Annotated in this window: 95 protein-coding genes, 4 tRNA genes and 2 pseudogenes (1 of these 101 running past the window's edge); 52 read left to right on the forward strand and 49 right to left on the reverse strand. The window is 61.7% G+C overall.

Annotation, left to right across the window (positions count from 1 at the left end; translation table 11 throughout):
• The 4 genes in view from P3C18_RS08990 to P3C18_RS09005 are tightly spaced (each overlapping or abutting the next) and all read right to left on the reverse strand, a layout consistent with a single transcriptional unit that may run on beyond the window.
• Window positions 1-113 carry the 5' end (the start) of a sulfite exporter TauE/SafE family protein gene (locus tag P3C18_RS08990; protein ID WP_275961464.1) on the reverse strand. Its footprint begins 628 nt before the window's first position, so 113 of the gene's 741 nt are visible here — the first part of the coding sequence; the start codon lies at window positions 111-113; its stop codon lies beyond the left edge, outside the window.
• Complete coding sequence (locus P3C18_RS08995) at window positions 113-895, reverse strand: SDR family NAD(P)-dependent oxidoreductase (RefSeq protein WP_275961465.1); 783 nt, start codon at window positions 893-895, stop codon at window positions 113-115. Before P3C18_RS08995 ends, P3C18_RS08990 begins: the two co-directional genes overlap by 1 nt.
• On the reverse strand, window positions 895-1,830 hold the full coding sequence (locus P3C18_RS09000) for a bile acid:sodium symporter family protein (protein WP_275961466.1): 936 nt from the start codon (window positions 1,828-1,830) through the stop codon (window positions 895-897). The genes P3C18_RS08995 and P3C18_RS09000 overlap by 1 nt, the downstream gene beginning before the upstream one ends.
• Window positions 1,830-3,170, reverse strand: a complete 1,341-nt coding sequence (locus P3C18_RS09005) for an NAD(P)-binding domain-containing protein (RefSeq protein WP_275961467.1) — start codon at window positions 3,168-3,170, stop codon at window positions 1,830-1,832. Before P3C18_RS09005 ends, P3C18_RS09000 begins: the two co-directional genes overlap by 1 nt.
• Before the next feature lie 163 nt (window positions 3,171-3,333).
• On the opposite strand from P3C18_RS09005, the gene P3C18_RS09010 reads away from it, so the two are divergent.
• Window positions 3,334-4,107 (forward strand): spermidine synthase, encoded by a 774-nt coding sequence (locus P3C18_RS09010; protein ID WP_275961468.1) that lies wholly within the window; start codon window positions 3,334-3,336, stop codon window positions 4,105-4,107.
• A 22-nt stretch (window positions 4,108-4,129) separates the two neighbouring features.
• Here P3C18_RS09010 and P3C18_RS09015 read toward each other — a convergent pair whose 3' ends face one another.
• Window positions 4,130-4,921, reverse strand: a complete 792-nt coding sequence (locus P3C18_RS09015; protein WP_275961469.1) for a crotonase/enoyl-CoA hydratase family protein — start codon at window positions 4,919-4,921, stop codon at window positions 4,130-4,132.
• Between the two features lie 332 nt (window positions 4,922-5,253).
• Between P3C18_RS09015 and P3C18_RS09020 the strand changes: the two genes are divergently transcribed.
• Window positions 5,254-6,969, forward strand: a complete 1,716-nt coding sequence (locus P3C18_RS09020) for a DEAD/DEAH box helicase (protein WP_275961470.1) — start codon at window positions 5,254-5,256, stop codon at window positions 6,967-6,969.
• Window positions 6,970-7,041: 72 nt separating this feature from the next.
• Here the strand turns inward: P3C18_RS09020 and P3C18_RS09025 are convergent, their stop codons facing one another.
• On the reverse strand, window positions 7,042-7,812 hold the full coding sequence (locus tag P3C18_RS09025; protein ID WP_275961471.1) for a class III extradiol ring-cleavage dioxygenase: 771 nt from the start codon (window positions 7,810-7,812) through the stop codon (window positions 7,042-7,044).
• A 170-nt stretch (window positions 7,813-7,982) separates the two neighbouring features.
• On the opposite strand from P3C18_RS09025, the gene P3C18_RS09030 reads away from it, so the two are divergent.
• On the forward strand, window positions 7,983-8,639 hold the full coding sequence (locus P3C18_RS09030) for a thiopurine S-methyltransferase (protein ID WP_275961472.1): 657 nt from the start codon (window positions 7,983-7,985) through the stop codon (window positions 8,637-8,639).
• A gap of 53 nt (window positions 8,640-8,692) precedes the next feature.
• Here P3C18_RS09030 and htpX read toward each other — a convergent pair whose 3' ends face one another.
• The 4 genes from htpX to P3C18_RS09050 form a co-directional block, all read right to left on the reverse strand.
• The gene (htpX, locus tag P3C18_RS09035; RefSeq protein WP_275961473.1) at window positions 8,693-9,565 is read right to left on the reverse strand and encodes a protease HtpX; all 873 of its coding nucleotides are present in this window, start codon (window positions 9,563-9,565) and stop codon (window positions 8,693-8,695) included.
• A gap of 144 nt (window positions 9,566-9,709) precedes the next feature.
• Window positions 9,710-10,162 (reverse strand): hypothetical protein, encoded by a 453-nt coding sequence (locus P3C18_RS09040; protein ID WP_275961474.1) that lies wholly within the window; start codon window positions 10,160-10,162, stop codon window positions 9,710-9,712.
• A complete protein-coding gene (locus P3C18_RS09045) occupies window positions 10,162-10,905 on the reverse strand; it encodes an SDR family NAD(P)-dependent oxidoreductase (RefSeq protein ID WP_275961475.1) in 744 nt (247 codons plus the stop codon). The genes P3C18_RS09040 and P3C18_RS09045 overlap by 1 nt, the downstream gene beginning before the upstream one ends.
• A gap of 12 nt (window positions 10,906-10,917) precedes the next feature.
• The gene (locus tag P3C18_RS09050; protein WP_275961476.1) at window positions 10,918-12,129 is read right to left on the reverse strand and encodes a pyridoxal phosphate-dependent aminotransferase; all 1,212 of its coding nucleotides are present in this window, start codon (window positions 12,127-12,129) and stop codon (window positions 10,918-10,920) included.
• A gap of 389 nt (window positions 12,130-12,518) precedes the next feature.
• Between P3C18_RS09050 and msrB the strand changes: the two genes are divergently transcribed.
• The 3 genes from msrB (at window position 12,519) to P3C18_RS09065 (ending at window position 13,979) form a co-directional block, all read left to right on the forward strand.
• Window positions 12,519-12,914, forward strand: coding sequence for a peptide-methionine (R)-S-oxide reductase MsrB (gene msrB, locus P3C18_RS09055; protein WP_275961477.1), 396 nt, complete (start codon window positions 12,519-12,521; stop codon window positions 12,912-12,914).
• 109 nt (window positions 12,915-13,023) lie between these two features.
• Window positions 13,024-13,509, forward strand: a complete 486-nt coding sequence (locus P3C18_RS09060) for a glutathione peroxidase (protein ID WP_090387165.1) — start codon at window positions 13,024-13,026, stop codon at window positions 13,507-13,509.
• On the forward strand, window positions 13,506-13,979 hold the full coding sequence (locus P3C18_RS09065) for a MarR family transcriptional regulator (protein ID WP_275961478.1): 474 nt from the start codon (window positions 13,506-13,508) through the stop codon (window positions 13,977-13,979). Before P3C18_RS09060 ends, P3C18_RS09065 begins: the two co-directional genes overlap by 4 nt.
• Here the strand turns inward: P3C18_RS09065 and P3C18_RS09070 are convergent.
• The gene (locus P3C18_RS09070; protein ID WP_275961479.1) at window positions 13,955-16,267 is read right to left on the reverse strand and encodes a response regulator; all 2,313 of its coding nucleotides are present in this window, start codon (window positions 16,265-16,267) and stop codon (window positions 13,955-13,957) included. The two genes, P3C18_RS09065 and P3C18_RS09070, sit on opposite strands and share 25 nt — an antisense overlap.
• Before the next feature lie 99 nt (window positions 16,268-16,366).
• On the opposite strand from P3C18_RS09070, the pseudogene P3C18_RS09075 reads away from it, so the two are divergent.
• Both P3C18_RS09075 and P3C18_RS09080 read left to right on the forward strand, forming a co-directional pair.
• Window positions 16,367-17,256: pseudogene (locus P3C18_RS09075) on the forward strand (ATP-binding protein).
• Window positions 17,249-17,731, forward strand: a complete 483-nt coding sequence (locus P3C18_RS09080) for a GAF domain-containing protein (RefSeq protein WP_275961480.1) — start codon at window positions 17,249-17,251, stop codon at window positions 17,729-17,731. The pseudogene P3C18_RS09075 and the gene P3C18_RS09080 overlap by 8 nt, the downstream one beginning before the upstream one ends.
• Window positions 17,732-18,012: 281 nt before the next feature.
• On the opposite strand, the gene P3C18_RS09085 is transcribed toward P3C18_RS09080, so the two are convergent.
• Window positions 18,013-18,675 carry a glutathione S-transferase family protein gene (locus P3C18_RS09085; RefSeq protein ID WP_275961481.1) on the reverse strand — a complete coding sequence of 221 codons (663 nt, stop codon included), beginning with the start codon at window positions 18,673-18,675 and terminating at the stop codon, window positions 18,013-18,015.
• Between the two features lie 51 nt (window positions 18,676-18,726).
• On the reverse strand, window positions 18,727-19,497 hold the full coding sequence (locus P3C18_RS09090) for a hypothetical protein (RefSeq protein WP_275961482.1): 771 nt from the start codon (window positions 19,495-19,497) through the stop codon (window positions 18,727-18,729).
• 224 nt (window positions 19,498-19,721) lie between these two features.
• On the opposite strand from P3C18_RS09090, the gene P3C18_RS09095 reads away from it, so the two are divergent.
• The 4 genes from P3C18_RS09095 to P3C18_RS09110 all read left to right on the forward strand — a co-directional run bounded on the left by P3C18_RS09095 (window position 19,722) and on the right by P3C18_RS09110 (window position 20,127).
• Window positions 19,722-19,797: transfer RNA gene (locus P3C18_RS09095), tRNA-Glu, on the forward strand.
• 38 nt (window positions 19,798-19,835) lie between these two features.
• Window positions 19,836-19,911: transfer RNA gene (locus tag P3C18_RS09100), tRNA-Gly, on the forward strand.
• 43 nt (window positions 19,912-19,954) lie between these two features.
• Window positions 19,955-20,030 (forward strand) — tRNA-Glu (locus tag P3C18_RS09105).
• Window positions 20,031-20,051: 21 nt separating this feature from the next.
• Window positions 20,052-20,127, forward strand: a tRNA-Gly gene (locus P3C18_RS09110).
• A gap of 112 nt (window positions 20,128-20,239) precedes the next feature.
• On the opposite strand, the gene P3C18_RS09115 is transcribed toward P3C18_RS09110, so the two are convergent.
• Window positions 20,240-20,650: a PA2817 family protein gene (locus P3C18_RS09115; protein ID WP_275961483.1), complete on the reverse strand. Its 411-nt coding sequence runs from the start codon at window positions 20,648-20,650 to the stop codon at window positions 20,240-20,242.
• Between the two features lie 66 nt (window positions 20,651-20,716).
• Window positions 20,717-23,164, reverse strand: a complete 2,448-nt coding sequence (locus P3C18_RS09120) for an acyl-CoA dehydrogenase (RefSeq protein ID WP_275961484.1) — start codon at window positions 23,162-23,164, stop codon at window positions 20,717-20,719.
• Window positions 23,165-23,329: 165 nt separating this feature from the next.
• On the opposite strand from P3C18_RS09120, the gene P3C18_RS09125 reads away from it, so the two are divergent.
• From P3C18_RS09125 to P3C18_RS09150, 6 genes are all read left to right on the forward strand, one after another.
• Window positions 23,330-23,989 (forward strand): transglutaminase family protein, encoded by a 660-nt coding sequence (locus P3C18_RS09125; RefSeq protein ID WP_275961485.1) that lies wholly within the window; start codon window positions 23,330-23,332, stop codon window positions 23,987-23,989.
• A 209-nt stretch (window positions 23,990-24,198) separates the two neighbouring features.
• Window positions 24,199-25,131, forward strand: coding sequence for an ABC transporter ATP-binding protein (locus tag P3C18_RS09130; RefSeq protein ID WP_275961486.1), 933 nt, complete (start codon window positions 24,199-24,201; stop codon window positions 25,129-25,131).
• 11 nt (window positions 25,132-25,142) lie between these two features.
• The gene (locus tag P3C18_RS09135; protein ID WP_275961615.1) at window positions 25,143-25,922 is read left to right on the forward strand and encodes an ABC transporter permease; all 780 of its coding nucleotides are present in this window, start codon (window positions 25,143-25,145) and stop codon (window positions 25,920-25,922) included.
• A gap of 90 nt (window positions 25,923-26,012) precedes the next feature.
• On the forward strand, window positions 26,013-27,044 hold the full coding sequence (locus tag P3C18_RS09140; RefSeq protein WP_346015626.1) for an efflux RND transporter periplasmic adaptor subunit: 1,032 nt from the start codon (window positions 26,013-26,015) through the stop codon (window positions 27,042-27,044).
• Complete coding sequence (locus P3C18_RS09145) at window positions 27,041-30,109, forward strand: efflux RND transporter permease subunit (RefSeq protein WP_275961488.1); 3,069 nt, start codon at window positions 27,041-27,043, stop codon at window positions 30,107-30,109. Before P3C18_RS09140 ends, P3C18_RS09145 begins: the two co-directional genes overlap by 4 nt.
• A gap of 364 nt (window positions 30,110-30,473) precedes the next feature.
• Window positions 30,474-31,403 carry a transposase gene (locus tag P3C18_RS09150; RefSeq protein WP_275961489.1) on the forward strand — a complete coding sequence of 310 codons (930 nt, stop codon included), beginning with the start codon at window positions 30,474-30,476 and terminating at the stop codon, window positions 31,401-31,403.
• A gap of 24 nt (window positions 31,404-31,427) precedes the next feature.
• On the opposite strand, the gene P3C18_RS09155 is transcribed toward P3C18_RS09150, so the two are convergent.
• Window positions 31,428-32,435: an NADP-dependent oxidoreductase gene (locus P3C18_RS09155; RefSeq protein ID WP_275961490.1), complete on the reverse strand. Its 1,008-nt coding sequence runs from the start codon at window positions 32,433-32,435 to the stop codon at window positions 31,428-31,430.
• A 224-nt stretch (window positions 32,436-32,659) separates the two neighbouring features.
• On the opposite strand from P3C18_RS09155, the gene P3C18_RS09160 reads away from it, so the two are divergent.
• Both P3C18_RS09160 and P3C18_RS09165 read left to right on the forward strand, forming a co-directional pair.
• A complete protein-coding gene (locus P3C18_RS09160) occupies window positions 32,660-33,421 on the forward strand; it encodes an SDR family oxidoreductase (protein ID WP_275961491.1) in 762 nt (253 codons plus the stop codon).
• Between the two features lie 146 nt (window positions 33,422-33,567).
• On the forward strand, window positions 33,568-34,452 hold the full coding sequence (locus tag P3C18_RS09165; RefSeq protein ID WP_275961492.1) for a bile acid:sodium symporter family protein: 885 nt from the start codon (window positions 33,568-33,570) through the stop codon (window positions 34,450-34,452).
• Window positions 34,453-34,513: 61 nt separating this feature from the next.
• Here the strand turns inward: P3C18_RS09165 and cysB are convergent, their stop codons facing one another.
• The 5 genes from cysB to P3C18_RS09190 all read right to left on the reverse strand — a co-directional run bounded on the left by cysB (window position 34,514) and on the right by P3C18_RS09190 (window position 38,501).
• Window positions 34,514-35,488, reverse strand: a complete 975-nt coding sequence (cysB, locus tag P3C18_RS09170; RefSeq protein ID WP_275961493.1) for an HTH-type transcriptional regulator CysB — start codon at window positions 35,486-35,488, stop codon at window positions 34,514-34,516.
• A gap of 113 nt (window positions 35,489-35,601) precedes the next feature.
• Complete coding sequence (locus P3C18_RS09175; RefSeq protein WP_257779539.1) at window positions 35,602-36,102, reverse strand: universal stress protein; 501 nt, start codon at window positions 36,100-36,102, stop codon at window positions 35,602-35,604.
• Between the two features lie 150 nt (window positions 36,103-36,252).
• On the reverse strand, window positions 36,253-37,158 hold the full coding sequence (locus P3C18_RS09180) for a 5'-nucleotidase (protein ID WP_275961494.1): 906 nt from the start codon (window positions 37,156-37,158) through the stop codon (window positions 36,253-36,255).
• Window positions 37,159-37,167: 9 nt separating this feature from the next.
• Window positions 37,168-38,115, reverse strand: coding sequence for a putative 2-dehydropantoate 2-reductase (locus tag P3C18_RS09185; RefSeq protein ID WP_275961495.1), 948 nt, complete (start codon window positions 38,113-38,115; stop codon window positions 37,168-37,170).
• Window positions 38,115-38,501: a thioredoxin gene (locus P3C18_RS09190; RefSeq protein WP_275961616.1), complete on the reverse strand. Its 387-nt coding sequence runs from the start codon at window positions 38,499-38,501 to the stop codon at window positions 38,115-38,117. Before P3C18_RS09190 ends, P3C18_RS09185 begins: the two co-directional genes overlap by 1 nt.
• Between P3C18_RS09190 and P3C18_RS09195 the strand changes: the two genes are divergently transcribed.
• The gene (locus P3C18_RS09195) at window positions 38,500-38,919 is read left to right on the forward strand and encodes a PilZ domain-containing protein (RefSeq protein WP_275961496.1); all 420 of its coding nucleotides are present in this window, start codon (window positions 38,500-38,502) and stop codon (window positions 38,917-38,919) included. The genes P3C18_RS09190 and P3C18_RS09195 overlap by 2 nt on opposite strands.
• Window positions 38,920-39,088: 169 nt before the next feature.
• Window positions 39,089-40,165: a 3-deoxy-7-phosphoheptulonate synthase gene (locus tag P3C18_RS09200; protein WP_167141038.1), complete on the forward strand. Its 1,077-nt coding sequence runs from the start codon at window positions 39,089-39,091 to the stop codon at window positions 40,163-40,165.
• A gap of 163 nt (window positions 40,166-40,328) precedes the next feature.
• Here P3C18_RS09200 and P3C18_RS09205 read toward each other — a convergent pair whose 3' ends face one another.
• From P3C18_RS09205 to P3C18_RS09215, 3 genes are all read right to left on the reverse strand, one after another.
• Window positions 40,329-41,525 carry a benzoate/H(+) symporter BenE family transporter gene (locus P3C18_RS09205; protein WP_275961497.1) on the reverse strand — a complete coding sequence of 399 codons (1,197 nt, stop codon included), beginning with the start codon at window positions 41,523-41,525 and terminating at the stop codon, window positions 40,329-40,331.
• On the reverse strand, window positions 41,525-42,136 hold the full coding sequence (locus tag P3C18_RS09210) for a LysE family translocator (protein ID WP_275961498.1): 612 nt from the start codon (window positions 42,134-42,136) through the stop codon (window positions 41,525-41,527). Before P3C18_RS09210 ends, P3C18_RS09205 begins: the two co-directional genes overlap by 1 nt.
• Before the next feature lie 230 nt (window positions 42,137-42,366).
• Window positions 42,367-42,798 carry a MarR family transcriptional regulator gene (locus P3C18_RS09215; RefSeq protein WP_275961499.1) on the reverse strand — a complete coding sequence of 144 codons (432 nt, stop codon included), beginning with the start codon at window positions 42,796-42,798 and terminating at the stop codon, window positions 42,367-42,369.
• A gap of 111 nt (window positions 42,799-42,909) precedes the next feature.
• Here P3C18_RS09215 and P3C18_RS09220 point away from each other — a divergent pair, with 111 nt between their 5' ends.
• The 10 genes from P3C18_RS09220 (at window position 42,910) to P3C18_RS09265 (ending at window position 60,825) form a co-directional block, all read left to right on the forward strand.
• Window positions 42,910-44,067 (forward strand): PLP-dependent aminotransferase family protein, encoded by a 1,158-nt coding sequence (locus P3C18_RS09220; protein ID WP_275961500.1) that lies wholly within the window; start codon window positions 42,910-42,912, stop codon window positions 44,065-44,067.
• A 36-nt stretch (window positions 44,068-44,103) separates the two neighbouring features.
• Window positions 44,104-44,706, forward strand: a complete 603-nt coding sequence (locus P3C18_RS09225; protein WP_275961501.1) for a glutathione S-transferase family protein — start codon at window positions 44,104-44,106, stop codon at window positions 44,704-44,706.
• A 114-nt stretch (window positions 44,707-44,820) separates the two neighbouring features.
• Entirely contained in the window at window positions 44,821-46,755 is a 1,935-nt protein-coding gene (locus P3C18_RS09230; protein ID WP_275961502.1) for a DEAD/DEAH box helicase, read from the forward strand.
• 272 nt (window positions 46,756-47,027) lie between these two features.
• Window positions 47,028-48,200, forward strand: a complete 1,173-nt coding sequence (locus P3C18_RS09235; RefSeq protein WP_275961503.1) for an isochorismate synthase — start codon at window positions 47,028-47,030, stop codon at window positions 48,198-48,200.
• Window positions 48,197-49,837 carry a (2,3-dihydroxybenzoyl)adenylate synthase gene (locus P3C18_RS09240; protein ID WP_275961504.1) on the forward strand — a complete coding sequence of 547 codons (1,641 nt, stop codon included), beginning with the start codon at window positions 48,197-48,199 and terminating at the stop codon, window positions 49,835-49,837. The genes P3C18_RS09235 and P3C18_RS09240 overlap by 4 nt, the downstream gene beginning before the upstream one ends.
• A 12-nt stretch (window positions 49,838-49,849) precedes the next feature.
• Window positions 49,850-50,722, forward strand: a complete 873-nt coding sequence (locus tag P3C18_RS09245) for an isochorismatase family protein (RefSeq protein WP_275961505.1) — start codon at window positions 49,850-49,852, stop codon at window positions 50,720-50,722.
• Complete coding sequence (locus P3C18_RS09250; RefSeq protein ID WP_275961506.1) at window positions 50,719-53,838, forward strand: amino acid adenylation domain-containing protein; 3,120 nt, start codon at window positions 50,719-50,721, stop codon at window positions 53,836-53,838. The genes P3C18_RS09245 and P3C18_RS09250 overlap by 4 nt, the downstream gene beginning before the upstream one ends.
• A 180-nt stretch (window positions 53,839-54,018) precedes the next feature.
• On the forward strand, window positions 54,019-54,777 hold the full coding sequence (gene dhbA, locus P3C18_RS09255; protein WP_346015627.1) for a 2,3-dihydro-2,3-dihydroxybenzoate dehydrogenase: 759 nt from the start codon (window positions 54,019-54,021) through the stop codon (window positions 54,775-54,777).
• Between the two features lie 10 nt (window positions 54,778-54,787).
• Window positions 54,788-59,350, forward strand: coding sequence for a non-ribosomal peptide synthetase (locus tag P3C18_RS09260; protein ID WP_275961507.1), 4,563 nt, complete (start codon window positions 54,788-54,790; stop codon window positions 59,348-59,350).
• On the forward strand, window positions 59,347-60,825 hold the full coding sequence (locus P3C18_RS09265; protein ID WP_275961508.1) for an amino acid adenylation domain-containing protein: 1,479 nt from the start codon (window positions 59,347-59,349) through the stop codon (window positions 60,823-60,825). Before P3C18_RS09260 ends, P3C18_RS09265 begins: the two co-directional genes overlap by 4 nt.
• Window positions 60,826-60,890: 65 nt before the next feature.
• Here P3C18_RS09265 and P3C18_RS09270 read toward each other — a convergent pair whose 3' ends face one another.
• The 6 genes from P3C18_RS09270 to P3C18_RS09295 form a co-directional block, all read right to left on the reverse strand.
• Window positions 60,891-61,832: an iron-siderophore ABC transporter substrate-binding protein gene (locus tag P3C18_RS09270; RefSeq protein WP_275961509.1), complete on the reverse strand. Its 942-nt coding sequence runs from the start codon at window positions 61,830-61,832 to the stop codon at window positions 60,891-60,893.
• Between the two features lie 4 nt (window positions 61,833-61,836).
• The gene (locus P3C18_RS09275) at window positions 61,837-62,673 is read right to left on the reverse strand and encodes an ABC transporter ATP-binding protein (protein WP_275961510.1); all 837 of its coding nucleotides are present in this window, start codon (window positions 62,671-62,673) and stop codon (window positions 61,837-61,839) included.
• Complete coding sequence (locus P3C18_RS09280) at window positions 62,673-63,716, reverse strand: iron ABC transporter permease (RefSeq protein WP_275961511.1); 1,044 nt, start codon at window positions 63,714-63,716, stop codon at window positions 62,673-62,675. The genes P3C18_RS09275 and P3C18_RS09280 overlap by 1 nt, the downstream gene beginning before the upstream one ends.
• 2 nt (window positions 63,717-63,718) lie before the next feature.
• A complete protein-coding gene (locus P3C18_RS09285; RefSeq protein WP_275961512.1) occupies window positions 63,719-64,756 on the reverse strand; it encodes an iron ABC transporter permease in 1,038 nt (345 codons plus the stop codon).
• A gap of 58 nt (window positions 64,757-64,814) precedes the next feature.
• The gene (locus P3C18_RS09290) at window positions 64,815-66,776 is read right to left on the reverse strand and encodes a TonB-dependent receptor (RefSeq protein ID WP_275961513.1); all 1,962 of its coding nucleotides are present in this window, start codon (window positions 66,774-66,776) and stop codon (window positions 64,815-64,817) included.
• A 61-nt stretch (window positions 66,777-66,837) separates the two neighbouring features.
• On the reverse strand, window positions 66,838-68,058 hold the full coding sequence (locus P3C18_RS09295) for an MFS transporter (protein WP_275961514.1): 1,221 nt from the start codon (window positions 68,056-68,058) through the stop codon (window positions 66,838-66,840).
• Between the two features lie 203 nt (window positions 68,059-68,261).
• On the opposite strand from P3C18_RS09295, the gene fhuF reads away from it, so the two are divergent.
• Window positions 68,262-69,008 carry a siderophore-iron reductase FhuF gene (gene fhuF, locus P3C18_RS09300; RefSeq protein ID WP_275961515.1) on the forward strand — a complete coding sequence of 249 codons (747 nt, stop codon included), beginning with the start codon at window positions 68,262-68,264 and terminating at the stop codon, window positions 69,006-69,008.
• An 82-nt stretch (window positions 69,009-69,090) separates the two neighbouring features.
• Here the strand turns inward: fhuF and P3C18_RS09305 are convergent, their stop codons facing one another.
• The 4 genes from P3C18_RS09305 to P3C18_RS09320 form a co-directional block, all read right to left on the reverse strand.
• On the reverse strand, window positions 69,091-69,615 hold the full coding sequence (locus P3C18_RS09305) for an NUDIX domain-containing protein (RefSeq protein ID WP_275961516.1): 525 nt from the start codon (window positions 69,613-69,615) through the stop codon (window positions 69,091-69,093).
• 87 nt (window positions 69,616-69,702) lie between these two features.
• The gene (locus tag P3C18_RS09310) at window positions 69,703-70,146 is read right to left on the reverse strand and encodes an NUDIX hydrolase (RefSeq protein ID WP_275961517.1); all 444 of its coding nucleotides are present in this window, start codon (window positions 70,144-70,146) and stop codon (window positions 69,703-69,705) included.
• Window positions 70,147-70,172: 26 nt separating this feature from the next.
• The gene (locus tag P3C18_RS09315; RefSeq protein WP_275961518.1) at window positions 70,173-70,718 is read right to left on the reverse strand and encodes an AAA family ATPase; all 546 of its coding nucleotides are present in this window, start codon (window positions 70,716-70,718) and stop codon (window positions 70,173-70,175) included.
• A 136-nt stretch (window positions 70,719-70,854) separates the two neighbouring features.
• Window positions 70,855-71,256 carry a hypothetical protein gene (locus P3C18_RS09320; protein ID WP_275961519.1) on the reverse strand — a complete coding sequence of 134 codons (402 nt, stop codon included), beginning with the start codon at window positions 71,254-71,256 and terminating at the stop codon, window positions 70,855-70,857.
• Window positions 71,257-71,400: 144 nt separating this feature from the next.
• Here P3C18_RS09320 and P3C18_RS09325 point away from each other — a divergent pair, with 144 nt between their 5' ends.
• Together P3C18_RS09325 and P3C18_RS09330 are read left to right on the forward strand one after the other, a co-directional pair.
• Window positions 71,401-71,784 carry a hypothetical protein gene (locus tag P3C18_RS09325; protein ID WP_275961520.1) on the forward strand — a complete coding sequence of 128 codons (384 nt, stop codon included), beginning with the start codon at window positions 71,401-71,403 and terminating at the stop codon, window positions 71,782-71,784.
• A gap of 83 nt (window positions 71,785-71,867) precedes the next feature.
• Entirely contained in the window at window positions 71,868-72,371 is a 504-nt protein-coding gene (locus tag P3C18_RS09330) for a cupredoxin family protein (RefSeq protein WP_275961521.1), read from the forward strand.
• Window positions 72,372-72,441: 70 nt separating this feature from the next.
• Here P3C18_RS09330 and P3C18_RS09335 read toward each other — a convergent pair whose 3' ends face one another.
• Window positions 72,442-72,813 carry a glutathione S-transferase N-terminal domain-containing protein gene (locus tag P3C18_RS09335; RefSeq protein ID WP_275961522.1) on the reverse strand — a complete coding sequence of 124 codons (372 nt, stop codon included), beginning with the start codon at window positions 72,811-72,813 and terminating at the stop codon, window positions 72,442-72,444.
• A gap of 134 nt (window positions 72,814-72,947) precedes the next feature.
• Between P3C18_RS09335 and P3C18_RS09340 the strand changes: the two genes are divergently transcribed.
• Window positions 72,948-73,184 (forward strand): DUF3820 family protein, encoded by a 237-nt coding sequence (locus tag P3C18_RS09340; protein WP_275961523.1) that lies wholly within the window; start codon window positions 72,948-72,950, stop codon window positions 73,182-73,184.
• Here the strand turns inward: P3C18_RS09340 and P3C18_RS09345 are convergent.
• The 7 genes from P3C18_RS09345 to nhaD all read right to left on the reverse strand — a co-directional run bounded on the left by P3C18_RS09345 (window position 73,171) and on the right by nhaD (window position 80,507).
• Window positions 73,171-74,115 (reverse strand): ABC transporter substrate-binding protein, encoded by a 945-nt coding sequence (locus P3C18_RS09345; RefSeq protein ID WP_275961524.1) that lies wholly within the window; start codon window positions 74,113-74,115, stop codon window positions 73,171-73,173. The genes P3C18_RS09340 and P3C18_RS09345 overlap by 14 nt on opposite strands.
• A gap of 548 nt (window positions 74,116-74,663) precedes the next feature.
• Window positions 74,664-76,259 carry a malate dehydrogenase (quinone) gene (gene mqo / locus P3C18_RS09350; protein ID WP_275961525.1) on the reverse strand — a complete coding sequence of 532 codons (1,596 nt, stop codon included), beginning with the start codon at window positions 76,257-76,259 and terminating at the stop codon, window positions 74,664-74,666.
• A gap of 420 nt (window positions 76,260-76,679) precedes the next feature.
• A complete protein-coding gene (gene folE / locus P3C18_RS09355; RefSeq protein ID WP_160014565.1) occupies window positions 76,680-77,228 on the reverse strand; it encodes a GTP cyclohydrolase I FolE in 549 nt (182 codons plus the stop codon).
• Between the two features lie 86 nt (window positions 77,229-77,314).
• Window positions 77,315-77,872 carry a Smr/MutS family protein gene (locus P3C18_RS09360; protein ID WP_275961526.1) on the reverse strand — a complete coding sequence of 186 codons (558 nt, stop codon included), beginning with the start codon at window positions 77,870-77,872 and terminating at the stop codon, window positions 77,315-77,317.
• A gap of 46 nt (window positions 77,873-77,918) precedes the next feature.
• Window positions 77,919-78,239: a hypothetical protein gene (locus P3C18_RS09365; protein WP_275961527.1), complete on the reverse strand. Its 321-nt coding sequence runs from the start codon at window positions 78,237-78,239 to the stop codon at window positions 77,919-77,921.
• Window positions 78,240-78,362: 123 nt separating this feature from the next.
• A complete protein-coding gene (locus P3C18_RS09370; RefSeq protein WP_275961528.1) occupies window positions 78,363-78,959 on the reverse strand; it encodes a cysteine hydrolase family protein in 597 nt (198 codons plus the stop codon).
• A 318-nt stretch (window positions 78,960-79,277) separates the two neighbouring features.
• Window positions 79,278-80,507, reverse strand: coding sequence for a sodium:proton antiporter NhaD (gene nhaD, locus P3C18_RS09375; protein WP_275961529.1), 1,230 nt, complete (start codon window positions 80,505-80,507; stop codon window positions 79,278-79,280).
• Between the two features lie 268 nt (window positions 80,508-80,775).
• Between nhaD and prmB the strand changes: the two genes are divergently transcribed.
• Window positions 80,776-81,708, forward strand: coding sequence for a 50S ribosomal protein L3 N(5)-glutamine methyltransferase (gene prmB / locus P3C18_RS09380; protein WP_275961530.1), 933 nt, complete (start codon window positions 80,776-80,778; stop codon window positions 81,706-81,708).
• Here prmB and P3C18_RS09385 read toward each other — a convergent pair whose 3' ends face one another.
• Complete coding sequence (locus P3C18_RS09385) at window positions 81,709-85,185, reverse strand: hybrid sensor histidine kinase/response regulator (RefSeq protein ID WP_275961531.1); 3,477 nt, start codon at window positions 85,183-85,185, stop codon at window positions 81,709-81,711.
• Between the two features lie 243 nt (window positions 85,186-85,428).
• On the opposite strand from P3C18_RS09385, the gene P3C18_RS09390 reads away from it, so the two are divergent.
• Both P3C18_RS09390 and P3C18_RS09395 read left to right on the forward strand, forming a co-directional pair.
• On the forward strand, window positions 85,429-85,998 hold the full coding sequence (locus tag P3C18_RS09390) for a GNAT family protein (protein ID WP_275961532.1): 570 nt from the start codon (window positions 85,429-85,431) through the stop codon (window positions 85,996-85,998).
• Between the two features lie 3 nt (window positions 85,999-86,001).
• Entirely contained in the window at window positions 86,002-86,835 is an 834-nt protein-coding gene (locus P3C18_RS09395; RefSeq protein WP_275961533.1) for an AraC family transcriptional regulator, read from the forward strand.
• Here the strand turns inward: P3C18_RS09395 and P3C18_RS09400 are convergent.
• Both P3C18_RS09400 and P3C18_RS09405 read right to left on the reverse strand, forming a co-directional pair.
• Window positions 86,832-87,623, reverse strand: coding sequence for a hypothetical protein (locus P3C18_RS09400; protein WP_275961534.1), 792 nt, complete (start codon window positions 87,621-87,623; stop codon window positions 86,832-86,834). The genes P3C18_RS09395 and P3C18_RS09400 overlap by 4 nt on opposite strands.
• 64 nt (window positions 87,624-87,687) lie before the next feature.
• Window positions 87,688-88,683 (reverse strand): alpha/beta fold hydrolase, encoded by a 996-nt coding sequence (locus tag P3C18_RS09405; RefSeq protein WP_275961535.1) that lies wholly within the window; start codon window positions 88,681-88,683, stop codon window positions 87,688-87,690.
• 162 nt (window positions 88,684-88,845) lie between these two features.
• On the opposite strand from P3C18_RS09405, the gene aroC reads away from it, so the two are divergent.
• From aroC to P3C18_RS09430, 5 genes are all read left to right on the forward strand, one after another.
• Window positions 88,846-89,937, forward strand: a complete 1,092-nt coding sequence (gene aroC / locus P3C18_RS09410) for a chorismate synthase (protein ID WP_275961536.1) — start codon at window positions 88,846-88,848, stop codon at window positions 89,935-89,937.
• A 58-nt stretch (window positions 89,938-89,995) separates the two neighbouring features.
• Window positions 89,996-91,147 (forward strand): MFS transporter, encoded by a 1,152-nt coding sequence (locus P3C18_RS09415; RefSeq protein WP_275961618.1) that lies wholly within the window; start codon window positions 89,996-89,998, stop codon window positions 91,145-91,147.
• Between the two features lie 53 nt (window positions 91,148-91,200).
• Window positions 91,201-91,749 (forward strand): acireductone dioxygenase, encoded by a 549-nt coding sequence (locus P3C18_RS09420; protein ID WP_275961537.1) that lies wholly within the window; start codon window positions 91,201-91,203, stop codon window positions 91,747-91,749.
• Window positions 91,750-91,824: 75 nt separating this feature from the next.
• Window positions 91,825-92,016, forward strand: a complete 192-nt coding sequence (locus tag P3C18_RS09425) for a PLDc N-terminal domain-containing protein (protein ID WP_275961538.1) — start codon at window positions 91,825-91,827, stop codon at window positions 92,014-92,016.
• Window positions 92,017-92,059: 43 nt separating this feature from the next.
• On the forward strand, window positions 92,060-92,593 hold the full coding sequence (locus P3C18_RS09430) for a histidine phosphatase family protein (RefSeq protein ID WP_275961619.1): 534 nt from the start codon (window positions 92,060-92,062) through the stop codon (window positions 92,591-92,593).
• A 13-nt stretch (window positions 92,594-92,606) separates the two neighbouring features.
• On the opposite strand, the gene P3C18_RS09435 is transcribed toward P3C18_RS09430, so the two are convergent.
• The 4 genes from P3C18_RS09435 to P3C18_RS09450 all read right to left on the reverse strand — a co-directional run bounded on the left by P3C18_RS09435 (window position 92,607) and on the right by P3C18_RS09450 (window position 96,698).
• The gene (locus P3C18_RS09435; protein ID WP_275961539.1) at window positions 92,607-93,104 is read right to left on the reverse strand and encodes a methylated-DNA--[protein]-cysteine S-methyltransferase; all 498 of its coding nucleotides are present in this window, start codon (window positions 93,102-93,104) and stop codon (window positions 92,607-92,609) included.
• A gap of 4 nt (window positions 93,105-93,108) precedes the next feature.
• Window positions 93,109-93,993 carry a DNA-3-methyladenine glycosylase gene (locus P3C18_RS09440; protein WP_275961540.1) on the reverse strand — a complete coding sequence of 295 codons (885 nt, stop codon included), beginning with the start codon at window positions 93,991-93,993 and terminating at the stop codon, window positions 93,109-93,111.
• A gap of 110 nt (window positions 93,994-94,103) precedes the next feature.
• Window positions 94,104-95,546 carry a methyl-accepting chemotaxis protein gene (locus tag P3C18_RS09445; RefSeq protein ID WP_275961541.1) on the reverse strand — a complete coding sequence of 481 codons (1,443 nt, stop codon included), beginning with the start codon at window positions 95,544-95,546 and terminating at the stop codon, window positions 94,104-94,106.
• A 129-nt stretch (window positions 95,547-95,675) separates the two neighbouring features.
• Window positions 95,676-96,698 (reverse strand): AraC family transcriptional regulator, encoded by a 1,023-nt coding sequence (locus P3C18_RS09450; protein ID WP_275961542.1) that lies wholly within the window; start codon window positions 96,696-96,698, stop codon window positions 95,676-95,678.
• 216 nt (window positions 96,699-96,914) lie between these two features.
• On the opposite strand from P3C18_RS09450, the gene P3C18_RS09455 reads away from it, so the two are divergent.
• The 8 genes and pseudogenes from P3C18_RS09455 to P3C18_RS09490 form a co-directional block, all read left to right on the forward strand.
• Complete coding sequence (locus tag P3C18_RS09455) at window positions 96,915-97,760, forward strand: glycosyltransferase (protein ID WP_275961543.1); 846 nt, start codon at window positions 96,915-96,917, stop codon at window positions 97,758-97,760.
• A 238-nt stretch (window positions 97,761-97,998) separates the two neighbouring features.
• The gene (locus tag P3C18_RS09460) at window positions 97,999-99,474 is read left to right on the forward strand and encodes an NAD(P)/FAD-dependent oxidoreductase (protein ID WP_275961544.1); all 1,476 of its coding nucleotides are present in this window, start codon (window positions 97,999-98,001) and stop codon (window positions 99,472-99,474) included.
• Window positions 99,458-100,387 carry an alpha/beta hydrolase gene (locus tag P3C18_RS09465; RefSeq protein WP_275961545.1) on the forward strand — a complete coding sequence of 310 codons (930 nt, stop codon included), beginning with the start codon at window positions 99,458-99,460 and terminating at the stop codon, window positions 100,385-100,387. The genes P3C18_RS09460 and P3C18_RS09465 overlap by 17 nt, the downstream gene beginning before the upstream one ends.
• Window positions 100,388-101,149, forward strand: a complete 762-nt coding sequence (locus P3C18_RS09470; protein ID WP_275961546.1) for an SDR family oxidoreductase — start codon at window positions 100,388-100,390, stop codon at window positions 101,147-101,149.
• A gap of 315 nt (window positions 101,150-101,464) precedes the next feature.
• Window positions 101,465-101,800: a ribonuclease E inhibitor RraB gene (locus P3C18_RS09475; protein ID WP_108490342.1), complete on the forward strand. Its 336-nt coding sequence runs from the start codon at window positions 101,465-101,467 to the stop codon at window positions 101,798-101,800.
• A 253-nt stretch (window positions 101,801-102,053) separates the two neighbouring features.
• A complete protein-coding gene (locus tag P3C18_RS09480) occupies window positions 102,054-102,761 on the forward strand; it encodes a type 1 glutamine amidotransferase (protein WP_275961547.1) in 708 nt (235 codons plus the stop codon).
• 245 nt (window positions 102,762-103,006) lie between these two features.
• Window positions 103,007-104,416, forward strand: coding sequence for a circularly permuted type 2 ATP-grasp protein (locus P3C18_RS09485; protein ID WP_275961548.1), 1,410 nt, complete (start codon window positions 103,007-103,009; stop codon window positions 104,414-104,416).
• Between the two features lie 2 nt (window positions 104,417-104,418).
• Window positions 104,419-104,796 (forward strand): annotated as a pseudogene (locus P3C18_RS09490) (alpha-E domain-containing protein); the annotation flags it as partial.
• Window positions 104,797-104,953: the final 157 nt, after the last annotated feature.

The following is a 104,953-nucleotide window of genomic DNA, read 5'->3' on the forward strand; positions in this document are numbered from 1 at the left end:
AGCAGCAGGGCGCCCAGTGACAGGGCAATCACGATGCTGCCGAAGCCGGTGATGGCCTCCAGGGTGTACGCCAGTAGGATAAAACCGGCGAGGGCCAGCCAGATAAGCTCCATCAGCCCATCTCCCCGGCGAAGCGCGCGCTCATCTTGCGGTAGTAGAAACTGGGGGCGACTCGCCAGAGCAGGCTGGCCAGCCAACTGCCACGGTCGGGGAACAGGCGCTCGCGGCCTTGCCTCTGCGCCTGGAGAATCTGCGCGGCCATCCAGTCGGCGCCGCGTATCTGGCCAACGGTCGAGCGGCCGTGTTGCGCCTGCTTGCCGTCGCCGCCGAGGGCGTTCTGTTCGATGGGCGTGTCGAGAAAGCTTGGGTACACCAGCAGCATCTTGATGCCGTCACGGGCGGCCTCGGCGCGCAGCACCTCGAAGAACTGACCGAGGGCGCTTTTCGCCGCGCAATAACCGGCGCGGCCGAGCACCGGCATCCAGCCGGCCATGGAGCCGATGGCGATGATCTGCCCACGGCTCTGGCGCAGCAACGGCAGGGCGCTCAGGGTCAGTTCCACGGGGGCCTGGTAATCGACGGCCATGACCTTACGAAAAACCGCTGGATCGGTCTGGCAGGTAGGCGAGCGATGGGTAATGCCGGCGTTATTGATCAGCACATCAAGGCGGCCAAAACGCTCGCTGCAGGCCTGCAGCAATTGCTGATGCAGGTGTGGGTCGGTGATATCGCCGGCCAGGCCGATTACCCGCTCGGCGCCCAGCTCATTTACCCGTGCGCTCAGGCCGTCTGCGTTGATATCGGTGAGCAGCAGGTTGCAGCCTTGGCCGTGATAGGCGCGCGCAAGCTGCCAGCCGAGGCCGCTGGCGGCCCCGGTGATCAAGATGGTGGGCATTATTTTTCTCCAGCGCTGGCCAGGGCCGCAGGTGTCAGCGGCAGGCTTGCGGGTGGTCGACGGGACCAGATAAAGGCCAGCGTCAGGCCGCTGACCAGGTGCCAGCAGCCCCAGAACGCGGCTATCAGCAGCATGCCGCTGGCCTGGGGGAAGAAGGTGAAGATGATCACCAGGCCCAGGGCCGAGTTCTGAATACCGACTTCCAGGGTGATCGCTCGACGATCCGCCGCCGGCAGCCCGGACAGCCGCGCGCAGCCGTAACCCACCGCCAACGCCAGGGCGTTGTGCGCCACCACCAGCCAGAAGAACAGATGAAAATGCGCGATAAATTGGTCGAAATTGCGGCTAAAGGCCAGGGTGACAAAGGCCAGCATCACCAGCAGGGCAAAGATCCGTAGCGGCTTTTCCACCTTGAGTGACAGGCCAGGAAAACGCCGGCCAACCCACATGCCGACAATCAGCGGCAGGCCCAATACCAGCAGCACCAACAGCAGCAGGCTGACCGGGTCCATGGCGATCTGCGTCAGCAGTGGTCGGGTCAGCGGGTTAAGCCAGGCGTAAAAGCCGAAGTTCAGCGGCGTCAGCACGCTGGCCGCAAGGCTGGATACCGCCGTCATGCTCACCGATACCGCGACGTTGCCACGGGCCATCCAGGTCATGATGTTGGAGAAGCTGCCGCCGGGGCAGGCCGCCACCAGCATCATGCCGAGGGCCAACATAGGGTCGACCCGAAATGCCCAGCAGGCCAGGCAGGTCAGCGCCGGCAGCAGGACAAACTGCGCCAGCAGGCCGATCAGCGGCGCCTTGGGCTCGCGGGCGATGCGTTTGAAGTCGTCCAGGCGCAGGTCCAGCGAGACGCCGAACATCATCACCGCGAGGATGATGTTGATCAGCACCAGGCTGCTGGGGTCGAACTGGATATTCACCGGCTCCATCACAGGCTTCCTTCGGCAGTGCGGCTGGCGACAGCGGGCAGCGCCGCCAGGCCGGCGCGCAGGCTGTTGCTGTGCTGCGCGATGCTCTGACGATAGCTGTCCTTGTGCACGTAGTAGGCCATGCGTTCCAGTTGCAGGTACTGGTAGCCGCCGTCCAGGCGCATGCTGGCCCGTTCGCGCTTGAGCGTCTGGAAGTCCTTGGCCGCCTGGCTGCCAGCCTGCAGGCCCTTGATATACAGCGCCACCAGCTCGGCCTGCTCGTCGCGGCCCTGCCAGCCGAGGCCCGAAGCTTCGACCATGCCCAACATAAACAGGTCGTCATACTCGGGGTGGAACACGTTGAGGTACAGCTGCGGCGCCCCGGCATTGCTCGGCCAGTTAAGGTGCGCGCGGTCGATAAAGGGGTAGTCGAGCTTGTAGCCGGTGCCTTGCAGAATCAGGTCGTACTCGGCCTGTTCGCCATCGCTGAAGGTCACTTGCAGGCCATCGACCTTGGCCACATCGCGGCGCGCCTGGATATCACCGTGTCCCAAGTAATGCAGCACCAGGGAGTTCATCACTGGGTGCGACTCGTAGAGCTTGTAGTCCGGGTCGGGAAGGCCGTATTGCGACGGCTTGCCGACCAGTGCGCGCACCAGCAGGCCGTCGAGAAATTGCTTGAGCGGGCGCGGCAGCTTGATCGCACCGCCGAGGGTATCGGTGGGACGGCCCAGGGTGAACTTGGGCAGGAAGTAGTAACCACGGCGCACCGACAGGTCCACCGACGCGGCGCGGTGTACGGCGTCCACGGCGATGTCGCAGGCCGAGTTGCCGCAGCCGATCACCAGCACGCGCTTGCCGTCGAACACCGCTGCCGAGCGGTAGTCGCTGGAGTGCATCAGCTCGCCGCTGAACTCGCCGGGCAGTGCTGGCTGATTGGGCGTATGCAGGGTGCCATTGGCCATCAACACGCCGTCGAACAGCCATTCACGCTGCACGCCGTCCTGCTCGCTGATCAGCTTCCAGCCTTTGTCCAAGCGCTGGATTTCCACCACGCGGGTATTGAACTGGTAGTGCGCATACAGCCCAAAATATTTGGCGTAGTCGCGGAAATAGCGGCGCATCTCGCTGTGATGCGGGTAAGGCGCCACTTCGTCGCGCATCGGGAATTCGCTGAACTGGGTGGTGCCCTTGGAGGAAATCAGGTGCGCAGAGTCGTACATGGTGCTGTGCGGATTATCGATGTCCCACAGGCCGCCGACATCCGCGTGCAGTTCGAAACCGACAAAGTCGATGCCGTGCTTGTGCAGTTGACGTGCTGTACACAGCCCCATGGGGCCGGCACCGATAATGGCGTACATGGCAAACCTCGATAATCGTTTTTATTGTTGTAGTCGCAGAACGATAAACTCGGCGCCCCCGACTGCGGCAAATTATCGCGTGACCAGGGGAGGGTGCCTCAATGACAATTAGCGCCTTTCCTCTGGCCGAAATGGTCGGGGATGTCACGGTGGAGAGTGGTGGATGCCAGGTTTACCCCCGGTTGGGCAGATGCCGGACCCGCTGTTGATCGCCGAAGTGCACGATGCCTTCGGGGTGATCCAGGTAGTCGAAATGGGCGCTTACCGCTTTCTCGAATTCGGCGAGGCGATTGAGCAGAGCTGCGTGTATATGCCGGACCCCAGCTGGCTGGAGTACGACTACACCCGCGCCATGCTGCTTGGCGCGCTGTGCCATGAACATCCAGAAAGCGCGCTGTTTCTCGGCCTCGGTGCCGGCAACCTGACCCAGGCCTGTCTGCGCTTTCTGCCGTTGGAAGATGTCGAAGTGATCGAGCTGCGCGCCGATGTGCCGCGCTTGGCCATGGAACATATGGGCCTGGTCGATGACCCGCGCCTGACTATCCGCATCGGCGATGCTCTGGAGCTGCTGGAAAGCGCGGAAAAGACCGACCTGCTGTTTGTCGACCTGTATACCGACCATGGCCCGGCGACTGGGCATCTGGCCTGGCGTTTTCTGGAAAACTGCCAGAAGCAGCTCAACCCCGGCGGCTGGCTGATTATCAACCAGTGGGCCGGCAACGACGGCAAGCCGCTGGGCGCGCCGCTGTTGCGCGGCCTCTACCACCGGCATTACTGGGAGTGCCCGGTAAAAGAGGGCAATGTGGTGTTGCTGGTGCCGGCGGATCTTGATCAGGAGATCGACTTTGCCGAACTGCGCCGCCGTAATGAGCTACTGGCGCCGCAGTTCGGTTATTCGCTGGAATCGTTGATTAAGGCAGTGCGGCCGGCCACCTGATCAGGCAGCCGGATAACCAGGCTTAACGTCCTTTAAAGTCGCCCGGCCGACGTTCCAGCATGGCTCGCACACCTTCCTGTGCATCTTCACTGGCCATCAGGCGGGTCACGGTTGGATGCAGGCTGGCGGCTGCGGCTGCCGGGCCTTCGACCACGGCCTGGCGCGCCGAAGCCAGAGTCGCTTGCACGCCCAGTGGCGCCTGGGCGGCAATGCGTTCGGCGAGCCACAGCGCCTTGGGCAGCAACTCTTCGCTGGCCACAACTTCCTGGATAAAGCCCAGGCGATAGGCTTCGTGAGCATCGAACTCATCGCCGGTCAGCAGCCAGCGCATGGCGTTGCCCCAGCCGGCGGTTTGGTGCATGCGCAAGGTGGCGCCGCCGAAGGGGAAGATCCCGCGTTGCACTTCCATCTGGGCGAAGCGGGTGTTGCTGGCGCACAGGTTGATATCCGAAGCGAGCATCAGCTCGATGCCGATGGTGTAGCAGTAGCCTTGCGCGGCGACGATTACCGGTTTGCTCGCCCGTGGCCCGCCGAATACGCCCCAGGGGTCGCAGCCGCCGTCAGGTATCTTCCAGCCGGCGGCAAACTGCGCGGCCACATTGGCCAGGTCCAATCCGGCGGTAAAGTGCTCGCCATGGGCAAATACCAGCGCCACCCGCGCTTCGCTGTCACGCTCGAACTCGCCGTAGGCCAGGCACATGTCGTCGAGCATGGGCATATCGAAGGCGTTGCGTTTGCTCGCTCGGTCCAGGCCGATCAACATGATCTGGCCGCGTTTTTCACGGCTGACGCGGCCGCTGGTGCTTTGGGTCATGGCGGGGAGTCCTTGTGCGCAGGTTAGTGAACTGGGGCGTGAAGCCGTTACAGCATGGCAGCTGCAGGCTATCAGAGGATGACCATTTGGCGTGCCATATGCTCTATTTCAGGAAAAACCAGTACATTTGGCCAGGTTTTCCGGTATAGTGCGCGCCGGTCAATTCTTGGCCACGTTCAGGTAGTACAACTCGCCCGAAGGTTTACTTTGGCAGTTAGTCCGTTTTGCGGACTATCCTTGACGATTCATTTATCACACGTTTTCGCAAATCCCCGCCGACATGGCTGCCAGGGTGACTCTCGGGTCTTACACGGCATGCGCAGCTTTGGAACATGGGTCTTTGCGGATGCACTAGAGGCAGACCCATGACCCAGGAAACCGGCGGCTTCGCCGCTCTCGATCTACATCCCAATGTTCTCGCTGCTGTAATTGCCACTGGCTATGAAGAGCCTTCGGCTATTCAGATTCAAGCGATTCCAGTCATCCTCGCCGGCCACGACATGATCGGCCAGGCGCAGACCGGCACCGGTAAAACCGCTGCCTTCGCCCTGCCAATCCTCAGCCGTATCGACCCGGCCAAGCGTCAGCCACAAGCGCTGATCCTGGCGCCGACCCGTGAGCTGGCGCTGCAGGTTGCCACCGCTTTTGAAACCTACGCCAAGCAAATGCCGGGCGTCAGTGTTATCGCCGTTTACGGCGGCGCGCCGATGGGCCCGCAGCTCAAGGCCATCCGCAATGGCGCACAGATTGTTGTGGCCACCCCGGGTCGTCTGGTTGACCACCTGCGTCGCGACGAGAAAGTCCTGTCGACCATTCAGCACCTGGTCCTCGACGAAGCCGACGAGATGCTCAAGCTGGGCTTTATGGATGACCTCGAAGTCATCTTCAAAGCCATGCCGGAAAGCCGTCAGAGCGTGCTGTTCTCCGCCACTCTGCCGCACTCGATCCGTGCCATCGCCGAAAAACACCTGCGTGACCCTAAGCACGTCAAGATCGAAACCAAGACCCAGACCGTAACTGCCATCGAGCAGGTGCATCTGATGGTTCACGCCGACCAGAAGCACGCCGCCGTACTGCGTCTGCTGGAAGTCGAAGAGTTCGACGCGTTGATCGGTTTCGTGCGTACCAAGCAAGCCACCCTGGATCTGGCCGCCGCGCTGGAAGCCAAGGGCTACAAGGCCGCTGCACTGAACGGCGACATCGCGCAGAACCAGCGTGAGCGCGTGATCGACTCGCTGAAAGATGGCCGTCTGGACATCGTCATCGCCACCGACGTTGCCGCTCGCGGCCTTGACGTACCGCGCATCACCCACGTGATGAACGTGGACATGCCGTACGATCCGGAATCCTACGTACACCGTATCGGCCGTACTGGCCGTGCCGGGCGTACCGGTCGCGCCCTGCTGCTGGTGACTCCGCGTGAGCGCCGCATGCTGCAAGTGATCGAGCGTGTCACCGGGCAGAAGGTTGGCGAAGTCAAACTGCCAGACGCCAAGCAGGTGCTGGACGCACGCATCAAGAAACTCACCAACAGCCTGGCTCCGCTGGTTGCTGATGCCGAAGCCAGCCACGGTGATCTGCTTGATCGTCTGACTGCCGACATCGGTTGCAGCCCGCGTGCCCTGGCCGCAGCCCTGCTGCGCAAGGCCACCAATGGCCAAGCGCTGACCCTGGCTGAAGTTGAGCGTGACCAGCCGCTGGTACCAAACAGCAGTGGCCCACGTGAGCGTAGCGAGCGCGGTGACCGTCCTGAGCGTCCTGATCGCGAAGGCAGCCGTGAGCGTCGTGCGCCAGTGCCATTGGCCGAAGGCCGTGCCCGTTGCCGTACCGCCCTGGGCGCTCGCGACGGTATCGCCGCGAAGAACCTGCTCGGCGCGATCCTCAACGAAGGCGGCCTGGTCCGCGAAGCCATCGGCCGCATCCAGGTGCGCGAAAGCTTCAGCCTGGTCGAGCTGCCGGAAGAAGGCCTCGAGCGTCTGTTGACCAAGCTGAAAGACACCCGCGTCGGTGGCAAGCCACTGAAGCTGCGTCGTTATCGCGAAGATTGATGCTTCGCTGAATTAAAGGAGCCCCGCCTAGTGCGGGGCTTTTTTATTTCGGTTGTTTGTCGGGCGTATGGCTTAAGTGAAGCTGTAAATATCCATCCCCAGTGCGCCCAGGGTAAAGCCGCTGTGCTCGACCTTGAATTGCTCGCCAGCGGCCTCGGCGAAGAACAGTGGCAGCAGGTGTTCGTCGCCGGGGTGGTTGCGCACCGCAAAGGGCGCTTGTCGGCGGTAGTCCTGCAGAGCGGCGTGATCCTGCTCGGTTAGTTTCTCCACGATCCAGTCGCGAAAGGCTTGTGCCCAAGGCTCGATGACATCCGGGCCTGCGTGCCAGTCCAGTTCGCCAAGGTTATGGGTGATGCTGCCGGAGCCAATCAGCAGCACGCCTTGTGCGCGCAAGCCGGTCAGGGCCCTGCCAACCTTGCGTTGTAACGCCGGGCCCTGCTGGCTGGGCAGGGATACCTGCACCACGGGAATATCGGCCTGTGGGTACATCAGCGAGAGCGGTACCCAGGCGCCGTGATCCAGCGGCCGCTCGGCGTCGAGCTGCGCGGGCAGGTCGGCTGCGGCCAGCAGTTGGACTATCTCCGCCGCCAGGGTTGGGTTGCCGGGCGCCGGGTATTGCACTTGATAGAGCTCGGCAGGAAAACCGCCAAAGTCATGCCAGGTTCGCGGTTGCGCCGCGCTGCCTACCCGCAGTTCGCGGCTTTCCCAGTGCGCGGAAACCAGCACAATCGCGCGCGGCTTGGGCAGTTGGTTGGCCAGGCGGGCGAGGGCAGGGCCGCTGGCGCCGGGTTGCAGGGCCAGCATGGGTGAGCCGTGGGAGATAAATAGGCTGGGCAGTGGCATGGCAGACTCCTGATGGGTTGCTTGCATCTTCTATCAACCAATCTGTGCATAAAAGCGCAAAAGCTAAGGTGTTTTGATCGCTTTAATAGATGGGTTTGTGTGGGCGAATCCCTTGGCCTTATTAGCTGTGTTGCGGCACGATCTTCAGCTGAATCTTTACAGGAGCATTTATGCACGCAGAATTCTGGCAGTCGCGTTGGGCGCGCAGTGAAATCGGCTTTCATCTGCCCGAGGTCAATCCTTACCTGCAACAGCACTGGCCGGCGCTGGCTTTGCCGCAAGGTGCGCGGGTGCTGGTGCCGCTGTGTGGCAAGAGCCTGGACCTGGCCTGGTTGGCGGGGCAGGGCTATCAGGTGGTGGGTGTCGAGCTGGCGCAGCGTGCGGTGGAGGACTTCTTCGCTGAGCATAAGCTGCAGCCGGTGATCAGCGAAGTGGGTGCTTTCAGGCTTTATCGGGCTGGCGCTGTGGAGATCTACTGCGGCGATTTCTTCGTCTTGACCGCGCAGCAGCTTACTGGTTGCGTGGCGCTGTATGACCGCGCTGCACTGATCGCATTGCCGCCGGACATGCGCGCGCGTTATGTGGCGCACCTGACGCAGATTTTACCCAGCGGCAGCCAGGGGTTACTGGTGAGCCTGGACTATGACCAGGCGCAGATGGACGGCCCGCCCTTCGCTGTGGCGGATGATGAGGTGCAGCGGCTGTTTGCGCCCGATTGGCAGTTAGAGGAACTGGCATGCGGCGATGTGCTGGGCGACAACTGGAAGTTTCTCAAGCGCGGTCTTGAGCGCCTGGATGAGCGGGTGTATCGCTTGTGTAAGGCCTAAAACCTGAAAAGAAAAAGGCGGCCCGTGGGCCGCCTTTTACGTTGCTGCTGAGCTTAACCGCGCTGACGCAGGGCTTCGATACGCACTTCCAGTGGCGGGTGAGTCATCAGCAGGCCAGCCAGGCCGCCCTTCAGGCCGCCGTTGATGCCGAAGGCGGTCAGGCTGTTAGGCATGGTGACCGGCACTTCCTGTTCGGCGCGCAGGCGCTGCAGGGCGGCGATCATCGCGCCAGTGCCGGCCAGGCGAGCACCGGCTTCGTCGGCCTTGAATTCGCGCTTACGCGAGAACCACATAACGATGATGCTGGCCAGGATGCCCAGTACAAGCTCGGCGAAGATGGTCGCGACGAAGTAGCCAATGCCTGGGCCGTCTTCGTTTTTCAGGATCACCTTGTCGACGAAGTTGCCGAAGATCCGCGCGAAGAACATCACGAAGGTGTTCACCACGCCCTGGATCAGCGCCAGGGTGACCATGTCGCCGTTGGCTACGTGACCGATTTCGTGGGCCAGTACGGCGCGTACTTCGTCGGGCGAGAAACGCTCCAGTAGGCCCTGGCTGACCGCTACCAGGGCGTCGTTCTTGTTCCAGCCGGTGGCGAAGGCGTTGGACTCATAGGCCGGGAATATGCCCACTTCTGGCATCTTGATCCCGGCTTCGCGGGACAGTTCTTCCACGGTCTGCAGCAGCCACTGTTCGTGACGGGTGCGTGGCTGGGTGATGATTTCGGTCTTGGTGCTCATCTTCGCCATCCACTTGGACAGGAACAGCGAAATCAGCGAGCCGGCGAAACCGAACACGGCGCAGAAAACCAGCAGGCTGCCATAGTTCTGGCCGGTAAAGCGGTCGACCCCGAGCAACTTCAGGGTGATGCTGGCGATGATCAACACCGCAACGTTGGTGGCCAGGAACAGCATAATGCGCATCATGGTGTATTGAGACTCCTCACGGGAAACATCTATCAGGCCGCTGAAAACCCTGTTCTGGCTGCTTCGCCTGGTTTTCAACGGCCACTATTGGTTATGACGGCTATATAAGGGCGCACCCCCCGGCACTTCAACCTGGCGACTATTTCAAACTATGTCGCTTGCGCCGTTCAGGTTGGATTCGAACAGCAGGCGGGTGAGACGGGCGACGCGTTCGCCATGGCGCTGGCCGAGTGCTTCGCGCAGCTGAAAGGCCAGCGTGGCGTGCACGCGGCGCACGCTGGGTGGCAAGGCGTCGCCCTCGCGCAGGGCGTGAGGTACGCCGCGAGTCAGGCGCAGAAAGCCTTTTTCGCTGAGTACGGCTTGATCCAGGGCGTCGTAGCCGATAGTGGTGTCGAAGCGGATATAGCCTTCCTCGGCGAGCCACAGCAGGGCGCCTAGGCAGCTTTGATGGCGTGGTGTGGGCAGGCCGAATTCATCCGGCTCTTCACGGCCGATCAGGTCTTCGACATACAGCGCGGCTTTACTGGGGAACGCCTGGTACAGGGTCAGCATGCCGGCGGCGGCATCCTTGTAGAAGTCGTCGATCTGCAGGTCCATCAGAATTTGCCAATCATTGAGGTTGGAAGGTAAGGCAGCACGCGGCCCAGCAGCGCCCAGGGCCAGCCAGGCACATAGGCACTGACGGCGCGTTTGTCGATGTGCTTGGCGATCAGCGCCGCGCCGCGCTCCACGCCAATCAGGAATGGCCGGCTGGCCATATCGCTGTTCAGTGGCGTGTCGATAAAACCCGGCAGCAACAGGGTGGTGTCGATGTTCTTGCCCAGTAGTTCGGCGCGGGTGGCTTCCATATAGCTGATCAGGCCGGCCTTGCTCGCGGAGTAGGCTGCCGTGTGCGGTAGGCCGCGTTTACCGGCGACTGAGGCGACGGCGACCAAATGGCCATGGCCCTGCTGGCGGAACAGCGCACAGGCGGCATCCAGGCAAGCAATCGCGCCGATCAGGTTGGTTTCCACGGTCAGTCGGGCGCGCTTGAAGTGGCCACCGCCGGCTTTGCCGGTTAGGGCGATGCCAGCGTTGGCGATAATCCCGTCCAGTCCGCCGAGGGCATTGGCAGCCAGGCCCACGGCATCCTGGCAGGCTTCGTAGTCGGTCACATCCAGTGGCAACACCACCACCTTGCGCTGAAAGCGCGCCTGCAACTCGGCAGCCAGCAGATGCAGGCTGTCTTCGCGGCGTGCGGCCAGCGCCAGGTCGTAACCCTTGGCCGCCAACTCACGGGCCAGGGCGGCGCCGATGCCAGAACTGGCCCCGGTCAGCAGATAGCGTTTGCCCTGGCTCATGGCTTGCTCCGATTACTGTTGGTAAGTCTTGAGGAAGCTGCCGATACGGCCGATGGCCATTTCCAGCTCATCCACGCGCGGCAGGGTGACCACGCGGAAGTGATCCGGCCACGGCCAGTTGAACGCGGTGCCCTGAACGATCAGCAGTTTTTCCGAGAGCAGCAGATCCAGCACGAACTTCTCGTCGTTATGGATCGGGCAGACTTTCGGGTCGATCTTCGGGAAGGCATACAGCGCGCCCATCGGTTTGACGCAGCTGACCCCGGGGATGTCGTTGAGCAGCTCCCAGGTGCGGTTGCGCTGCTCCAGCAGACGGCCTTGCGGCAGCACCAGGTCATTGATGCTCTGGTAGCCGCCCAGCGCGGTCTGAATCGCATGCTGGCTCGGCACGTTGGCGCACAAACGCATGTTGGCAAGGATGTCGATGCCTTCGATATAGCTCTGCGCGCGGTGCTTGGGCCCGGAAATCGCTACCCAGCCGGAGCGGAAACCGGCCACGCGATAGGATTTCGACAGACCGTTGAAGGTCAGGCAGAGCACGTCCGGGGCCAGGGAGGCGGTGCAGATATGCTGGGCTTCGTCGTAGAGGATCTTGTCGTAGATTTCGTCGGAGAACAGCACCAGATTGTGCTGGCGCGCGAGTTCGACGATATCCAGCAGCACTTCCTTGGAGTACACCGCGCCGGTGGGGTTGTTCGGGTTGATCAGCACTAGGGCCTTAGTGTTCGGCGTGATCTTGGCGCGCATGTCGGCGATATCAGGGAACCAGCCGGCCTGCTCATCGCACAGGTAATGCACCGGTTTGCCGCCAGCCAGTGCTACGGAAGCGGTCCACAGCGGGTAATCCGGCGCCGGGATCAGCACTTCATCGCCGTTATTCAGCAGCGCCTGCATGGCCATCACGATCAGCTCGGAGACGCCGTTGCCGAGGTAGATGTCCTCGATGCCAACGCCTTCCACCTGCTTCTGCTGGTAGTACTGCATCACCGCCTTGCGCGCGCTGAACAGGCCCTTGGAGTCGCTGTAGCCCTGCGCTGTCGGCAGATTGCGGATTACGTCCTGCAAGATTTCCTCAGGCGCTTCGAAACCGAACGGTGCCGGGTTGCCGATATTCAGCTTGAGGATGCGATGGCCTTCCTCTTCCAGGCGCTTGGCGTGCTTGAGCACCGGCCCGCGAATGTCGTAGCAGACGTTGGCGAGCTTGTTCGATTTGCTGAACTGCATATTAAGTGATCCCGAATGGTGGAACGCCGCTGAGAGGGTGTTTACAAATTACTGCACTCGACCATGCAGCGTTGAAAGCAGCCTCAAAATGCTCATGTACACTTGTACACTCCGCTTTTTCGGCTGCTTTCGCCTTGCCTTGCCATCGCTCGCTACTTTTGTAAACACCCTCTGAATTACTCTGCAAAAAGACGCGATCTGACGAGCCTTGGCAGGTTGTAACGCCGGTGACAGACTGGGGTCGAATGATACGTGGCAGCCCGACCTTGGCAAAGGTACTGGTTGGGCTTTTTTATGGTGTGCCATCCATGGCCACCACCCTTCGGGCCGTCGCTGCGCGACGTTAAAAATCGCTCCCGGCGATTTTTTCACATAGAGGAGACCTGCCTGTGGACAAGCTGGAAAAACCCCTGGAAGCCTGGCGCGAAGAGCTTTCTGAGGAGCAGTTTCATGTATGTCGCCTGGGCGGCACCGAGCGCGCCTTTACCGGCCAGTATCACGACAGCAAGGTGCCGGGTATTTACCACTGCGCCTGTTGCCAGGCCGAGCTGTTTGACTCGGATGCCAAGTACGACTCCGGCAGCGGCTGGCCGAGTTACTTCCAACCCGTCAGCAGCGAAGCCATCACCAGCCTGGATGACTTCAATCACGGCATGCACCGCATCGAAGTCAAATGCGCCAAGTGCGATGCTCACCTGGGGCATGTGTTCCCCGATGGGCCAGCGCCGACGGGTCTGCGTTATTGCATCAACTCGGCATCGCTCAAGCTGGTGCCGAAGGCTTAATGCCATTGCATAGGCCTGCATTAGCGGGCCTTATCTTGGTTTAATTAAATTGCATGCAATTTAATTGCTCGCTATCTTGCGTCCATTCCCACTTATCAGGATGACCAGCATGAGCAACGCACTTTTCGATATTCCGGTTACCACCATCAAGGGCGAGCAGAAGACCCTGGCCGATTTCGGCGGCAAGGCGGTGCTGGTGGTCAACACCGCCAGCAAGTGCGGCTTCACCCCGCAGTACAAAGGCTTGGAAAACGTCTGGCAGCAGTACAAGGACCAAGGTCTGGTGGTGCTGGGCTTCCCCTGCAACCAGTTCGGTAAGCAGGAGCCAGGTGATGAGGGTGCGATCAGCGAGTTCTGCGAGCTGAACTTCGGCGTGAGCTTCCCGCTGTTCAAGAAGGTTGATGTGAACGGCAGCGATGCCCATCCGCTGTTCGTCAACCTGAAGAAGAGCGCGCCAGGCCTGCTCGGTAGCCAGGGCATCAAGTGGAACTTCACCAAGTTTCTGCTCAGCGCCGACGGCACGGTGATCAAGCGTTTTGCCCCGACCACCAAGCCTGAAGACCTGACTGCAGAGATCGAAGCACTGCTGAAATGACCCAGGCCAGCTTGCACGCGGATGACGGGCTGCAGCTGGACAACCAGCTGTGTTTCAAGCTCTACGCCGCTTCACGGGCGGTGATCCGCGCCTACAAGCCGATGCTCGATCAGCTCGGCCTGACCTACCCGCAGTACCTGGCCATGCTGGTGCTGTGGGAGTGGCAGCAGCAACCGCCGGCCTTGCCGACGGTCAAGGCCCTGGGTGAGCGCTTGTTGCTCGACTCCGGCACGCTGACCCCACTGCTCAAGCGCCTGGAGCAGCAAGGTCTGCTGCAGCGCAAGCGTTCGGCCAGTGATGAGCGTGAGGTGCATCTGGCGTTGACCCCGGCCGGCTGCGCCTTGCGCGAGCAGGTGTTGCCGCTGAAAAGCCAGCTGCTCTGTGAGCGCGGCATCGATCTCGATCAGGTCACTGCGTTGCGTAGCCAGGTCGGTGTGCTGCTTGATCAGTTTATGGCGCTTAACCACTGATCAAGCAGAGCCGCCAGCTCATCCTTGCGGAAGGGCTTGGCCAGGTAGTCGTCCATTCCCGCAGCGCGGCAGCGCTCGCGTTCATCGGACAGTGCGTTGGCCGTCAGGGCGATGATCGGCAGCTCGGCGAATTCGGCTTTCTGGCGAATCCGCCGGGTGGTTTCATAGCCATCCATGACCGGCATATTGCAGTCCATCAGAATCAGATCGACCGCCTGGGTCTCCAACAGGCTCAGGGCTTCGCCGCCGTGATTGGCCAGTAGCACCTCGCAGCCGAGCTTGCCCAGCATGCCTTTGGCTACCAACTGGTTGACCGGGTTGTCTTCCACCAGCAGTACGCGCGCCTGGCGGTTGCGTTGCGGCTCGCTGTGTTGCTCGGCTGCATGCGTCTCGTCCTGGCCAAGGGTGCGGCGCAAGGCTTGCAACAGCGCTTGGCGTGACAGCGGCCGGGCCAGTTGTTCGATAGGCGAAAGTTTTTCCACCTGCTCGCTGCTGAGAAAGTTGCCATAGGCGCTGACCAGCAGAATCGGCAGGTTGCAGAGCGTACGCAGCTCATTCAAACGCTGCGGGCAATCGCTTATCAGCAGGTCCGCATCAAGCGTGCCCAGCGCGGCATCGGCGTCCAGGTGTTGATACTGCAGGCCCCAGCTCGGCAGCAGGCTTGCTAGCTGTTCGCTGAGCCCGGAGCTTGCTGGGCTGAGCCCGATGATGCGTCCGTGCAACAAGGGCAGCTGCTTAGCGTTGGTCTGGCCGGGCAGCGGCAGGTCGACGCAGAAGGTGCTGCCGAAACCTTCCCGTGTCTCCAGGCTCAGTTGGCCGTGCATGGCTTCGCAGAGGCGGCGCGTTAGGGCCAGGCCCAGGCCGGTGCCACCAAATTGCCGGGTGATGCCAACCCCAGCCTGGGCAAATGGATGGAAGATTCGCGCCTGGGCGTCTTCGGCAATGCCGATGCCGGTATCACGCACGATGATCCTGACGCCGCCGGCCTGGGCACTGACGCTGATATCGACGCGGCCAAAGCGGGTGAATTTCAAAGCGTTGGACAGCAGGTTGCTGACAATCTGCCTGACCCGCGTCGGGTCGCCGAGCAGCTGGTTCGGTAGTTGTGGATCAATCAGGCTGGTCAGTTCGACGCCGGGTGCGGCGTTTTGCGACAGCAGGTTGGCTGTGTCTTCGACCATGCTGCCGAGGTCGAAGGGGATCTGCTCCAGCTCCAACTGTCCGGCCTCGAATTTCGACAGGTCGAGAATGTCGTTAAGCAGCTCGACCAGCACCTTGCCGGAGTCGTGGGCAATCGACAGCTGTTGGCGCTGTTCGTTATTCAGTGGGCCGTCCAGCGACAGCGCAAGCATGCCCAGCAGGCCGTTGAGCGGGGTGCGAATCTCGTGGCTCATATTGGCCAGGAAAGCCGAACGCGCTTGGGCCATGTCCAGCGCTGTGCGTTTGGCTTGCTCCAGCTCACGGTTGGAGTCGAGCAAGCGGCTGTTGGCGGCCTCCAGTTGCTCGGTGCGCGCCGAGACCATGTCTTCCAGTTCGGCCAGGTAGCGGGTCAGGCGGGCTTCGGCTTGCTGGCGCTGCTCGATCTCGCTGGCGATGCTGCTCAGTTGGCGGTTGGTCACATCGACCAGCACGCCGATCTCGTCGCGTTCATGGTTGGGCGGGTAGGGCAGTTTGGCGTTGTTGGGGCTGCGCAGGTCGCGTTCGCTTAGGGCGCGAATAAAGCCGGTCAGCGGCTTGGTCAGCATGAAATAGAACATCACCAGCAGGATCAGCGACAGCAGCAGGCTGCGGGCGAAGCCGGTGAGCAGGGTCAGCAGCGAGCGATTGAGAAAGTGGCTGCCAAAGGCGTAGGTGTCGACTTCCAGGCTCAGTTTGCCGAGCGCTTCGCTGGGCGAGTGGCTGACGAACAGCGCGGTTTCGAAGTGCCGGCGTTTGCCGAACATAAAGTCGCTGAGCACCCGGTAGCGACTTTCCAGAGCCGGACGGCTGACGCTGGCCAGGGTCAGCTGGTTGTTGTCGATGATCTGTGCGCTGATCACCGCTGGTGAACGCAGCAGGCCGAGCACCAGTTCCTGGGCCAGCTCGGCGTCGATGTTATAGGCGATGCGCGCAGCCGGGTTGTGGCTGATTTCCATCAGCGCGTTAATCTCGCGGTTGATGGAGGCATCTTCGCTGGCATAATCGATGCCCACTTGAATAAAGCTGAGCGCCGTGCCGAGGATAAAGGCTACCAATACGGTCAAGCCGGCCTGTTTGAATGACAGGCGTTGGGTTAGCGCTATATCCATATGGGCCGGTTGTTCTCGTGTTGAATCGCCTGCCAAGCATAGCCCATCTGTTTTGCCGGACGGCAGTGGTAGAACGGCCCGAAAACCCTGGAGTGTGTTGTGGATTCGCGTTTAAGTGATTTTTTGTTGCGCGCCGAGGCTGTATTGGCACGCCTGGAGCCATTACTACCAGCCCAGCGCCCGGTTATCGACTGGCAGCAGAGCCTGGCGGCCCGTTGGCAGCGTGATGGTCGCAGCGGCTTTCTCGCCCCGCTCAAGGTCAGTCTGGATGTGGGGCTGGCTGATCTGATCGGCGTGGATCGCCAGCGTGCTCAGTTGGCGCGCAATACTCAGCAGTTTATTCAGGGCCTGCCGGCCAACCACGCCTTGCTCTGGGGCGCGCGCGGTACGGGTAAATCATCCTTGGTGCGTGCTCTGCTGGCCGAACATGCGGCGGCGGGATTGCGCCTGGTTGAGATCGAACGTGATCATCTGGCCGATCTGCCGCGCATCGTCGAACAGCTGAGCGAGCTACCGCAGCGCTTTGTGCTGTTTTGCGATGACCTGTCGTTCGAGGCCGGCGAGGGTGACTACCGCATGCTGAAAACCGTGCTCGACGGCTCCCTGGAGCGTGCACCGGACAATGTGCTGCTGTATGCCACCTCCAATCGCCGCCATCTGCTGCCGGAAAAGCAGAGCGCTAACGAAAACTGGCAGCGAGTCGATGGCGAGCTGCACCCCAACGAGGCGGTGGAAGACAAAATTGCGCTGTCCGACCGCTTCGGCCTGTGGCTGTCGTTCTATCCATTCACCCAGGAACACTTCCTCGACGTGGTCAGGCACTGGGTCGAGGTACATGCCGGGCCGGTTTGGCTTGGCAATGGCATGACGAACTGGAAAAAGCGGCCATACGCTGGGCCTTGGGTCGCGGTAACCGCAACGGCCGCTGCGCCTATCAATTCGCCCGTGACTGGGTGGGCCTGCAATTACTGAGTAAGCACGATGATTGATCTACAACAGAGCGGGCAGGGGCTCGATGGCTACCCCTTACTGGTGGCGCAGCTGCAGGCACTGCTGGCCGGGGAGCGCGATTTTATTGCCAATGCGGCGCAGTTTTCGGCGTTTCTGTTTCAGGAACTGAGCGACCTGAACTGGGCGGGTTTCTACCTGGCCCGTGGTGAGGAGCTGGTGCTAGGGCCGTTCCAGGGCAAAGTGGCCTGCGTGCGGATTCCCTTTGGGCGTGGCGTATGCGGCGCCGCAGCGGCCACTGGGCAGACCCAGCGCGTTGAGGATGTACATGCCTTTGCCGGGCATATCGCCTGCGACAGCGCGTCCAATAGCGAACTGGTGGTGCCGTTGTTCAAGGGCGGCCGCTTGCTTGGTGTGCTCGATCTCGACAGTCCGTCACTGGCGCGCTTTAGTGCGGCGGATCAGGCCGGTATCGAGCGGCTGGTCGCGGTGTTTGTCGAACTGACCGATTGCTGAGACAGCCTTCAAGGCCAAGCAAAAAATCTGACAATCGCGGTAATGCTGTTCACATAAGAAAAATGCCGCTTCTCCCTTGCCAGGGAAGCGGCATTTTTTGTGTTAAAGGACCGTAGGATGGGTGATAACCCATCAATTGGCTGATGGGTTAGCACCCATCCTACGGCCTGAACCACTGCCCAAGACTTCAAGCCCGGCCTCAGTGGATCGGAAAACTGCTCCACTTAAGTGAGCAGCCTTGCGGCAATCGCCGGGCTGTTTGTTGGGTGGTTAGCGATTGCTTAGGCTTTGGCGGCCATCTTGGCGAGCATCTTCAGCTCGCCTGGCAATACCCCCTGCACCGAGTCGCGTGCAGTGATTCGCGCATAGTGCGCACTCAGGTTGGGCCAGCGCTGTGCGTCCAGTTGCTCATCGCCGTGCTGCATATTGATCAGTTGGCAGGCCAGGGCCAGGTCGGCCAGGGTTAGGCTATCGCCGACCAGGTATGCAGCTGAACCAAGGGTCTGTTCCAGGTAGTCGAAATGCGCGGGTAGCTTTTCCTGCAGAGCTTTTTGTACGACTGCTTCGTCGCAGCTCTGGCCCATGCTGGGTTTCAGTGCGCGGTTGCGAAACACGCTGAAGGTGCACAGCGGAGCCAGCTCATAGTCGGCGTACTTCTCCAGCCAGCGCACCTGCGCGCGTTGTTCGGCGTTCTGGCCCAGCAGACTAGGGCGATCTGGATGCTTGTCGTCCAGGTACTGGCAGATCACGCTGGAGTCGGCGAGGGTGAAATCGCCATCTTTCATGGCAGGAATCCGCCCGAGTGGGCTTAGCTCGCGGTACCAGGCTGGCTGGCCGAACGGCAGGATGATTTCCAGCTGGTAGTCCAGGTTCTTTTCAGCCAGAAACAGACGGACTTTACGGACGAAGGGCGACAGCGGGGCACCGTATACGGTCAGGCTCATGTGCGGCACTCGTGGGCAGGGCGGTAGCGCGCACGCTGCGCGCTGGAGGGGTTAGTCGTAGATGTTCTTCTTCTTCCATTCGTCATCGCCGCCGAGCGACTCCAGGCCGGCATCCAGTTCGCTGGCTTGATCAGTGGTCGGCTTGTTGCTTTCCAGAACCATGGCATTGGCGCGCGCCAGTTGTTCTTCGAATTTCTTCAGGGCGTTCTGGTACGGCGCTGGATCAGGTTGTTTGCGCAGGTACTGCACGCCGCGCTCGAATGCCAGGCGTGCCTGGCCTGGCTGGTTTTGCTGCAGGGCCTGTTGGCCGAGGTTGCCGAAAAACTCGATATGCACCTGGGTCAGCATATGGCGCACTTCTTTCAGCCAATGCTTGGCCTCGTTGGTCGGGATAATCCCGTCTTTGGCGCAGCGGGTCAGCTGGCCGTGGAGGTTTTCCAGCTGGAAGCGTACTTCCTTGGCCTTGGCTTCATTGAGGATGGGTTGCGGCGGGTTGTTTACGGCAATCGACTCGCCCTGGGCGATCAGTTTGCGCAGCTCTTCAATGCGCGCCTTGAGGGCGTTATTGCCCTTGTCCAGCGGCAGCATGCGTTCACTGAAGTGCAACTGCAGGCGGCTGAGCATCAGCTTCAGTGCTGGCGTCATCAGTTGGCCGGGGAGGGCTTCGGCGAGGTCCGTGCAGCGGCGCAGGCGATCATTCAGGTCGGCCTTGATGCGCGCCTTCTCCAGTTTGTTGTTCTCGACCATATGATTGATGTAGGCAATGGCGATCAAAACGACGATGCCAGAAACAATCAATATGGTAATCACGAGTGGGGACATGGGTGCAGCCTCTCGATCACCGGTTTTTCGTCCGAGTGTAGTGCCTTAGCCGGGAGGCTGATAGGGCTGCCTCACATTCGGAGCTGAAGTCTTTGATTTATAAAAATTTTTACACAGAGGTTGACGGGCCTTGCAAGGCTCCATAGAATGCGCGCCACTTCGTAGCGCAATGCCTCACGGCAAAACGTGTAGAAGCCGGATAGAAGTTGTAGTTTCCGGGCTGCGTCCCCTTCGTCTAGTGGCCTAGGACACCGCCCTTTCACGGCGGTAACAGGGGTTCGAGTCCCCTAGGGGACGCCACTTCTTAATGAAGTGTGCTGCAAAAAACCAAGTTGTATGCGGGAATAGCTCAGTTGGTAGAGCACGACCTTGCCAAGGTCGGGGTCGCGAGTTCGAGTCTCGTTTCCCGCTCCAGATTCAGGTGATCTGCTTAGGCAGGTAGCCGACAAGTTCCAAGGTCCCCTTCGTCTAGTGGCCTAGGACACCGCCCTTTCACGGCGGTAACAGGGGTTCGAGTCCCCTAGGGGACGCCATTTTTAGTACCAAGCTGTATTGCGGGAATAGCTCAGTTGGTAGAGCACGACCTTGCCAAGGTCGGGGTCGCGAGTTCGAGTCTCGTTTCCCGCTCCAAATAAACGAAAACGCCGCTCACTGAGCGGCGTTTTTGTTTCTGCTGTTTTTATTGCCTACAAAAAAAGCCCGCCGGTTATGCCGTGCGGGCTTTTTTGTTTCTGGCTGAGGTTTAGTGTGTGCCGCCCTGAGCGGGCATGGCCAGCAGCTGCTTTTCCTGGTTCCAGTCGAAGGGTTCGTCGTTTTCTTCGGCGTAGAAGCGGCGCTCTTCGAGGGTTTGGTACATCTCGATTTCTTCGTCCGGCATAAAGTGCAGGCAGTCACCACCGAAGAACCACAGCAGGTCGCGCGGCACCAGGTGGGCGATTTGCGGGTAGCGCTGGAAGATCTGGCTGATCAGGTCCTGGCCCAGGTAGAGGCTGGCTTCCGGATCGCTCGGCAGGTCGCTGAGCAATTCGTCATAGCGCTCCAGGTACATGGCGTGGCTGTCATCGAGAATCTGCTCGGCTTCGCCCAGGGCGACCAGGATGGTGCGCAGGTGCTGCAGCAGGGCGAGGTGATGGTCGATGTGGGTGTTGGCCATGGGGCAATCCTGTAGGTAAAACGGGCGCGCAAGTATAAGGCTCGCGTCGCCCGCTGTCCTGTCGGTTTAGCGGACTTTACCCGCACCCAAGGTCAGTTCCTCCTTGGCAAAGTCGTCGACATCGATCACCACCCGGCGCGCGGCTTCGGCTTGCTGCAGGCTGTGTGCCTCTTCGGCATTGAGAACCCCAGCAGCCAGCGCTGCATCGATCAGGCTTTGCCCTGGCAGTTCCTGGACCTGGCCGGCTTTGACGGCCTTGTACAGTTTCTTCTGCAGACCCTGTACGTCCTGCAGCAGGTTCATCGCGTATTGCAGGGCGCCCACCGGGTCCTGTTCGGCTTGTGGGCGGTAGCAGCCTTCGAGCAGTTCCTCCAGCGCCGGGTCACCGCTGTTACGGCCGATAATACCGGCCACTTCGGCGTCCAGTTCATCGCTTGGGCCTTTGTGACGGCGGCCCAGCGGCAATACCAGCAAACGCAGGGCGCAGCCGAGCAGTTTGCTGGGGAAGTTGCTGAGCAGCTCTTCCAGTGCTTGTTCGGCCTTGCCCAGGCTTTCCTCCACGGCCCAGCGCAACATGGGCTGCGAATGGTCCGGGTAACCGAGGTCGTGGTAGCGCTTGAGCGCCGCCGAGGCCAGGTACAGGTGGCTGAGCACGTCACCGAGACGCGCTGAGAGGCGTTCGCGGCGTTTCAGTTCGCCGCCGAGCAGCATCATGCTGGTGTCTGCGAGCAGGGCGAAGGACGCTGCCAGCCGGTTGAGGGCGCGAAAGTAAGGACGGCTGATGCGGTCGCCGGGCATCTGGCTGAAGACGCCAAAGCCGAGGCTGAGCAGCAGGCTGCTGGCGGCGTTGCTGACGGCAAAACCGATATGTTGCAGCAGCAGCTCATCGAATTCCTGCAGTGCCTGGTCCTGGTCTTCGCGACCGGCCAGGGCCATTTCCTTGAGTACATAGGGGTGGCAGCGAATCGCGCCCTGGCCGAAGATCATCAGGTTGCGCGAGAGGATATTGGCCCCCTCCACGGTGATAAAGATCGGCGCACCTTGCCAGGAGCGCGCCAGGTAGTTGTTCGGGCCCATGACGATACCCTTACCGCCGTGCACGTCCATGGCGTGGCTGATGCATTCGCGGCCGCGTTCGGTCAGGTGATACTTGAGGATGGCCGAGAGCACCGAGGGTTTCTCGCCCAGATCCACCGCGTTGGCGGTGAGGATGCGTGCGCTGTCCATCAGCCAGGCGTTGCCGCCGATGCGGGCCAGGGCTTCCTGAATGCCTTCGAAGGCGGACAGCGGCACGTTGAACTGCTCGCGGACCTGGCTGTATTGGCCGGTGGTCAGGCTGGTGAACTTGGCCGCGCCGGTACCGACTGCCGGCAGGGAGATCGAGCGGCCCACGGACAGGCAGTTCATCAGCATCATCCAGCCCTTGCCGAGCATTTCTTCGCCGCCGATCAGGTAGTCCAGCGGGATAAACACATCCTTGCCGGAGTTCGGGCCGTTCATAAAGGCGGCGCCGAGGGGCAGATGGCGGCGGCCGATTTCGACGCCGGGCGTGTCGGTGGGCACCAGAGCCAGGCTGATGCCGAGGTCTTCCTCTTCACCCAGCAGATGCTCAGGATCGTAAGCCTTAAAGGCCAGGCCGAGCAGGGTGGCGACCGGGCCGAGGGTGATGTAGCGCTTTTCCCAGTTCAGGCGCAGGCCGATCACTTCCTCACCTTGCCACTGGCCTTTGCAGATGATCCCGGTGTCCGGCATGGCGCCAGCGTCGGAGCCCGCCAGGGGGCCGGTGAGGGCGAAGCAGGGGATGTCTTCACCGCGCGCCAGGCGCGGCAGGTAATGGTCACGCTGGGCGTCGGTGCCGTAGTGCAGCAGCAGTTCGGCCGGGCCGAGAGAGTTGGGCACCATCACGGTGGAGGCCAGATCGCCTGAGCGGGTGGCCAGCTTCATTGCCACCTGGGAGTGGGCATAGGCAGAAAAGCCCTTGCCGCCGTATTGCTTGGGGATGATCAGGGCGAAGAAGCCATGGCTCTTGATATGTGCCCAGGCCTCGACAGGCAGGTCCATCTGCTGGCCAATCTGCCAATCGCTGACCATGGCGCAGAGTGCTTCGGTGGGGCCGTCGATAAACGCCTGTTCTTCTTCGGTGAGCTGCGCCTTGGGGTAGGCGAGCAGGGTGTCCCAATCCGGGCGGCCGCTGAACAACTCGCCATCCCACCACACCGTGCCGGCTTCGATGGCGTCGCGTTCGGTTGCCGACATCGGCGGCAGCACGCGCTTGAACCAGGTAAAAAGCGGTGCAGTGAACAGGCTACGGCGTTGCTCGGGCAGTAGCAGAGGCAAGGCCACTGCTAGCAGTAGCAACCAGAACAGGCCCATCAGCCAGACCGGTGCATGGCTGAACACGCCCATCAGAATCAGCAGGCCAGCCACTATGCCTAGGGCGGGCAGGGGCGCGGTACGGCGGTGAGCGAGAAAGGCCGTGCCAAGCAGCAGGGCGAGTAACCAGAGAGCGAGCATGCAGAATCCTCCATGATGACAATGCGTTTGTACGCACCATCACGAGCGTAGTCGTCATTGATGGCGACAAGAGCGGTGAGCTTGGCCGAATCGTCGTGACATTGGCCGGACTCGCATCGTTAGACTGGTTTCTCAGTCATTGGCTTTCAATCATGAGAAACCCTGATGCGTGAATACCTCGAGCCCGGCCGCTTCATCGATAGTGACCACCCAGCGCTGGTGGAGTTCGCAGAAAAGTTTCGCGGGGCCAGTCGCGAGCCGCGTGAGCAGGCCATCAAGCTGTACTACGCGGTGCGCGATGAAATTCGCTACAACCCCTATGTCTTCAGCCGCGACGCCGACACGTTGAAGGCCAGCCACGCATTGCAGGCGGGCGAGAGCTACTGCGTGCCAAAGGCTACTTTGCTCGCCGCCTGCGCCCGCCATTGCGGCATCCCGGCGCGTATCGGCCTGGCCGATGTGCGCAACCATCTGGCCACACCACGGCTGCTGGAGATGCTGCGCAGCGAAGTATTCGCCATGCACGGCTACACCGAGTTGTACCTTGAGGGCCGCTGGGTCAAGGCCACGCCGGCGTTCAACCTGGCGCTGTGCCGGGTATTCAAGGTGGCGCCACTGGAGTTCGATGGCCTGAGCGACAGCGTATTTCACCCGTTCAACCAGCAGGGCGAGCGTTATATGGAATACCTGCACGACCACGGCCAATTTGCCGACGTGCCGGAGCAGCTGTTCTTCGGCCATCTGGCCGCTTGCTACCCGCATCTGTTTGCCGAGGAGGCGCTATCGCTCAGTGGCGACTTCGCCGCCGAGGCCGTGCCCGGCTGATGTATCGACAGGGCTGATAAGCACCATCGGAAACTGCCGGGTTTAATCTGCGCCTGGCGCTGGTAGGCTGCTGCCCAGCCGTGGGGGCGGCAGTTTTGCGCAAAGATACTGTGGTGGCGAGGTTCCAGGCGCTAGACTTGGGCCACTTCGCGCTGCGTGGCGCAGCCCATCTCGAATTTCTTTTTATCTGATCAGGTGTGCGCATTTTTATGAGTACTGCTCTGTCCATTCGCCAGTTGACCAAGACCTATGGCAACGGCTTCCAGGCGCTGCATGGCATCGACCTGGACGTGGCTGAAGGCGATTTCTTCGCCTTGCTCGGCCCCAACGGTGCCGGCAAATCCACCACCATCGGCATTCTTTCCACCCTCGTCACCAAAAGCAGCGGCACGGTAAATGTGTTCGGTCACGACCTGGATAAGCAGCCCTCGGCGCTCAAGCGCTGCCTGGGCGTGGTGCCGCAGGAGTTCAACTTCAACCAGTTCGAGAAAGCCTTCGACATCGTCGTGACCCAGGCCGGTTACTACGGTATCCCAGCGAAAATCGCCAAGGAGCGCGCCGAGCAGTACCTCAACCAGCTCGGCCTGTGGGGCAAGCACAACGTGCCGTCGCGTGAACTGTCCGGCGGCATGAAGCGCCGCCTGATGATTGCCCGCGCCCTGGTGCATCAGCCGCGTTTGTTGATTCTCGATGAGCCGACGGCTGGGGTTGATATCGAACTGCGCCGCTCGATGTGGAGCTTTCTCACCGAGCTGAACGAGCAGGGCATCACCATTATCCTGACCACCCACTACCTGGAAGAGGCCGAACAGCTTTGCCGCAATATCGGCATCATCGACCACGGGCGGATTGTTGAGAACACCAGCATGAAGGATCTGCTGAAGAAGCTGCATGTGGAGACCTTCCTGCTCGACCTCAAGGAGTCGCTGCTGGTTGCGCCGCAACTGATCGGCTACCCAGCGCAATTGCTCGATGGGCACACCCTGGAAGTGCAGGTGGACAAGGCCCAGGGCATTACCGAGCTGTTCCGTCAGCTGGCTCTGCAGAATGTCGAGGTGCTCAGCTTGCGCAATAAAACCAATCGCCTGGAAGAGCTGTTTGTCTCCCTGGTCGAGAAGAACCTGGCGAAGGTGGCGGTATGAGCACGGCTTATCTGAACTCCGAATTCACCGCCAACATGGTGGCGCTGCGCACCATTGTTTACCGCGAGATCCGCCGCTTTACCCGTATCTGGCCGCAGACTCTGCTGCCGCCAGCGATCACCATGGTTCTGTACTTCGTGATCTTCGGCAATCTGATCGGTAGCCAGATTGGCGATATGGGTGGCTTCACTTATATGGAGTACATCGTGCCGGGGCTGATCATGATGTCGGTGATCACCAACTCCTACGGCAACGTGGTATCAAGCTTCTTTGGCAGCAAGTTCCAGCGCTCCATCGAGGAGCTGATGGTCTCGCCGGTGTCGCCGCATATCATCCTCACCGGCTATGTGGTCGGCGGGGTGCTGCGCGGCCTGGCGGTGGGTTTTATCGTCACGCTGCTGTCGTTGTTCTTCACTCACTTGCAGGTGCATCACCTCGGTGTGACGGTGCTGGTGGTGCTGCTGACCGCGACGATTTTCTCCCTTGGCGGTTTTATCAACGCGGTGTATGCGCGCAACTTCGATGATATTTCGATCATCCCGACCTTTGTGCTGACGCCTTTGACCTACCTGGGCGGGGTGTTCTACTCGATCAGCCTGCTGCCGCAGTTCTGGCAGACGGTGTCGCTGGCCAACCCGGTGCTGCATATGGTCAACGCCTTCCGTTATGGCATTCTCGGCGTTTCCGATATCCGCATCGGTGTGGCCATCGGCTTTATGCTGGTTGCCACCGCCGTGCTCTATGGCGTGTGCATTCGTTTGCTGGTCAGTGGCCGGGGCATGCGTCAGTAGCCGGTAACCAACATCGGGAAACATTTTTAACGGCTGATCTGCGCGGCTCGGCCGTTAGACTCAGCCTCTACAAAGAATTAGGGGTTGTATATGTTTGCCCGCGCGCCTGCTCTTCTCGGAACAGTCTTTTTGTTGTGCTCGCTTGTCACTGTGCAAGCGCACGCCAATGAAGGGCCGCTGGTTGAGGTGGTCAAGGCTGAGCGAAGCCTGGTGCGTGACGAGCTGGTGACCTTCGGTTCACTACGCCCCGACGAGTCGGTGATGATCCGCCCGGAAATCGCTGGGCGAGTGGCGCAGCTGCATTTTCGCGAAGGCCAGCGTGTCGAAGCTGGTGCACTGCTGGTCAGCCTGGATGATTCGATCACCCGCGCCGAGTTTGCCCAGGCGCGGGCCAACCTGAACCTGGCAGAAAAGAACTTCGAGCGCGCGCAGATGCTGTTCAAGCGCGGTGCCAGTAACGCTCAAGCGCTGGATGAAGCCAGTGCCGTGCAGCAGGCCTCGCGTGCCAGCCTGGCGTTGTCCCAGGCACGCCTGGACAAGACCCGCATCCTCGCGCCCTACGACGGGGTCTTGGGTTTGCGCGCTGTCAGCCCTGGCGATTACCTCAGCGAAGGTCAGGACATCATCAACCTGGAAGTGCTCGACCCGCTCAAGGTGGATTTCCGCATTCCGCAAAAAGCCGTCAGCCAGATCCGCCTCAAGCAGGTGATTGAAATCAGCCTGGATGCCTATCCGGGCGAGCGCTTCACTGGCGAGATTTTCGCCATCAACCCGCGCCTGGACGAAGCCGGGCGCAGCCAGGCGATTCGCGCGCATATCAGCAACAGCGATGGCCGTTTGAGCCCTGGGCAGTTCGTGCGGGTTTCGGTGATTCTCGCCGAGCGGCCGAATGCTCTGGTGATTCCCGAAGAAGCCATCATGCCGGTGGGCGACAAGCTGCTGGTCAACCTGGTGGTGAATGGCAAGGTCGAGCTGCGTGAGGTCAAGCTGGGCAAGCGCCTGGCTGGCAAGGTCGAGGTACTGGAAGGCCTGCTGGGTGATGAAACCCTGATCAGCTCCGGCTGGCAGAAGGTTCGGGCCGGCGCGCCGGTACGCACCAAGGTGGTGGAGCAAACGCCATGACCCTGTCGGACATCTGCATCCGCCGGCCGGTATTTGCCACCGTACTGTCGCTGATTGTGGTGCTGCTCGGTTTGATGGCCTACGACCGCCTGGCGGTGCGCGAGTACCCGAATATCGATGTGCCGATTGTCACGGTCAACGTCACTTATCCCGGCGCCAGCCCGGAAATCATGGAGTCCCAGGTCGCCCAGCCGATTGAAGATGTGCTGTCGGGCATCGATGGGCTGGATTTCGTCAGCTCCATCAGCCGCTCGGAAAACACCCAGATCACCGCGCAGTTTCGCCTGGGCAGCAACTCCGATGAAGCCGCCAACGATGTGCGCGACCGCCTGGGCCGCGTGCGCGGTTTGCTGCCGGATGAAATCGCCGAGCCCATCGTGCAGAAGGTTGAGGCCGACGCCCAGCCGGTAATCTGGATCGCCTTCTACAGCGAGCGCTACAGCGCCATGGAGATCACCGACGTGCTGGAGCGGGTGATCAAGGATCGCCTGCAGACCATCCCCGGTGTTTCCGAAGTACAGATTCGCGGCGCGCGCACCTTCGCCATGCGAATCTGGCTGGACCCGGAAAAGCTCGCCGCGCACAACCTCACCGTGCAGGACGTGGAAGACGCCCTGCGCCGGCAGAACGTCGAGATTCCTGCCGGGCGCATCGAGTCGCAGCAGCGCGAATTCACCGTGCTCTCGGAAACCGACATGAACACCCCGGAGCAGTTTAATCAGCTGATTCTCGATGACTCGCGCGGTTACCTGCTGCGTCTGGCGGATGTTGGTTATGCCGAAATCGGCGCGAAGGACGAGCGCAGTATCGTCCGTTACAAAGGCCAGCCGGCGGTGTCGATGGGCATGATCAAGCAGGCCACCGCCAACCCGCTGGACATCTCCGATGGCCTAGCGGCAGCCATGCCGGATGTGCGCGAGTTGTTACCCGAAGGCATGCACATGGCGGTGGCCAACGACAACTCGCTGTTTATTCGCGAGTCGATCAATAACGTGTTTGTCACTATCTGGGAAGCGGTGGGGCTGGTCATCCTGATCATCTTTATCTTCCTGCGTTCGCTACGCGCCACCATCATTCCGCTGGTGACCATTCCGGTGTCGCTGATCGGTGCGTTTGCCCTGATGTCGTTGATGGGCTTCACCATCAACACCCTGACCCTGCTGGCCATGGTGCTGGCTATCGGCCTGGTGGTGGACGATGCCATCGTCATGCTGGAGAACATTCACCGGCATATCGAGGAGGGCATGCAGCCGCTGCAGGCGGCGCTCAAGGGCAGCCGCGAGATTGCCTTTGCGGTGATCGCCATGACCCTGACCCTGGCTGCCGTATTTGCGCCCATCGGCTTTATGCAGGGCACCACCGGCAAGCTGTTTACCGAGTTCGCCTGGACCCTGGCCGGCGCGGTGCTGGTGTCGGGTTTTGTTGCCCTGACCCTGACGCCGATGATGTGCGCGCTGTTGCTCAAGCCGCATCAGGCCGGCGAGCGGCACAACCGCCTGTACAACCTGATCGAAGACTTTCTCAACGGGCTGACCTACAGCTACAAGCACCTGCTGGCCAAGGCGCTGAGTGCCTGGGTGCTGGTGGTGGGCGTGCTGTTGCTCACCGTGGTGGCCTGTGTGCTGCTGTTCTCGGGGCTTAAATCCGAGCTGGCGCCGACCGAAGACACCGGCACCATTATCGGCGTGTTCAACGGCCCGGATGGCGCCACGATCAATTACACCGGGCGTTATGCCCGCGAGATCGAGGCCGCCTACGCCAGCATCCCCGAGACCAATCGCTATATGGTCATCGCCGGCTTCCCTACGGTGGCCCAGGGCATTTCCTTTATGAAGCTGGAAGACTGGGCCGACCGTTCGCGCAGCCAGTTCGAGATTCGCAACGAGTTGTTGCCCAAACTGCAGGATATCGCCGGGGTGCGCGCCTTCCCGGTCAACCGGCCGCCGCTCGGGCAGAGTGCGCGTAACCAGCCGGTGAATTTCGTGATTCGCTCGTCCATGGAGTACGCCGAGCTGCAGGTCTATGTCGACGAGTTGCTCAACGCGCTGCGTGATTATCCGGGGCTGGAAAGCCTGGACAGCGACCTCAAACTCAACGCGCCGCAGCTGAAAGTTGCGGTCAATCGCGAGCAGGCCGTGGCGGTGGGCACTGATGTGGCAACCATCGGCCGCAGCCTGGAAAGCCTGTTTGGCAGCCGCCAGGTGACGCGCTTTAAGCAGAACGGCGAGCAGTACGACGTGCTGGTGCAGTTGCAGGGTGTGGACCGTAGCAACCCGCAGGATCTCGACCGCGTTTATGTGCGTGGCCGCGATGAGAGCATGGTGCAGCTGTCCAACCTGATCGAGGTGCGCGAGACCGTGGCGCCGCGCGAGCTTAACCACTTCAACCAGCTGCGCGCGGTAACGGTAAGCGCCAACGTCGGCTCCGGCTACACCCTGGGCGAAGCCCTGGCGCATCTGGAAAATACTGCGCGTACGGTGTTCCCGGCGGAGACCCAGTACGACTACACCGGCACTTCGCGGGACTTCAAGGAGTCCAGCGCCGGCATTGCGCTGATCTTCGCCCTGGCCCTGGCGTTTATCTTCCTGGTGCTGGCAGCGCAGTTCGAGAGCTTTACCGATCCGCTGATCATCCTGTTCAGCGTGCCGCTGTCGATGGCCGGCGCCTTGCTGGCGCTGACGTTGTTCGGCGGTACCCTGAATATCTATTCGCAAATCGGCCTGGTGACGCTGATCGGCCTGATTACCAAGCACGGCATCCTCATCGTCGAGTTCGCCAACGTGCTGTTGCGTCAGGGCCATGAGTTGCGCGGTGCGGTGATTGAGGCGTCGGTACAGCGCCTGCGACCGATTCTGATGACCACCGGGGCGATGGTGCTGGGTTCGCTGCCCTTGGCGATTGCCACTGGGGCAGGGGCGGAAAGCCGCCAGCAGATCGGCATGGTGATTGTCGGCGGCCTGCTGGTCGGCACCTTCTTCACCCTGTTTGTGATCCCGACCCTGTATATGCTGCTGCGCCGCTGGCGGCCGATTAAACAGGACGCGTTAGAGAGTGCTGCGGCGTAGCCCGGATGTAATCCGGGAGCAGTGTGGCAGGCAATAAATCTCCCCGGATTGCATCCGGGCTACAGGCTGATTGACGTAGGGGCGGGCCATGCCCGCGAAATAGCCGGGTCGCGGGCTGAAAACATCGCGGGCATGGACTTGGCGTCCCCGCCGCTTGTGTCTTGCCCCCACGATAAAATTGGGGGTGAGAGCGACGGACAGCAAGCTGAGTGGCCGGTGTGCTTGAAGCACGTGTAGGAGCTCAAGCTGCTGGCCGTCCGCCTCTGGCCTTAAGCCCGAACAGTTGACCGAGGCCCATCTCGAAATGCACAAGCGTGGGCTATGGCCAGAGTGCTCTCCTTATCTAGTGTAGGAGGGTATAGAAATGACTTCATGGGTTGGTGTCGACATTTCCAAAGCCACGCTGAGTATTTCGGTTCGTCCGCAAGGCGCGGCATTTGATACGTCCAACGATGCTGAAGGGCATCAATTGCTGCTGAATTACTTGTCTGCTTGGGCGGTAGAGCGGGTACTGATGGAGGCGACAGGCGGTTACGAGCGCGCTGTTAAAGCTCGACTGCAACGGGCTGGCTACTCAGTGGTTTGCATCAATCCACGACGAGCACGAGCCTTCTCCACTGCGATGGGGAAACTGGCTAAAACAGACCCCATTGATGCAGCTGTTCTGGCGCATCTGGCACAGGTAATTCAAGCCCCCGATAGTCAGGTTTTATCTGAAGAGCAGGAGATATTGCGTGACCTGGTCCAGCGTCGTGAGCAACTAGTCCAGCAGCGCGATGACGAGCGTCGGCGCAAGGCCCAGGCTCACTCGCCCAGGGTGCAGGAAAGCTTGGAAACGTGCATCAAGCACCTCAAGGAACAGATCAAGCTACTCGAGAAAGAAATCGCACAGACGGTGGCCCAGGTCGATGAAACAAAGGCCATGCGATTGCAAAAGGTGACAGGTATCGGCCTGATAACAGCGGCAAGCATGCTGGCCTATTTGCCGGAGCTGGGGCAGCTCAATCGTAAGGGAATCGCCGCGCTGGTAGGAATAGCGCCTTATAACTGCGACAGCGGGCAACAGAAAGGAAAGCGTCGGACGCAAGGAGGTAGAGCTTCCATCCGACGCATTTTGTATATGGCGACGTGGTCAGTTGTGCGTTACCAGGCCGACTTCAATACGCGTTACTTGGCACTGCGCGAGCGAGGCAAGTGTGCAAAGGTTGCATTAGTCGCCTGTATGCGAGTGCTGGTGGTTCGATTGAATGCCATGATCCGCGACGATACCGAGTGGCGACAAACGACTGGTTAAGACAGTTGCTCCTACGAGATCGTGTCAGTCGACCTTAAGCACCAACTTGCCGAAGTTCTCACCGCTAAACAGTTTCAGCAGGGTTTCCGGGAAGGTGGTCAGGCCGCTGACGATATCTTCCTTGGATTTCAGCTTGCCGCTGGCCAGCCAGCCGCCCATCTCCGCAGCCGCTTCGGCGAAGCGTGGGGCGTAGGTCATCACCACCATGCCTTCCATGCGCGCGCTATTGACCAGCAGGTTGAGGTAGTTGGCCGGGCCTTTGACGGCTTGCTTGTTGTTGTACTGGCTGATCGCGCCACAGATGATCACCCGCGCCTTGAAGGCCAGGCGGGTGAGCACAGCATCGAGAATGTCGCCGCCGACGTTGTCGAAATACACGTCCACCCCTTTCGGGCACTCGCGCTTGAGGCCGGCGATCACGTCTTCGTTCTTGTAGTCGATGGCGCCGTCGAAGCCCAGTTCATCGATGAGGAACTTGCACTTGTCCGCGCCACCGGCAATGCCGACCACACGGCAGCCTTTGAGCTTGGCGATCTGCCCGGCAATGCTGCCGACCGCGCCGGCGGCGCCGGATATCACCACGGTTTCACCGGCTTGCGGCGCGCCGACATCAAGCAGGGCGAAGTAGGCGGTCATGCCGGTCATGCCCAGCGCCGACAGATACAGCGGCAGCGGCGCGCGCTTGGGGTCGACCTTGTAGAAGCCCTTGGGCTCACCGAGGAAATAATCCTGCACGCCGAGCGCGCCGTTTACATGGTCGCCCACGGCAAAGTCCGGGTGCTGCGAGGCGATCACTTCACCCACACCGAGTGCGCGCATCACTTCGCCAATGCCAACGGGCGGAATATACGACTTGGCATCGTTCATCCAGCCGCGCATGGCCGGGTCCAGCGACAGGTAGGCGTTCTTCACCAGAATTTGCCCGGGGCCGGGTTCACCGACGCTGTTTTCCACATAGCTGAAAGTCTCGCGGCTGGGCAGGCCGACCGGGCGTTGGGCAAGCAGGAACTGACGATTGAGTGGGGCAGTCATGGCAGGTACTCATTGAGCGGAAAGACTGTTGATAGCCCGTAGTGGCGCCATGGGCAAGATTTGCCCATGGGACGAATGGTTGTTAATCCATTCGAGTGATGGGTGCCCTGGGGTGTTAATCACTCATTTGGATGGGGGCATCACCAGCAGTTTGATAGTGCTGCCTTGGAATCATCGAGCTGATTAGACTCGCGGCAGTTTCTAATCCTTGCGAGGACACGCAGATGAGCTTTAGCTTTTCCGGCCGGGTTGCCTTGGTCACCGGTGGTGCTGCTGGTATTGGTCGTGCCACGGCACTGGCATTCGCCAACGAAGGCCTGCAGGTGGTGGTGTCTGATGTCGATGTGGCGGGCGGCGAGGCGACAGTTGCGCTGATCCGTGACGCCGGTGGCGATGCGCTGTTTGTGCGCTGCGACGTGACCCGCGATGCCGAGGTCAAGGTGCTGATGGAGCGTACGCTGGGCGCATACGGGCGCCTGGACTATGCCTTCAACAACGCCGGTATCGAGATCGAGAAAGGCAAGCTGGCCGAGGGCAGCGAAGGTGAGTTCGACGCCATCATGGGCGTCAACGTCAAAGGCGTGTGGCTGTGCATGAAGCACCAGATTCCGCTGCTGCTGGCTCAAGGCGGTGGTGCCATCGTCAACACCGCGTCGGTGGCCGGCCTGGGTGCGGCGCCGAAGATGAGCATCTATGCCGCGTCCAAGCATGCGGTGATCGGTCTGACCAAATCGGCGGCCGTCGAATACGCGAAGAAGAAAGTGCGGGTCAACGCGGTGTGCCCGGCGGTGATCGACACCGACATGTTCCGCCGCGCCTATGAAGCCGACCCGAAGAAGGGCGAGTTCGCCGCTGCTATGCATCCGGTCGGGCGCATCGGCAAGGTCGAGGAAATCGCCACCGCAGTGCTGTACCTGTGCTGCGATAACGCGGCGTTCACCACCGGCCAGGCGCTGGCGGTAGATGGTGGCGCCACGGCTATCTGATTTCCTTCAGCGATAAAAAAGCGTCCATCTGGGCGCTTTTTTTATACCTCGCCATTTCTTTCACACGATTGGCCACTAAAGTCACTGCAGTGTTCTACGCCGCTGTTCAAGATCGCCTAGCGCTTTGATCAAGGAGTAAGCAAGCCGTGACAGCTGACCCGTTATTGACCCTGTTCCTGCCTATCGCCCTGGGCATCATCATGCTTGGCCTGGGCTTGTCGCTGACCCTGGCGGATTTTGCCCGGGTGGTGAAGTTTCCCAAGCCGGTGCTGATCGGCTTGAGTTGCCAGCTGTTGCTGCTGCCCGTGGTGTGTTTCTTCCTGGCCAAGGCCTTTGGTCTGGCCCCGGCGCTGGCGGTTGGTCTGATGCTGCTGGCAGCTTCACCAGGCGGCACCACGGCCAACCTGTATAGCCACCTGGCCCATGGTGATGTGGCGCTGAATATCACCCTGACGGCGGTCAATTCGGTGATTGCGGTGCTGACCATGCCGCTGATCGTCAACCTGTCGCTGGCCTACTTTATGGAAGGCGATCAGGCCCTGCCGTTGCAGTTCACCAAGGTGGTGCAGGTGTTTGTCATCGTGCTCGGCCCGGTGGCCATTGGCATCTGGATACGCAGCCGTTTCCCCGGGTTTGCGGAGCGGATGGAGAAACCGGTGAAGATCATCTCCGCGCTGTTTCTGCTGATCATCATCATTCTGGCGGTGGTCAAGGATTGGCAGACTTTTGTCGACTACGCACCGCTGGTCGGCGGCGCGGCGCTGGCCTTCAACCTGATTAGCCTGGCGGTGGGCTACTGGGTGCCGCGCCTGTGCAAGCTGAGCCTGCGCCAGTCGATTGCCATTGGCATGGAAATCGGCATCCACAACGGCACCCTGGCGATTGCTCTGGCGCTGAGTCCGATGCTGCTGAATAACGCGACCATGTCGATCCCGGCGGCGATCTACAGCATCATCATGTTCTTTACCGCAGCGGCCTTCGGCTGGTGGGTGAACTTTGCCCATGGCAAAGAATTGAAAGCCACTGAATAGGTATGGCCGAGTATGAAAAAGCCCGTCGCTTGGACGGGCTTTTTCATATCTGCAGGTTGGCTCAGTGCAGCGGCAGTTCAACGCCTTCGAACAGCTCTTCCAGCTCGACCTTGCTGTGGCATTGCACGGCTTTGGCCATCATGTCGCGGGTCAGGTGCGGGGCGAACTTCTCGATAAAGTCGCACATAAAACCGCGCAGGAAGGTGCCGCGACGGAAGCCGATCTTGGTCACGCTGGCTTCGAACAGCTCGCCGGCATCCAGCACCACCAGGTCCGGATCGAGTTTGGGATCAACTGCCATCTTGGCCACGATGCCCACGCCCAGACCCAGGCGTACGTAAGTCTTGATTACGTCGGCGTCGGCGGCGGTAAACACCACTTTCGGCGTCAGGCCACGATGGCTGAAGGCTTCGTCGAGCTTGGAACGGCCGGTAAAGCCGAACACGTAAGTGACGATGGAGTATTCGGCCAGGGCTTCCAGGGTCAGCTTTGGCAGCTTGGTCAGCGGATGGCCCTGGGGCACCACTACGCAGCGGTTCCAGCGGTAGCAGGGCATCATGATCAGGTCGTTGAACAGTTCCAGACCTTCGGTGGCGATGGCGAAGTCCACGGTGCCATCAGCAGCCATTTCGGCAATCTGCATCGGTGTGCCCTGGTGCATATGCAGGGCCACGTCGGGGTATTGCTTGATAAACGCACTGATCACCGGCGGCAGGGCGTAGCGCGCCTGGGTGTGAGTGGTGGCGATGGACAGGGTGCCTTTTTTCTCGTTGGAGAATTCCTGGGCGATCTGCTTGATGCTTTCGACCTTGCGCAGGATTTCCCCGGCGGTATTGATGATGCGCTCGCCAGCCGGGGTGATGCGGGTCAGGTGCTTGCCGCTGCGGGCGAATACTTCAACGCCGAGTTCGTCTTCGAGTAGGCGGATCTGTTTGCTGATGCCGGGCTGCGAGGTGTAGAGGCTTTGTGCCGTGGCAGAAACGTTGAGGTCGTGATGCGCGACTTCCCAGATGTAGCGCAGTTGCTGAAGCTTCATAAAAATCCCTCAAAGCAAAAAGACAGCCGTTCAGGTTACCGGCGTTTTATATAACCATAATGATGATTGAAGCATTAAATCTAGACCAAAAATTAAAAAGTGCTGCGCTTCTTTTAAAGATCACCGCGGCTGCGATGCTGCAGCATCGGCACCAGGTACACCGGCACTTCGGAAAGCTGCACCAGGCGCGATGCGGTGCGCCCCAGCGGAATGTCCATATCCGTGCCGTGGCTGTGGCTACCTAGGACCAGTAAATCCACGCCGAGTTGCTGCGCTTCATCGAGTATCACCAGCGGTGGATCGCCCTGTACCACGCGCACCGCCTTGATCAGGTCGAGATCATGCAGGGCTTCGCCGATCTCATCGCGAAAGCCCTCCAGCACCCGTTGCTCGATACTCGCCATCACCGTGCTCAGACCGTTGCTGCGCAAATCCTTGAGGCGTTCTTCGTCCAGGTAGGTCTGCAGCACCGACTCGGCAAACAGGCCCATGGGTTCTACGGCATGCACCACATACAGGCTGGCATTGAAGGAGCGGGTCAGGGCCAGGGCGTGTTGCAGGATGTAGGGGGCGTATAGGCCTAGATCAGTGGCATAGAGAATCGAGCGAATCATGCGGCCTCCTTGACTGCCTGACTGGCGGGCCTGATCTGAGCTTAGCAGCGCCATCGACAAGTCAAAGAAAGCCGGGGTTTTGAGGACGAATGGTTATATACGAGGGAAAGGGTTGAGCGGCGAGGGCGTTTGCTCGCCCTCGCGTGGGGACTAGAGCTGCGGTTCGTTGCTGATGCCGTGTGGCACATGGCCGGTGGGTACGACCTTGTTGGCTTTTTCGCAGTGGCCGGTCTGGTCGTCGAAAAATACGTCGGCGCCGAAGGTTTCCAGAATCGCGGCTTTTTCCAGGCCGCCGAGGAAGAAGGATTCATCCAGACGGATATTCCACTCGCGCAGCGTGCGAATCACTCGCTCATGGGCCGGGGCCGAGCGAGCGGTAACCAGCGCCGTGCGAATTGGGCACTGCTCTTCGGGGAACTCCTGCTGCAGGCGGTGCAGGGCGGCGAGGAACGGCTTGAACGGACCGCCGCCGAGCAGCTCACGGGCGGACTGGCGCTCGTGACTCTGGAAGGCTTCCAGCCCGGCCTGCTGATAGACCCGCTCGGACTCATCGGAAAACAGCACGGCATCGCCGTCGAAGGCGATGCGCAGCTCGTTACTTGCCGCTCGCCGAGCGCCGCCCGAGAGAATGGTCGCCGCACCGAAGCCGGCCCGCAGCGCGCTGCGCACATCTTCGGCGTGGGTGGAGAGAAACAGATGGCAGCCGAATGCGGCCAGATAAGGGTCGGGGCTGCGCCCGCCGACAAAAGCCGCGCGGGAGATACCCAGGCCGTAGTGCTGGATTGAATTGAACGCGCGCAGGCCAGTGTCGGCGCTGTTGCGCGAGACCAGAATCACCTCGACGCGCTGCTGCTGGAGGGCCGTGTTCAGCGCCAGCAGCTTCTCGACCAGCGGAAAGGCATCCCCTGGCGGGAGGATCTCGTCCTCATGCTCAATCTGGTATTGGCGATAGGCCTCGACGCCCTGGCTTTCATAAATCTGATGGCTGTCGCGCAGGTCGAACAGCGCCCGTGAGGAGATTGCCAGTACCAGTTTGTCGCCTAATCCCTTGCTCATGGCTGTGTCCTATTGCGCGCGTTGTTCGAGGAACTGCAGGGTCTGATAAAGCATCTCGGTGCGCGGCATGGCGCAGCCAGCCTGGGCTGCAGCGGCCAACGGCGCGGCATAGATGGCGTGCAGTTCCAGCGGGCGCTGCAGGGCAAAGTCGTGGTACATGCTCGGCAGGTAATCCGGCATGCGGTCGGTGGCGCTTAGCAGCTTGCCGGCAAACCCGGCAGGTAGCTGATAGCCGCAGGCGCCAGCGGCATCCACCACTTCCTGCATGATTGCTTCGATCAGCGCACGGCTGTCGGCATTGCCCATCAGCGTCGTGGTGGCGCTATTCAGCAGCACGGCCAGGCCGTTGTAGGGCACGTTCCACACCAGCTTCTGCCAGCGCGCCTGGTTCAGTTCGGCCATTGCGGTGGAGTCCAGCCCCGCAGCCTGAAACAGCGCGCTGCCTTGTTCGAGGATCTGCTGACGGCTAGCGGCATCGCTCGCCGGACCTGAGTGATAACCCAGATTGACGCTGCCCAGCGCCTGGTGCTCGACCACCCCCGGCGCACTGCGATGGGCGCAGATATAGCAAAGGCCGCCCAGCAGGTGCAGCGAGTCCGGCAGCAGCGGGCGCAGCTCATCTTCTACGGCAAGGCCGTTCTGCATCAGCACCACCTTGGCGCCGGGCGCAGCGGCCTGGCTGATCAGCGGGGCGAGTTCGGCGTTGCTGGTGGTCTTGGCGCCGATCAGCAGCCAGTCGCATGGCGGCATATCGGCAACCGACTGGTAGGCCTGCACCGGTTGCAGGTGCAGATTGCCGTGCAGCGCACTGTTGACCTGCAGGCCCTGGCTGGTGACAGCGGCGAATTCGCTGCGCAGCAGAAAGTGCACATCAAAGCCGGCGCGGGCCAGCATCAGGCCATAAAAGCCGCCAATTGCGCCGGAGCCGATAATGCCGATACGCGGTGCTGCATTCATCAGGGTAATTCCTCTGCGGGGCGCGACAGGGCAGTGTCCAGCGCCTTAGTAAGTTCGGCAGTTTGCAGGCGGCTCTGCAAAGCGCCATAAAAATGACCATCGCGTATCACGAATAACGCGGGTAGATGAAATACCTCATAACGCGTCACTAAACCGCCACTATTGGCCGCGTCGACCCAGGCCAGGCGCTGTATCGGCAGGGGCAAATTAGGCAGCTCATGCCGCGCCCAACGGCAACTGGCACAGCCTATGCTGGTAAATATCAGCAGTGAAGTGCCAGGCAAGTCGAGTAGATGGCGATCTGCATCTAAATCGGTCAGTTCCAGTTCAGTCACTATACTGGCCAATGTGGTATCAAATTGATGGCATCCGAGGTAGTCATAGATGCGTCACTTTCTGCGTCATCCCAGTGATATGCCGGTTGAATTAGTGCTGCGCAAACAGGCATTTGTACCCAAAGAGCGGCTCAACAATATCAGCCTCGGCGGCGTGGCTTGCAACTCCAACCGCGCTTTTCGCCGTGGTACGGCCATCGAACTGCGTATTCCGCTGTTCGGCGAGCATGCGCGCTATCCGGGGCTGGTGGCCTGGTGCCGCAAGCAGGAGGGCAAATACCTGGTGGGTATCGCCTTTGTCGATGAGGACACGTTGTTTCGCGCGCGCATGGTCGAGCAGGTCTGCCAGATCGAGCATTATCGCCATCAGCGCGAGCAGGAACTGGGCTGCAGCCTGCCGGTCGAGGTGGTGGCGCAGGAGTGGATCAGCCAGCATGCCGCCGAGTTCTCCCGCGCCAGCCTGAATTAGTCGAATCCTCCCATCGGCGCCGCTTAAGCCGCCAAGCCCATTGTCGAGCCAGGCCTTTACGCGCTAAGGTTCGGCTTCCCCGCTGTGCTCATATTGCTGTGCTCCGCCACACGGGGATCGCTGGCGGCCGGCACCCGTGACCTGATGACTCTGACTGATGAATAGCACGATGGCTGATTTACCGATTGATGACCTGAACGTTGCCTCCAACGAGACTCTGATAACCCCCGCACAGCTCAAGCGTGAAATTCCGCTGACCGATGCTGCGTTGCGCACGGTTGCCAGCGGTCGTGAGGTAATCCGCAATATTCTCGATGGCAAGGATCATCGCCTGTTCGTGGTGGTCGGGCCGTGCTCGATCCACGATATCAAGGCCGCCCACGAGTATGCCGAGCGCCTCAAGGCGCTGGCTGCCGAGGTCTCGGACAGTCTGTATCTGGTTATGCGCGTGTATTTCGAGAAGCCGCGTACTACCGTCGGCTGGAAAGGCCTGATCAACGATCCGTTTATGGACGACTCGTTCAAGATTCAGGATGGCCTGCATATCGGTCGCCAGTTGCTGCGTGACCTGGCTGAAATGGGCCTGCCGACTGCCACTGAAGCCCTTGACCCGATCTCCCCGCAGTACCTGCAGGACCTGATCAGTTGGTCGGCCATCGGCGCGCGCACCACCGAATCGCAGACCCACCGCGAGATGGCCTCCGGCCTGTCTTCGTCGGTGGGCTTCAAGAACGGCACCGATGGCGGCCTGACCGTGGCGATCAACGCCCTGCAGTCGGTCTCCAGCCCGCACCGTTTCCTCGGCATCAACCAGGAAGGTGGCGTGTCCATCGTCACCACCAAAGGCAATGCCTACGGTCACGTGGTGCTGCGTGGTGGCAACGGCAAGCCGAACTACGACTCGGTGAGTGTTGCCGTTTGTGAGCAGGAACTGACCAAAGCCGGCATACGCCCGAACATCATGGTCGATTGCAGCCACGCCAACTCCAACAAGGACCCGGCTCTGCAACCGCTGGTAATGGACAATGTGGCCAACCAGATTCTGGAAGGCAACCAGTCGATCGTCGGCCTGATGGTGGAAAGTCACCTGGGCTGGGGCAACCAGTCGATTCCCAAGGACCTCAGCCAGCTCAAGTACGGCGTGTCCATCACCGATGCCTGCATCGACTGGGAAAGCACCGAGAAAACCCTGCGCGGTATGCACGCCAAGCTCAAGGATGTGCTGCCGAAGCGTCAACGCGGCTGATTGCACCGGCTGTAACAAAAACGGGCTTATGCGTTATGCATAAGCCCGTTTTTTATTGGGGACGACCTGCCGATATGTAGGAGGCGCTTTAGCGGCGAGCTTTTATCGCTGTTGTCGCGGCTAAAGCCCCCCACGTAGCTTCGAGTCCAGCAATACCCGTCAATCAAGCGTCGCGCTTGCCCCAGTTAAGAGTCGCCAAGGTCAGCAGGCCCGCGACAATCCCCCAGAACGCCGAGCCCACCGAGAACAGTGTCATGCCTGAGGCGGTCACCAGAAAGGTGATCAGCGCCGCTTCGCGTTCTTTCGGCTCGCTCATGGCCTGGGTCAGTCCGCCGATGATTGAGGCGAATAGCGCCAGTGCAGCGATGGACAGGATCAATGCCTTGGGCAGAGCGGCAAACAGCGCGGCCAGGGTGGCGCCGAAGATACCGGCAATGCCGTAGAACACCCCGCACCAGATGGCTGCGGTGTAGCGTTTCTTAGGGTCTTCGTGGGCTTCCGGGCCCGCGCATATGGCGGCGCTGATGGCCGCCATATGTATACCGTGGCTGCCGAAGGGGGCTAGCAGCATGGATGTCAGCCCGGTCGTAGTCAGCAGCGGGCTGGCCGGCACGTCATAACCATTGGCGCGCAGCACGGTCATGCCTGGCAGATTTTGCGAGGCCATGGCAACGATAAACAGCGGAATGCCGATGCTGATGGCCGCCGCCAGGGAGAAGCTCGGCGTAGTCCATTCCGGCACCGCCAGTTGCAGCTCGAAGTGCTCGAAATTGAGCAGGCCGAAGATCCCGGCCAGCACGCTACCGACGATCAACGCTGCCAACACCGCGTAGCGCGGCAGCAGGCGTTTGCCCAGCAGGTAGGCGACCAGCATGGCCACCACCAGCAGCGGCTGCTGCTCGGCGGCCACGCAGATTTCCAGGCCGATCTTGAACAGCACGCCGGCCAGCAGCGCGGCGGCGATGGAGGCGGGGATACGGCGCATCAGGCTGTCAAAGGTGCCCGTCAGGCCGATCAGCACAATCAGCCCGGAGGCGAAGATATAGGCGCCAATCGCCTCGCTATAGGGCACGCCGGGCAGGCTGGTGATCAGCAGGGCTGCGCCGGGGGTGGACCAGGCGATCATGATTGGCGCGCGATAGCGCAGCGACAGGCCGATGCAGCAGAGCGCCATGCCAATCGACAATGCCCAGATCCACGAGGAAATCTGCCCGTTAGTCAGCCCGGCGGCCTGGCCGGCCTGGAACATCAGCACCAGCGAGCTGGTGTAGCCGGTGAGCATGGCAATAAACCCGGCGACTACCGCCGAGGTCGAGGTGTCGGCCAGCGGCCGTAGGCGGGCTTGCGGCAGGTCGTGCATCAGAGCAATCCAGTGTCGGCGAAGATGGGGTACAGCGAGGCTACCAGCAGCAGGGCCATACCGATATTAAACACGCGCAAGGCCCGCGCGTTACTCAGCCAGTTGCGCAGTAGGCTGCCGGCGACTGTCCACAGGCCGACGCTGGGGCAATTGACCAGGGCGAACAGCGCGGCGATCAGCAGCACATTGACCACGAAGTTCTCTTGCGGTGTATAGGTGGTGATGGCTCCGATGGCCATGATCCAGGCCTTCGGGTTGACCCACTGAAAGGCTGCGGCCTGGAGAAAGCTAAACGGCTTGCCGGCGGCGTTGTTCTGGCTGTCCGGTGCACCGGAGTTGGCGATTTTCCAGGCCAGGTACAACAGGTAGGCTGCGCCCAGATAGCGCAGCACGCTGTAGAGCAGTGGCACTTGCTCGAACAACTGGCCAAGGCCAAGGCCGACCGAGGCCACCAGCAACATAAAGCCCAGGCTGATGCCGAACATATGAGGCAGGCTGCGGCGCAGGCCGAAGTTAACTCCGCTGGCGAGCAGCATCATATTATTCGGGCCCGGTGTTACCGAGGTGACAAAGGCGAAGGCGATAAAGGCGAGCAGCAGTTCGGTGGTCATGGCGCAGCACTCAGGGGCAGTGCTGATCAGCCTAGGGGCAGATGGGCAGGCCGTCGCGGTACAGCGAGGCGGGCATTGGGCGTAACAGTTTTAAAGTGTTTTTGGATAATACCGGTACAGTTTTGCCGGTGCAGCAGTACAGTCCGTAGCCCGGATGCAATCCGGGACCGCTCAAGCGGCCCGACATGCGCCCCGGATTGCATCCGGGCTACCCTGGGCTAGGCGTGTTTTTAGCGCCCCGCCAACGCCTGGTTGACCTTGAGCCAGCCCTGCACTGCGTCGTCACCCACTTCGCCGAAGGTCCGCTGTAGCAACCTGGCCTGTTCGCGGCGCAGTGCCTGCTCCAGCTTGGCACCTTCGGCGGTAAAGCCGAGCAGACGTTTGCGTTTGTCGTCTTCGGCGGTAAGGCTCTGTACCAGATCCATTTCCAGCAGCTGACGCAGTGGAGTGTTCAGCGCCTGCTTGCTCACATCCAGATAGCCCAACAGCTCTTTTATGCTTAGGCCTGGGTACTTGGCGATAAAGAACAAAATACGGTGATGCACCCGCGACAGGCCCCGGCGCGCCAGCATCTCATCGGCTTTGGCGGTAAACGCCTGGTAGCCGAAGAAGAAGGCTTCCATGGCCGTCTGCTGAGTGGTTGTGCTCTTGAGGTCAAGCATTAAGGTCAAGCCTATTGACGTATTCGGGTTGATCGTCGTAGTTTCAGGCAAACATAATTTCGGTCAAACAGTTTGACCTATTTTTATTTGCCTTTGCTACCGGTGATATCCATGGCCTTCTCCGAACGTGTTGCCCGCCTGAAAAGCTCTCTGATCCGTGAAATTCTCGCCGCGGCGCAGCGTCCGGAAGTGATGTCGTTTGCCGGCGGCCTGCCTGCCGAACCAATGTTGCCGAAGGTCGAGTGGGCTGACATGCCGGCCAGCATGGGCCAGTACGGCATGAGTGAAGGTGAGCCGGCGTTGCGCGAAGCCATCGCCGCCGAAGCCCGTGCCCTCGGCGTGCCCTGCGATGCCAGCCAGGTGCTGATCGTCAGCGGCTCGCAGCAGACCCTGGATCTGGCCAGCAAGCTGTTTATCGACCCGGGTACCGAAGTGCTGCTCGAAGCGCCGACCTACCTGGCTGCGCTGCAGGCCTTCCAGCTATTCGGTGCCGATTGCATTGCTGTGCCGCAAGAAGCCGATGGCCCGCAGATCGATGCTCTGCGTCAGCGCTTGGAAAACCACAAACCGGCCTTCGCCTACCTGATCCCGACCTTTCAGAACCCTTCGGCGGTGCGCTACAGCGAAGCCAAGCGCGACGCGGTGGCGGCGCTGCTGGATGAGTTCGGCGTGACCCTGATCGAAGACGAACCCTACCGTGAGCTGGTGTTCGACGAAGGTAGTGCCACGCCGATTGTCAGCCGTCTGCAAAAGGCCAGCTGGATCTACACCGGCACCGTGTCGAAAACCCTGCTGCCAGGCCTGCGCGTTGGCTATCTGATTGCCACCCCGGATTTGTTCCCCTATTTGCTGCGCCTCAAGCAGTCGGCGGACTTGCACACCAACCGCATCGGCCAGTGGCAGGCGCTGCAGTGGCTGGGCAGCGAGAAATACCGCGGCCACCTGGCCGAGTTGCGCGACTTCTACCGCATTCGCCGTGATGCCATGCAGGCGGTGCTGGAAGAGCATTTCAGCGACCTGGCCGACTGGCAGATTCCTCAGGGCGGGCTGTTCTTCTGGCTGACCCTCAAGCAGCCGCTGGACACTCGCACGCTGCTGGCTCCGGCGCTGGCGCAGAACGTGGCGTTTATGCCGGGCGAGCCGTTCTTTATCGACCCGGACGCTCATCCGGGCCATTTGCGACTTAACTTCAGCCACGTCGCACCGGAGCGTTTGAGCGAAGGCCTCAAACGCCTGGCCGAGGTGATTCGTCAGGCGCAAGCGAGCTAGCTGAGCGGTTTCAGAAATATTCGGGAGGAGGGCGATATGTACAAGGTTTATGGCGATTACCGCTCGGGCAACTGCTACAAGATCAAGCTGATGCTGCACCTGCTAGATCAGCCTTATGAGTGGATACCGATTGATATCCTCAAGGGCGAGACCCAGAGCGACGCCTTCCTGGCCAAGAACCCCAACGGCAAGATCCCGGTGCTGGAGCTGGACGACGGCACCTGTCTGTGGGAGTCCAATGCCATTCTCAACTTCCTCGCCGATGGCAGCGCGTTTCTGCCAACCGAACCGCGCCTGCGTACCCAGGTGCTGCAGTGGCAATTCTTCGAGCAATACAGCCACGAGCCCTATGTCGCGGTGGCGCGCTTTATCCAGCTGTACCAGGGTCTGCCCGAAGCGCGTCGCAACGAGTACGAAGAGTGCCATGTGCGCGGTCACAAGGCACTCAAGGTGATGGAGAAGCAGCTGCAGCGCACGCCCTATCTGGTTGGCGAGAATTTCTCGATTGCCGATATCGCGCTGTATGCCTACACCCATGTGGCGGACGAAGGCGGCTTTGATCTGACCCCCTATCCGGCCATCCGCACCTGGCTGGCGCGGGTTGCCAGTCATCCGCGTTATATCGGCATGCTCGACTGATAGCTGCCAGATGAGCAGAGCGGTGAGAGGCGCTGCGCTTTCTCACTGCTCAGTCGCCAGCTCGCCGTAAAAAGCACTTATCATTCAACGATCTATCTTCTGCCTGGGTCGCGAATGCCAACTGCTGTTCAGCGCTACAAGCGGCTCTTCTCCGCTGCTCTGGCGCGTTACTTCCCCCATACCACAGCCTATCTGCGCGCCGAGCGTGAAGCGGCGGTGCAGCTAAACAAGCCTGCACCACGGGCGAAAAAAACGCCTGCCAAGGGTCGATCTGCTAGCGCGAAGTCGCCGGCTAAACCACGCCGCGCTGCGAGTAAACCAAGCACTCAAGGTATTTACGGGCCGGCCATGCTGGCGGTCGATACCACGCACAGCCAGGCCATGCGCGAGCAGGTGGCGCGGGCAGTGACAGCTGGGTTGCTTAGCGCGCCATCGGATGAGCAGTGGGCGATGATTCTCAGCCATCATCCGCTGACGCGCATCTTCGCGGGTGCCGGTTCGGGCAAGTCCACCACGCTGGTGCTGCGTGTGGCATTTATGTTCTGCCATCTGGGCATCAAGCCCGAGCAACTGACAGTGATTTCCTTTACCAATGCCTCCTGCGCCGAGCTGCGTGAACAGCTGTGTAAGGTGCTGGGGTTTTTCAACTACCCCTTTGATGCCGCTCAGGCGCGCCAGTGCGTGCGCACCTTCCACTCGGCTATGGGCAGCGTGGCCAAGAGCCTGCTGGATAACCCGCGCTGGTTCGAACAGCTGGATGACCCACAGGCGGCGAGCCGCGAGTTAGATCACCCGCTAAGTGCCGGCCGCCTGCGACCTGCCCAGCAGCGTCTGCTCAAACAGGCCTATCAGCAGTGCTATGCCGAGCAGCCGGCGTTTCGGCAAAAGGTGCACAGCCTGCTGCAGTTGCCGCCGCCAGCCGATACGGGTAAGCGCCTGCCCAAGGCGCCGTTGGATGCCTACAAGCTGGCAGGCGAATTCAGCGCTGCACCGCTGTATGAGACGTTCTACGCCCAGGCCGGTTTTGCCGAGAGCATCGGCATTGATGTGTCGGCTATGCAGCCGCAGAACCTCGACACTGCGGCGCCCGTGCGTGAGTTCCTTGAGGCATTGCTGCTGTTCTGGCCCTGTTTCCAGCGTTGCCTGCAGGCGCAGGGTCTGCTGACCTTCAATGCCGCCTTTGCCCAGCTGACCGCACGGTTGAATGCCGGCGAGCAGAGTGTTGCGCCACAGCTGCTGGCGCCGTTCAGCCATCTGCTGATCGACGAATTTCAGGACATCTCACCGCAGATCGTCCAGTGGCTGCAGGCCGTGCAGCGTACGCTGGCCAGGCAGGGCACAGCGGTCAGCCTGATGGCCATCGGCGATGACTGGCAGTCGATCTACGGCTGGCGCGGAAGTTCGCCGGAGCTGTTTATCGATTTCGACCGGCACTTTCCCGGTAAAGGCAAAGCCAAGCGCAGCGCCGTGCTGACCCTGGCCAACAACTACCGCTCGATTGAGCCGATTATCCGTGATGCCGAAGCGCTGCTCGGCGGCGTGCAGCACAAGCAGGCAAAGGCCAGTCAGGCGATCAAACCTACGCAACCGGGCGGGCATGGCGTGCGGTTGATCCAGCGTTTCGACAGCAAGGCGCGTTTGCCGGAGCTGCTCAAGCAGATCAGCGAGCAATGCGCCTACGCGGCCGAACGCAACAGCCGTGAGCGCAATGCGGTGCTGCTGCTCAGCCGGCGCAACGAGCCGCTGCAGGCCATCACCGCGCAGTTGGACAAGAAACTGCCAGTCAAGGCCTACACCATCCACCGCGCCAAGGGCCTTCAGGCCGAAGTAGCGATCATTCTCGACGACTGCCTGCCGCCCGAGCCGCACCCGCTGCGCAATGCGCTGTACGCCTACTCGGGTTTTTTCAGCAACAGCTACGACCAGGCCATGCAGGATGAAAGCCTGCGCCTGGCCTACGTGGCCATCACCCGCGGGGTTAGCCGGGTGTTCTGGTACTGCCAGAAAGCCCAGGGTGCAACGCGCATCCTGGCGGGGCGGGGCAAGTAGAAGTTCCCGCCGGCGTCAGCGCTGCGATGTCGTTGGCAGATTGGCTAAATCACTTTTGCTTATTCACCCAGGCGGGATCGCTGCACTTGTCGGCCAAAGCCGCACGGGGGCTGCAGGTTCGCTGCGGATGGCTGCAAATCCCACCGTTTTGTCTCAGTAACCCTTGGGCTAGAGCCTTAGAAATAAATTGACGCAACTTCTGCGAGTGGTTAGTTTTGCCTCCTTTCTGTAAATGCTAATTGTTCGTATTAGCGTTAAATATGGAGGTTGGAGTGAATGCATTGACGCGTGTCGCTCGTGGGGGCTCCCCTTGGAGCGATATCTATGCACCCACTTATAGGTTCTATTCCCCCGAGGGCGGGGTTGAGGCCAACGGTTGTTTCAAGGCCATCGAGACGCCGGCAGGCGAGGATGGTCACGGTGTTGAGCGGGCAGTAGAGGCTGCCTTTGCTGAGGCCAAGGCGGCGGGTTTGAATCAGCCGATGGTGGTCGGGGTGATTCCCTTCGACAAGCAACAGCCGTCCAGTTTGTTTGTCCCGCGTCACGTTTCGCGCCTGCTGCCAGTCGCACCGCCGACCAGGGTTTGCGGTTTACCCTGCGGTAAGGCCCGCCAATGCACCGAACAGCCGGATCAGGCTGGCTTCAAACAGGCCGTAGGCCGTGCCGTCGAAGTGTTGCGTGGCGGCCAGGTGAGCAAGGTGGTGTTGTCGCGGCTATTGCAGCTCGAATTCGACAACGCACCCTGCGCCGCCACGGTGTTCCAGGGGCTGCGCCAGCAGAACCCCGAGGCCTATCACTTTTCCATGGATTTACCGGATGGCGGCGTACTGATCGGCGCGAGCCCCGAGCTGTTGCTGCGTCAACACGGTCGGCACTTCACCTCCAATCCACTGGCCGGCTCTGCCAAGCGTGTGGCTGACCCGGCTGCTGATGCGTTGGTGGCGCAGGCGCTGCTGCAATCGACCAAGGACCTGCACGAGCATCGTCTGGTGATCCAGGAGCTGGATCGCCAGCTGCGCCCGCTGTGCCGCAGCCTGAGCGTGGCCGAGGCGCCTTCGTTGTTGAAAACCGCGCGGCTCTGGCATCTGTCGACGCAGATCGCTGGCGAGCTGGATACGCCTGCGTCCGCGCTGAGCCTGGCCTGTCGTTTGCACCCAACGCCTGCGCTGTGCGGTTTCCCGACGGCGGCGGCCAAACGCCTGATCGCCGAACTGGAACCGTTTGATCGCGGCGTATTTGGCGGCATCGTCGGTTGGAGTGATGCCGATGGCAACGGCGAATGGGCGGTGGTGATCCGCTGCGGCATCGTCGAACACACGCGGGTCAGTCTGTTTGCCGGAGCGGGGCTGGTTACCGCGTCCTGCCCGGAGTCGGAGTGGCTGGAGACCGGCAACAAGCTCGGCACCATGCTCTCGGCCTTCGGTCTGGAACGGGAGGCACTATGAGTCTGGTGCCGTTCACGCCCTGGCCGGCGGAATTTGCCGCGCGCTATCGCCAGGCCGGCTACTGGCGCGGTGAGCCGCTGACGCAACTGCTTGAAGCCCAGGTGCAGACGCAACCCGAGGCGATTGCGCTGATCTGTGGCGAACGCCAGCTGAGTTATGCCGAGCTGGATCGGCAGGCCGCTTATCTGGCTCAGCGCCTGGCCAATCAGGGCTTCGCTCCGGGTGATCGGGCGCTGGTGCAGCTGGGTAATCAGGCTGAGTTCTATATCGTTTTCTTTGCCCTGCTCAAGGCGGGAGTTGCGCCGGTCAACGCGCTGTTCAGCCATAGCCGCCTGGAGCTAATGGCCTACGCCGGGCAGGTGCGCCCACGGCTATTTATTGGCAGCCGTCAGCATCCGCTGTTTGTCGATGATAGTTTTCTCGATGAGTTGCAGGCCGTTATCCCTGAACTAGATACGCTGCTGCTCGAGGGCGATGCCGATCCTGCGCGGTCACTAAACGCCTGGCTGCAGCCGGCCGCCGCGCAGCGTGCCTATGCGCCGACGCCAGCCGATCAGGTGGCGTTCTTCCAGCTGTCTGGCGGCAGCACCGGTACGCCGAAGCTGATTCCGCGCACCCATGACGATTACGCCTACAGCGTGCGCCGCAGCGTCGAGGTCTGTGGTTTCGACCGTGACACACGCTACCTCTGCGCGCTGCCGGCGGCGCATAACTTTCCCTTGAGTTCGCCCGGCGCATTGGGGGTATTGCATGCCGGCGGCTGCGTGGTGCTGGCGGCCGATCCGGGGCCGGCGACCTGCTTCCCGCTAATCGCTCGTCATCAGGTAAATGTCAGCGCCCTGGTGCCGCCGGCACTGTCGCTGTGGTTGCAGGCCGCTAGTGGGAGAGCGGCAGAGCTGGCCAGCTTGCAACTGTTGCAGGTCGGCGGCGCGCGCTTGCCTGAGGCGCAGGCACAGCGCATCGGCAGCGAACTGGGTTGTCGCCTGCAGCAGGTGTTCGGCATGGCCGAGGGCCTGGTCAATTACACCCGTCTCGATGATGACGAGGCGCACGTCTATGGCACTCAGGGTTGCCCGATGAGCCCGGCCGACGAAGTGCGCGTGCTCGACCGCGCCGGCAACCCGGTGGCGGTCGGTGAGATCGGCGCGCTGCTGACCCGTGGCCCGTACACCATTCGCGGTTATTTCCAGAGCCCCGAACACAACGCCCAGGCCTTCGATGCCGAGGGTTTCTACCGCTCCGGCGATCTGGTGCGGCTGCGCGCCGATGGCTATCTGGAGGTGGTCGGGCGGATCAAGGACCAGATCAATCGCGGTGGCGAAAAGATCGCCGCCGAAGAAGTGGAAAACCTGCTGATGGCGCACCCAGCAATCACCCATGCGGCGCTGGTGGCGATGCCCGACACGGCGCTGGGCGAGAAGAGTTGCGCCTTCGTGGTCAGCCGTGACCCGGCGCTCAAGAGCATCGCCTTGCGCAAGTTTCTACGTGGCCTGGGCCTGGCCGACTACAAGTTGCCCGACCGTTTCGAACACCTTGACAGGCTGCCCATGACCGCCGTCGGTAAGGTCGACAAGACCCGTCTGCGCCAGCGTATTGCGGCGCATCTGACTCCTACTGAATTAGCTCCTACTGAATAAGGAAATCCCCTCATGGCTATCCCGGCTCTGCAGCCCTACAGCATCCCCAGCGAATGGACGCCAAACAAGGTCAAGTGGACGCTTGATCCGGCCCGCGCGGTGTTGTTGATTCACGATATGCAGGCGTACTTCGCCGACTTCTGGGAGGCCGATAGCGCCTTCGTTCAGGCCTTGGTCGAACGTCTGGCAGCAGTGCGTGCGCAGTGCAAGGCGCTGGGCATTCCAGTGGTCTACACCGCCCAGCCCGGCGTGCAAAGCGACGCCGAGCGGGCTTTGCTCAACGACATGTGGGGGGCGGGCATTACCCAGCACCCCAAGCGCCAGGCGATCATCGCCGGGTTGGCCCCGGAGCCCGACGATACGGTACTGGTGAAGTGGCGCTACAGCGCCTTTCAGCGTTCGCCGCTGGAGCACATGCTCAAGGAACTGGGGCGCGACCAACTGATCATCGGCGGCATCTACGCCCATATCGGCTGCCTGATGACCGCCTGCGACGCCTTTATGCGCGACATCCAGCCGTTCCTGCTGGCCGATGGCGTGGCCGACTTTAACCAGGCCGACCACCAGATGGCGTTGAATTATGTGGCGACCCGCTGCGGCCAGGTGATTCGCTGCGCCGAGGTCCTCAGCCTGGGCCGTGCGGCGGCGCCGGCATTGACCCGCGCCGCCTTGCAGGCGCGCCTGCTGAGCCTGTTGGATGAACTGGACGAACCCTTCGATCCCGACGAGAACCTGCTCGACTACGGCCTGGACTCGATTCAGGTGATGGCGCTGCTCAGCGAGTGGCGCGCACAGGGGCTGGAACTGAGCTTTACCGACCTGGCCAAGACGCCGACGCTGAACGGCTGGTGGAGCCTGATCGAACAACACGGCGGTGCCGCATGAGGCGCTTGGGAGTCGCCCAACAGGGCCTGTGGCACGGCTATGTGCTGAATGAAGACCGCGCCATGTTCAACACCGCCGAATGCATCGCCTTCGCCGGCAAGATCCAGGCTGCGCCGCTGCTCGCCGCGCTGCGCCAGGCGGTCAGCGAGTGCGAAGCGCTATCCGGGCATTTCGTGGTCGATGGCGAGCAGCTGTGGTTCAACCCTGCCGAGCTGCCGCTCAGTGTGGCGCAGGTGCAAATACCGGCCGGGATCGATGCCCAGGCCTGGGTGCAGCAGTGGGGCATGGCCGAGATTCGCCAGCCGTTCGATCTGGAACGCGAGCTGCCATGCCGCTTCACTCTGTTGCAGGGCGAGCAGGTGGATTTTCTCTACGGCTGCATTCACCACATCGCCCTCGACGGCTATGGCAGCAACCTGCTCTATCAGCGCGTTGCCGAGCTGTATGGCGCGGCAACGCGCGGTGAACCAGCCGCGCCTTGCGAGTTCGGCGACTACGCCGCAGTACTTGCGGAAGACGCCGAGCGCGAAAGCCAGGGCCGCACGGCTGCAGCCCGCGACTACTGGTGTGAACAGCTGGGTGCGCTGCCCGAGGCAGTCAGCTTTAGCGAGCGTGTCGCGCCGATTTCGGCGACCTTCCTTCGTCATTCGGCAGTGTTTCCGCTGGCGCTGTGGCAGGCCCTTAATCAACTGGCCGAGGCCAACAAGCTCGGCTGGCCAGACTTGCTGCTGGCCGCACTGTCGGCGCAGTTGCGCCAGGTCAGTGGCAGCGCCGCCCAGGTGCTCGGTCTGATGGTGATGAACCGCATGGGTTCTGCTTCCTTCAACGTGCCCTGCATGCAGATGAACATCGTACCGCTGTGCCTTGATCTGAGCGATCAGGCCAATCTGCTCGAAGCCGCACAGAGCATCGGCAAGCTGCGCCGCAGCAGCCGCAAACATCAGCACTACCGCTACGAGTCACTGCGTCGCGACCTCGGTCGGGTTGGTGGCGAGCAGCGCCTGTTTGGCCCGCTGATCAATATCATGCCGTTCGACCGGCCGCAGACCTTCGGTGACTGTCCGACGCGCACCCTGAGCCTGAGCGCCGGCCCGGTGGAAGACCTGACTCTGGAAGTGCACCTGGGGGCTAACGGTGTGCCGCTGCTGGATTACGACGCCAACCCGGCGTGCTACAGCCAGGCGCAGGTGCGCGCGCTGCAGGAGGAATTGTTCAGCCTGCTGGCCGCCTGGTTGCAGGCCCCGCAGCAACCGCGTGATCAGCTGCTGAGCGCCTGGAGTGCGCAGTACCGCGCGCAACATTTGCTTAGCGCGCCGGCCAGCGAGCAGGCCGCCATGGCTGAGGTCGGCAGTGTGCTACAGGCCATTCGCGCCCAGGCCGAACGCCAGCCGCAGCACCTGGCGCTGTGCCAGGGCGAGCGCCAACTCACCTACGGCGAATTGCAAACGCAGGCCGAAACCATCGCCGCCGCCTTGAGTGAACGTGGCGTACAGCCGGGCGAGCGGGTCGGGGTGATGCTCAGTCGCAGCCCCGAGGCGATTGTCGTGCAGCTCGGCGTGCTGTTGGCGGGGGCGGTGTATGTGCCGCTTGATCCGGAGCAGCCTGGCGAGCGCCAGCGGCTGCTCTGCACCACTGCGCAGCTGGCACTGGTGGTCACCGAGGCGGCGTTCCGCCATCGCCTGGCCGATAGCTACAGCGGCCCGATCGAACTGGCTGGTGTGCTGCACAGCGCCAAGCGCCTCTGCGCACCACGTCAGGGCGAGGCGGCGGCCTACCTGATGTTCACCTCCGGCTCTACCGGTACGCCCAAGGGTGTGGAGATCAGCCACCGCGCGCTGGACCACTTTATCCAGGCGGCGCGCCTGCGCTATGGCGTGGATGCCTCGGACCGCATGCTGCAGTTTGCCCCGTTCAACTTCGACGCCAGCATCGAGGAGGTATTTGTCAGTCTCAGCGCCGGCGCGACGCTGGTGCTGCGTACTGATGCGCTGCTGGAGTCGATCAGCGCTTTTGTCGAGGGTCTCGAGCAACTGACAATCAGCGTGCTCGACCTGCCGACCGCGTTCTGGAACGAGTGGGTGGTGGCCTTGCGCGCTGGCCTGGTGCAGGTGCCGGGTGGGCTGAAGAGCGTGATCATCGGCGGCGAGGCGGTTTATCCCGAACAATTGACGGCCTGGCAGCGCATGGCCCCGCCAGCGATTCGCCTCATCAACACCTATGGCCCGACCGAAACCACGGTGGTGGCGACTACCTGCGATCTGCAAGGTGTTGCGCTGGCCAGCGATAGCCTAACGAGTAGCGCCAACCTGCCGATTGGTCAGCCGCTGGCCGCCGTCACGGCGCTGGTGCTGGGCCGTGGCGAACGTCCGGCCGAGGAGGGCGAGCTGGTGCTGTGCGGCGCGCAGTTAGCCAACGGCTACCTTGGCAGCGATTCGCAAGCCTTTGCCAGCTTGCTGATTGGCGCGCAACAGACACAGGTCTACCGCACTGGTGACCGGGTACGGATAGAGGAAGGCCGGCTGGTTTACCTCGGCCGTCTGGATAACGAGTTCAAGATCAGCGGCTATCGCATCCAGCCCGGCGAAGTCGAGTCGCGCCTGCTGGCCTTGAGTGGCGTCGATGAGGCCTGCGTGCAGGGCCTGGAACTGTGCGGTGGGCTGCGCCGGCTGGTGGCCTTTATCAGTGGTCCGCGGGATGACGTGCGCGGCATTCGCCAGGAACTGAGCAAGCTGCTGCCGGCGGCCATGGTGCCGACCGACTACCGGCACTACCCGGCGTTGCCGCGCACCGCGACCAACAAGCTCGACCGCAAACGCATGCAGACCGAGTACCTGCAAGGCTCCCGCGAGCAGGCACTGGACGATGAGACCCAGCAACGGGTGCGCAGCATCTGGCAGCAGATTCTCGGCGTCAGTTCGATTCAGGCTGGCGACAACTTTTTCGAGCTGGGCGGGCAGTCGCTGCAGACCATCCAGATCGTTAACCGCCTGGCCAGTGAGTTCGGCACGGCGGTGAAGGTCTCCGATGTTTTCGATCACCCGCGTCTGGCGGATTTCTGCCATTTCCTCGACAGCCGCGTGCTGCAGAGCGAAGCGCAGGTGGAACAGGTTTGGTAAGAACCTATTCACGATCTGTTGCGCGTTGGCGCTACTGCGTTAAATACAAGCTCGGAATGCTCATTTACCGCTCGTAAATTCCGCTTCCTTGCCGTTTTGACCAGCCGGAGGCGGTTACTACGTAGCGCCTTGTATCGCTCTAGCTCGCGAGATCGTGAACAGGCTCTAAGGAGCATGTAGATGAACAGACAAATGGATTTCAGCGGTCAGACCATCTGGGTCACCGGTGCCGGCCAGGGCATTGGCCGCAGCGTGGCGGAGGGGTTTGCCCAGTTGGGCGGGCAGGTGATCGGCTTCGATTTGAGCTTCCCCGAGCAGGATTACGGCTTTACCCGCTATGTGCTGGATATCGGCGATGCCCAGGCGGTGCAGCAGGCCTGCTTTGAGCTGCTGGGTGCCCACGGGGTGATCGATGTGCTGGCCAGTGTCGCCGGCGTGCTGCGTCTGGCGCCTATTGAGGAGCTGGCGCTGGAGGACTGGGATACCTGCCTGCGGGTGAATGTCTCCGGGCCGTTCTACCTGCTGCGTCAGCTGATGCCACGCTTCAAGGCCTGGCGGCGTGGCGCAGTGGTGGCGGTGAGCAGTAACGCGGCGCATGTGCCGCGCATGCAGATGGCTGCCTACAGCGCGTCCAAGGCGGCGCTGAGCAGCCTGATCCGCACCGCCGGCCTGGAGCTGGCGACCCATGGTGTGCGCTGCAACCTGGTGTCGCCGGGCTCCACTGACACACCGATGCAGCGCGGCATGTGGCACAGCAGTGACGCGCCGGCGCGCACCATCGCCGGCTTTCCCGAGCAGTTCAAGCTGGGCATCCCGCTGCAGAAGATCGCCACCCCGGAAGAGGTCGCCAGCGTCGTGCTGTTCCTGGCATCAAACCTGGCCAGCCACATCACCCTGCAAGACATCGTGGTTGACGGCGGCGCAAGCCTGACCGACTAAGAGGTAGTTAATGGACACTAATATCATCGGCCTGCTGAACCAGCTGGCCCGCCAGGGCGTGCAGCTGAGTCTGAATGCCCAGGGCCAGCTGGTTTCCCAGTCGAGCAAGGACGCCATCACCCCAGAGTTGGGCCAGCAGATTCGCGCTAACCGCGACGCCATCGTCACCTGCTTGGCCGCCGCCAACGCCTTTGCCGCGCCGATCCAGGCGCAGCATGCCGAAAGTGGCCCGCTATCGTCATCGCAGAGCGGTTTGTGGTTTATCGAGCAGTACGAGGAAAGCTCGCACCTGTACAACATGCCGGTGTATTTCCGCCTGACCGGCGAGCTGGATGTGCCGGCGCTGGCGTTTGCCTTCGATGCGCTGGCGCAGCGCCACGCCAGCCTGCGTACGCGCTTTGTGCGTAATGCCCAGGGCCGTGGCGAACAGCAGATTTTGCCGCAGCGGCCGCTGCAACTGGACGTTGAGGATTTGTCCGCACTCGAGTTACCAGCCCGTGAAGCGCAGGTGGCGCAACGGGTGCGCGAGGAGATCAACCGGCCCTTCGATCTCACCACGGGCGAGCTGACCCGCGTGCACCTGCTGCGCCTCGGCGCGCGTGAGCACGTGCTGCTGATCACCCAGCACCACATCATCTCCGACGGCTGGTCGGTGAAGAACATGTTTGCCGACCTCAAAGCCGCGTTTCTGGCCTTCCAGAATCGCCAGCCATTGAGCTGGCAAGCGCCGGCGCTGAACTACATCGACTACGCCAGCTGGTTCAATTCGCCGCTGTTTCGTGACTACCACGAGCAGTTCAAACCGTTCTGGGTCGAGCGCCTGCGCGGCATTGCCGATGTGCACAGCCTGCCGCTGGACAAGCCGCGTCCGGCGCATCAGGCCAGTGGCGGCGAGCTGGTCTTCTCGACCATCGACAACGCGCTGTGGGCGCGTTTCAAGCAGCTCTGCCAGCGCCACAACACTTCGCCCTTTATTGGCCTGCATGCGCTGTTCGCGCTGCTGCTGGCGCGCCACAGTGGTGAGCGCGACATTGTTATCGGCACGCCGCTGGCCTACCGCGAACGCCCGGATATCGAAGGGCTGGTGGGCTTTTTCGTCAACACCTTGGTGCTGCGCACCCAGCTGCCCGAGCGGCAGAGTTTTAGCGATTACCTGCAGGCCTGTCGCAAGGATGATCTGGAGGCCTTCGACCACCAGTTGTACCGCTTCGAGGCACTTAGCGAGGCGCTTGGCATGGATCGCCACACGGCGATCAACCCGATTTTTCAGATCATGCTGGTATACCAGGCGCGGGTCGATTTCAACGACCTGATTCCCGGTTGCCAGGCGGTCGAGGAAACCTCGCCGGTGCTGCCGGCCAAGACCGATATCTCGGTCAAGGTCACCGAATTGATGGACTCTGTGCGGGTTGACTGGCTGTACGCCACGGCGCTGTTCGAGCACGCCACGGTCGAGCGTTATGCCGAGCGCCTGCTGTTGCTACTGGAAGCGGTGGTCGAACAGCCCGAGATGGATATCTGGGCGCTGCCGCTGCTCGATCAGCCACTGGTGCAGCAAACCGCCGCGCGTCTGGCCGCGTTGCCTCGCGAATATCCCAATCGGCGCACGGCACTGGGCTTGTTCGAGGACATGGCGCGGCTGCATCCGCAGCGCCCGGCGCTGGGTATTGGTGAGCAGGCGATAAGCTATGCCGAGCTGGATGCGCGAGCCAACCGCCTGGCGCATTGGCTGCTCAGCCAGGGCTGCGGCCCAGGTACGCTGCTGGGCATACTGGCGCGCCGCGAGAATGCCTTCGCGGTGGCGGTCATGGCCATCTGGAAAATCAACGCCGCCTACGTGCCGCTGGACCCGGCCTACCCGCGCGAACGCTTGCAACACATCCTCGGCGATGCCGGCATTGAGCTGATCGTCGGCCAGGGCCAACCGCCATTCGCATTGGATGCTGGCGTGCGCTGGGTCGATCTGCAGGATGCCAGTCTGCAGGCGCAGCTGGACGGCATGCCACCGACCACCCCGGCGCTCGGCCACGATCCGCAGCAGCTCGCCCAGGTGATCTACACCTCCGGCTCTAGCGGCTTGCCCAAGGGCGTGATGGTCGAACAGGGCAGCCTGGTCAACCTGCTGCAGGACCACGCCCAGAGCCTGCAACTGGGCTGCGAGGCACGCATGTTCAACTGCATGTCGCTGTCCTTCGACGCCGGCAATATGTGTGCGCTGCTGCCGCTGACCCACGGTGCGAGCCTGGTCTGGGGCGACCCGGACGAGGGTCTGCTGGAGCAGCTCGAACGCAGCGCCAGCAGCCATATGATCTGCCCCACGGCCTTGCTCGCGACCCTGCCCGAGCGTGAGTTGCCGGCTTTGCAGGCCATCGGCTTCGGCGGTGAGGCCTGTCCGACCGGGTTGATCGAGCGCTGGGCCGGGCGCGTGCGTCTGATCAATATGTACGGGCCGACCGAGGCCACGGTGACCGCGCTGTGTAAGCACCTGCAGTCCGGTAGCAGTCTGACCATCGGTACGCCCATCGACGGTATGCAGGCGCTGATTCTCGACGAGCTGGGCAACCTCTGCCCGATCGGCGTGCCGGGTGAACTGTGCCTGGCCGGCCTCGGTCTGGCGCGCGGCTATTTGAACCAGCCACAGCGCACGGCAGCGGTGTTCCGCGAACACTGCGTGGCTGGCGTGACCCTGCGCCTGTACCACAGCGGCGACCGCGCGCGGCTGCTGGGCAGTGGTGAGTATGAATACCTGGGCCGGCTGGATGAACAGATCAAACTGCGCGGTTACCGCATCGAACCGGGGGAGATTGAAACCCAGCTGAGCCTCAGCTGTCCGGCGCTGCAACAGGTCAAGGTGCTGGTGCTGCGCGATGGCCAGCGCCAGGCCCTGGTTGCCTATGCGGCACTCAAACCCGGTGAGGCGCAGCCTGCGGTCGAGGCGGTGCTGCATGACGTGGCGCAGCGCCTGCCGGAATATATGGTGCCGAGCAGCCTGGTGCTGCTCGAACAGATGCCGCTGACGCCGAATGGCAAGCTCGACCTGCGCCAGTTGCCGAAGATCGACCTGGCGGCTGGCGGTGAGCATACGCCGCCGGCCAACCCGCTCGAGGCCGAGATCCTCGCCATCTGGCAGGCCGTGCTGAATCAGCCGCTCGGTGTGCAGAGCGACTTCTTCCAGTTGGGCGGCGATTCGATTCTGAGTATCCAGCTGACCACACGCCTGCGCGATGCCGGCTATCCCTGCTCGGTCAAGGAAGTGTTCGAGGCCAAGACCGTGCGCCGCCTGTGCCGGGTGCTGGGCCGCAAGCGCGAAGCGGTCGCGGTGCAGGCCGAACAGGGCGTGCTCACCGGTGAGTTCCCCTTGCAGCCGATTCAGTGCTGGTTCTTCGAGCAGCCCCTGGCCACCCCGCAGCACTGGAACCAGGGGGTATTGCTGCGCCTGCCTGCGGGCGTTGCGGTGACGCAGTTGCGCGGTTATCTGCAGCAGCTGTTGCAGCATCACGATGCCCTGCGCCTGGCGGTGACGCCGAGCCGTCAGCGTTACCTGGAGAATCTGCCGCTGGCAGCGCCAGCAATCCTCGATTACGCCGAACTGGGCGAAGCCGGTTTGCAAGCGGCGCTGACCGAGCTGCAAAGCCACTTCGAGCCGATGCTGGGGCGCAGCCTCAGTTGGGCGCTGGTGGAAAACCTGCCGCAGGGACGCGGGCTGTTTATCGCCTGCCACCACCTGGTGGTCGATGCGGTGTCCTGGCGCATCCTCGCCGATGACCTGGCGCGGCTGCACCGTGGCGAAGCGCTGCCGGCCAAGACCAGCAGCTATCGCCAGTGGGGCCAGGGCTTGCTCGCCTATGTGCTGCAAGCCGGCGCGCAGCTGCGCTTCTGGCGCGAGCGCATGGCGGCGATGGATTACCGAATCGCGGACGACTGGATCAGCGTCGAGCCGACCCAGGTGCATCTACTTGAGCTGGAACCGGCGCTAACTCAGCAACTTAGCCAGCACGCCACCCAGGTATTTGCCTGTGAGGTGCGCAGTCTGTTGCTGGCTGCCTTGACCCGGGCTCTGCGCGAGATGGGCCTCGGTCAGCGCCAGTGGATTCTGCTGGAAGGCCATGGTCGTGAGGCGATTGACCCAAGCCTGGATGTCAGCCGCACCCTGGGCTGGTTTACCAGCATGTACCCGCTGGTGCTGGATGATCAGGCGGACTGGGCGCAGCTGATTGCGCAGTGCGCCGAACAGCTGCGCCAGGTACCGGATAACGGCGTCGGTTATATGCCGTTGCGCGCCAGCCTGCAGGAACCCAACTCTTTACCGCTGCCGCCCGTGGCATTGAATTACCTGGGCAGTGCGCGCAGTGGCCAGGGCGACTGGCAGCCGTTACCCATCGCACCGGGTCGGCCCAGTGCGGCGGACAACCGTTCGGCGGAGCTGATCAGCCTGCACGGCGGGATTTTTGATGGCCGCCTGACCCTGCGGCAGATCGGCTGCCTGCGCGGCGATCTCAGCGAGCAGTTGCTTCAGCGTCTGCGTCAGCACCTGAGTGAACTGGCCGAGCTGGCCGTGGCGGTGCAGCCATGACAGTGATGCAACAGAACCTCGGCGTGCCACTGCTGGGCACGCACCTGGCGCAGGTGTTCGCCGAGCATGCCGGCGCGCCAGCGCTGGGCTGGGCTGGCGACAGTTACAGCTATGCGCGGCTGGCCGCGCGCACGGCGGTGATTGCTGCGCAACTGACAGCACGGGGCGTGCCGCCTGGCGCACGGGTCGGTCTGTACCTGCAGCGCTCGGCCGACCTGCTGGCGGCGACGCTGGCCTGTCTGCATAACGGTTTGTGCTTCGTGCCGCTGGACCCGGAGTTCCCCCTTGAACGCTTGCAGGGCATTGCCGACGACGCCGAACTGGCGCTGGTGTTGCAGGATGCCGGGGGCGAAGGCCGCTTTGTCATGCCGAGCCTGCACCTGCGAGACGGTGAAGGAGGGGAGCTGAGTTGGCCGGCGCTGGATGAGCAATTGCCGGCTTATATGATGTTTACCTCGGGCTCCACCGGGCGGCCCAAGGGGGTGGTGATCGGCCGCCGCGCACTGGCCAATTTCCTCAGTGCTGCCAGCCGCAGGCTGGAGCTGATTAGCGCCACCCGTTGGTTGTTTATCACCACTCCGGCCTTCGATATTTCCCTGTTGGAAATGCTTGGCCCGCTATGGGCCGGTGGCGCGCTGGAAGTGGTCGGTAACCCGGCGCACAAGGACCCGGACGCGCTGCTCAGGCTCTTGGCCGAGCATCCCGAAATCAACACCCTGCAAGCCACCCCGGCGTTCTGGCGCATGCTGCTCAAGGCCGGCTGGCCGGGCCGCGCCGGGATGACTGCACTATGCGGCGGCGAGGCACTGGATGCGCCCCTGGCCGAGCGCCTGGCCCCGCTGGTCGGCCAGCTATGGAATTGCTACGGCCCCACCGAGGCCACGGTCTGGTCGCTGATGGCGCAGGTGCAATTGCCGCTCGGCGAGCAGGGCGTATTGCTGCGTCAGTCCCTCGATGGCTACCGTCACTGGGTGCTGGATGAGGCGGGTGAAGCCTTGGCCATTGGCGGCGAGGGCGAGCTATGTATCGAAGGGCCGTCGTTGGCCAGTGGTTATTGGGCGCGGGCGGATCTGACTGCACAGAGTTTTATTAGCTGGCAAGGCCGCCAGCTGTATCGCACTGGTGACCGCGTGCAGCGGGTCGGCGAGGATGCCTACCGTTATCTGGGGCGGCGCGACGAGCAGATCAAGCTACGTGGCTTTCGCATCGAGCTGGGCGAGATCGAAGTCTGTCTACGGTGTACCGACGGCGTGCAGGACGCGGCGGTGCGCTTGCATGGCAGCGGCGATGAGGCCTGTCTGGTGGCGTACGTGGAGCTGCGCGAGGGCGCTGGTCTGGGCCGTATGAGCATTCGCCGCGCGCTGCAGCAACGGCTGCCGCACTACATGATTCCGGCGCGCATTCTGCTGCTCGATAGCCTGCCGAAAACCGCCAGTGGCAAGCTGGATCGCAAGCGCCTGCCAGCCCCGGAATAAGTTGTACGTAGCCCGGATGTAATCCGGGAAGTCGCGATTCCCCGGATTGCATCCGGGCTACGAATTCAGTTCTTGATCGGCTGCGCGTCGGCCTTGCCGAGCAGCTGTTCGATATCGGCAATCACCTGCAAGGCGGCCTGCGGGCCGCCGAGCGAAGTCCACAGTGAGCCATCGACTGCGCCAAAGCGTTTGCCCTGGATTGCCGACAGTTGCTTGAACGCTGGGGTCTGTTCGGCCTGTTGCAGGGCTTCCACGGCTTCACCGCTGGTGCTCAGGGTGCCGATTACCAGCCAGTCGGCATCCAGCAGTTGCAGCGACTCCAGGCTCAGGGCCATGGAGTGGGTGTGGCCGGGGTCCTGCTGGTAGCTCGGGCGAACCAGGCCGACGTCGCTGATCACGCTGCTGGCGAAGGCATCCTTGAACATGTAGGACGGGCCTTTGGGGTTCCAGCGCACGATGCTGAAGGTCTCACCCTGATGCGCTTTTAGGCGTTCGCGGGCCTCAGTCGCACGGGCGTTGTAGCGTGCCAGCAGCGCTTCGGCGGCAGTGCTTTGGTTGAGCGCGTTGGCGGTGCGTTGCAGGCTTTCCTGCCAGGGCTTGGCCCAGGCGAAGGTGATCACTGTGGGGGCGATTTCATTGAGGATCGCCAGTTGTTCGGGTTTTACCGGGCCGGTGAGGATCAGGTCGGGTTCCAGTTCCAGCAGGGTTTCCAGGTTGGGGTTGTCGATATCGCCGACCACCTTGATCCCGGCCACCGCTTGGCTGTCGAGGTAACGCGGCGGCGCGGCCTGGCCACGGCCGTTAATCGTGCCGACCGGAGTGATGCCCAGGGCCAGCGCCGCATCCAGATCCAGTTCACTCAAGGTGATCACCCGTTTCGGCGCGCTCGGCACAGTAACCTGGTTGCCGAAGGCATCTTCGATTTGGCGGGTGTCGGCCATGGCGGCCGCGCTTAACAGCTGGCTGGCGAGCAGCAGGGGCAGGCTCCAGCGCAATAGAGTAGTCATCGGATTAGTCCTGTTGAGAGTGGGCGGGCTTGCGCCGGCGTGGCACCACCACCGGGGCGCCGTCATCGGGCGCCGCGAGGATGTCCACGTCGGTGTGGTAGAGCTGGTCGACCAGGGTCTTGTTGATCACCTCACGGGCCGGGCCCATGGCGGCGATGCGGCCGTTGTCGAGGGCGATGATTTCATCGCAATAACGCGCGGCCACGCCCAGGTCGTGAATCACGATCAGCACGGTGCGGCCCTCGCCGACGATATTCAGCACCGCTTCCATAACCTCGGCCTGGTGGCCGATATCCAGGGCACTGGTGGGCTCATCAAGCAGCACCAGGTCGGTGTTCTGCGCCAGAATCATGCCCAACCAGGCACGCTGTGCCTGGCCGCCGGACAGCGATGAAGCCACCTGTTGCCAGATATCCTGCAGCTGCATGGCATCGCGGGCACGTGCGACCTGACGGGCATCTTCCGCGCTCCACTGGTTGAACCAGCCCTGGTGCGGGTGACGGCCGTATTGCACCAACTGCTCGACGCGAATGCCTTCGGCCATCACTGGGCGCTGCGGCAGAAAGGCCAGCTCGCGGGCCAGGGCTTTCATTGCGTAGCGTTGCAGCGGTATGCCGTTGAGTTCGACTTGGCCGCCCTGCAATGGCAGTTGCCGCGCCAGCAGCTTGAGCAGGGTAGATTTGCCGCTGCCGTTGGGCCCGACAATGCCGATCAGCTTGCCCTTGGGCAGCTCGAATGAGACGTCCTGCAGCACGCTCTTGGCCTGGTAGGCAAAGCTCAGGTTGTGCGCGCGCAACTGTGCAGGTCGGGTCGGGGGTATTGGCGTGGACAACAGCGTCATTAATCAGAGCCTTTGCGGTCTTTGAGCAACAGAATCAGCAGCAGAACGCCGCCAAGCAGGCGGGTCATGATCCCGGTGGGAATTTCTTCGGGCTGCGCCAACAGGCGTGCCAGGGTGTCGCTGCCCACCAGCAGCACCGCGCCACATAACGCTGCTAGCCAGATCGGTGCGAGGTGATCACGGGCCAGCCAGGAGGCGATGATCGGCGCGGCCATTGCGATAAATATCACCGGGCCGCCGATGGCGGTGCCCAGCGCCGCCACCAGAATCGCCACGCCAAGCACTGCCAGTTGCAGCGCCGCGACCTTGATGCCGAGGTTCTGCGCCGTCGCCTCGCCGAAGCGCAGCAGCGCCAGCGGGCGGTTAAGCCATGCCAGCAGCGGGCAGAGTGCCAGAAGGATCAACGCAATCGGTGTGACCGTCTGGTAGCTGGCTCCGGCGAAATGGCCCATGGTCCATAGGTAGATGCTGCCCAGGTGCACCAACGGTTGAGTGGCCATCATAAAATCACCGATGGCGCCGAGCAGCTCCGACAGGGCGATACCAATCACAATAAACAGATAACCCTGTTCGCCCGGTCGGCGGCACAGTACGAACAGCGCCACCGCTGCCAACGCCGCACCCAGTGGCGAGGCCCACCAGGGCCAACTGCCAACAGTCAAATAAAGAGCAAAACCGATCACTGCCAGCGATGCGCCTTCGTTAACCCCGACCATATCCGGGGTGGCCAGGCGGTTGCGCACCAGGGTCTGGATCAGGCAGCCGGCCATGCCCATGGCTAGCCCGGCGACCACCACGGCGGCGACCCGCGGCATGCGGATCTTGAACACCATGATGTCGTTGAGCTTGCTGCCCTGGCCGCTCAGCGTGGCCAGCACATCGAGTACGCCCATGCGCCCGGAGCCGAGGCTGATGGCCACGATCACCAGCACCAATAGCACCGTAAGCACCAGTAAGCTGAGCAGCCAGGTGCGCCGATGCAGCAACAGGTTCAGTTGACCCAGACGCAGATGCCAGAGCCCGGAGGGTTGATGGCTGGGCATGCTTATTTCACCGCCAATAGCGAACGGAAGCCGCCGCGCAGGACGATGGCGATCAAGGCCGGCGCGCCGAGCGCAGCGAGCAGGGTGCCGACCGGCAGTTCAAAGGGTTGCACCAACCAGCGCGCGAGGATGTCGGCGGCGAGCAGAAACAGCATGCCGAACAGGCTGGAAAACAACAGCTGGCGCAGCAGCCCCACCGGCTCCAGCAGGCGGGCGCAGTAGGCAGCCAGAAAGCCGACAAAGCCAATCGGCCCGGCCAGGGCGATGGCGCAGGCGGTCAGCAGGGTGGCGGCGAGCAATACGCCAACGCGCACCCAAGTGGTCGAGATGCCCAGGGCGCGGGCCTGGCTGTCACCCATCTGCATCAGCGTCAGTTGCCGGCAGAGCAGGGCCGCGAGCACCAAGCCGAGCAGCGCCAGCGGGCTGACTGTGATCACGGCAGACAGCTCGGAAGCCGAAAGTGAGCCGAGGTTCCAGTAGCGAAACTGCTCCAGCGCCACCCGGGTGGAGAGCAGTAGAAAGTTGGCGATGCCGCCAAATACCGCGGCCAGCGCCATGCCGGCGAGGATCAGCTTGAGCGGGCTGGCCTGGCCAAGCATTACGCCGATGCCGAGCACCAGCAAGTTGCCCAGCAGCGCTCCGGCACCGGCCCAAAGCAAATAGCCCTGGGTAGACTCGACGCCAAAGTAGATCAGTCCGATTACCAGGCCGAGCACCGCGCCGGCATTGACCCCGAGCAGGCCGGGTTCGGCCAGCGGGTTGCGCGTTGCGCTTTGCAGCAGGGTGGCGGCCAACGCCAGGCTTGCGCCGACCAGCAGTGCAGCGAGAGTGCGTGGCAGGCGCAGGCTGTTAACCACCATGGCCAGTTTGTCATCGGCCAGGCTGCTGGGGTTGCCCAGCAGAAAACCGAGCACATCCGCCGCGCCGTATTGCCCGGCACCGGTGGCCAGGGATAGCGCCAGCAGACCAAGCAGCAACAGGCTGCCGGCGAGCAAGACGTGGCGTTGCTGGATGTGAAGCGTGCGGGTTAGTTGGCTCATGGTTCTACTGGGCAGAATTCGGGTAACCCCGGCGACAGGTGTCGCCGGGGTACGGGTGTTACAGGTCGTAGCTGAAGCCTACGTAGACGGTGCGGCCCATCAGGATGTGATCGATGGATTGAGCGACGTCATCACGCTTGGTGTTGGTCAGATTGTTCAGACCGGCTTTGAGTGTGAGTTCTTTGGTTGCCTGGAAATTGCTGCCCAGGCTGAGGGTGGAGTAGGCCCCCGATTCGAAGCTGGCGGATTTGGCTGGTACGACCAGCATCTGACTGCCGGTGTACTGGTAGTCCAGATTCAGGCCCAGTTTTGGCAATGCCTGCCAGTCGAAGCCGATATTGGCGATGTGTTGCGGGCTGTAGTTCAGCGGTTTGCCGGTGTCGCGATCTTCGGCGTCCGAGTAAGTGTAATTAGCGCGTGCGGCCAAGGCGTCGGTAAAGGCGTAGCGGCCCTGTAATTCGTAGCCTTGGATGCGCGCTTTGCTGACGTTGGTGTAGGTCATCACTGCAGGGCGGTAACCAGCTCGCCAGCTGTCACTGACGATCATGTCTTCAATCTCGTTGTTGAAGAACATGATGCCGGCTTGCAGGCGCTCGTTCTGATACAGGGTGCCCAGCTCATAGCTGACCGAGGTTTCCGGCTTCAGGTCTGGGTTACCTACAATCTGGCACATGCCTCGGCAGGCCAACACGCTGTAACTCTCGTCGGACTGGGTAATATCCGGTGCCTTGAAGGCCTTGCCGACACCGCCCTTGAGCACCCAGTTGTCGGTTAGGTTGTAGATGCCGTAGAGGCGCGGGCTGAATGCGCCGCCGAATACCTCATGGTCATCCCAGCGTGCGCCAAGGGTGATATCGAGGTCGCCGAGGGAAAACTCGTCCTGCAGGTAGATGGCTTTCTGGTCGACTTCGGTTTCCTTACCGAGGTTCTGGTTATGCTCCAGGGTGGTACGACGCAGCTCGCTACCAGCGGTCAGCAGATGGCTGCCCAAGGTGGTCGATATCTGGCCGTCTACGGTGTGGTTATTCTGCTCCACCTCACCGATGCGTTTGCGTAGCGCGGTCATGATCTGCGAGTCGTCGGTCAGCTCGACCTTTTCGTAGTAGTAGCGCACGCGGGAGTTGAAGCTGTCCCAGTTGCCGTTGTGTGCCAGGCCGAACGTGGTGCGATCCATGTCTTGGACATTGGTAATCAACGCACCGTAGTTGTTCCAGCGCGCTTTGCGTGCTTCTTCGCGGTGACTGATATCCAGGTCGATACTTTGCTGTTCGTCGATCAGCCAGCTGAGAGAGCCCAAAATGTTGTTGCCGCGGCGTTTTTCCGCAGCATCGGTGCCCTTCAAGGTGAGTTGGTCGGTCTGCCAGGCTTCCTGGTCGGTGGACTCGACAATCAGATTGCCAAGCACGCTGTCCTCAATCAGCGCGCCACTGAGGTAGCCGCTGGTCTTCAGGCTGTCACCTTCATCGCCCTTGCGGGGGCTTTCATAGCTGGCGGCCACGCCGGCTTTGGTGCTGTTGGTTGGCTGACGCAGGATTACGTTGACCACCCCGCCCAGGGCATCGGCGCCATACAGCGAAGACATCGGGCCACGAATCACTTCGATACGCTCAACCGCTGCCATGGGGATCGAGGACAGGTCGAAGTCGTTGGCGTAGTTGGAGGTCAGGGCGTCACGCGAGTTGATGCGGCGGCCGTTGACCAGCAGCAGGGTGTAGTCCGAGTCCATGCCGCGAATCTTGATCTCCTTGCGGCCATAGGCCGAGGAGGTATTGATGTGCACGCCAGGCAGGCGCTTTACCGCATCGGCCAGGTCATAGACCGGCATCTTCTCCAGTTCAGCGCGGGTGATGACCGAGGCGCTGGCGGGCACGCTCAACTGGCTGTGGGCCGTTTGCGAGGCCGTGACGATGCTGTCTTCCAGGGTGACGCTGTTGTCGGCCAGTACCGCGAAAGGCAGCAGACCACCCAGTACGCCCACCGAGATGGCGCGACGGCGATTGATGTTTCTGACAAAAGACATGACAGGTTCCATTTTGAGTAAGTGTTGACGCGTTACAGCTGATCACTGGTGATCGGCGGTTTCAGCCCGCCTGTGTTGTTATGCCTGCGGTGTGGCTGGCGGCGTCGCGTCGCCGGATACCGCGTTGGAGCAACCACATACCCACCCCCGTGAGTATTCCGACGACCACGTAAAAGCCGCTCAACTGGTTGAAGCCTTGAAGCTGGTTATCTGCGCCAGTGCTTAGGTAGAGCGCCGAAAACAGGCTACCGAGCCCGGCGGCGATATTGCTGACGGTGCCCTGAAACGCCATAAAGGCGGCGCGTTGGTGCGGAGGCGGGATCGCTGCGGCAATGGTCATGCTGCTGTTGGTGCGCACCGCGCTGGCGGCCATAAACAGCACGAAGACCAGGTAGATCGACAGGCCAATCGGCGTGGCGAAACCCAGTAGCGTGGTCAGTGCCAGGCCGAAGCTGCTGAGCAGAATCACCGTCAATGCCTGGCCCCGGTCGATCCAGATACCGCCAAGGCGCATGGCGGCCAGGCTGGCCAGGCCGCCGCAGAGAAACAGCAGGCCGATCTGCTCGCGTGGAAAATTCAGGTTGAACTGGAAGTAGTTGGAGAAATGCGGCACCAGCAGAAAGTGACCGAATATCTGCAGCGCGGTGATCGCCAGTGCGCCCAGGCACAGCGGCGATTTCAACAGCGGTAATACCGAGCCGCTGGGCCGCGAAGCGCTGACCTGGATGTGCAGCAGCAGGTGACACAACAACGCCAGCGCCAGGCCCAGGCCGCCGAAAACGATAAAGGGCGCTTGCCAACTCCAGCGCAACGCCAGTTCCAGAGCCAGGGGCACCACCACAATGGCTGCCAGAGAAAAGCCCATGCCGATATAAGCGAGTTTTCGCCCGCGTTCGGCCGGCGGAATGATGTCGAGCATGCTTGCCATCAGCAGCGCGCCCATGGGCCCGGCAACCAGGCCGGAGAGTACAAACAGGAGAATCAGCTGCTCGGCGCTGCTGGTCAGGGCGCAGGCCATCAGCAGGGCGAAGCGCAGGGTCAGAAGGATCACCAGCGCCTGTTTGCGCTGCAGGCGATCCAGCCAGGGCGCCGCCAAAGCCATGCTCAGGGCAGAGGCGAGCGTGGCACCGCCACTGATATAGCCGACATGACTGGCCTGCATGCCGAGGTGACGAACCAGATCCGGACCCAGGGGCATCACCATCATCAGGCTGCCGATGGAAAGCAGGTTGATCAGCATCGCCAGATGCACGGCTGCTTTCGAGTGTCCTACATCATCCATGTGCATAACCGCTCTAGATTGGGCGCGGGCTGCATCTTAAGTAATGAATCAGTATTTCGCAAACGCTAATCGTTAGCGTTAGTATTGGCTTTTTGTGACGGATGACGGCATTGCACGCCAAGGATTTTCCCAAGAAGAACGCTGCTGCTGAGGCGCCGAATTTGCCTGCAACCGCAGCTCTAGCGGCATCAACGGATACCTCCGTGGAAGGAGAGATGCTGTCCGAGCTGGCCACGCTGTTCAGTGGCGATCTGGCGCGTTATCGCAATGTTTTTGTGGCGGCGGATGATTCGCGCGAGGCCATCAATGGCGCCGAGTTTCTTCAGCCGCAGATGTTGAGTGAATTGATGGCGCGCTTCCGTCCGCAATTCGCGACGGCCGACCAGCGCGGCTTGGCGTCGATCTGGGCCAATCAGTACTTTATGCGCCTGTTTCCGCCGGTGATCAGTGCGGCGCTGCTGCTGAACCAACGCATGCCGCTGCAGCTCGAACAGCTGGCGATCATCGTCGATGGTGAAGGCTTGCCGCTGGTGTTCAAGCTGCCAGGGCCGTGCGAGCCGCTGCCGGCGCCGCAGAATCCCTTCGAGCGTTTTGCTCACCTGCTCGATGACAATTTGCAGCCCTTTGTCCAGGCGCTCTGCGCCCATACCGGTGTATCGGCGAAGGTGCTTTGGAGCAATGCCGGCAACTACTTCGAGGCCTGGCTAGGGCAACTGCAAAAACGCAGCGAGCAACCTGAGCTATTGCTCGATGGCCCGCGCCTACTGAGCGCTGCGCAACGTCCGGATGGCTCGCGCAACCCGCTGTATGCGCCAATCAGCTATATCGATATCGAGCACGCTGACGGCCAGGTACGGCCCTGGCGCCAGCGTCGTTTGTGCTGCATTCGCTACGTGCTGCCAGGGGTGGAGCTTTGCCCTAATTGTCCACGCTTGAAGCAGCCTAAGTAGCACGTGCTTCGCATCGTGCAGCAGGTTGCGGGTGTATTCGGTGTGAATCAGGTCAGCTTTTGGGAGGATCGATGAGCTGCTGTTAGCACCTGTAAGGGCTATGTGTGTCCGCGTCCGTGGCGTAAAGCCGATTTCTGATCTGTGCCCAGGCTGCCTGAAACAGCGTGTGACAAGGCGTGGGAAAACCAGCACTCAACGGATGCCAGAAGAACTCAAAGACATGTCCGCCATCATCATGTGTGTCGAAGCGCCACTGCTGGGGTAGCGACTCTGCGACCTCACAAAGCTGAAACGACCAAATCTGTTGCTCGTACCCGGCATTCCAACTGCCTAGATCCCTTACTGCCTGGGCATTACAAATGCCCGATTCTTCAGCAAGCTCGCGCACGGCTGCATGGGCAGGCCGCTCAGCCAATTCAATGGTGCCCTTCACCAGTTGGTAACCCGATAGTGGATGTTTGAACACCAGCAGGTACTCCATGCCGTCAATCATCCGCACAACCACAGGGCATGCTTTTGTCGCAAGCAGGTTGGGGTCACAAGCATCTTTCAAGTCAGCCTCCATCAGGGCTTTAGTAATGGGCGCTTTCTCTACCAGGAATGCCATCTGCCTGATCCTTGAGTTTGAAAATTGCGTCCTATGCCAACATCGCCTTAATTGGCATACGGCCAGCCCCGGCCTACCTTTGCGCCGTCAAAGCAGCAATGCTCGCTTGAGCAGGTCGTAAAGCCCCTCGGGTACTAGCGGTGATGCCGGGGTGAAGCTGGCGCTGGAGTGCCACGCGGCTCTGAACGGCGCGCCATCGCTTTCGTGGCCGTCTAGCCAAGGTTGTTCATAGACCTCTGCGTCGTCAAACCTGGCATCGTAGACTTGGACAATCTCGTGCCCCGGCTTGCCTGCGTAGGTGAAGATGCTTTCCAAAGTGCCAATCAAGCGAATATCGCTGATCGAACGGCCCAGTTCTTCTTGCACTTCGCGGACGATGGCGTCGTGGCTTCTTTCGCCGAATTCAATGCCGCCACCAATGGGGCGAAAGAGCGTCATGTTTTCCACGGCATCGTGGAATTGGTTGACCAGTATTTTCCCCTGATGATGAAAAATGCACAGTGCGAGCGGGCGAATAAAGTGTTTTGCCACGAGTAATAATCCCTTTATTCGGGTCGTCAGTTGATCGAACAGGGCCTGGTTGCAGGTGTTGCGGGCAACCGATCAAGGAAGGCGGCAATCTGTCTACGGCCTCGTAAATGCACTGTTGGCACCGCCGGGCCTATGGCCATGCGTACTGCCTCGATACCTTGGCGGTAGCCATGGTCGAACTGCCAGACGAATTTAAGAAAGTCCAGAAATGCCCGGTCGAGTTGCTCTCTACAGCCAGCCGGAAGGTCGGGGCGAGGTCGGTTTAAGACGCTACGCACGATAACGCGCGTCAGGCAGGTCAGTCGCGGCGTATCCAGCCAGATGATCAGGTCGGCGTTGGGCAGGCGCAGGTCGAAAGTGCGGCGGGCGTAGTTGCCTTCGCAGATCCAGGCATCCGTTGTGAGCGCATCGCGGACCCTTCCGCGGAACTGCGCCGCGTCGGGCTCGACCCAGCCAGGCTCCCAGAACAGTGTATCCAGGTGCACGACGGGCAAGCTGAGGCGTTTGCTCAAGGCCCGCGCCAGGGTGGACTTGCCGCTGCCAGCATTGCCCAAAATCACAATCCGTTGCACGAGGGACTTCCATCCGTGGAAAAGGGGCGGCGATTCTGCTGATTTTTACCGGACTGTCAACCGCGCGGTTATCGGCACATAAGGACTGCCCGCTTCTAGCGATTTTCTGCCGCTCACGACCAACTCACCCAGCTCCTTAAATATCCCGAAACAGGTCGTGTGCGTTAAGCAGGTCGTAGGCGATCTGCGGGCGTTTCTCCAGGCCGCGGCGAATGGCGGTGGGGATGGCCTGGCGGGTTTTGCGACACAGCCCCGGCAATTCATCGATCTGAACCGCGATGCCGCGCATGCTACGTACTTCGTTGAAGCCCGGGGCAACCTTGACGCGCACGCCGAGCTGCTCATAGATGCGCCGCTGCAGCTTTTCCAGGTCGGCCAGGCTTTCAAGGTTTTCCAGGCGCTCCAGCAGGCGCTTTTCCTCGTTGCGGGTGAGCAACAGGATGCGCACATCGCTGTTTGCTTGCTGCAACAGCTGCTCGCGCCCGCAATCGCAGGCGCCGGGTGGGCAGGGTTGGCGCAAGGGTGGGGTGTTGGTCATGGGCTCCGATCATAGCCAGCTGCGGGGGCTTTTGCCCATGCTCGGGTGTGGACAAAGCCGTTATTGGGCGGATAATCCGCCTCCATGCCATTGCTCAAGACCACCTCCGCTACCATGCGCTCACTGCGTACTGCCCTGATCTGCATGCTGATGCTCGCCCTCCCGGCGCAGGGCATGGTCGCCCTCAGCATGCAGTTATGCGCGCTAACCCAGCAGGGCAGCGCGACGGCGCAGGTTGATGCACAGATGACGGCGCATCATCCAGGCATGATGGTCACGGCTCAGGCTGCTGAGCAATCTGCACACGGCGGGCATCACGCCGGCGATAACGCCAGCAATGTGCTAGCGGATTTGGATAAAAGCCTGTGTAGCCTTTGTGCGTTCTGTGTGGGTGCGGTAACCCTGAATTCAGTGAAGGGCTGCGATGCACCGTTGCAAGCCGGTGAGCCATCCCTGGCGCGCCTTGACCAGTTTGTGGGCTTTATCGGCGAACCCCTCGAACGTCCCCCGCGGTTAGTTCTTGTCTGAACAGTGTGTTGCTGTGTGCGGTCAGCAGCTCTGCTGCGTCTGGCCCGCAGCGTTTATTCAGTTTCGAATTCGAGAACCTAACCATGAGTGCATCTTCAAATTCCGTTGCCTTGCTGTTGAGCCTGGGCCTGTTGCTGGGCGCCAGTGCTGCGCTGGCCGCTGGCGAACATCACGGCACGCACCACGCGTCAGCGCCGGCCAAACAGCAGAAAGCCTGGGGCATCGCCGGCGAGCCGGAGCAAGTCAGCCGGACCATCGAAATCAGCATGAACGATCAGATGCGTTTCAGCCCCGACCAGCTTGAAGTTAAGCAGGGCGAAACCATCCGCTTTGTTCATCGCAACGAGGGGCAGGTCATGCACGAGTTCGTGCTCGGCACTCAGGCTGAGTTGCAGCAGCATGCTGCGATGATGGCGACATCCGCGAGCATGCAACACGATTCGCCGGATATGGCCCATGTCGCCCCAGGGCAGCGCGAGGAGCTTATCTGGACCTTCAACCGCGCAGGTGAGTTCGACTTTGCCTGCTTGATTCCCGGCCACTACCAGGCCGGTATGGTGGGTAAGGTGCGGGTGCTGGCTAACTGAATACGTTGGCCTGAGTGATCAGCCATAACGCTGAAACAACCGGGGCCGCTTAGCGACCCCGGTTGTTTGTTCAGACTGCGGCGAAGCGCTCGTCGAGATAGGCAATGATCGCCTTGGACTCGTACAGCCAGGTGCTCTGGCCGTTTTCTTCGATGCGCAGGCACGGCACCTTGATCTTGCCGCCTTGCTGTTCCAACTCGCTGCGTGCCTGAGCGTCGTTCTTCGCGTCGCGCAGGGCCACCGGCACATTCAGCTTGTGCAGGGCGCGGCGGGTTTTTACGCAGAACGGGCAGGCGTGGAACTGGTACAGCGCGAGGCCCGCGGCGCTTTGCTCGACCGCAGCCTGAGCTTCTGGGGTGCGTTTGAGCTTGGCCGGACGGCTGATCCAATCGAGGAAGATGATCAACTGGCCGAGGCCGATGCGCAGTGCCTTGATAATCATGCGGGGCAAACCTTGGGTCGATAAACAGGGGCGCGCAGCTTACCCGAGTTTTTCCGCCTTGGCGTCGGCGCTGGTCTGGCTCTGCGCCCAACGGCATAATCCGTGCTCGATTGCCGAACCCTGCCGAGCCTGCGATGAAACCCGAAGACCTGCTGTTGCTGGTAACCCGCGAGATGCCTTTCGGCAAACACAAAGGCCGTCTGCTCGCCGATCTGCCGGGTAACTACCTCAACTGGTTTGCCCGCGAAGGTTTTCCACAGGGCGAAATCGGCCGCTTGCTGGCGCTGATGCAGGAGATCGATCACAACGGCCTGTCGGGCCTGCTCGACCCGTTACGCAGCAAACCGCGGGTGCCGTTCAAGGGGCAGTAGGTCGTTTGTCGGGCAGTTCTGCATCGGGCTTTGGTAGGCAGCCCAGGCCGACATGTTTGGGAATGCCCAGTTGTTCATTTATCTCTTCGATCCATTGATGCCATTGCCCGCTGCGTAATGCCTGAGCTGCTGCGCGGTCCAGGCGCGGTCCCCACTGCTCCACGTGTTTGCGCAGAACCAGATAGTTCGGCAGGTTGGTGAGCGCAGGCCCACGACGCTCCAGGGTCTTACTCAGCCCTTTCTGCTGCAGTGAGGTCAATCCGCTGCGTTCGGGCTCTATGACGATGTCCAGGCGACCACGCTCCAGCATCAGGAACATATTTTCGCGACTGATGAGCTTGTCGTGTTGTATGCCCTGCTTATCCAACAGGTCTGTGGCCAGCTGGTTGCCATTCAGTATGCCGACACGTAAATCACGCAAGTCCTCTGCAGTGTTAATTACCCAGCGGCTGTCCCTGTGCACGAAGGCGTAATTTGTTGAGCAACTGAGCGGTCCGACCAGATGTACCTGCTCACGAAAGGACGCTACTGCGCCAGGCTGACGAAAGAACTCGGCATCGACCTCACCGCGCTGCAGCATAAGCAGCGAGCGCGCAGCTGGCACGAGCGTTATTGCCGGCTCAAAGCCGGCCTTACGCAACAATGCCTCCACTGCGGGTACTTGCGGTGCCAAGAAGTCGGCAGCCGACAATTCAATTGTCTGTGCTGACGCCATGCCATGCATCAGCACAAGGTTTAGACCCACCAAGCTACTGACCCGGCGCAGGTTGCTAGTGGCGTATTGGCAGCGCTTTAGCACTGTGGCGGCTGCCAGCGGATTGCGATTGGCGGTGGGCAGTGAATGCCTGGGCAGTGGCTGTGCGCTGGAGCAGATCGCCCAGCCTATGGCGTCGCATAGTGCTAGGTAGACAGATGAAATGGCATTTGCCACTGATTGCCTCCGGCTGGTTGTGGCCTGTTACAGGGTGCAAACCATGCACGTCGCGTTGCGCAGATAAATGACAGGCCATGAGTTGCATCCAGAGAGACTGGCGTTATATGGATAATTTTCCGCCAATACCTCCCAGCTTAATCTAGCTATTGGGTAGCTGCTTCGAGTGACTAGAGCTGTGGGCGCAAATTGTTCCGCATGGAGATGCCCCGTGCCTCTACATGCCTCAGCTGCAATTGCCTGCTGGCCAGCAGTGCCAGTTGATAATGGTTTTGCTTGGTTTATGAACCCGCGATTGGTATCGAAGATGCGGCGTGCAGATGAACGCTGCGTCTGCGCTGACCGATATCGATTGCTGTTGCTGGTTGCAGGGTTACGGCCCTGAATAAAAACACCCTGCGAAAGGCTAGCTTTGGCAGGGTGTGTGGGGCGTGCATTGACCGGCTTGTGGCCGATTTTTTATTGCGTGCCATCCATGGCTGCAGGCTGTGTCGCGCGAGGCGACGGTAAAAAGTGCTTCTGGCAATCTGCATTGCGCAGCAGGCGGCTTACTGCGCCTGGCTGACCTCTGGGGTGAGGGCCAGCGGTGGCACTTCAACGAACTCCAGTTGCAGGCGTTCGCTGCTCCAGGCGCGGGTCTGATTGGTCAGCGCCAGGTCGTCGTTCAGCTTTTGGCCGTAGGACGGGATGATTTCTTTCAGCTTGGTTTGCCACTCAGGGCTTTGCAGCTTGTCCTTGAAGGTTTTCTCCAGTACCGAAAGCATGATCGGTGCGGCCGTCGAAGCACCCGGCGAGGCGCCGAGCAGGGCGGCGAGGCTGCCATCGGCGGCGCTGACCACTTCGGTGCCGAACTGCAGGATGCCGCCGTGTTCAGCGTCTTTCTTGATGATCTGCACGCGCTGACCCGCCTGGATCAGTTCCCAATCTTCTGACTGGGCATTGGGGAAGTACTCGCGCAACGAATCCATGCGGTCTTCCTGGCTGAGCATCAACTGGCCCATCAGGTAGGTGCTGAGCGAGAAGTTATCGATGCCAGCGTGGGTCATCGGCAGGATGTTGTCGGTGGTCAGGGCGCTAAAGGTGTCGAGCAGCGAGCCATTTTTCAGGAACTTGGTGGAGAAGGTGGCGAACGGTCCGAACAGCAACACCTTTTTGCCCTCGATCACCCGAGTGTCCAGGTGCGGCACGGACATCGGCGGCGAGCCGACCGAGGCTTTGCCGTACACCTTGGCCTGATGCTGGGCGACGATTTCCGGGTTGCTGGTGGCCAGGAACGAGCCGCCAACCGGGAAGCCCGCATAGCCTTCGGCCTCGCTGATGCCGGACATCTGCAGCAGTTTCAACGCGGCGCCGCCGGCGCCGATAAACACAAACTTGGCGTTGATGGTTTTCTCGGCGCCGCCGTTGCTCAGGTCGGCCACCCGTACGTTCCAGGTGTTGTCGGCATTGCGCTCGATACCGCGCACTTCATGCTGCAGGTTGAGGCTGACGTTGTCCTGCTGGCTCAGCGAGTCGAACAGCTGACGGGTGATCTCGCCAAAGTTGACGTCGGTGCCAATCGATACGCGGGTAGCGGCAAGCTTCTGCCCAGGCTCGCGGCCTTGCATCACCAGCGGTACCCACTGCTCGATCTGCTGCGGGTCTTCGGAATACTCCATGCCGCGAAACAGCGAGCTGGCCTGCAGGGCGGCATGGCGCTTCTTGAGGAACTCGACGTTGTCATCGCCCCAAACAAAGCTCATGTGCGGCACGTTGTTGATAAACGAAGGCGGATTGTTCAGCACCTTGCGCTCAACCTGATAGGCCCAGAACTGTTTGGAAATCTCGAAGGATTCGTTGATCGCCACCGCCTTGCTGATATCGATGCTGCCATCGGCCAGCTCGGGGGTGTAGTTCAGCTCGCAGAAGGCCGAGTGGCCGGTGCCGGCGTTGTTCCAGGCGTTGGAGCTTTCATCGGCGACGCGGTCGAGACGCTCGTAGATATCGATGCTCCAGCCCGGCTCCAGCTCATTGAGGTAGGTGCCCAGGCTGGCACTCATGATGCCGCCGCCAACCAGAAGGACGTCCACGGTTTTTTCTGGCTCAGGGTGCTTGGCGCAGCCGATCACGCTCAGGCACAGGAGGGTCAACAGGAGTTTTTTCATTAAACCAACCATCTTATCGGTGAAGTCAAAATGACGACCTGGGCGACACGGGATCAGGCGTGTGGCAATAGCCTGCATGCCCGTCGGCGGGCGACAGGCACAGGGCAGGTGTACAGGGCGTCGTGTGCGTAACGGCAATGGCTCAGGGCGCAGCTGGCGAAGCACTGCGCAAGCGTTGCAAGGCGTGGGGCGACTGCCGTTGTCAGGCTTATCGCAAGAAGCATGCCCGCAGCACACCAGCCCCAAGCTGCGGCGTGCTGCCGCAGAGGGATGGGCGTTTTGCCTGTTTCGGGTGGCGTGATCTCGCCATGTTTGGGCGGTTTTACCGAGGCTTTTGGCGGATTGTCGCCGCCTGACTTGATCGCCTGCAGGCGCAAAAAAACCGGCGCTAGGCCGGTTTTGGGTGTCGCACAGGCTTGCTCAGTTATTGACCAAGCTGAGGAACTCACTGCGTGTGGCGGCGTTTTCGCGGAACTCGCCGAGCATCACCGAGGTGACCATGGAGGAATTCTGCTTCTCCACGCCGCGCATCATCATGCACATATGCTGCGCTTCGATCACCACCGCCACACCGAGGGCACCGGTGACCTGCTGGATGGCTTCGGCGATCTGCCGGCTGAGGTTTTCCTGGATTTGCAGGCGGCGCGCGTACATATCGACGATGCGCGCGACCTTCGACAGGCCGAGCACCTTGCCATTGGGGATATAGGCGACATGGGCTTTGCCGATAAAGGGCAGCAGGTGATGTTCACACAGCGAATACAGCTCGATGTTCTTCACCAGTACCATTTCGCTGTTGTCGGAGCTAAACAGCGCGCCGTTGGTGACTTCTTCGAGGGTCTGCTGATAGCCCTTGCACAGGTACTGCATGGCTTTGGCGGCGCGCTTGGGCGTGTCGAGCAGGCCTTCGCGGGATACGTCTTCGCCAAGTTGGCCAAGGATCGCGGTGTAGTTCTGTTCCAGGGACATGGACAATCTCGTAGGTCTTTCTAAAGGGCGCAGGTTAGGCCGCGAGGCTCGGGCTGGCAAGTGCGCAACCCGCCAGCGGCATGAGCTTATTCGTCGCGGCCATCCATCATGGTGCGCTTGAGCATCACGTACACCGCGCCGGTGCCGCCGTGTTTGGCCAGGCAGGAGGTGAAGCCGAGCACCTGTGGGTGCTGGCGCAGCCAGGTGTTGACGTGGCTTTTGATCATCGGCTTGCGGCCGTCCATGCGCACCGCCTTGCCGTGGGTGATGCGCACGCAGCGCACCTCCAGCTTGTTGGCCTCGGCGATAAATTCCCACAGGGTGTCACGGGCTTTTTCCACGCTCATGCCGTGCAGGTCGAGGCTGCCTTCAAAGCTGATCTGGCCTAGCTTGAGCTTGCGCATCTGGCCTTCCTGCACGCCGTTGGCGGCCCAGTACAGCGGGTCTTCGGCGCCGACATCGATGACAAACTGGTCGGACAATCCATCGACCTTGACCGAATCCACGCGCGCCGTGGCGGCCTGGCGCAGGGTGGCCAGTTGGGCACGGTTAGGTTTCGGTTTACCGGTGTCGGCGCGGTCATGCTTGATTGGTTTGACGCCACGCAACTCGGCTTTAAATAAAGAAAAATCGTCGTCTTGCATTGAGGCCTCCGCGAAGGCCGCTAGTGTACCCAAGCTTTGCCTGGATCTAGTCGCGCTTTTTCATCAGATGTGGGGCCATGCTCAGGTCGCTGGGGCGGCGCAGGCGGCGTCGGCAGCGGCGCCAGAGCATCACGCCGAAGCACAGCAACAGCAGGCCGATAACGATAAATACGCCGGCCGCGCCTGGTGATTCGTTCAACGGGCCGAGTGCAGCGGGTTGGCCGAGCAGGGTGGCGGTGCCGGCCATTGTCAGCAGCACGCCGAATGTGGCGAACAGCGCCGCCAGGCCAGCGCCCAGGCGCAGGCGCCAGTTGCTGGCATTGCGTGGGCGCAGGCGGCGTGCATCAAAACCATCGGAGTGCTTCATTCCGATTTCCTCATGCCAATTTCCTCGGTGGCTATCGGCGGTATGACCGGTGTGGGCTGGCGTGGTTCAACTGCGCCCAATAGCCCCTGCGCAAGTTGCGAACTGCGCCGCGCTGGCGGTTGATCAGATCAAGGCGCTGGCGCAAGGCACCACGGCGGCAAAGTTGTCGGCCAGGGCGATCATCTCGGCGCGGTGCATGTCGGCTGCGCTGATCACCTGACCGTCGAGCGTTGGCAGGTCGCGGGTGGCGCAAGCGGCATCGACCACGGTGCAGCGGTAACCATAGTCTTTGGTGGCGCGCACCGTGGTGCTGATGCTCGAATGGGTCATAAAGCCGCAGACGATCAGGTCCAGGTGGCCCAGGGCCTGCAGGCGCTCATGCAGGTCGGTGCCGTTGAAGGCGTTGGGCATGCGCTTTTCGACGATGATCTCGCCAGGCAGCGGCGCCACTTCCGGCAGGTGCAGGCCGCGCGGGCCGCGTGGGTCGAGCAGGCCGTCGGGAATGCCCAGGTGTTTGACGTGGACGATGGCGCTGCCCAGGTGACGGGCGGCGGCCAGCAGTTTGGCGATTTCTTCCAGCGCGGCATCCAGCCCTGGTAATTGCAACACGCCGCTGCGGTATTCCTCTTGCGCATCAATGACCAGCAAGGTCGCATTGCTCAGGCTGGCGGGCGCATGGCTGCGGCCAGTGAGGGCGAACATCGTTTTAGGGGGGGACATGGCAGGAACTCCAGGCTGGCATGGACAGTCCACCCATTGTCCGCCTGTGCTGCGCTGCTGTGAACCTTTGTGGTCGATGATCTTGCATGCGGCCTATGCGGCGAGCAGAATCGGGGTGCTGCCGAGGAACGGCGATCTCAAGCAAAGGAGCTGCAATATGAGCCTGATTGCACTGTTTTCCGAACACTTCTGGCTGTTGTTTGCCGTGGCGATCTCCATCGCTGTGCTGCGCGAACTGCACCTTAAACGAGACTAGTGGCGACGCTTTCACAGCCGCGGTCATCGACAAGCGCCAGGCTATGCCCTGGCGCTTGCGTTTCAGTACAGGCCAAACAGTTCGAACTGCAGGTACCAGATACCCAGCGAGCCGAAGAAGTTGACCAGAATGGCTGGAAGGAACTTCAGGTGCACGGCGAAGCTGTAAGTCTTGTCCAGCGACATCGCCATGATCCCTGCGGCTGAGCCGACCACCGTCAGCGAGCCGCCAATCCCCACCATCAGCGCATTCAGTGCCCACTGATTGAGCCCCAGTTGCGGGTTGGACATCAGCGCCGCCGCTTCCACGGGCACGTTGTCCATTACCCCGGATGCCACCCCGAGCACCACGTTGACCGCAGTGGGGTGCAGCACTTCGAACAGCCGCGAGATATACGACAGCCAGCCGACGTGGTTGAGGCAGGCCACCGAGGTGATGATGCCGATAAAGAACAGCAGGGCGTTCCACTCGACCTTTTGCAGTTGATCCTGCCAGGGCAGCTCGATACCGCGGCGCATCAGCAGCCAGGCATACAGGGCGACGATGCCCAGGCCAATGCCGATGGCGAACTCAATGCTGACTTTCAGCACGATATTGCACAGCACCGCGCCAAATACCGCGAAGAAACCGACTATCGCCAGGCCCGCGCCACCGGGTTTGAGCGCGGATTCGGCCTGGTCGGCCACCTCAATCAGGCTCTGCCCATCGAGTTTGCGCAGGTAGAAGAAATGCAGCGTGGCGGCGAACAGCAGCCAGCCAATCAGCGCCGAGGGGATCAGCAACAGCAGGCCGGCGATGCTGATCTTGCCGGCCAGTACCACCATCAGGCTGGTCGAGGTGCCGAGAAACCACACCCCGGAGTTGGAGGCGACCACGATGTTGCACAGCGAAATATGCGTGTAGCGCTGATTGGTCGAGATGCTTTTCACCGTTTTGCCGAAGATCATCGCCGTGGTGATGTTGTTGAGAAACGGCGAGAGCAGCGCCGACAGCGCGCCGGTGGCCCAGAACATACCGCGTGCGCCGAGGCCCTTGCGCATCAGGTAGCCATTGAGTGCGGTGAAGACGTTTCGCTCATTAAGCAGCTCGACCACCATCCACATAAACGCCATAAAGGCGATCAGGCCAAACAGCTCTTCCTTGATCTCGCTCTGCGCATGCAGGAAGTACTGAAAGCCGTTGGGGTCGTAAAACGCGTAGTGGGCGCCGATAACGATCAGGCCGGACATCATGAACATCGCCGGCTTGAACTTATCCATCTCCAGTTGTGCTTCAAAAACAATCAGCGTCATGCCAATCAGGAATATCGCCAGCACGAGCAAGCCCGTGATCGAGAAGGGATCTATGACCATTTTTAGGGATGTCTTGAGAAGGGAGGGAAGGGTTTGGAAATTAGTAACAAAATTATACTGATGCGCATGATGCTTGGGCAGGCCTACTTTGTGACTGTGGCGGCCTTTATGGTCAGCGATGCGTCGTGCGGCTAAACAAGCGCTGCGCCCGGCGCGGGCTGGTGCGCCAGGCTGTTAGAATGGCGCACTTTTTCTGCGGAGAGCTGCCGTGACCGACGCTACACATACCTACCCAACCCGCCTGCGCACGGTGCGCGACTACATTCGCTGGGCGGTCAGTCGGTTTCATGGCGAGGAGCTGTTCTTCGGCCACGGCACCGACAACGCCTGGGATGAAGCCCGCCAGCTGGTGCTCGGTGCCCTGCATCTGCCTTACGAAATTGCCGACAGCTACCTCGATTGCCGCCTGGAAGACGACGAGCATGCGCACCTGCACGCCTTGCTCGCACGGCGTATCGACGAGCGCGTACCGACCGCCTATCTGTTGGGCGAGGCCTGGTTCTGCGGCATGCCGTTTATTGTCGATGAGCGTGTGCTGATTCCACGCTCACCGATTGCCGAGCTGATCGAGCAGCATTTCGAGCCCTGGCTGGCGCTGGAGCCTGCGCGGATTCTTGACCTGTGCACCGGCTCGGGTTGCATCGGCATTGCCTGCGCCTACGAGTTCCCGGATGCCGAAGTGGTGCTCGGCGATCTGTCCTATGAAGCGCTGGAAGTGGCTAACCAGAACATCGAGCGCCATGGCCTGGATGAGCGCGTGTACACCGTACAGGGTGATGGCTTTGCCGGGCTGCCGGGGCAGCGCTTTGACCTGATCGTCTCCAACCCGCCTTACGTGGATGCCGAGGATTTCGCCGATATGCCGGCCGAATACCAGCACGAGCCTGAGCTGGGCCTGGCCTGTGGCGACGATGGCCTGGACCTGGTGCGGCGCATGCTCGCCGAGGCGGCGGATCATCTGACTGAAAAGGGCGTGCTGATTATCGAAGTCGGCAATAGCCAGGTGCATGTCGAGGCGCTGTACCCGGAAGTCGATTTCACCTGGCTGGAATTCGAGCGTGGCGGTCACGGCGTATTCCTGCTCGCCGCCGCGCAATGCCGCGAGCACCAGGCGCTGTTTCGTCAGCGCCTGAATGGCTGATTAGCGCAGCACTAGATGCCGGCTCAGCAAGGCGCGCAAAGCGGCCGGCTTGACCGGCTTGGGCAGGAAGTCGAGGCCGGCGGCATGCACCTGAGCGATCAGCTCGGGGCGGCCGTCGGCACTGATTACCACGCCTGGTAGCGGCTCGCCCAGGCGCGTGCGCAGCCAGACCATCAGTTCGGTGCCGGTTTCGCCGTCATCCAGGTGAAAGTCCACCAGTGCCAGCTGCGGCCGCACGTTTTCATTCAGCAGGTGTTCGCACTCCAGGCGATTGCGCGCCGTCCAGACCTGACAACCCCAGCGTGATAGCAGGCTGTGCATGCCGGCGAGGATGCTGTCCTCGTTGTCGATGCACAGCACCTGGATGCCGGCCAGCGCCTCGCCATGCTGCTCGGGCTGGCTGACCAGCACGGGCGGCTCGGCATGCACGGCCAGGGGAATGGTGACGCTGAATACGCTGCCCTTGCCTGGCCAGGAGCGCACTTCCAGCTGGTGGCCAAGCACTCGGCACAGGCCGTCGGCAATCGCCAGGCCCAGGCCCAGGCCTTTTTCGGCGCGGGTCTGGTGGCTGTCCAGGCGCTTGAATTCCTCGAAAATCACCTTGCGTTTGTCGTCGGGAATACCCGGGCCGCGATCCCAGACTTCCAAACGCAGCTGCTGGCCGTTGCGGCGCACGCCGAGCAGCACGCGGCCTTTGGCGTAGCGGAAGGCGTTGGTCAGGAAGTTCTGCAGAATGCGCCGCAGCAATTTGATGTCGCTGTCGACCCGCAGGCGGCTACCGCGCAGGCGGAAGTCCACGCCGTGTTCGGCGGCCAGCACCTTGAATTCCGCCCCGAGGGTGTCGAACAGGTTGTTCAGCACAAAGGCGTGGCGGTCCGGGGTGATGCGGCCGTTTTCCAGGCGTGAGATATCCAGCAGGTCGCTGATCAGGTCTTCGGCTGAGCGCAGCGAGCTGTCCAAATGGCGTACCAGTTCACGGGCATCGGCGGGCAGGGCGTCGTCCTGATGGGACAGGGCGGCGGAAAACAGCCGCGCGGCATTCAACGGCTGCATCAGGTCATGGCTGACGGCGGTGAGAAAGCGGGTTTTCGACTGGTTGGCGGCCTCGGCCACGCCCTTGGCTTCGGTCAGCGCCTGGTTCAGTTGTGACAGCTCCTGGGTACGTTCGCTGACCCGTTGTTCCAGGCCTTCGTTGGCGTCCTTGAGTGCACGCTCGGCTTCGCGGAATTCGGTGATGTCGGTAAAGCTCATAACAAAACCGCCGCCGGGCATGGGGTTGCCGATCAGCTCGATCACCCGGCCGTTGGGGAACAGCCGCTCGGAGGTGTGCGCAGTGCCCTGGCGCATCCAGTACAGGCGCTTGCTGACGTGCTCCTCGATATCACCGCCGCCGAGCAGGCCGCGTTCGGCGTTGAAGCGAATCAGCTCGGCCACCGGCCGGCCCACATACACCTGACCGTCGGGGTAGTTGAACAGCTCAATATAACGGTGGTTCCAGGCCACCAGGCGCAGCGACTGGTCGACCACGCTGATGCCCTGGGTGATGTTCTCGATGGCACCTTGTAGCAGCGCACGGTTGAACTGCAGCACTTCCGAGGCTTCGTCGACGATGCGCACCACATCCTCGACCTGCATCTCGCGGCCTTCGATGGCTGCCTTGACCACCGCGCGGGTCGATGAGGCGCCGAGCACACCGGCCAGCAGGCGTTCGGTGTGGGCGATCCATTCACTGTTGGCGGTCTGGTTGGGGTCGAAGCCCTTGCCCTGGCGGTAGGCGAAACGCATAAAACTCTGTCGCGCACGGTCTTCCCCGACAAAGCGGTTGGCCAGCAGCAGCAGGTCGCCGACCTGCACCGCGAGCATGCTGCGGTTGCTGGGTTTGTTGCCCAGGTCATGGCCGATAAAGCGCCCGGCCTGCCAGTGCTCGGCCACGCGGGTGCGCGAGAAGTAGGAGACCCAGGCAAACAGCAGGAAGTTGCCAGCCAGCGACAGCACCACACCACGGGTCAGCGGGTCGACCTGAAAGCCAATCGGCCCGTACAGCAAGGTTTGCACCCCCGGCAAGGCATCCGCCGGCCAGCCCAAGCCGCGCGCCACCAGCGGCATGACCAGGGTGTAGAACCAGATCAGCGCACCGAAGAACAGTCCGGCAAACACGCCTTGGCGATTGGCCTGCTTCCACACCAGCGCGCCGAACATCGCTGGAGCCAGCTGGCCGATGGCGGCAAAAGACACCTGACCGATGGTCGCCAGGCTGGCGTTGGAGCCAAGCAGGCGATAGCACACATAGGCCAGCAGCAGGATCAGCACGATGCTTACTCGGCGAGCAGTGAGCATCCAGTGGCGGAAGGCTTCGAACGGCCGCTCGGTGTTTTGCCGGCGCAGCAGCCAGGGCAGCAGCATGTCGTTAGAAATCATGGTGGAGAGCGCCACCGAGGCAACAATCACCATGCCGGTGGCCGCCGATGCGCCACCGATAAAGGCCAGCATGGCCAGCGCAGGATGGGCTTCGGCCAGCGGCAGGCTGATCACGAAGGAGTCCGGGGTGATACCAGCCGGCAGCAGCATCTGTCCGGCCAGGGCGATGGGCACCACAAACAATGCGGCGAGGACCAGGTAGGCGGGGAACACCCAGCGCGCCAGGCGCAGGTCCTTGGGCTCGATGTTTTCCACCACGGTCACATGGAACTGCCGTGGCAGGGCGATGATGGCGATCATCGCCAGGCCCGTCTGGGTCATCATCGCTGGCCAGTTCACCGTTTCTGCCCAGAAACCTTCCAATTCGGCGCTGGCCTTGGCCTGGCTGAACAGATCCCCAAAACCGTTGTATAAGCCATAGGTGACAAACGCGCCGACGGCGAGGAAGGCCAGCAGCTTGACCAGCGACTCGAAGGCAATCGCCAGAACCATGCCGCGGTGGTGTTCGGTGACGTCCAGGTTGCGCGTGCCGAACAATATTGTGAACAGCGCCAGCACCAGCGAGACGATCAGCGCGGTGTCCTGGGCGCCGGTGCCGTTGGCGCCTGCGCCGGCACCGCTGAGCAGATTGACCCCGAGCACGATGCCTTTGAGCTGTAGGGCGATATAGGGCAATACGCCGACCAGGCAAACCAGCGCTACCACCACCGCGAGGGCCTGGGATTTGCCGTAGCGGGCGGCGATAAAGTCGGCAATCGAGGTGATGTTTTCCTGCTTGCTGATCATCACCATCTTCTGCAGCACCCAGGGCGCGAAGACCAGAATGATGATTGGCCCGAGGTAAATCGGCAGGAACGACCAGAGCTGCTCGGCGGCCTGGCCCACCGCGCCGAAAAACGTCCAGCTGGTGCAGTACACCGCCAGTGACAGGCTATACACCCAAGCGCGGATCTTCGGCGGCATGGGCGCGGCGCGGCGGTCGCCGTAGAAGGCGATGGCGAACAGAATGGCCATGTAAATCAGCGCAACCGCGGCGATCAGCCCGCTAGACAGGGTCATGCAAACTCCGAAAACAAACTATAGGGGGCTGCCGGGGTCATATCTGGCAGCGCAGCGGCTGCCCAAAGCCTACCGCATCAGCGTCCACGGTAGATGATTGCTGATCAGTCTCGCAGCAAAGTGACGGTGCGTCAGGCACGACCAAGGTCGCACTGGTGTAGAACATGTTGCTGTTGTGGATTGTGCACACTTGCCGGCCCTGTTAGCGTGTCGCGCCTGCGACTCTGTCCGAGGAGGGACCCTATGTTCAAGCCGCAACTGATTACCCTGCAACGTGGTGGATTGCGCATCGAGCCAATGGTCGACGCCGATATTCCCGCCCTGATCAGTCTGGCCGAAGCCAATCGCCAGGAGTTGATCTATATGAGTGGCAGCCAGCGCCTTGACTGGTATCGCCAGGGCTTGCTCGAACAGCGTGAAGGGCGGGCCTTGCCCTTTGTCATTCGCCTGGGCGAGCAGTTGGTGGGCACCACCCGTTTCGGCGACTTTATGAATACCTTGCCGGCGGCGGAGATCGGCTGGACCTGGCTGGATCGCAGCCAGCACGGCACGGGCCTTAACAGCACCATCAAGTACCTGATGCTCAAGCATGCTTTCGAGCACTGGGGGCTGGTTCGTGTGCAGCTGAAAACTGCGGCCAGCAACCTGCGCTCGCAACGCGCCATCGAAAAGCTCGGCGCGCAGCGTGAAGGTGTGTTGCGCAATCACCGCCGCCTGGCCGATGGCCGTCTGGACGACAGCGTGCTGTACAGCATCACCGACCATGATTGGCCGACCATCAAGCAGCAGCTGGAGGCGCGTTTCAGCGGTTAAGGCATGGCGCAGGCGGGTGGCGAACAGACACGATTCTGGCAGGCGCGCGAGCTGGGCGGTATTGAGCTGCTGCACGCGCACTATATCGAGCAGCGCTTTTCGCCCCATGTGCATGAAGGCTTCGTTTTCACGGTGATCGAGGAGGGTGCCCAGCGCTTTCGCCACCGTGGCAGCGAGCACCTGGCGCCGGCCGGCAGCATGGTGCTGATCAACCCGGATGAGCTGCACACCGGCTCCAAGGCCCATGACCAGGGCTGGCACTACCGCGGCTTCTACCCGGACAACGTGCAGGTGTGTGGTGTATTGGCGGAGCTGGAATTGGGTCAGCAGGGCATGCCGTCATTCGCCCTGAGCGTGCTGCATGACCCGCAGCTGCATCGCCAATTCGGCAACCTGCACCAATTGCTGGACAGCCAGGCGTCAGCGCTGCAGCTGCAAACCGCCTGGCGTGAGGCGATTCTGCTGCTGTTTCAGCGTCACGCGCGTTTGCCACAGGGCCTGGTGCCGGGGCATGAACCGCGCGCCGTCAGCCGCGCCAAGGAATTGCTCAGCAGCCAGCTGGCGGCGCCGCCATCACTGGAGCAACTGGCGCAGGCTGTGGGCTTGTCGCCCTTTCATTTCGCCCGAGTGTTTCGCCGCGCTACCGGCCTGCCGCCGCACAGCTGGCTGATGCAGCGCCGCTTGGAGCAGGCGCGGGCGTTATTAAGAAATGGCTGCGCGCCGCTGAGTGTGGCGATGCAGTTGGGTTTTGCCGACCAGAGCCATCTAAGTCGGCAGTTCAAGCAGGCTTATGGCGTGGCGCCAGGGCAGTATCGTCAAGCCAGCGCTGTTAGCTAGCGCGTGGCAATCCAGATCAGCAACCCCGCCTGAAACACGCAGAAGGCCACCAGACAGGTGATGGTAAAGCGCAAGCCGCCGTCTTCGCGTTTGAACACTTCGATACGTTCTTCCAGCTTGCGCACCTTCACTTCCAGCTCGCGCAGGCTTTGATCGGCCTGTTGCAGCATGCTGGCAGCATCCAGCAATTCGACGATCTGCACCTTCTCCGTATGCCAGTCACCATGCAGCGAGCTGACCCGGGGCGCGCCGCACTGGGCCTTGATCTTCAGTGGGTCGAGGTATTCGACGACAAAGCCCTGGGCTTGCAGGCAGTGGTCGCGGCGGGCGCGGGCCTCTTCACTGAAGGCGTCCTTGCTGGGCAGTGTGGTATTGGCCACTTGATAGTGGGCGAAGTGCTGGCGTGCCCAGCTAATCCCCTGGGCCAGCATAAAGCGCCCCAGGCCACGGTTTTCCGGCTGCACCTGCAGCGCGCTGTCGGGGCCGAAACTGAGCAGGCGCTGCTCGTGATCGGCCCAGACTTCGAGAATATTTTGTTCCTTGCGCACGCGCTGACCGGGTAGCTGCAAGGTCAGACGCAGCAGGCTGTGCTGCTTGCCCAGGCGCTCGACGCGGCCGAATTGGATAAAACGCAAGGGCCGTGCGCCGGTATGGCGGTCGGTGGGCAGGGCGGCCAGGCGCAATAAGCGAAAGTGTTCGGGCGCAAGTTCAGCCCAGGGATGGGCCTGCTCGACAACCTCCTGCGGGGCGGCGTCGGTATCGGTTTGTGGCTCTGGGCTGTCGGTCATTCGCGGCGATCCTGTGCGCGACATCTTCAGGTGTCGCCTGATGCGCTTATCGGCCGCCGCTCGGCTAACTGGAGGCTGGCTTTTTGCCGCTGCGCTGGATGAACTGGGCGATCTGCTCGCCTAGCCCCTGTGCCAACGGTAGCCGAGGATTGTCGTAGCTGGCCAGTTGCGCCGGTAAATCCAGCGCGCTGATGCGCAGCAGATGGTTCATCCCGGGGATGATCAGCAACTCGGCATCCGGCTTGGCCGCCTGCAGCGCCTGGGCATCGGCGACGCTGACCTGGATGTCATGGCTGCCTTGCACGATCAGCGCCGGGATCTGCAAGCGGGCAAAGGCCTCGCCTGGGTTCTGCCGCAGCAGCGAGATCAGATAGGGCTGCACGCTGGGGCGAAACAGCACCTGCAACTCTTTGGGTACCTTGGGGCTGAATTGCCCCGCCAGCAGGCGGTCGAGTATTTGATTGCTCTGCGCCAACAGATGCGGCGGCAGGCGCGCGGCCAGTTGCTCGCGCAGCAGCTGATCAATCGGCCGTGAGCTGCCGGCAATCGCCACCAGGGCATCGGCCTGGGCCGGTTCGGCAGCCAGGCTGGCAATCAGCGCGCCTTCGCTGTGGCCGATCAGTATTAGCCGGTCAAATGCCGGATCAGCCCTGAGCAGCTGCGCCCAGGCCACGGCATCGCTGACATAACCCTCGACACTGAGGTCGCGTTCATCCGGTGTGGCGGCGCGGCTGGCGGCTACCCCGCGCTTGTCGTAACGCAGGCTGGCGATGCCCTGTTTGGCCAGGCTCTGCGCCAGGCGCTTGAGGCTGTCGCTCTGGCCGCCTTCGGGGTTGTTGCCGTCACGGTCGGTGGGGCCGGAGCCGGCAATCAGCAGCGCCACGGCTACTGGCGTGGTGGTGCTGGGCTTGAGCAGCGTGCCATGCAGGGTGCCCTGGCCTGTCTGCAAGCGCATGGGTTGCTGCACGCTGCTGTGTGCGGTGCTGCTCTGTGCGACGCCGGGGGCGGCTTGCAACAGGGCGCTACAGAGAAGAAGGGGCAACAGAAGAACTCGGGTCATGGATAGGGACTGCCAGGGGTGAGTCGATTGGACGTTTATCCGCCCTGAAGGTTCGAGGATGATCTGTACGGACGCCGCGGGTATACTCGCCGCCTTTACTCAAGTGGGGTTTTGCGCCGGCTGGCGTAGCCTCGGAGCTGATTTTCGCGGAGCGTTTTGCACATGTCCGGCAATACCTACGGCAAGCTGTTCACTGTCACCACCGCTGGCGAAAGCCATGGCCCGGCGTTGGTCGCCATTGTCGATGGCTGCCCGCCGGGGTTGGAGATTAGCCTGGAAGACCTGCAGCGTGATCTTGATCGGCGCAAACCCGGTACCAGCCGTCATACCACGCAGCGCCAGGAAGACGATGAGGTAGAAATCCTCGCCGGGGTGTTCGAGGGCAAGACCACCGGTTGCTCGATTGGCCTGCTGATCCGCAACACCGACCAGAAGTCCAAGGACTACTCGGCGATCAAGGATTCCTTCCGCCCAGCCCACGCCGATTACACCTATCACCATAAATACGGCGTGCGTGACTACCGTGGTGGTGGCCGCAGCTCGGCGCGCGAAACCGCTATGCGTGTGGCCGCTGGCGCCATCGCCAAGAAGTACCTGGCCACCCAGGGCATCGTGATTCGCGGCTATATGAGCCAGCTTGGGCCGATTGAAATCCCGTTCAAGAGCTGGGAATCGGTCGAGCAGAATGCCTTCTTCAGCCCCGATCCGGACAAGGTGCCGGAGCTGGAAGCCTATATGGACCAGCTGCGCCGTGATCAGGATTCGGTCGGGGCGAAGATCACCGTGGTTGCCGAAGGCGTGATGCCAGGCCTGGGCGAGCCGATTTTCGACCGTTTGGACGCCGAACTGGCACACGCGCTGATGAGCATCAACGCGGTCAAGGGCGTGGAAATCGGCGCGGGGTTTGACAGCGTGGCGCAGCGCGGCACCGAGCACCGTGACGAGATGACCCCTGAAGGTTTCCTCTCCAATAACGCCGGCGGCATCCTCGGCGGTATCTCCAGTGGCCAGCCGATTGTGGCCCACCTGGCGCTCAAGCCGACCTCTAGCATCACCACGCCGGGGCGCTCGATTGATATTCACGGCAACCCGGTGGATATCATCACCAAGGGCCGTCACGACCCGTGCGTGGGTATCCGCGCTACACCAATCGCTGAAGCGATGATGGCCATCGTGCTGATGGACCACCTGCTGCGCCACCGCGCGCAGAATGCCGATGTACGGGTCAGCACGCCGGTGCTGCCGCAGCTGTGATCAGCGCTGCTGCGCGGCCAAGCGCGTCCCGCAGCACGCTGCCGGGTTTATGCCCAGCATGAGCCCGGCATTGCCTTACTGGCGCTTGTCCGGTTTCTACTTTTTCTATTTCTCGCTTCTCGGCGCCACCGCGCCGTTTCTCGCGCTGTATTTCGACCACCTGGGGTTTTCTGCCGCGCGGATCGGCGAGCTGATCGCCATTCCCATGCTGATGCGCTGCATCGCGCCGAACATCTGGGGTTGGCTGGGTGACTACAGCGGGCGCCGGCTGGCCATCGTGCGCTTTGGTGCGATCTGCACGCTGCTGTGCTTTGCCGGCATCTTTATCAGCCAGAGCTATGCCTGGCTGGCGCTGATCATGGCGCTGCATGCGTTCTTCTGGCATGCGGTGCTGCCGCAGTTTGAAGTCATCACCTTTGCCCATCTCAAGGAACAGGCGGCGCGCTATAGCCAGATTCGCCTGTGGGGCAGCATCGGCTTTATCGTCGCGGTGGTGGGGCTGGGCAAGCTGTTCGAGGTGCTCAGCCTGGACGCCTATCCCTGGGCGCTGATCCTGATCATGAGCGGCATCGTGCTGAGCAGCTGGTGGGTGCCCAATGCCCAGCCGCAGATGCGCCCGAATACCCTGGAACAGGGCGGCTTTCTGCAACAGTTGCGACGGCCGGGGATTCTCGCCTTTTACTTAAGCGCCGGGTTGATGCAGTTGAGCAACGGCCCGTACTACACCTTTCTCAGTTTGCACCTGGAAGCACTCGGCTATTCGCGCGGGGTGATCGGGCAGCTATGGGCGCTGGGCGTACTGGCCGAGATCGTGCTGTTTATGGTTATGGCCCGGTTGCTGGCGCGCTACTCCCTGCGTACCGTGCTGCTGGCGAGTTTTCTGATTACCGCCGTGCGCTGGCTGTTGCTGGGTAACCTGGCTGGGCATCTGCCGGTGCTGCTGTTTGCCCAGTTGATGCATGCCGCAACCTTTGGCAGTTTCCATGCAGCGGCCATGCATTTTGTTCAGCGCAGCTTTGCCGACCGCCAGCAGGGGCAAGGCCAGGCCTTGTATGCCGCGTTGGCGGGAGTGGGCGGGGCACTGGGCGCGCTGTATTCCGGTTACAGCTGGCACAGCCTCGGCGCCGCCTGGACCTTTGCCATCGCCAGCCTGATTGCCCTGGCGGCTGCGCTGATTACCGCGTGCTATATGCGTGATGAGCGGCCCTAGCTTTTATTTGCCGAATTGAACACCTGAATTAAAACCGTACGAGAGCCCTGACCATGAGCAGCCTGACCGTCTACCACCAGTTCTCGCCCGAGTACCCGAACAAGCTGCTGACTCACCTCGAAGACATCGCCAGCACCCTGGCCGCCGTCGGTGTGCAGTTCAGTCAGGTGCAGGTAGCGCAGCCAGTTACCGCAGGTGGCGCCAGTGATGAGCTGCTGGCGGCCAGTCGTGTGCAGATCGACCAACTGATGACCGCGCATGGCTACACCAGTGCCGAGGTCCTGAGCCTGTGTGATGAGCGTGGTGAGGGCAGTGAGCTGGCTCGTAGCCTGCGCGCGGAGCAAAGCTGTCAGCCGGCCCATCTGCATTACTACCTGGCCGGGCGTGGCCAGCTGGCGCTGCATATTGGCGAGTACGTCTACAGCTTGCTATGCGAGAAGGGCGACCTGCTGCTGGTGCCGGCCGGCACGGCGCATTGGTTCGATGGCGGTGAGCATCCGCGTTTTGCCGTATTGCGTCTGTTCGATAGCCCGCAGGTGCCGGGTTTTGTGCCAGTGGCGGGTGATTTTGCCGCCGCGTTTGCCGGGCTGGATGACTGCTGAACAAGCAAACTGCTGAACTCTTGTAGCGAGCGGCTATCCTACGAAGGCGAAACCTTCGCATAGGAGCGTCAAATTATGGGTTCAACATTCAACGGTTTGCTGGGGCTGGTCATTCTGGCGCTGGATATCTGGGCGATTCTCAGCGTCATCAAAAGCAATGCCGAAACGGGCATCAAGGTGCTGTGGATCTTGCTGATCGTCTTGCTGCCGGTGATCGGCCTGATTATCTGGGCATTGATGGGCCCGCGTGGCACGGTCAAGTTCTAGCAGGCCGTTGAAAAACTACCGGCGTTGGCAATACGGCGCGTGGCTGTTGGCGCTGTATCTGCTGAGCGGCGCGGTTCAAGCTAGCGATAAGCAAGCCTGGACCGCGTTGCGTGAAGGCCGCGCCGTGCTGCTGTTGCGCCATGCCACAGCGCCCGGCACGGGTGATCCGGCGAATTTCCAGCTAAGTGATTGCCGCACGCAACGCAACCTCAATCAGCTTGGTCGTGAGCAGGCGCAGCGCTGGGGACAGTTGTTGCGTAGTCAGTGGATCGAGCCGCGCCTGCTCAGCAGCCGCTGGTGCCGCGCTCAGGACACGGCCCGCGAAATGGGCTTGGGCGCAGTCGAAGCGCTGCCAGCCCTGGACTCCTTCTTTCAAACACCCAACACCGCCCGCGAGCAGACCACCGCGCTGATCGAACAGGTCAATACGCAAGCCCGTGGCGCGTCGTTGGTGCTGGTCTCCCATCAGGTCAATATCACCGCGCTGACCGGTATCTACCCGGCGTCTGGCGAAGGGTTGATTCTGGCGTTACCGCTAGAGGCTCCGGCACGTGTGCTGGCGCGCGTTAAGCCCTGAGTCGCGGCGTCGGTTAAATACTCAGCAAGCGCTGCTCCGGTAGCTGCGCCCCTTCCAGTTTGAGCAACAGCGCCTTGCGTGGCAGACCGCCGGCATAACCGGTAAGGCTGCCGTCACGGCCAATTACCCGGTGGCAGGGAATGATGATGGCAATCGGATTGGCGCCATTGGCTGCGCCGACCGCGCGCACCGCCTTGGGCCGTGCGATCTCGGCGGCGAGGGCGCTGTAGCAACTGGTCTTGCCAAACGGAATGGTCTGCAGCGCCTGCCACACGGCCTGCTGAAACGCCGTGCCCTGCGGTGCCAGAGGCAGCTCGAAGCGCTGCCGCCGCCCGGCAAAATACTCATCCAGCTGTCGGCACACTTCATCCAGTTCATCGGCGGCGCGGCGCCAGTGTTCGCCGATATGCCAGGGCTTGCCGTCGATATCCATCAGCAATTGCTGCAAGCCGGTTGCGTCAGCGGCCAACAGCAGGCGGCCGATTGGGCTGTCGTGATAGCGGTAGAACATCGCCTCAACCCTCCGAGTAGTTGTGCCACAAGTGTGCGGCGGCATAGGCGCGCCAGGGTCGCCAGGCTTCGGCACGGGCCTTGAGTTGTTTGGCGTCGATGCCATCCGCACCCCACACCGGCGCTTTGAGCAGGCCCAGGTCGCTGGCGGGAAAGGCATCGACCTCGCCAAAGGCGCGCAGCGCAATATATTCCGCGGTCCACGGGCCGATGCCGGGTAGGGCGCACAGCTGCTCGACAAAGGCCGTATAGCCGGCCTGCAGATCCAAGCGCAGGTCGCCGTTGGCCACCTGCGTGGCGAAGTGCTGCAAGGTCTGCACGCGCTTGCCGGGCATGCCGATGCCGTCCAGATTGGCTTCGGCAATGGCTGCGGGCGTAGGGAACAGTCGTTGAATCTCTGGCGCATCGGCAAATTGCAGCGCCTCACCCAGGCGCGTAACCAGGCGGCCGGTGATGGTCACTGCCGCCTTGACCGTGACCTGCTGGCCAACAATGGCGCGCACCGCCTGCTCGAACGGCTCGAAGGCTGTCGGCAGGCGCAAGCCAGGGTTACGCGCAACCAGCGGCCCGAGCTGCGCATCGTTGGCAAAATGCGTGCTGATCTGCAGCGGCTGGCAGTCCAGATCGAACATCTTGCGCACCCGCGCGGTAAGTGTCGCCAAACAGGGCTGCAGCGATTCGCTGTAGTGCAGCTGCAGCGCGTGCTGATTATCCAGCGCTTGCACGCGGAACCAGCCACGTTGGCCAGCGAGGTGCACGCTGCGTGCGTAACTGTGCGGCTGCAGGCTTTCCACCCCAGCCAGGGCGCGTAGGGCAAAGTGGGCATGGAATTGTTGCCACTGCCAGGGCGGTTGATAGCTCAGAAGCAGGGTGTGGGGTGATTGGCTCATGGCCGAACAATAACCGTCGTTTGGCTGGCTGTCAGCGCAGAACTGACTTTCAAACTGCAGTGGTTGAGGCTTTTACCCCCTCCCAGCTGTGGGAGAGGGGCGCTGAATAGCTAAGCGCTGGCCACTCGCTGATGTAATTGATGCGATAACTGCTCCAGCTGCTGACCCAGCTGCACCAGTGACTCCTGGGCATCCAGCAGTTCGGCGCTGGCGGCGCGTTGGCGTTGGCTGGCGTCACGCTGCGCGGCGCTGTTGTCGCGCACATGCAGCAGTTGCTGGTGCGCGTGGGTAAGCGCCTGGCTGTGCTGCAGGATCGAGCTAGACAGGTTGTCGGTCAGCCCGGCATTGCTGCTTAGCGCAGTGCCAACATCGCTGACCTGGGCCGCGCCAGTGTCGATGATTTGCTGCGACTGGCCCAGTACGTTCTGCACCGTATCGGCGGTTTCGTTGCTGCGCCGCGAGAGGTTGCGTACCTCATCGGCAACCACGGCAAAGCCGCGGCCATGATCGCCGGCGCGGGCTGCTTCGATGGCAGCGTTTAGCGCCAGCAGGTTGGTCTGCTGGGCGATGGCGCTGATCATCTGCATGGATTCGGCGATGCGCTGGTTGCTCTGCTGAATCGCCTGCATGCTGGCCTGGGCATCCTCCATACGTTGGGCGCAGGCATTGACCTGACTGCTGCTGTGCTGGGTGTCCTGGCTGAGCTGCTGCATGTGGTCGGTGCTGGAGGCGAGGCTGTCCAGCACTTCATGCAGGGCCAGATCCAGTTGATGCATGGCATCGGCCTGCTGTTGCACATCGGTGTCGATGCTCTGGCAACGCTGGCGAATGCCGCCGAGGGTCTGTTGCAGCTGGCCTGCCATCTGCAGCAGGTCGCTGGCGGTGCTGCGTACTTCATCGACGATGCCGCCAAGTTGTTCCTGATTACGTGCAGCGCGCTGGCCGAACTCGCGGGACTCGCTAAGCGCCAGCTCGGCATCGGCTAGCGCCTGGTTGCGCAGCTGTGCGCTGTACCACTGCGCCAGCCATACGGTCAGCACCGGCAGGATAAACCCGGAATAGGTGTTCACCGCCGCATCGCGCGGGCTCAGCTCGAATACCGGCAGGCTCGCGCCGCTGCGCTCCAGGCGGATCAGCCAGAACACGAACAGCACCTGCACCAGGCTCCAGACCATGGCGCTGCGTGCGCCGGCCAGCAGGTAGGCGAAGACAATGATTACCGCTGGCCAGTAGATATGCGCCGAATGCAGGCCGCCCAGTTGGTAGATCAGCAGCATCGAGTAACTGGCCATGCAGGCCAGGGCCATATTCGCCGCCACGGCCAGCGGCAGCACGGCGCTGCGCAACACCAGCAGCATCAGTGGCATGCCCAGTACCAGCAGCAACGAGCCATACATCAGCGCATCGTTGCCCATGCGCCCCCATTTGATGCAGCTGTACAGGCCGATCACCACGCTGCACAAGGCGCTGAAGGCCAGGGTGCGGGCCAACAGGATGCTGGCCTGGTCGGTCAAATCATGTGGCAGGAACTGCCCAAGGAAACCCTGTCGCATGAAAACTCCAGTCAGTTGGTTGTTCAGCAGTATCGGCGCAAATGCCTGCCGGCTTGAGGGTGGAAACTGCCAATTTGACGGATGAAATAGCAAAGTGCCATCTGTGCCGACGACTTGTCAGTCGCGTTTTCAGGCCAGTGTTTGTCGATATTGCCCTGGCGTGAGGCCTTTCCAGCGTTTGAAGGCATGCAGAAAGTTCGACACCTCGCTGTAGCCCAGGCGCTCGGCAATCTCCTCCTGGCTCAGGCTGGCGATGGCCAGCAGTTCTTCGGCCAGGGTCTGACGCACTTCCTCCTGCAACTGGCGAAAGCTGCTGCCCTGATCTTCCAGGCGACGACGCAAGGTGCGGCTGCTGAGATTCAGCTCACTAGCAATCAGCTCCATATCCGGCAGCCGGCCAGGTGTGCTGAGTAAACGATCACGAATCTGCCCAGCCAGGCCGCTGCGCACTTGGCGTTTAGCCAGCAGGGCCTGGCATTGCAGCTCACAGAGTTGTGCGTTGTGTGGGTTGGCGCGGGGCAGGGGCAGGTCGAGCAGATGACGGGAAAAACTGATGCGGTTCTGCGCGCAGGCGAATTCCGGCAGCAGGCCGAACTGTTCTATAAAACGCGTCGGATCGGCGGGCGCTGGCATGCTCAGTTGCACCCGGCTCAGCGGCACCTTGGCGCCGGTCAGTTCGCGCTGAATCACCATCACCGCCACGGCGTCGCGCAGCAGGAGAAAATCGCGCAGCTGGTCCGGCAAATGGCTGCCGTCCAGCTCCAGGTGTGCCTCTGTAGCGTCTTCACGCAAGGTGATGCGGTTGAAGGCAAAGGTCAGGTCCAGGTAGCGCAGGCCAAGGTCGGCGGCCTGGCGGAACGACTGGCTGCTGAGCAAGGCGTAACCCCAGATGCCGTAGGTGGTCAGCTGATAACGCAGGCCAGCCTGCAGGCCCAGATCGTACTGTGCGGGCAGGGCGTCGATCAGGTTGCGGATCAGCTGCAGCTCCTGCGCCCCTTCGATTTCACTGTGCAACTCGGCCAACTGCAGGGGGCTGAGGCCGGTGTTGTGCAGGCAGCGTTCAACACTCAGGCCGTGGTCGATGCCCAGTTGAGTGAGCAGTTGCATACTGGTGATGCTGCGCCGTGGCGGCCGGGAAAAGACGACTGACATGAGCTTGTCCGAAAGCCACAATAGAGGCGTCGACTATGCCACAGCTCTTTGCAATTGCGCGAAGGTGATCCAGGCGGCTATCAATCCATGCAGCAGCTACGCGCTTGATCTGCCAGTAGCAAAGCATTAGCGTACGCCGAAATTTGCGTTCGGCTTTAAGGGATGACGCACGTCAGATTTTAACGAAGTTAGGTAGGGATATAGGAGCCCAGGAGGATGCAGGAAGTAATCAAGGTATTCGTTGGCTGCGACCCCAACGATTGCGATTTGGAGCAAATGATGGTGCTGGACTACAGCATCCGCAAACAATGTTCCATGCCGGTCGAGATCCACTGGATGCAGCTTTCCCGCGACCCGCAGAGCTTCTGGCATTCCAGTCCAGAACAGCAGCAGGGCTGGCGCACCGAAGCCTGGACCACGCCGTTCTCGGGCTTTCGCTGGGGCATTCCGGCCTACTGCGACTATCAGGGGAAGGCCATTTATATGGACACGGATGTTATCGTCCTGTGCGACCTAGCCGAACTCTGGCAGCTACCATTTGAGTCCGGCAAGGTAGTCATGGCCAAGGGTGGGCAGGAATCCTGGCGGTTCTGCGTGTCGATGTGGGACTGCGCCGCGGCTGAAAAGCACCTGCCCGCGATTGAGGAGATCAAGAGTCGGCCGGAGATGCATCAGCAACTCAAGAAGTACTATAAGGTCAACACTGGGGTGATACAGCCATTCGACACCCAGTACAACAACATCGACGGTGAGAACAGCCCGATCGAGCAGATTAAGATTCTTCACTACTCGGATATGGGCACCCAGTTCTCACACTATCTCTCGGTTCCGCGTCTGGCCGGGGAAGGGCGAAAGCACTGGTTCGATGGTCAGGTCATGGCGCATCCGCGCAAGGATCTGCAGAGCCTCTTCGAGCGTTATTATCAGGAGGCGCTGGAAAATGGCTATAGCCTGAACAACTACCGGCTACCCGAAGTTTTTGGCGAGTTTCCCAAGTTTTCGCAGAAAGCCTATACCGGCAATCGCATGACGCGGCCCAAACGCTGGTGGAAGTTCTGGTAGTCGCTGCGGACACATCCACGTCCACCGAGTGTTGATCGGCGTACTTTGCCATTACTGGCTCGAACACTGTGGGTGCTCCGGTTACTCGGACATTTACCTTTACTGCTAGAGCCTTAGCCTCCGTGCTCAGGTGGGCTGTCCGAAAGTCACAATCGATTGGCCGACTATGCCATAACCGGCCAGGGGCCAGGCAAGTAGCATCCTCGCATCCGCACTGTTTGCGGTTGGGGATAGAACAATGCACAACACTTCCCAGAACCAGGCCCCGTTGCGCGTGCTGATTATCGGCAGCGGCTTTGGCGGCTTGGGCATGGCCATTCAGTTACAGAAGGCCGGTATCGAGGATTTTTTGATCCTGGAGAAGGCCGCCGATATCGGCGGCACCTGGCGTGACAACAGCTACCCGGGGGCGGCCTGTGATGTGCCGTCGCACCTGTATTCGTTTTCCTTCGAGCCGAAAAGCGACTGGAGCCGCAAGTTCGCGCCCCAGGCGGAAATCCACGCTTACATGCTGCATTGCGTGGCCAAGTACCAGCTGCGGCCGCGTATTCGCTGCAATGCCGAGGTGGCCTCGGCCGCATTCGATGCGGGGGCAGCGCTGTGGCGGGTGACCCTGAGCAATGGCGAAGAACTCTGCGCCGAGGTGCTGATCAGCGCCTGCGGTCAGCTCAACCAACCGGCCTATCCGGTATTGCCGGGGATCGAGCAGTTCGCTGGCGAGGCCTTTCACTCGGCGCGCTGGCGGCATGATCTGAATCTTTCCGGCAAGCGCGTGGCGGTGATCGGCACCGGCGCCTCGGCGATTCAGTTTGTCCCGCAGATTCAGCCCAAGGTGGCGCAGCTGCAGCTGTTCCAGCGCTCGCCGGCCTATGTGTTGGCCAAGCCAGATCGCGCCTATTGGCCGTGGGAGCTGGCGGTGATGCGCCGGCTGCCCTGGCTGCAGCGCATTGATCGTGGCCTCAAGTACCTGCAACACGAGGTGCGCGGCCTGGCGTTTATCAGCATGCCGTGGCTGATGAAGCTGTTTCGCTTCAGCTTCGAGCGTCATCTCACGCAGCACATCAGTGATCCGCAGCTGCGCACCCAGTTGCAGCCGAATTACCCCATGGGCTGCAAGCGCATCCTGATCAGCAATGACTACCTGCCGGCCCTGGCGCAGGCCAATGTGACGGTGATCAGCGAGGCGATCAGCCGCGTCAGCGCAACGGCGATCATCACCGCCGATGGCCGTGAACACCCGTGCGATGTGCTGATTTACGGCACCGGCTTTGCTGCCACGGATTTTCTTGCGCCGATGCAGATTCGCGGTCTCGGCGGGCTGGAGCTGAACCAGGCCTGGCGCGACGGCGCCGAAGCCTACAAGGGCATCAGCGTCAGCGGTTTTCCCAACCTGTTTATCCTTTACGGGCCGAACACCAACCTGGGGCATAACTCGATCATTTATATGCTCGAAAGCCAGTTCCGTTATGTGCTCGGCTGCATCGATTTGCTGCGCCAGCAGGGCGTACGCTACCTCGACGTAAAAGCTGCGGTGCAACAGCGCTACAACCAGCAGGTGCAAGCCAGCTCACATCGAACGATATGGGAGCAGGGCTGCTCAAGCTGGTACAAAACCGCCTCCGGCAAAAGCACCAATAACTGGCCGGGCTATACCTTCACTTACCGCCAGCAGACCCGCGCACCGGAGCCCGATGACTATGAATGCACCCGTTGAATTCACTGCTCCAGCGGCCGACCAGGCGCTGCTACGCAGCGTCTTGCGTACCAGCCTGCGCCTGCTGTTCCGTGGCCTGGTGCGCCCACCGATGCCGATTGCTGGGCAGCGTGCGGTGCTGCGCCTGCTGACCGCAGCCAGCCCGGCACCGCGTGGCATTGCCCGTAGCGCTGGCACCTTGGGCGGCCGGCCGTGTGAGTGGCATCGCCCGCAGAGTCCACGCGGCACGGTGTTGCTCTACCTGCATGGCGGCGCTTACCTGATCGGTGGGCCGAACACTCACCGGGCGATCTGCTCCAACCTGGCCAAACGCGGGCATATGGATGTGTGTGCGCTGGACTACCGGCTGGCGCCGGAGCATCAATACCCGGCGGCCCGCGAGGATGCGTTGGCAGCGTTTCAGGAGTTGATCAATCTAGGTTACAAGCCCGAGCAGATCGTGATTGGCGGCGATTCGGCTGGCGGCAACCTGAGCCTGATCACCAGTTTGCGCTTGCGTGACCTGGGTTTGGCGCAACCGGCGGCGTTGGTGTGCTTCTCCCCGGTCACCGACTTTACCGGCACGCAGCTGCACGAGCCGCCCGCCGGTGATCCGTTGATCCACCGCAAATGGGTGGAGCAGGCGCTGGCGCTGTATTGCCCGGCTGGATTGGCACATGACGATCCAGGTTTGTCGCCACAGTTTGCCGACTTGCAGGGCCTGGCCCCTGTGCTGATTCAGGTGGGCGAAGACGAAATTCTGCTCAATGACAGCCTGCGCTTTGCCGACAAGGCCAAGGCTGCCGGTGTGGATGTGCGCCTGCAGCGGTATCCGGATTTGTGGCATGTGTTCCAGGCGTATGCCGGCATGCTCAAGGCCGCCGATTTTGCCCTGGCTGAAGTGGTGAGCTTTCTGCGTGAGCGGGGCTGCTGAGTGAACAATATTCTGATTACCGGCGCCGCCTCGGGGATCGGTGCGGCCACTGCCAGGCTGTTTCATCAGCATGGTTGGCAGGTCGGTTTGCTGGATATCAACCACCAGGCTCTGGCCAAGCTGGCCGGTGAGCTGGGTAATGTCTGGCATGCCGAGTTGGATGTAAGCGACCCGGCGGCGGTGAAGGTCGCCCTGGCGGATTTCTGCGCCTTGCATGGCGGCCAATTGCGCCTGCTGTTCAACAGTGCGGGGATTTTGCAGTGCGGGCACTTCGAGGAAATCGAACTGAGCGAGCATGCGCGCATTCTGCAAATCAACGTGCAGGGCCTGCTGAATATGACTCATGCGGCCTTTCCCTATCTACAAGCCACGCCCGACGCCCAGGTGATCAATATGGGCTCGGCTTCGGGTGTTTATGGTGTGCCGCATCTGGCCAGCTACTCGGCTTCCAAGTTCGCTGTACGCGGGCTGACCGAGGCGCTGGATCTGGAATGGGCCAAGCACGGCATCCGCGTCGGCGACCTGATGCCACCGTTTGTCAGTACGCCGATGCTTAACAACCAACGCTTCCAGGCCCCGGTGCTAAAGCGCTTGGGGGTTAACCTTGAGGCCGAAGCCGTGGCCCAGGCCGCCTGGGCGCAAAGCCGCAGCAGGGCGGTACACCGGCCGGTCAGCCTGCAATTTAAGCTGCTGTACTGGTCCGGCCAACTGACGCCAGCCTGGCTGACCCGGCGCATCATGGCCTGGCTAGGGCGCGACTGAGGGGCTGGATGTGTTTCTGAAACAACTTTTGCTGGGCAAACGCCGCGCGATGGGACTAGTCTGCAACTGACGCTTCTGACTTGTTCGCTCTGAACAAGCCTGCGTTGACCAGCCCTGGTTTCAGGTCTGGCTTATGACATATCAGGCAGCACATCGCTTGATTCTCGGGCGGCACTGCAATCGGTGCCGCAACACCGCTGATGCTCTGGCGGTCGCAATGGGAAAGCGTTTACCAGGTCGTTGCACTGCAGTATCGACTCACAGTTGGTTCTTTAGCGTCCTGTAAATTTGTCCATCGCCTGAGGAGGTCACTTCATGAGCACAGCCTTGCACGATGATGTCAGTAACGGGGTTTTACGGCGGATGAAGGAGGGTGGCTTCGACTTTGCCAGCTTCCATCCCATCGAGTTCTACGCCTTATTCCCGGATGAGGAGCGGGCCCGTATGGCCACCCGCAAATTTCGAGGTGAATCTTTACACGCCCTGGTGACCGAGCGTGATGACGGTGTCTGGCACCTGCAAGTCAGTAAAGTAATGTTCGCGACATACCACGGCATCGACGACTTCGAGCATGACCTGGAGTCGGTCGTGGCGCCGCTTGGCGGCAAACTGGATGGGTGGGGCGTAACCCAGGAGGTAAGGCAGCCCTGAGAACCTGCTTACGGTCTGCTGCGCGTCGGCCCTGCTGCGTTAAAAACAGGCTCGGAATGCTCATTTACAACCGTAAACTCCGCTTCCTCGCCTGCTTTTGCCTTGCATGGCTCTAGCTCGCGAGATCGTAAACAGGTTCTGCAATCCAAACACGGGCCAGCCATAAGCTGGCCCGTGTCATTTCTACCTCGCCGACGCGCGCCCAGCCAATCGCCCCTCGACCCCAGCCTGCGCTTTGCTTCAGACTTGGCGCATGACCGACATCCTGATTTTTACCCATATCGATTACTGCCCGCCGGCCCACCTGGGCAAGGTGCTGGAGCAGGCTGGCCACTCATTTACCGTGCTGCGCGCTGATCTGGGCGAGTTGGACGGCATTGATCTAGACCGACCCAAGGCTGTGGCCATCATGGGCGGGCCGATGAGCGTCAACGATCCGCTGCCCTGGCTACAGACCGAAGTGGCCGCGCTGCAGCATTTTATTCGCCGCGATATTCCGCTGATCGGCCACTGCCTGGGCGGCCAGCTACTGGCCAAGGCGCTGGGCGCGCAAATCAGCCGCATGCCCTACACCGAAAGCGGTTGGCAGCCGCTGACCCGTCTGGACCAGGCGGCGCCCAGCCCCTGGTTGCAGCACCTGCCTGAACAGTTCCCGGTCTTCCAGTGGCACGGCGACAGCTTTGCCATTCCCGAGGGCGCGCAGCCCTTGCTTAGCAGCCCATGGTGCAGTAACCAGGCGTTTGCCTGGGGCGACAAACTGCTGGCCTTGCAAGGCCACCCGGAAATGGACGAAGCCTTGGTGCGCCAATGGCTCGGTGACTGGAATCACCTGCTGGATGAAAGCCAACCCAGCCAGCAGAGCAGGGCGCAAATGCTCGACCAACTGCCCGCCAAGGTCGCGGAGTTGAACCGCGTGGCCGAAGGCTTCTATCGCCATTGGCTGCAGCTGGCCGGGCTCTGATGCCCGAGTAGGGTGGATGGCGCTTTATCCATCCTACGGTGCTGTGGTGGATAAACAGAGCGTTATCCACCCTACGGATTGGCCGCCTTAAAATGGCGCGCCCTGCGACCTAGCGGTCACGATTGCGCCCTGGCTTGGTGCGTTGCTCGCATCGTAAATAGCCAAGTTGCTGATTTAAAACATTTTTATTGTATGGCGCGGGCCTTGCAAAGCTGTCTCCATGTCCGGGTGACAAGGAGTACGGCATGGCCCGCACCTTTTATGACGAGATGTACGACGCGAGTGGCGCTGTCCGCCCGCACTATCAAGCCTTTGCCCGCTGGTTGGCGGATACGCCGGATGAACTGCTGGCCCAGCGCCGCCGGGAAGCCGACCTGCTGTTCCACCGCGCTGGTATCACTTTCACCCTGTATGGCGACGATCAGGGCACCGAGCGGCTGATCCCCTTCGACATCATCCCGCGCAGCATCCCCGCCAGCGAATGGCGCATCGTCGAACGTGGCTGTATCCAGCGCGTGCAGGCGCTGAACATGTTTCTCGCCGACCTCTACCACGATCAGCGCATCATCAAGGCCGGCATCGTGCCCGCCGAGCAGGTGCTGGCCAACGAGGGTTACCAGATCGCCATGCAGGGCCTCAACCTGCACCGCGACCTCTACGCCCATATCGCCGGGGTTGACCTGGTGCGCGACGGTGACGGCAGCTACTACGTGCTGGAAGACAACCTGCGCACCCCGAGCGGCGTCAGCTACATGCTTGAAGACCGCAAGATGATGATGCGGCTGTTCCCCGAGCTGTTCGCCGCCCAGCGCGTGGCGCCGATTGATCACTACCCGAATCTGCTGCTCGATACGCTGAAATCCTCCAGCCCGCTGGATAACCCCAACGTCGTGGTGCTGACGCCGGGGCGTTTCAACAGTGCCTACTTCGAGCACGCCTTCCTCTCCCGGGAAATGGGCGTGGAGCTGGTCGAAGGCGCTGACCTGTTCGTGCGCGACGACAAGCTGTTTATGCGCACCACCGCCGGGGCCAAGCAGGTGGACGTGGTTTATCGGCGCCTCGACGACGCCTTCCTCGACCCGCTGGCCTTCAACCCGGATTCCATGCTCGGCGTGCCCGGTCTGCTGGCCTGCTACCGCAGTGGCAACGTGGTGCTGGCCAACGCCATCGGCACCGGGGTGGCGGATGACAAATCGATCTACCCCTATGTCGACGACATGATCCGCTTCTACCTCAGCGAAGAGCCGATCCTGAAAAACGTGCCGACCTTCCAGTGCCGCAAGCCGGCCGAGCTGTCCCACGTGCTGGCCAACCTGGAACAGCTGGTGGTCAAGGAAACCCAGGGCTCCGGCGGCTACGGCATGCTGGTCGGACCGGCCGCCACCAAGGCCGAAATCGAAGACTTCCGCGCCCGGCTGATTGCCCGCCCTGAGGCCTATATCGCCCAACCGACCCTGTGCCTGTCGACCTGCCCGACCTTTGTTGAGCGCGGCATCGCGCCTCGGCATATCGATCTGCGGCCGTTTGTGTTGTCCGGCAAGGAAACGCGCATCGTCCCCGGCGGCCTCACCCGCGTCGCGCTGCGCGAAGGCTCGCTGGTGGTCAACTCGTCCCAGGGTGGCGGCACCAAAGACACCTGGGTGGTGGAGGACTAACCATGCTTTCAAGAACTGCCTCTGATCTGTACTGGATGTCGCGCTACCTGGAGCGCGCGGAAAACCTCGCGCGCATGCTTGAAGTCAGCTATTCGCTGTCGCTGATGCCGCAGGACGGCCGTGGCGATGGCCTGGAAGAGCTCGCCCTGCCGCTGCTGATTACCGGCACCCTCGACGATTACCTGGAGCGCCACGGTCCGCTGCACGCCGAGCGCATGCTGCACTTCTTCGCCCTCGACGCGACTAACCCTGCGAGCATCTACTGCTGCCTGCAAGCCGCGCGCAGCAACGCCCACGCCGTGCGCGGGCGGATCACTGCTGATATGTGGGAAAACATCAACGCCACCTGGCTGGAAATCCATGGCATCGCCCAGCAAGGCTATGCCAACTTCAAATTCGCCGTACTCCGCGTTTGCCGCCCTGCTTGCCAACAGCGGCCACACCATTTCCCCTGCCGAGTTGCATGGTCTGTTGCTCGGTCGCAGCTGTGCTGGTGCGGGCTTTGAAATCGACTCCTGGCTGGTGGATGCCGCCGAG

This window comes from Pseudomonas sp. 1928-m (genome assembly GCF_029269135.1).
In the GTDB taxonomy this organism is placed as follows: Bacteria; Pseudomonadota; Gammaproteobacteria; order Pseudomonadales; family Pseudomonadaceae; genus Aquipseudomonas.

Bases quoted from the DNA above. Each gene is read 5' to 3' on its own strand.
- P3C18_RS08995 (WP_275961465.1), bottom strand. From the start codon at position 895: ATGCCCACCATCTTGATCACCGGGGCCGCCAGCGGCCTCGGCTGGCAG.
- P3C18_RS09000 (WP_275961466.1), bottom strand. From the start codon at position 1,830: ATGGAGCCGGTGAATATCCAGTTCGACCCCAGCAGCCTGGTGCTGATC.
- P3C18_RS09005 (WP_275961467.1), bottom strand. From the start codon at position 3,170: ATGTACGCCATTATCGGTGCCGGCCCCATGGGGCTGTGTACAGCACGT.
- P3C18_RS09010 (WP_275961468.1), top strand. From the start codon at position 3,334: ATGCCAGGTTTACCCCCGGTTGGGCAGATGCCGGACCCGCTGTTGATC.
- P3C18_RS09015 (WP_275961469.1), bottom strand. From the start codon at position 4,921: ATGACCCAAAGCACCAGCGGCCGCGTCAGCCGTGAAAAACGCGGCCAG.
- P3C18_RS09020 (WP_275961470.1), top strand. From the start codon at position 5,254: ATGGGTCTTTGCGGATGCACTAGAGGCAGACCCATGACCCAGGAAACC.
- P3C18_RS09025 (WP_275961471.1), bottom strand. From the start codon at position 7,812: ATGCCACTGCCCAGCCTATTTATCTCCCACGGCTCACCCATGCTGGCC.
- P3C18_RS09030 (WP_275961472.1), top strand. From the start codon at position 7,983: ATGCACGCAGAATTCTGGCAGTCGCGTTGGGCGCGCAGTGAAATCGGC.
- htpX (WP_275961473.1), bottom strand. From the start codon at position 9,565: ATGATGCGCATTATGCTGTTCCTGGCCACCAACGTTGCGGTGTTGATC.
- P3C18_RS09040 (WP_275961474.1), bottom strand. From the start codon at position 10,162: ATGGACCTGCAGATCGACGACTTCTACAAGGATGCCGCCGCCGGCATG.
- P3C18_RS09045 (WP_275961475.1), bottom strand. From the start codon at position 10,905: ATGAGCCAGGGCAAACGCTATCTGCTGACCGGGGCCAGTTCTGGCATC.
- P3C18_RS09050 (WP_275961476.1), bottom strand. From the start codon at position 12,129: ATGCAGTTCAGCAAATCGAACAAGCTCGCCAACGTCTGCTACGACATT.
- P3C18_RS09060 (WP_090387165.1), top strand. From the start codon at position 13,024: ATGAGCAACGCACTTTTCGATATTCCGGTTACCACCATCAAGGGCGAG.
- P3C18_RS09065 (WP_275961478.1), top strand. From the start codon at position 13,506: ATGACCCAGGCCAGCTTGCACGCGGATGACGGGCTGCAGCTGGACAAC.
- P3C18_RS09070 (WP_275961479.1), bottom strand. From the start codon at position 16,267: ATGGATATAGCGCTAACCCAACGCCTGTCATTCAAACAGGCCGGCTTG.
- P3C18_RS09080 (WP_275961480.1), top strand. From the start codon at position 17,249: ATGATTGATCTACAACAGAGCGGGCAGGGGCTCGATGGCTACCCCTTA.
- P3C18_RS09085 (WP_275961481.1), bottom strand. From the start codon at position 18,675: ATGAGCCTGACCGTATACGGTGCCCCGCTGTCGCCCTTCGTCCGTAAA.
- P3C18_RS09090 (WP_275961482.1), bottom strand. From the start codon at position 19,497: ATGTCCCCACTCGTGATTACCATATTGATTGTTTCTGGCATCGTCGTT.
- P3C18_RS09115 (WP_275961483.1), bottom strand. From the start codon at position 20,650: ATGGCCAACACCCACATCGACCATCACCTCGCCCTGCTGCAGCACCTG.
- P3C18_RS09120 (WP_275961484.1), bottom strand. From the start codon at position 23,164: ATGCTCGCTCTCTGGTTACTCGCCCTGCTGCTTGGCACGGCCTTTCTC.
- P3C18_RS09125 (WP_275961485.1), top strand. From the start codon at position 23,330: ATGCGTGAATACCTCGAGCCCGGCCGCTTCATCGATAGTGACCACCCA.
- P3C18_RS09130 (WP_275961486.1), top strand. From the start codon at position 24,199: ATGAGTACTGCTCTGTCCATTCGCCAGTTGACCAAGACCTATGGCAAC.
- P3C18_RS09140 (WP_346015626.1), top strand. From the start codon at position 26,013: ATGTTTGCCCGCGCGCCTGCTCTTCTCGGAACAGTCTTTTTGTTGTGC.
- P3C18_RS09145 (WP_275961488.1), top strand. From the start codon at position 27,041: ATGACCCTGTCGGACATCTGCATCCGCCGGCCGGTATTTGCCACCGTA.
- P3C18_RS09150 (WP_275961489.1), top strand. From the start codon at position 30,474: ATGACTTCATGGGTTGGTGTCGACATTTCCAAAGCCACGCTGAGTATT.
- P3C18_RS09155 (WP_275961490.1), bottom strand. From the start codon at position 32,435: ATGACTGCCCCACTCAATCGTCAGTTCCTGCTTGCCCAACGCCCGGTC.
- P3C18_RS09160 (WP_275961491.1), top strand. From the start codon at position 32,660: ATGAGCTTTAGCTTTTCCGGCCGGGTTGCCTTGGTCACCGGTGGTGCT.
- cysB (WP_275961493.1), bottom strand. From the start codon at position 35,488: ATGAAGCTTCAGCAACTGCGCTACATCTGGGAAGTCGCGCATCACGAC.
- P3C18_RS09175 (WP_257779539.1), bottom strand. From the start codon at position 36,102: ATGATTCGCTCGATTCTCTATGCCACTGATCTAGGCCTATACGCCCCC.
- P3C18_RS09180 (WP_275961494.1), bottom strand. From the start codon at position 37,158: ATGAGCAAGGGATTAGGCGACAAACTGGTACTGGCAATCTCCTCACGG.
- P3C18_RS09185 (WP_275961495.1), bottom strand. From the start codon at position 38,115: ATGAATGCAGCACCGCGTATCGGCATTATCGGCTCCGGCGCAATTGGC.
- P3C18_RS09195 (WP_275961496.1), top strand. From the start codon at position 38,500: ATGCGTCACTTTCTGCGTCATCCCAGTGATATGCCGGTTGAATTAGTG.
- P3C18_RS09200 (WP_167141038.1), top strand. From the start codon at position 39,089: ATGGCTGATTTACCGATTGATGACCTGAACGTTGCCTCCAACGAGACT.
- P3C18_RS09205 (WP_275961497.1), bottom strand. From the start codon at position 41,525: ATGCACGACCTGCCGCAAGCCCGCCTACGGCCGCTGGCCGACACCTCG.
- P3C18_RS09210 (WP_275961498.1), bottom strand. From the start codon at position 42,136: ATGACCACCGAACTGCTGCTCGCCTTTATCGCCTTCGCCTTTGTCACC.
- P3C18_RS09215 (WP_275961499.1), bottom strand. From the start codon at position 42,798: ATGCTTGACCTCAAGAGCACAACCACTCAGCAGACGGCCATGGAAGCC.
- P3C18_RS09220 (WP_275961500.1), top strand. From the start codon at position 42,910: ATGGCCTTCTCCGAACGTGTTGCCCGCCTGAAAAGCTCTCTGATCCGT.
- P3C18_RS09225 (WP_275961501.1), top strand. From the start codon at position 44,104: ATGTACAAGGTTTATGGCGATTACCGCTCGGGCAACTGCTACAAGATC.
- P3C18_RS09230 (WP_275961502.1), top strand. From the start codon at position 44,821: ATGCCAACTGCTGTTCAGCGCTACAAGCGGCTCTTCTCCGCTGCTCTG.
- P3C18_RS09240 (WP_275961504.1), top strand. From the start codon at position 48,197: ATGAGTCTGGTGCCGTTCACGCCCTGGCCGGCGGAATTTGCCGCGCGC.
- P3C18_RS09245 (WP_275961505.1), top strand. From the start codon at position 49,850: ATGGCTATCCCGGCTCTGCAGCCCTACAGCATCCCCAGCGAATGGACG.
- P3C18_RS09250 (WP_275961506.1), top strand. From the start codon at position 50,719: ATGAGGCGCTTGGGAGTCGCCCAACAGGGCCTGTGGCACGGCTATGTG.
- dhbA (WP_346015627.1), top strand. From the start codon at position 54,019: ATGAACAGACAAATGGATTTCAGCGGTCAGACCATCTGGGTCACCGGT.
- P3C18_RS09260 (WP_275961507.1), top strand. From the start codon at position 54,788: ATGGACACTAATATCATCGGCCTGCTGAACCAGCTGGCCCGCCAGGGC.
- P3C18_RS09265 (WP_275961508.1), top strand. From the start codon at position 59,347: ATGACAGTGATGCAACAGAACCTCGGCGTGCCACTGCTGGGCACGCAC.
- P3C18_RS09270 (WP_275961509.1), bottom strand. From the start codon at position 61,832: ATGACTACTCTATTGCGCTGGAGCCTGCCCCTGCTGCTCGCCAGCCAG.
- P3C18_RS09275 (WP_275961510.1), bottom strand. From the start codon at position 62,673: ATGACGCTGTTGTCCACGCCAATACCCCCGACCCGACCTGCACAGTTG.
- P3C18_RS09280 (WP_275961511.1), bottom strand. From the start codon at position 63,716: ATGCCCAGCCATCAACCCTCCGGGCTCTGGCATCTGCGTCTGGGTCAA.
- P3C18_RS09285 (WP_275961512.1), bottom strand. From the start codon at position 64,756: ATGAGCCAACTAACCCGCACGCTTCACATCCAGCAACGCCACGTCTTG.
- P3C18_RS09290 (WP_275961513.1), bottom strand. From the start codon at position 66,776: ATGTCTTTTGTCAGAAACATCAATCGCCGTCGCGCCATCTCGGTGGGC.
- P3C18_RS09295 (WP_275961514.1), bottom strand. From the start codon at position 68,058: ATGGATGATGTAGGACACTCGAAAGCAGCCGTGCATCTGGCGATGCTG.
- P3C18_RS09305 (WP_275961516.1), bottom strand. From the start codon at position 69,615: ATGGCATTCCTGGTAGAGAAAGCGCCCATTACTAAAGCCCTGATGGAG.
- P3C18_RS09320 (WP_275961519.1), bottom strand. From the start codon at position 71,256: ATGACCAACACCCCACCCTTGCGCCAACCCTGCCCACCCGGCGCCTGC.
- P3C18_RS09325 (WP_275961520.1), top strand. From the start codon at position 71,401: ATGCTGATGCTCGCCCTCCCGGCGCAGGGCATGGTCGCCCTCAGCATG.
- P3C18_RS09330 (WP_275961521.1), top strand. From the start codon at position 71,868: ATGAGTGCATCTTCAAATTCCGTTGCCTTGCTGTTGAGCCTGGGCCTG.
- P3C18_RS09335 (WP_275961522.1), bottom strand. From the start codon at position 72,813: ATGATTATCAAGGCACTGCGCATCGGCCTCGGCCAGTTGATCATCTTC.
- P3C18_RS09340 (WP_275961523.1), top strand. From the start codon at position 72,948: ATGAAACCCGAAGACCTGCTGTTGCTGGTAACCCGCGAGATGCCTTTC.
- mqo (WP_275961525.1), bottom strand. From the start codon at position 76,259: ATGAAAAAACTCCTGTTGACCCTCCTGTGCCTGAGCGTGATCGGCTGC.
- folE (WP_160014565.1), bottom strand. From the start codon at position 77,228: ATGTCCCTGGAACAGAACTACACCGCGATCCTTGGCCAACTTGGCGAA.
- P3C18_RS09360 (WP_275961526.1), bottom strand. From the start codon at position 77,872: ATGCAAGACGACGATTTTTCTTTATTTAAAGCCGAGTTGCGTGGCGTC.
- P3C18_RS09365 (WP_275961527.1), bottom strand. From the start codon at position 78,239: ATGAAGCACTCCGATGGTTTTGATGCACGCCGCCTGCGCCCACGCAAT.
- P3C18_RS09370 (WP_275961528.1), bottom strand. From the start codon at position 78,959: ATGTCCCCCCCTAAAACGATGTTCGCCCTCACTGGCCGCAGCCATGCG.
- nhaD (WP_275961529.1), bottom strand. From the start codon at position 80,507: ATGACGCTGATTGTTTTTGAAGCACAACTGGAGATGGATAAGTTCAAG.
- P3C18_RS09385 (WP_275961531.1), bottom strand. From the start codon at position 85,185: ATGACCCTGTCTAGCGGGCTGATCGCCGCGGTTGCGCTGATTTACATG.
- P3C18_RS09390 (WP_275961532.1), top strand. From the start codon at position 85,429: ATGTTCAAGCCGCAACTGATTACCCTGCAACGTGGTGGATTGCGCATC.
- P3C18_RS09395 (WP_275961533.1), top strand. From the start codon at position 86,002: ATGGCGCAGGCGGGTGGCGAACAGACACGATTCTGGCAGGCGCGCGAG.
- P3C18_RS09400 (WP_275961534.1), bottom strand. From the start codon at position 87,623: ATGACCGACAGCCCAGAGCCACAAACCGATACCGACGCCGCCCCGCAG.
- P3C18_RS09405 (WP_275961535.1), bottom strand. From the start codon at position 88,683: ATGACCCGAGTTCTTCTGTTGCCCCTTCTTCTCTGTAGCGCCCTGTTG.
- aroC (WP_275961536.1), top strand. From the start codon at position 88,846: ATGTCCGGCAATACCTACGGCAAGCTGTTCACTGTCACCACCGCTGGC.
- P3C18_RS09415 (WP_275961618.1), top strand. From the start codon at position 89,996: ATGAGCCCGGCATTGCCTTACTGGCGCTTGTCCGGTTTCTACTTTTTC.
- P3C18_RS09420 (WP_275961537.1), top strand. From the start codon at position 91,201: ATGAGCAGCCTGACCGTCTACCACCAGTTCTCGCCCGAGTACCCGAAC.
- P3C18_RS09425 (WP_275961538.1), top strand. From the start codon at position 91,825: ATGGGTTCAACATTCAACGGTTTGCTGGGGCTGGTCATTCTGGCGCTG.
- P3C18_RS09435 (WP_275961539.1), bottom strand. From the start codon at position 93,104: ATGTTCTACCGCTATCACGACAGCCCAATCGGCCGCCTGCTGTTGGCC.
- P3C18_RS09440 (WP_275961540.1), bottom strand. From the start codon at position 93,993: ATGAGCCAATCACCCCACACCCTGCTTCTGAGCTATCAACCGCCCTGG.
- P3C18_RS09445 (WP_275961541.1), bottom strand. From the start codon at position 95,546: ATGCGACAGGGTTTCCTTGGGCAGTTCCTGCCACATGATTTGACCGAC.
- P3C18_RS09450 (WP_275961542.1), bottom strand. From the start codon at position 96,698: ATGTCAGTCGTCTTTTCCCGGCCGCCACGGCGCAGCATCACCAGTATG.
- P3C18_RS09455 (WP_275961543.1), top strand. From the start codon at position 96,915: ATGCAGGAAGTAATCAAGGTATTCGTTGGCTGCGACCCCAACGATTGC.
- P3C18_RS09460 (WP_275961544.1), top strand. From the start codon at position 97,999: ATGCACAACACTTCCCAGAACCAGGCCCCGTTGCGCGTGCTGATTATC.
- P3C18_RS09465 (WP_275961545.1), top strand. From the start codon at position 99,458: ATGAATGCACCCGTTGAATTCACTGCTCCAGCGGCCGACCAGGCGCTG.
- P3C18_RS09475 (WP_108490342.1), top strand. From the start codon at position 101,465: ATGAGCACAGCCTTGCACGATGATGTCAGTAACGGGGTTTTACGGCGG.
- P3C18_RS09480 (WP_275961547.1), top strand. From the start codon at position 102,054: ATGACCGACATCCTGATTTTTACCCATATCGATTACTGCCCGCCGGCC.
- P3C18_RS09485 (WP_275961548.1), top strand. From the start codon at position 103,007: ATGGCCCGCACCTTTTATGACGAGATGTACGACGCGAGTGGCGCTGTC.